A 115,343-nucleotide genomic window follows, 5' to 3' on the forward strand; every position below is an offset into this window, starting at 1 on the left:
TGGTTCGTTGAAGTCTGCTTCTTCGTAATCGTCTTCATCAAAATTAGCCATGGACACTTCAAGTCGAGAGCTTACTTTTACCAGATATATGGCATCCTCTGTTCTTACCTCAACCGCTTCAACTAATTCGTTTTTTGCGTTTTTAAAGGTAATAACATGGTCATCATCATACCCATCAGGGTATTTTTCAACTAATAAAGAAAGTATCTCGGGGGTCAACTTTCGGTAATCTACAATTATGCGCTTCATGTAATTTTTAATCTTTAAATTATGGGATAAAACTATTTAAAATATGATTACTTAAAAATGTTTTAAAGAATTTTTTTACAAATTTTTATAGTACTCGAAAGCTTTGTAAATCAATTCATTGTTAACAGTGCAATTGGTTTGATATGCACCAATGTCCTCTAAAAGTACAAAAAGAACCTTTCCGTTTCTGTTTTTCTTGTCAAACACCAGCAATTTAATGATGTTTTCAATGTCCATATTAGTGAATTCTACCTTTGAAAAATAATTTAAAATGCTTTTAGAAACTTCCTCTAAGGTGTTTTTTGAAAAATTATGTGTTTCCGATGAAATGTAAGTTGCTAAAATAATACCTATCGCAATAGCTTCCCCATGTAATAATGTTTTTTTCTCTGAACTTTCAAGAAAGTAGGATTCTATTGCGTGACCAAGTGTATGGCCGTAATTTAAAGTTTTTCTTAAATCCTTTTCAAAAGGATCTTTCGAGACAACTTCTTTTTTAATGTTTATAGAACCCCAAATTAATTTTTCAAACTCATCTTTATTGTACACATTTATAATCTTAACTTCATTCCAATATGCCTTACTGTGTATAACTCCGTGTTTCAACATTTCAGCAATCCCGGAAGTTAAGTGCTCTGAAGGTAGTGTTTTTAAGAACGCTGTATCAATAATCACCATTTCTGGAGAGTTGATAACTCCAATTTGATTTTTTAGATGTCCTAGGTCTATTCCGTTTTTTCCTCCTACTGAAGCATCAACTATAGCGAGTAGGGAAGTAGGTATATTAATAAAATTTACACCTCTATTATATGTAGATGCCACAAAACCACCTAAATCAGTTACCACACCACCTCCAAGGTTTATTATTAAGCTGTTTCTATCGGCTCCATTTTCTGAAAGTGTATTCCAAACATCCACACAGGTAGAAATGTTTTTATACTTTTCTCCGGCTGGTATCGTAATAATATAAGGAGTAAATTCAAAAATAGCCTTTTCTAAAAAGTAAGGAATGCAGTGTTTGCGCGTATTTTTGTCGGTTAGAATGAAGAGATTAGAAGGATTTGATTTCTTGATAAAATTATCCAAGGCTATCCAAGCTTCTTTGCTGTTGTAAATCAATTCTTTATCCTTTTTATTTGTAGACATTAATTTCTTGAATTTTATGGTGTAAACACAATTCAAATCTAAGTATATTTGTACACTTTATTTCCCCTTTTATGTCAACAAATTCTCTTTTCGATAATACGGAAACTGCATTTCAGTTAAAAAGCGATTCAGAACTAGAACGCGCTTATTTCCTGTTTAAAATGATTTCTAACGAACCTCTAGTAAAAATAGGTTCTGCGGTTACAAAGTTTGCATTAAATATAAACTTGCCTGTAGAAGGGTTAATACGTTCTACAGTATTCGACCATTTTTGTGGTGGTGTGAATGAATTAGACTGTATGCCTACGGTGGATAGACTGCAGGAGGTGGGTGTGTCTTCGGTACTTGATTACTCTGTAGAGGGTAAAGAGGAAGAGGAGCAATTTGAAGCAACTACTAAAAAAGTAATTGAACTAACAAAATTTGCCAAGAATAAGGAAGCAATGCCTTTTTCAGTATTTAAACCTACGGGTCTTGGAATGTTCAAAATTTGGCAAAAGCTTACAGAAAAAGAAGCTTTAACAAATGAAGAGAAAGATCTATGGAATAATATCGTGTCTAGATACGATAGAATTTCTAAGGTGGCTCACGAGTGTAATATTCGTATTTTAATTGATGCTGAGGAATCTTGGATGCAAGACGCAGCAGATGATCTTTGCGAAAAGATGATGGAGAAATACAATAAGGAGCGACCAATTATATTTAATACTTTACAATGCTATCGTTGGGATAGATTAGACTATCTAAAAGGATTGCATAAACGCGCTAAAGAAAAAGGATTTAAGCTAGGGTTTAAGGTTGTTCGTGGCGCATATATGGAAAAAGAAAATGATCGCGCCCTTGAAAAAGGTTATAAAACGCCTATTTGTGAAAGTAAAAAAGCAACCGATGATAACTTCAATAATGTTTTAAAATACATTTTTGATAATCTAGATGATATCGAGTTGTTCGCTGGAACTCATAATGAATCCAGTACTTATATTGCAATGGATATAATGAAACAAAAAAGCATTTCTAAAAGTGATGACAGGGTTTGGTTCGGTCAGTTATTTGGTATGAGTGATCATATTTCATTTAATCTTGGTGCTGAAGGATATAATGTAGGAAAATACATTCCATTCGGACCTGTAAAAGATGTTATGCCTTACTTGATTCGTCGTGCTGAAGAAAACACATCTGTGGCTGGGCAAACTAGTAGGGAGCTTACTTTACTTAAAAAAGAAAAAGAGCGTAGAAACCTCTAAGAAATTAAAAAGCCTCTTAATTAAGAGGCTTTTTTTATGTTTTTATTATTTCTGAATTACTTCCGCATTTGAAACAGTTGCCGTTTTATTGCAATTTTCAATTCTAATCTTTAGCGTTTTCTCTGAAAACTTCTTCTCAATTACATATTGATTACAGGAGTCTAAATTGGTGATACTTTGAGAGAATATTACATCTCCATCAACTAATAAATTAGATACAGCCGAAGTGTCCATTTTGTTTTCGCGAAGGACTCTCAAGCTTTCTTCGGTAAACGCTCGTTCTTTGTTGCGAATGTTTTTTAATGTCCGAGATTCTGGACCATAATCACAAGATGTCTTTTTTCCGCTTAAAATAAAAAACAATAAAAGTATTCCTAATAAGAACCCCCCTGAAAAATAGGCGAATCGGTGTGTTAATTTCATTTTATGGGATTAGAGTTTTGGTATGTGTATTTATTAAAGTAGAATTTTATATCTAAATTTAAAAAATCAATAAATTGATATCGCTATAAGACATATCAAACCAATCGGCAATTGCTTTGTTGGTTAAAATTCCGCGGTAAAAGTACAAACCATTTTTCAAACCGTTGTCAAAACGAACAGCATTTTCTAATCCACCACTTTCGGCAATTTCTAAAAGATAGGGGGTGAATATATTACTAATAGAAATTGAAGCGGTTTTCGGGTATCGTGCCGGAATATTAGGCACCCCGTAATGTATTACATTGTGCTTAATTATTGTTGGGTTATCGTGACTGGTAGTTTCTGTAGTTTCAAAACACCCTCCCATGTCTACGCACACATCTATCACTACAGCACCTTTCTTCATATTCTCCACCATATCTTCTGTTACAATAATAGGGGCGCGGTTGTGACCTCTAACGGCGCCTATCGCCACATCACAACGTCGTAAGGCTTTCATTAAATTCTTTGGTTGTATAGTAGAGGTGTATAATATACGACCAACATTGGTCTGAATTTTTCGAAGTTTGGTTATTGAGCTATCAAAAACTTTAACGTTGGCACCTAATCCAAGAGCAGATCGCACTGCAAACTCACCAACTGTGCCAGCACCGATAACTACAACTTCAATTGGGGGGACGCCGCTAATATTTCCGAAAAGTAAGCCGTTACCTTTTTTTGCGTTTACCATTAATTCTGCAGCTATAAGAACAGAAGCAGTTCCTGCAATTTCACTTAAAGCTTTAACTGCAGGGTAGGTGTGATCTTCGTCTTTTATAAATTCAAAGGCCAGAGCGGTAATTTTCTTTTTTGCAAGAGCGTCAAAATATGATTTTTGACGTGTTTTTAATTGTAGTGCAGATATTAAAACAGTTTTAGGTTTTATAAGCTCTAATTCGTCAAGAGTTGGTGGCTCGACTTTTAATACCATCGGGCATCCAAACACTTTTGTTTTATCTTCCGTAATCTGAGCTCCAGCTTCTGAGTAATCTTTATCTGTAAACCCTGCATCATCTCCAGCGCCTCGTTCAATCAAAACTTTATGCCCGTTGTTAACCATTGCATTCACGGCATCTGGTGTAAGACAAATTCTTTTTTCTTGAAAATAAGCTTCCTTAGGAATACCTATAAGGAGTTCACCCTTTTGTCTGGTTATTTCAAGGGTTTCCTCTTGAGGAATTAATTGAGCGTGTGTGAAAGGAGAAGTGGGATGAGACATAGTACTAGTTTAACCGTCTCAATTTACGAATAATTTTCATTTTTGATAAGGAAATTTCAATAGCAATTAGACTTCAGAAATTTATAAACTATAAGAAGTGAACTTAGTTATCAATCTTTAAAAATCTACTTCCGTCGTCATTTTTGGATAAGTAGACTTTTGTCGCATTTTCAGGTAGTAATGAAGAAATTTTTTCTGGCCATTCAATAAAAACGTAATCTCCAGTTTCAAAATATTCTTCAACTCCCATATCAAAAGCTTCTGATGGATTTTCTAATCTATAAAAGTCGAAATGATAAATTTGTATATCTTCAGATTGATACTCATTTACTATTGAAAATGTTGGGCTTCCAACTGTGTCTGTGCAACCGAGTTGTTTTATTAATTCTTTAATGAGTGTTGTTTTACCAACACCCATTTTCGCAAAGAATAAAAATATATTATGAGGTGCCTTCTTAAGTAGCTGTTTAGCGACTTCAGCAATGTTTTCTTCAGTATAAACAATCTCCATTATAAATGTCTATTTATCGAGTCAAAAATAAATTAAGGAAAGCAATTGAACACCTTAAATTCATTTTTTTATTTAGGTGTAAATACAGAAAATGGAATTATCATCTCTTCTAAAGAAACACCTCCGTGCTGGTATGTGTTTCGGTAATAACTAACGTAATGATTGTAATTGTTAGGATATGCAAAAAAGTAATCTCCTTTAGCAAAAATAAACGAACTACTCATGTTTATAGTTGGTAAGCACAGTTTCTTAGGGTCTTTAGCTGCTAGGACTTCCTTGTCTTCATAGGTTAAACTTCTACCTGTTTTATAACGTAAGTTCAAACTAGTGTTTTTATCACCGATAACTTTAGACGGGTTTTTTACATTAATTGTTCCGTGGTCGGTAGTGATAATAAGTTTAAAACCTAAACGTGCAGCTTGTTGAATAACTTCTAATAAAGGCGAATTTTTGAACCAACTTTGGGTTAACGAACGGTACGACTTATCCGTAGAAGCAAGTTCCTTAATTACTTCCATCTCGGTTTTGGAGTGTGAAAGCATATCAACGAAATTATAAACTACTACAGTTAGGTCTTCGTCTTTGTGGCTTTTAAAATTTTCAACAAGTTTTTTTCCTTGTTTTAAACTTGATATTTTGTGGTAACTCCAATTTATATTTATTCCCAATCTTTTTAATTGTGCAGTTAGGAACTCTTCTTCCTTCATGTTTTTTCCACCTTCATCTGTATCATTTAACCATAAGTCTGGGTGAAGTTTTTCCATTTCACTAGGCATTAAACCTGAGAAAATGGCATTTCTAGCATATTGCGTAGCCGTTGGAAGAATACTGCAAAACAGTTCCTCTGAAGTTTTTTTGTAAATGTTGGCTACAGTAGGCTCGAAGGCTTTCCATTGGTCAAACCTTAGGTTGTCCACAACAACTAAAAGGGTAGGAGTGCCTGTTTTTAGCTCTGGCTGTATTTTATCTCTAAAAAGTGTATGCGACATTACTGGCGCTTCACTTGTATCTTCAAACCAAGAAGGATAATTTTTATCTATAAACTTACAGAACTGATTATTGGCTTCAGTTTTTTGTGATTCTAAAATTTCAAACATCCCCGAATCTTCAATTCCTTCCAATTCTAATTCCCAGTAAACTAATTTTTGATAAAGATCTTTCCATTCATCAAAACTATTTACCATAGAAAGATCCATCGCAATTTTTCTAAATTCTTGCTGATAGTTTGAAGTTGTTTTTTCAGAAACTAACCTGCTGTGGTCTAAGTTTTTCTTAAGACTAAGAAGAATCTGATGTGGATTTACGGGTTTAATTAAGTAATCGGCTATTTTAGAACCAATTGCTTCTTCCATAATATACTCCTCTTCACTTTTTGTTATCATTACAATAGGAATCGAAGCTTGTTGTTCTTTAATTTCAGCTAAAGTTTCAAGTCCACTAAGGCCTGGCATATTTTCATCTAAAAAAACAATATCGAAAACTTGTTTTTTTATTTCTTCTAGGGCTTCCATACCGCTTTGTGCAGTAGTTACTTTATAGTTTTTATTTTCTAAGAAAAGAATATGTGGTTTAAGTAAATCTATTTCATCATCTACCCATAGTACTTTTATGTTGCTCATATATGTATATTTGTGTTGTTGCTCCTTTGCAATTAGCCTATATATTAATTATTATAAAAGATGCTAGCCTAGGAGTGTTGTTAAAATCAATTTGGTATAATTCTCACAAATTTGCGAAGAATCACTTCAAAAATAGCCCCGAATTGTGTCAAAAGAATATTGTAGCTATTAATTTAAAGTTAAAGTTTGAAAACCTTTCCCAAACTCAAGATTATAAACGATCCTATCTATGGTTTTATTACCATACCAAGTAAATTGGTTTTCGATTTGATAGAGCATAGATACTTTCAAAGATTGCGCAGAATTTCACAAATGGGTTTTTCGTATATTGTATATCCAGGAGCCCATCACACTAGATTTCATCATGCATTAGGTGCCATGTTCTTAATGCAGAAAGCTGTGCAAACCCTCAAGTCTAAAGGAGTTGATATTTCCACTAAGGAAGAAGAAGGTTTGTATATAGCTATACTTTTACACGATATCGGTCACGGTCCCTTTTCACATGCTATGGAAAACAGCATAGTAGAAAGTGTGAGTCACGAGCATATTTCACTACTGTTTATGGAAGCTTTAAACAGTGAGTTTAATAATCGTTTAGCTTTGGCTATTAAGATATTTAAAGATGAATACACTCGTAAATTTTTCCATCAATTGGTATCTGGCCAATTGGATATGGACCGATTGGATTATTTAAAACGCGATAGTTTCTTTACAGGAGTTCCAGAGGGAACTGTAAATGCTCAACGTTTAATTGCAATGTTGAATGTAAAAAACGATGCTTTAGTTGTAGATGAAAAAGGAATATATTCGGTAGAAAATTTTCTTGTAGCAAGGCGTTTGATGTATTGGCAGGTTTATCTTCATAAAACAGGGATAGTAGCAGAACAACTTTTAGTTAGAGTTTTAAAACGTGCAAAACAGCTTACTGCACAAGGAGTTGAGTTGCATGCTAGTAAAAACTTACAGTTTTTCTTAAAGAATAACATAACCTTAGATAGTTTTTCGGAGGAGGTGCTCGATACGTTTTCTAAGTTAGATGATTACGATATTGTATCAGCAATGAAGGTTTGGGTGGAAAGTGACGACTTTGTATTAAAGAATTTATCTGCAATGCTACTTAATCGCGACTTATTAAAAGTGAAAGTTAAGCCGAAACCTTATTTGGATAAAAAAGTAAAAAGTAAAAGAGAGAAGTTGATGGATAAATATCAGCTTTCAGAAGAAGAAGCTGCTTACTTTATTTTCAGCGGTACGCTACAGAATCAGGCTTATAGTATGGAAAAGGAAACCATTAATCTATTGTTGAAAAATGGAAAAATTATAGATGTTGCAAAGGCTAGTGATCAGCTAAACTTAGAGGCTTTATCTAAGTCTGTGGTTAAGTACTATATGTGTTATCCAAAAAACAATACTGATAGCTATAGAGACTAAGCCCTTTTTTTCTATTTTTGCAGGAATGAAAATTAACAACCAATATTTAAATCATTTTATTAATGCTAATTTGCGGTTGATTATTTTCCGAAATTCGGTTGAAGAAAATCCACTCGCATTATGAAATTTACAGCAGCCCAAATAGCAGGAATACTTGACGGAACCGTAGAGGGAAACGACAGTGTAGAAGTTTCTGAATTATCTAAGATTGAAGAAGGTAGTGAAGGAAGCTTAACCTTTTTGGCAAACCCTAAGTATACGCATTTTATATATTCAACAAAGGCTTCGGTAACTATTGTTAATAATGATTTTGTTGCCACCGATAAAATTTCAACTACGCTTATCCGTGTTGAAAATGCCTATAATGCATTTTCTAAACTACTAGAATATTATAATCAGGTAAAGATGAATAAAACGGGTATTGAAAATCCTGTTTTTATTTCAGAAAGTGCCAAATACGGAGAGAACTTGTATTTAGGCGCTTTTTCATATATAGGTGAAAATGTTAGGATTGGGAATAATGTAAAAATCTATCCAAATTCATATTTAGGAGACAATGTGTCTATTGGCGATAATACTGTGATTTTTACTGGTGCAAAACTGTATTCAGAAACTAAAGTAGGCGAGTCCTGCGTTATTAATAGTGGCGTTGTTATTGGTGCTGATGGTTTTGGCTTTACTCCAAATGAAAAAGGGGAATATAAAAAAGTTCCTCAAACTGGAAATGTAATTTTAGAGGACAACGTAGATGTAGGTCCAGGAACGACAATAGATCGCGCTACATTAGGTTCTACATTAATTAAGAAAGGGGTTAAGTTAGACAATCAAATTCAGATTGCTCATAATGTTACCATTGGAGAAAATACCGTTATAGCCGCTCAAACTGGAGTAGCAGGTTCTACCAAGATAGGAAAAAATTGTATTATTGGTGGCCAAGTAGGAATAGCTGGGCATATTGTAATTGGAGACAATGTAAAAATACAAGCTCAGAGTGGTATAGGAAGAAATGTAAAAGACAATGAAACCTTACAAGGCTCTCCAGCATTAAATTATGGCGATTTTAATAAAAGTTATGTATATTTTAAAAACCTTCCTAAAATAATGGAAAGGTTTAATATAGTGGAAAAAAAACTTGATAATGAATAAAAGTGTGGTAAAACAACGCACCATTGGTAAAGAGGTATCTCTTACTGGGGTAGGCCTACATACTGGCAAGGAAGTTACAATTACGTTTAAACCTGCACCTGAAAACCATGGCTATTCTTTTGTAAGAATAGATTTGGAAGGTCATCCTGAGATTGAAGCAGATGCCAATTTTGTAGTTAATACGCAACGCGGAACCAATTTGGAAAAGCGAGGTGTAAAAATCCAAACTTCAGAACACGTTCTTGCTGCATTAGTAGGACTTGAGGTTGATAACTGTATTATGGAGCTTAACGCTTCAGAACCGCCAATTATGGACGGGTCATCTAAGTATTTTGTTGAAGCTATTGAAAAAGCTGGAATTGTAGAACAAGAAGCTGAAAGAGATGAGTATGTCGTAACTGAAGTTATTTCGTATGTAGATGAAGAATCAGGCAGTGAAATTATAGTTATGCCATCGGATGAATACCAAGTAACTACAATGGTAGATTTTGGCACTATGGTTTTAGGTACTCAAAATGCTTCATTAAAAAAGATTTCAGACTTTAAGGACGAAATTGCAAATGCACGAACTTTTAGTTTCCTTCACGAAATTGAAATGTTGTTAGAACACGGCCTAATTAAAGGTGGTGATTTAAACAATGCTATTGTATATGTAGATAAAGAGCTTTCTCCAAATACTATGGAAAAGCTTCGCAAGGCTTTTGGGAAAGATAATATCTCGGTTAAGCCAAATGGAATTCTAGACAACCTTACGCTTCATTATCCAAACGAAGCAGCTAGACATAAGTTGTTAGATGTTATTGGTGATTTAGCGCTGATTGGTACTCGAATTCGCGGGAAGGTTATAGCTAATAAGCCAGGCCACCATGTAAATACACAATTTGCTAAAAAGCTTTCAAAGAGAATTAAAATTGAAAGACGAAATAAAGTTCCTAAATTTGATATCAACCAACCACCAGTAAAAGATGTAAATGAAATAATGGCTATGCTTCCACATAGACCACCATTTTTATTGGTTGACAAAATTATGGAAATGACCGAAACAGGGGTGGTAGGTCTTAAAAATGTGACTATGAACGAACCTTTCTTCGTTGGTCACTTCCCAGGAGCACCAGTTATGCCAGGAGTTTTAATTGTTGAAGCTATGGCACAAACAGGTGGTATTTTAGCATTAAGCACTGTACCAGACCCTGAAAACTACCTTACATTCTTTATGAAAATAAACAATGTAAAGTTTAAACAACAGGTTAATCCTGGAGATACACTTATATTTAAATTAGAACTAATTACCCCTATCCGCCGAGGAATTGTACATATGCAAGGAAACGCTTATGCGAATGGTAAATTAGTTACAGAAGCTGAGCTTATGGCTCAAATGGTTAAAACAAAAAATTTATAAATGAACCAACCACTTGCATACGTCCATCCGGGCGCAAAAATTGCCAAAAACGTTGTGATAGAACCTTTCACAACAATCCATAATAACGTCGTAATTGGCGAAGGAACTTGGATTGGAAGTAATGTAACTATTATGGAAGGTGCACGTATTGGTAAAAACTGTAATATTTTTCCAGGTGCTGTAATTTCTGCAGTTCCTCAAGATTTGAAATTTAAAGACGAAGAAACAACGGCCGAAATTGGTGACGGAACTACTATTAGAGAATACGTTACAATCAATAGAGGTACAGTAGATCGCGGAAAAACCGTAATCGGTAAAAACTGTTGGATCATGGCTTATTGCCACATTGCTCACGACTGCATCGTTGGAGATAACTGTATTTTTAGTAATAACAGTACCCTTGCAGGGCATATTACAGTAGGCGATCACGTAGTATTAGCAGGAATGACTGCTGTTCATCAGTTTTGTATGATTGGTAATCACGCATTTGTTACAGGTGGTTCCCTAGTACGAAAAGATGTACCACCATACGTTAAAGCTGCTCGAGAACCACTTAGTTATGTGGGTATAAACTCGATTGGGTTAAGAAGAAGAGGATTTACTTCAGAAAAAATTACCGAAATTCAGAATATTTATAGACTTCTATATCAGAAAAACTATAACACCTCCCAAGCTACAGAAATTATTGAAGCTGAAATGGAGGCAACTCCTGAACGAGATGAAATCCTTCAGTTTATTAAAAATTCCAAGCGTGGAATTATGAAGGGATATTTCAATTCAAATTAATTCAAACAAAATTACAATCAATTAACTATAAATATAAATAATGGCTACTTCATCAGATATAAGAAAAGGACTTTGCATTCGTTATAACAACGATATTTACAAGATTATAGAATTCCTTCACGTAAAACCAGGAAAAGGCCCTGCATTCGTAAGGACTAAATTAAAAAGTGTAACTACAGGTAAAACCATTGATAACACTTTTTCAGCTGGTCATAAAATTGATGATGTTCGTGTTGAAACTCATAAATTTCAATATTTATACAGTGAAGGTGAAATGTATCATTTTATGAATACAGAGGATTATTCTCAAATTCAATTAATGAAAGGCATACTTGATACTCCAGAATTAATGAAAGAAGGAGAAGTAGTATCTGTACTTATAAATGCAGAAGACGGTGCGCCACTTTCAGTTGAAATGCCTGCGCATGTTGTTTTAGAAGTAACATCAACAGAGCCAGGTGTAAAAGGAAATACAGCTACAAACGCTACTAAACCAGCAATTGTAGAAACTGGAGCTGAAATTAATGTTCCATTGTTTATCAACGAAGGAGATAAAATTAGAATCGATACCGAAAAAGGTCAGTATCAAGAAAGAATGAAAGAATAAATTTTATTCATCTATTAAACTTCAAAAACAGTATTCATTAATTCTATAGCTAACTAAAAGTGAAATTTCCAACTCCACAAACTCTTGAAAATATAGCCATTCTTATCGGCTCTGATTACGTAGGTAGTCCTGATTTTCCAGTTTTTGGAATGAACGAGATTCACGTAGTTCAGCCTGGAGATATTGTTTTTGTAGATCACCCAAAGTACTACGATAAAGCACTACAATCGCAGGCTACAGTTATACTTATTAATAAAAAGGTAGATTGTCCTGTAGGGAAAGCACTATTAATTTCTGACGATCCTTTTCGAGACTTTAACAAGCTTACTCGTTATTTTAAACCTTTTACTAGTTCTAACAGTTTAATTTCAGAATCTGCTGAAATAGGTGAGGGAACAGTGATTCAACCCAATGTATTTATTGGCAACAACGTAAAGATTGGGAAAAACTGTTTAATTCATCCTAATGTTAGTATTTATGATAATACTGTAATTGGAAATAATGTTACGATTCACGCGGGTACTGTTTTAGGTGCTGATGCTTTTTATTATAAAAACCGTCCAGAAAACTTTGATAAATTATTAAGTGGCGGAAATGTTGTAATAGAAGACAATGTAGATCTTGGCGCACTATGTACTATAGACAAAGGAGTGACAGCATCTACAACCATAGGGGAAGGCTCAAAGCTCGATAATCAAGTTCACGTAGGACACGATACTGTTATTGGTAAACGCTGTTTAATAGCTGCTCAAGTTTGTATAGCAGGCTGTGTTTTGGTAGAAGATTTTGTAACACTTTGGGGGCAAGCAGCTATTACTAGTGGGGTGACTGTAGGTGAAAAAGCAATAATATCTGCACAAAGTGGTGTTAGTAAATCACTTCCTGGACATAAATCATATTTCGGTTCACCTGCAGAAGAATTTAGAAAAAAATATAAGGAATTGGCCATGGTTAAGCTAATTCCAGACATAATTAAAAAACTGGATAAATTGCCATGAGTAATAAAGCAAAAGAAATAGTTAGGGATTTTTATAATTCCGATTTATTAAAAGACGAAACAATTTTAGAGCGCTTTTTCCATCCTGATTTACAGTTGATATGGAATAGTGCTGATGGTCTTAATATTTTAAGTTATAACGACTTAAAAAACTTCTTAGGTGAGGTTAAGCGTTCTTATAACGATTTAAGGATTGAAATTAGTCATCTCTTAGCAGACGGGCCACACGTAACAATACGTTACAAGTATTATATCCGTACTATGGAAAATCCAGATGAAGAGTTAGGAATTGCTCATTTCATTGGGATTTGGGAAGTTAAAGACGATAAAATTTACAAAGGATATCAAGTTAGTCAGCCTGTTACCGAAAATGACGACACTACCGAAAGTTATCAAAAAGTTAAGGTTTAATAATTTTTAAATCCGTTGTCAAAAACTGTATCTTTGCAGGAATTCTGAATAAAATTCGAAAGGTTTATTTGAATTTAAATTATATATAACAATTACAAAATAGTTAAAAATGAGCGTTTTAGTAAATAAAGATTCAAAAATAATAGTTCAAGGATTCACTGGGAGTGAAGGAACTTTCCACGCTGAACAAATGATTGAATACGGAACTAATGTTGTTGGAGGAGTAACTCCAGGAAAAGGTGGACAAAAACATCTTGATAAGCCGGTATTCAATACAGTTGAAGAAGCTGTAAAAGAAACTGGTGCCGACACCACTATTATTTTTGTGCCGCCTGCATTTGCTGCAGACGCTATTATGGAAGCTGCTGATGCAGGTATTAAAGTAATTATCACAATTACTGAAGGTATTCCAGTAAAAGATATGATAACTGCTTCAAACTATATTAAAGACAGAGATTGTCGTTTAATTGGTCCTAACTGTCCAGGAGTTATTACTCCCGGTGAGGCAAAAGTTGGTATTATGCCAGGTTTCGTTTTCAAAAAAGGTAGTGTAGGTATTGTTTCAAAATCAGGAACACTTACTTATGAAGCTGCAGATCAAGTTGTAAAACAAGGTTTAGGAATTACTACAGCAATCGGTATTGGTGGAGATCCAATTATTGGGACTACCACAAAAGAAGCTTTAGAATTGCTTATTAACGATCCAGAAAGTGAAGCAGTTGTAATGATAGGTGAAATTGGTGGTCAATTAGAAATTGATGCAGCAAAATGGTATAAAGAAAGCGGAAGCAAAAAACCAGTTATTGGTTTTATCGCTGGTGAAACAGCGCCTGCAGGACGTACAATGGGACACGCTGGTGCAATTGTTGGAGGTAGTGATGACACTGCTCAAGCAAAGAAAAAAGTAATGCGCGAATGTGGAATGCATGTTGTAGATTCTCCAGCAGAAATTGGAAAGAAAGTAAAAGAAGTTTTAGGCTAATCTTTTCAACATATATATTAAAAAGCTCTGTGAAATTCACAGGGCTTTTTTTATGGTGAAGCCACTAGCTTTTGTTATATTTGAAACCCGCCTCTCGCGGTTATCTTGCAAGGTTTAAATAATCTTGAAGGTATATTAGATTAAATAAAAACGGACCTTAATATGAAATTACTGGAAGGAAAAACAGCAATTATTACAGGCGGAAGCCGCGGAATTGGAAAAGGAATTGTAGAAGTATTTGCTAATCACGGCGCAAATGTGGCTTTCACTTATAGCTCCTCAGCCGAAGCTGCAAATAATTTAGCCAATGAAGTTACCAAGTTAGGTGTTAAAGCTAAAGCATATCAAAGTGATGCCGCTTCTTTTACTGAAGCTCAAGCCTTGGTAGATGAAGTTATAAAAGACTTTGGAAGTATTGATATTCTTATAAACAATGCTGGGATTACTAAAGACAATCTTTTAATGAGAATCTCTGAGGAAGATTTTGATAAAGTAATTGAAGTAAACCTAAAATCCGTTTTCAATATGACCAAGGCCGTACAACGTACAATGCTTAAACAACGCCATGGTTCTATTATCAATATGAGCTCGGTTGTAGGAGTGAAAGGGAATGCAGGTCAAACAAATTATGCAGCCTCAAAAGCAGGGGTAATAGGATTTACAAAATCTGTAGCTATCGAATTAGGATCACGTAACATTCGTTGTAACGCAATTGCGCCTGGTTTTATCGAAACTGAAATGACGCAAAACCTAAATGAGGATGCAATAAAGGGTTGGGCAGACATGATTCCACTTAAACGTGGTGGATCTCCACAGGATGTTGCCAATGCTTGTGTGTTTTTAGCAAGTGATTTATCAGCATACGTTACAGGGCAAGTTCTTAATGTAGATGGAGGAATGCTTACCTAAAATAATCCTTTTCGGTGGTAAAAATCAGTACCTTGAATTTATAAACTTGAAACTAATTTAGTGACCACAGAAACCATATTTTATATTTTAATCGCCGGAGTAATTTCTATTGCTTTGGCGGTTTTTATGTATGGCTATAAGTCTAAGCAAAAGGGATTATTGGCTTGGGTTTTTGGCGCACTTAGATTTATTTCAATATTTTCAATTTTACTTTTATTAATTAATCCTAAATTTAAGAGTGAAACATACACCATCGAAAAACCCAAACTTCCTGTATTAGTTGATAATTCGGAATCTATTTCTGAGTTAGACCAATCGCAAAACGTTTCTGAATTACTTGAAAAAATAAAAAACAACAAGGAGTTAAACAATAAATTTGATCTCTCTTATTTTTCTTTTGGAAGTGATTTTAGGAAAATCGAGTCCTTAACTTTTGATGATAAAAACACCAATATTTCAAAAGCACTCTCTTCAGCAAATGAAATTTTTAAAAATGAAGTTGCTCCAATAATTCTTATTTCTGATGGAAATCAAACACTTGGGAGTGATTACGAATTTTCTTCTGCAACAAGCAAAAACCCTATTTATCCTGTTATTCTTGGGGATTCTGTACAGCATATAGATTTGAAAATATCGCAATTAAATACCAATCGTTATGCTTTCTTAAAAAACCAATTTCCAGTTGAAGTTATTGTCAATTACACAGGTCCAACCCCTGTAAATACCGAATTTATCGTTAATCAAGGTGCTTCTTCTGTATATCGAACTAATGTTTCGTTTTCCAATAATGAAACTTCAAAAACAATAAACTTTACGCTTTCTGCAAATTCAGTAGGACTTCAAAAATATTCAGCACAAATTTTTCCGCTTTCAGATGAAAAAAATAAAACTAATAACAGTAAGTATTTTGCTGTAGAAGTAATCGACCAAGCAACAAATGTTTTGGTAGTTAGTAATATAACACATCCAGACTTGGGTGCGCTTAAAAAGGCAATTACTTCAAACGAGCGCCGAACCATTACATTTAAAAAGCCTTTTGAAGCTGTTACGGTTTTAAACGATTATCAATTGGTGATTCTCTATCAGCCAGATAGAAATTTTGCTACAGTATATTCTGAAATAGAAAAATTAAACAAAAACACTTGGGTATTTTCTGGATTGCAAACCGATTGGCATTTTTTAAATGTTGCTCAAAACAATTTTATTAAAGAAGCATCTACACAAACCGAAGATGTTCAAGCAAAAGTTAATAGCAATTACGGTACATTTGCGTTTGACGATATAGGGTTTTACGATTTTCCACCCTTGTATACTGAATTTGGAACTTTGTCTGTAACTGTTGCAAATGAGGAAATGTTAGGGCAAACCGTAAGTGGAATTTCTAATGGCAATCCACTGCTAGCTACCATGGAAGTAAATGGTAAACGCAATGCTATTTGGGATGGTGAAGGCTTTTGGCGTTGGAGAGCACGTAACTTTGTGAATACTAATAGCTTTAAAGAATTTGATGATTTTATCGGGAATATTGTTCAGTATTTAGCATCAAATAAACGGAGAACTAGGCTAGAAGTGTCTTCTGAAACTTTCTATTACAACAATAACCCTATTAAAATCTCAGCCCAATATTTTGATAAAAACTATGTATTCGACAATCGTGCTTCACTAAATATAAAGATAAGAAACACAGAAACTGACGAATTAACGATTTTCCCAATGTTGCTTCGTAATAATTATTTTGAAGTTGATTTAAACAGTCTTGCTGCTGGTGAGTATAAGTTTACAGTTTCAACTACAGACGAATCGATTAAAAGCAGTGGAGATTTTACTATTTTAGATTTTAATGTAGAACAACAATTTTTAAACGCAAATGTTTCAAAATTGAATAGGGTAGCCGTAAACACTAGTGGAAAAGCATACTTCGCATCACAGAGCGATGCATTGATAGATTTGTTGATAGCCGACACAAACTACCAAAACATTGAAAGAAGCGAACAAAAAGTAGTACCTTTGATAGATTGGAAATATCTTCTAGCACTTATCGTTCTAGCGCTCGTTTCAGAATGGTTTATCAGGAAATATAACGGACTTATATAAAAACCCTAACACTTTTAAAAATGGAAAAACTTCCCAAGTTAACAATACCTGTAATAGTAGGAATTGTATTGTTTATTATTTTAATTTCAAAATCATCTGTCACTATTAGCTCTGGTCATGCAGGAGTTTTATACCAAACATTTGGAAATGGTGTGGTAACCGACAAACCACCATTAGGTGAAGGTTTTCATATTATAGCACCTTGGAACAAGGTTTTTATATATGAAGTACGTCAACAAGAGTTAAGTGAAAAAATGCAAGTTCTTTCAAGTAACGGACTAGAAATAAAGCTAGATGCTTCTGCATGGTATCAACCAGAGAGCAACGACATAGCAAAATTGCACCAAGAGAAGGGAGAAAACTATTTACAACGTGTAATTCAGCCAGCAATAAGAAGTGCGGCAAGAAGTGTTGTAGGACGCTATACTCCTGAACAACTTTATTCTAGTAAAAGGGATGCAATTCAAGAGGAGATTTTTGAAGAAACTAAGAAAATTTTAGACAAACAATACATTCAATTAAATGAAGTATTGGTTCGTGATGTTACCCTTCCACCGGCAATTAAAGATGCTATTGAGCGTAAACTTCGTCAAGAACAAGAATCTTTAGAGTACGAATTCCGTTTGGAAAAAGCGACTAAAGAAGCTGAAAAAGTGAGAATTGAAGCACAAGGTAAAGCAGACGCAAATGCAATTTTAAGTGCTTCGTTAACAGACAAGGTACTTCAAGATAAAGGAATTGATGCAACTTTAAAACTCTCACAATCACCAAATGCTAAAGTTGTGATTGTTGGTTCTGGAGATAGTGGTTTACCTCTAATTTTAGGGAATAACTAAAACCAATTTCAGACCGATACATTCTACTTAGCTTGCAATGGATAAGGTATTAAAGCTCAGGTAGTAGCTAAATGGAAATCTATCGAATGTAATATTTAAAACCTTCCCATGTGGAAGGTTTTTTTATGGAACAATTTCAGAAAGGGTTATAAACATCGATATAACTAACATTGTTTTCCTAATTTTGAATTATGCTTACCAAGGTTATCCCTATAAATGTAAGAGAATATGAAAAACACGAAAATAACTTTCGGTATAATTAGCTTGATAATAGGAATCATCCTGTTTATCCTCTTGGTAGATTTATTTTCTAAGCCATCAAACCTTACAGTAGCTTTTGATCCTATCGGGAGTTTTCAAACATACTTTTTTAGCTTCGGCTTTACTTTAGGAGTAATTGGATGGATTATTGGAAGCGTATTACTTATAGGGTATTTATTTTTGTTTTACCTTATAGGGATTTGGATAAGTAAAAAGATAGCAAAACAGTAAACTATCAAAACGATATGAAAACCACCACAGAACATAACGAACGTATAGCCAAAATGACTTTCGCTTCGGTGTACCCACATTATATCACAAAAGTAGAAAAGAAAGAAAGAACAATAGAAGAATTACATCAAGTAATCGAGTGGCTTACAGGGTTCAATGAGAAGGATTTAAAGAAACTGATTGATGAAAAAGCAACTTTCGAAACCTTCTTTAATAAAGCTAATCTTAATCCTAATGCCACTCTCATCAAAGGAGTGATTTGTGGATATCGCATAGAAGAACTTGATAATCCATTAACAAGACAAGTGCGTTACCTAGATAAATTGGTAGACGAGTTGGCAAAAGGTCGTAAAATGGAAAAAATACTTAGAAGGTAATAAATTTCATTAACAGTTAATTAAACTCTTTCAAAACTCGCTTATGAAAAATAAAAAAATAGGTTTATCAATATTAACAGTTCTGTTAGCATTTGCGATTGGATTATATATCAATAATGTATTTGCAAATCTTCCAGAGGAGGAAAATTTCACGCTAACTAATATTAACAATATGAAAAATAACGATATGAAATTAGGCGCATTTTCAGTAAGTCTGAATGTAAAAGACTTAAAAGTGTCAAAACAATTTTACGAAAACTTAGGATTTAAAGTTTTTGGTGGAAGTATGGAACACAATTACCTCATAATGAAAAATGGAAATGCACTAATCGGCATTTTTCAAGGAATGTTTGAAGGCAATATTTTAACCTTTAACCCAGGTTGGGATGAAAATGCACAGAATTTGGAAAACTTTGATGATGTAAGGGAAATTCAAAAAAGCCTTAAACAGAGTGGGGTAGCACTCTCTACAGAAGCAGATGAGAATACGTCTGGCCCCGCAAGTATAACTCTTACAGATCCTGATGGAAATATTATTCTAATAGACCAACATCGATAGATTGACTAATTGGATAAAAAAGACCTTCTAATTTAGAAGGTCTTTATTATATAGTTTATTCCGTTTTCTGAAAAGATTTTACAACTACCAGTCCGCAAATTAGAGCTACAGTAGTAAGGCTAAAGGCTAAAATAGTTTTGCTATAAATAAAATTCCCGATGGCAAATAATGTACAGTAAACACCTACAACCCCTGCAAAAAAGCCTAAAATTTTCATTCCAAATCCTTTAAACTTGGATTCATTTCCAAAAATTAGACTATTAAAGCTATTTAGTGTTTCAGCATTTGACGGTTTTGTCAACAGCGTTACAAGTACCCATCCAATTGTAGTTATTACAACCCCAAGGACTAATTGCCAATGACCAGCCATTTCAATCAGTGGTGTGTCCATTTTTCCATTAACAAAGAAAAAAGCAGCGATTAAAAATGAAATTAGCATAGCGGCAATTTCACTATAAGGGTTTATTCTACTCCAAAACCATCTTAAAATAAATAACAATCCAGTACCTGCTCCAATTGAAAGTAATAAGTTGAAACCATCACGAGCTTCTTCTAATACTAGGGCTAATAAGCCGGCGAAAATCATCATAACTACAGTAGAAATTCTACCTGCAGCAACTTGTTCTTTATCAGTAGCTTTTTTTCGAAGAAAGCGTACATAAAAATCATTTACAACATAGGAGCTACCCCAGTTTAAATGTGTTGAAATGGTGCTCATAAAAGCTGCTATTATCGAAGTAACTACAATTCCTAATAAACCAGCTGGTAAGAAGGTGAGCATTGCGGGATAAGAAAGGTCATTTTTTACAAAATCAGGATCTAAATTTGGGAAGGCCGCTTGTAGGCTTTCTATATTTGGAAAAATAACGATGGATGCAAGACCTATGATAATCCACGGCCATGGTCTTAGCGCGTAATGTGCGATATTAAAAAATAGGGTAGCATAGGTTGCGTTTTTTTCATCTTTGGCGGCTAACATTCTTTGGGCAATATAACCACCACCACCAGGCTCCGCCCCGGGATACCATACGCTCCACCATTGCACGGCTAGCGGAATTATAAGTAAAGGAATAAACAACTCAGGTTTAGAAAAGTCTGGCAGCATTGCTGTTTTTGCTGCTACGGTTGGAGTAGCGAGTAATTTATCTATCCCACCAATTTCAGGCATGTTTACTATGTAAACGGTAGCCCAAATACTTCCAACCATCGCGACAATAAACTGTACAAAATCTGTAAGTAAAACTCCTTTTAAGCCCCCGAAGGCCGAGTATATAACTACTACCGGCGAAGCAATTAATAATACTTCATAGGAAGATAAACCGAACATAACGTGTCCAATTTTAATTGCTGCGAGACAAACGTTCGCCATAATTACAATATTGAAGAAAACTCCTAAATAGATGGCTCTAAAACCTCTTAAAAAGGCGGCGCTTTTTCCGCTATATCGCAATTCATAAAACTCTAAATCGGTTGTAATTCCACTTTTTCGCCATAATCTAGCATAGAAAAATACCGTTAGCATTCCGGTAAGTAAAAAACTCCACCAAATCCAGTTTCCAAATACGCCGTCTTCACGAATAACCCCTGCAACAAAATTAGGCGTATCTGCAGCAAACGTGGTTGCCACCATACTAACCCCTAGAAGCCACCAGGGCATATTTCTATCGGAAAGAAAAAATGATTTTGAATCTTTTCCAGCCTTTTTAGCTACAACTAGACCAATAGTAATAAAGATTATAAAAAATGTAATTATAACGATCCAATCGATGGTGGTAAGGTGCATAATTTTGGTGAAATTGGTTGTTTTTAAACTTCGGTTAAAGTACTTATTTTAAAAGGCTTTTTAAAAGTTCCGTAACTTAAATATTCACAAGTTTTTTAACAAAGTACAGCATACCAACTTGGAACATTTTTTTATTAAATAGCAGGGAAATTAAGTTTTACGGCTTGAAACCATTTTTGAACTATCCATGCCTTGCTAAAAATTGTAAATTCTATTTCCTACCTTTAAAAAAACAATTGATTTTTTATGACGGCAAAACGTAGAATTAAAGCGAAAGCTACTAAAATAAAGCCCAAAAGAGCTAAAAATCTATCGCCAGGCACTGTAGCCTACACAGGAAAAAAATCTACCACGGTTACAGAGCTTGATATTATAGATTATTCAAAAGAGCATTATCATCGTTATAGAACCAATAACATTGAAGAGGCTTTTAATTATGAGGATTCAACAAATATTACTTGGATAAATGTAAACGGACTTAGCAATGCTGATGATATTATTAAACTAGGTACCCATTTTGAACTGCATCCATTAATTCAAGAAGATATCGTTAGTACTTATCAACGACCAAAAATTGATGAATATGACGACTATCTCTTTATCGTTTTTAAAATGCTTCATTACGACAATGATAGATTGAATTATGAGCATATTAGTATGATTATGGGAAAAGATTATGTTTTGACGTTTCAAGAAGCCGAAGGAGATGTTTTTAGCGATTTGAGGGAGCGCTTAGAACACGACAAAGGTAGGATTCGTGGGGTAGGAGCAGATTACTTAATGTTTGCTATTCTAGATGCAGTTGTCGATAACTATTTTACAGTAATTGAATACTTAAGTAATAAAGTAGAGTTATTAGAGGATAAGCTCTTCGATAAAAAGGAGGATCCAGATATTGCAGAGGAGATTCAACAACTAAAAAAGGAAATATTAAAAATTAGAAAAGCAGTAGTTCCTTTGCGAGAAGTTGTAAATAGATTAGAAAAAATAGATTATACTATTATTGAAGAGCGTACCAATAAATATATTCGCGATCTATACGACCATATTATTCAAGTTAATGAAAGCGTGGAAATTTACCGTGAGATGATTTGGAGTTTGATGGATATGTATATGACTACTATCAGTAACAAGATGAATGAAGTTATGAAGGTCTTGACGATTATGGCTTCTATATTTATTCCACTTACCTTTTTGGCAGGTATCTACGGAATGAATTTTGATCATATGCCTGAACTTCATCTTAGATATGGGTATTATTACATTTGGGGGTTAATGATTCTTGTTTTTCTGGGTTTACTTTGGTATTTCAAAAGAAAAAAGTGGATATAATTGGCCAATCTAATTCGATGAAATTTTAAAAATATTTTTATAAAATTATAAGAACTATACAATGGAATTAATGACAGTTGGCGGTGGATGCTTTTGGTGTATTGAAGCCGTGTTTGATCAAGTGAAAGGAGTAGAAAAAGTTGTTTCGGGTTATACTGGAGGAACTGTTCCCGGCAGACCAACCTATCGTGAAGTGTGCTCAGGTTTAACAGGTCACGCTGAAGTTGTTCAAGTTCGTTTCGATCCTAAAGTAATTTCGTACCAAGATTTGATAGTAATTTTTATGACGAGTCACGATCCAACAACTCTAAATCGTCAGGGAGCAGATGTAGGGACCCAATATCGTTCGGTAATTTATTATCACAACGAAGCTCAAAAAGAAATTTCAGAAACTATAGTGAAGGAGATGTCGCCTTATTATACGAACCCCATTGTAACAGAAATAAGTCCGTTACAAACATTTTATGAAGCTGAAGAGGATCACCAAGATTATTATGCAGACAATCCAACTGCTGGATATTGTACAGCGGTAATTTCTCCAAAATTGGCAAGGTTACGTAAAATGCACAGTGATAAGCTCAAATAGAATTAAAAATCTAATTTTAAATTTGAATACTTAAAATTCTTTTAAACACTGAGGGTTAGAGTGTTTAGTTACTCTTTTTTTTGCTATTATTCGTTAAAAATTCAAGCGTCAGAATATATTATTTTGCATTGTGAAAAAAGGACGTAATTTTGCACCTTCTAAAAAAGGTAGAATTTATGATGGAGGTAACAGACGCATTAAAAGAAAAAAAGACTGATAAGGAGCTATATAGCTATCAAAAAGGGGCGATAGATCAAATTTTTGAAAAGTTTGAAACCGCTCCCGACGATTATCACTTGTTGTATCAATTGCCAACAGGTGGAGGTAAAACAGTTATCTTTTCTGAAATTGTCCGTCAATATCTTAAACTTCACAATAAAAAAGTTTTGGTGATGACTCACCGAGTGGAGCTTTGTAAGCAAACTTCTGAAATGCTTACAAGTTTTGGTGTTGTAAACAAAGTTGTTAATAGTACAGCTAATCTTTCCGATCAAGCAAAATACAGTTGCTTTGTGGCGATGGTTGAAACTCTAAATAACCGTTTGAATGATGACAAACTTGATATTTCCGATATTGGATTAGTTATTATTGATGAGGCTCACTATAACTCATTTACAAAACTTTTTAAATTCTTTGAAAAATCATTTATCCTTGGGGTTACAGCAACTCCATTAAGTTCTAATAGAAACCTTCCTATGAAGGATAACTATCAAGAACTAATTGTTGGAGAAAGTATTCAATCGTTAATTGATAATGAGTTTCTAGCTCAAATTGAAGTTTTTCAATACAATATGGGGCTAACGTCTTTGGAGATTGGTTCTAATGGTGATTATACTGTAAAATCATCAGACGATCTTTATTCTGGAGTGAATATGCTTGACCGTTTACTAGAGGCGTATAGAACGCATTCCAGCGGTAAGAAAACGTTAATTTTCAACAACGGTATTAACACATCTATCCAAGTGTATTATCATTTAAAAGCAGAAGGTTTGCCTGTAATGCACTTAGATAATACAGCTACAAAAAAACAGCGAAAACAGATTTTAAATTGGTTCCGTGAAACACCAGATGCTATCCTTACATCTGTAAGTATTTTAACTACAGGATTTGATGAACCATCGATAGATACAATTATTCTTAATAGAGCGACACGTTCTTTAACGCTTTACTTTCAGATGATTGGTCGTGGTTCGCGTATGTGGAATAATAAAACTAAGTTCTCGGTTATCGACCTTGGTAACAATTTTCAGCGATTTGGACCGTGGGAGGCACCTTTAGATTGGCAGGCTATATTCAATTCACCTGACTTCTTTATGGATCGCTTAGTAAGCGATGAGGAATTGGAAAGTAACTTCCGTTACGAAATGCCAGAAGAGGTACGCAATGAGTTTGCGAAGAGTGAGAATGTTTATTTCGATATCAAACAAACCTATCAAGACTCTGTAGCAAAAGGCGAGTCTAGTAAGGTAATTTTAGAAAGATCTATTGAACAACACGCGCGAATTTGTGTAGAAAATAGTGAAGATGTTTACGACGCACTGGCTTTAGCGAAAATGTTAGGAGATGATATCGATCATCGCATTGAAAAATATGCGCAGTGTATTAGTAAGAGTACAGGTAACTTCATTAGTTGGCTAAAAGAAGATTACCGATTAAAATTTAGAAATTATCTTCGAGAGAATTTTGATGAAATTTTTGAAGAAATTCACGGATACGCACCCGAAGAGTAAGAAGTAAATTAAAACTCTGAAGTCTAAAAATTATATTAGAATTCAGAGTTTTAATTTTTAGACTTAATATTGTTCACTTTCATTAGGGAAATCGCCGCTCTTTACGTCTCTGCTATACTGAGTAAATGCATTTTTCATATCAGTATACAAATCTAAATAACGTCTAAGGAAACGAGGATTAAATTCGTGAGTCATTCCAATCATATCGTGAAGCACTAGAACTTGTCCATCAACGCCGTTTCCGGCTCCAATTCCAATAACTGGAATACTAATTTTTTCGGCTACTTGCTGTGCTAGCTTAGCTGGAACTTTTTCTAAAACAATTGCAAAGCATCCAATTCTTTCCAATAAAAGAGCGTCTTCAATTAATTTATCGGCTTCTTCCTCTTCTTTAGCACGTACAGTGTACGTTCCAAATTTATAAATTGATTGTGGTGTTAACCCTAGGTGTCCCATAACAGGAATACCTGCGTTTAAGATTCGTTTTACCGATTCTTTTATTTCTTTTCCACCTTCAAGCTTAACGGCGTGTCCGCCACTTTCTTTCATGATTCTAATGGCAGAGCGAAGCGCTTCTTTTGGGTCGCTTTGATAGCTTCCAAATGGTAAATCTACAACTACTAAGCTGCGTTCGATAGCGCGAACTACTGAAGCTGCGTGATATATCATTTGATCTAAGGTGATTGGTAGGGTGGTTTCGTGGCCAGCCATCACATTACTAGCAGAATCACCAACTAAAATTACGTCTATTCCTGCACTATCTACAATTTTGGCCATGGTAAAATCGTATGCAGTTAGCATCGAAATCTTTTCACCTTTCTTTTTCATATCCACCAAAGTTTTGGTGGTAATGCGTTTGTATTCTTTTTTAGCTATACTCATAGTTATATTGAAATTGAATGGTAAAAGTAATAAATTACGACATTAGAAACTTGAATTTTGGATTTGATAATTCTATTGAGTTTTAATATCAATTATAAATATTGTGAATTAGCAATCGCTTACATTAACTTGTACTGCTAGTCCTCCTTCACTAGTTTCTTTATACTTCGATGTCATATCTTTTGCCGTTTCCCACATTGTTGCAATTACCTTATCTAAAGGTACTTTTGCCTTGGCAGGATCACTATTAAGTGCCATTTCACATGCATTTATAGCTTTAATAGCGCCCATTGCGTTACGCTCGATACAAGGAATTTGAACCAAACCAGCAATTGGGTCGCAAGTTAAACCTAGGTGATGTTCCATTGCAATTTCACTAGCCATTAAGCATTGGTCTGGCGTTCCGCCCATAAGTTCGCATAATGCACCTGCAGCCATCGATGACGATACACCAATTTCTGCTTGGCATCCACCTAGAGCCGCTGAGATGGTAGCTCCCTTTTTGAAAAGACTTCCAATTTCGCCAGCAGTTAATAAATACTTCTGAACATCTTCAAAATTTGCATCGTGGTTTTCAATTACCATGTAATACATCATTACGGCAGGAATTACACCAGCGCTTCCATTTGTTGGAGCGGTTACAACCCTACCTAAAGATGCATTTACTTCATTTACAGCTAAGGCGAAACAAGAAACCCATTTCAGAATTTGTCGAAATTTTACTTCGGTATTTCTAATGGCATCTATCCATTCTTCAGCATTAGTGTATGAAGTGTCCCCGATAAGATTTTTATTCATTTCGAATGCTCTTCGGGTAACATTTAGACCTCCGGGTAAAATTCCTTCAGTATGTGCACCCACATACATAGAGTCGAGCATTACATCCCAAATTTCTTTTAAACCATTTGTTATTTCTGTTTCCGACCGCAATGATTTTTCATTCTCGAGAACTATTTCTGAAATACTTTTATTTTCAGATTTGCAGTATGCGGCTAGCTCCGCTCCGTTTTGAATAGGGAAAGGGAACTGTGCAAATTTCTCCATCTTTGCTTTTTCCTGCTTGCGTTCTTCTTTAACAGTAAATCCTCCACCTATGGAATAAAAAGAGGTAGATTCTTTCGATCCGTCTTTAAAGTTGGCATTAAAAGTCATCCCGTTAGGATGAAATTCAAGAAACTTTCGATTAAAGATTATATTTTCATTAGGAATAAATGGTACCTCTAACTCGTTGTTGAGTTTGAGTTTATTTTCCGAAGTAATAAAATCTATCTCTTTATTTATATTTTCAATGGGAAATGTAACAGGGTCAAACCCCATTAAACCTAGCATTACAGCTATATCTGTAGCGTGACCTTTTCCCGTTAGTGAAAGCGAGCCATATAGATCTACGGTAAGCGACACTACCTCATCAAATTTATTATCATCTTTCAACTCCTCAACCCAACGCAATGCTGCGCGCCAAGGACCTAAAGTGTGGGAACTAGATGGCCCAACACCTATCGACAACATGTCAAAAACACTAATACTTTCCATAAATTTTATCTTGAGTCAAACCTAAGAAATTTTAAAACATTTAGCTAAACAGAACGCGTTAATTGTTAACAATTAATGCTTAAAATTGTTTTTTTAGGTAAACCTACAAAGATAAGGATTGGATATGAGATAAGTATATTTTTGTAACTCACTAAAATTTTTAATAGCGACTACCTACTCAGGATTAGTGGGGGATATTTTAATGAGTAGAAGTTCATTAAATAGACGGAGGCCAAAAAACTCTACAAAGAAAAGAAAGGAGGCTAATATTTTAGATTATAGATAAACTTTCTGTAAATGTATTGTATTTAGAAATCAAGGAGTTATAATCAATGGAAAACGATTTTATACCAATCTCAAATAAAAACGGAATCGTTATCGGCTAATTCTGGTAGATTTCAACTTTTACTTTTTGAATTTCGATAAAAAATGATTGACGCAAAAAGTCCTATAACCGAGAATATTGTCAACATCCAAAATACCTGCTGATGGCCTGCTTCACCAGGAGAGCCATCTAAAAAATACCCGATTGCGGGCCCTGCAAAAACCTCAGGAGTATAACCTATAAAGGAAATAATTCCCACTGCAGTTCCTGTAAGCGTTAAAGGTATATTGCCTTCTTTCATAACGGCGAAATAAAGTACACGAGCAGCGTAAACACCGACGGCCGTAACAATTATAGAAAGAAAGAATAAAATATCTGTTTCTTGGCCTAAAATACCGGAGGCAAAAAGTATCCCTCCAAAAAATGAAAGTACAAATCCGATACATAGGTAAATTGAAGGACGAGAACGATCTGCTAGAAATCCGATTACCACACCCACAATAGGGCGAATAAATAATAAGAACGTGCCTGTTTTGGCAGCATCAACTTCGCTATATAGCATTACGTCCTTGGCATAGAGTGAAAATATATCGGTTATTTTATACCCTACATAGGCACATATAATAATAACCATAAGGAGCCAAACAGATGGTAATTTTAGGACTGTTTTTATGTTTTTAAAAGTGATTTTCTCATGGCTTGTCGCTTCAGTTTCTTTATCAATTTTTAAGAAGAATAATACTATTACTCCAATTATAGCAACAAGAGCGGAGGAGGTATAAACTACATAGTGGAAGGCTTTTAATTGCACTTCAGACGATATTTCAGTTTCAGAAACAAATAGCGAAAACACAAATACACCAAGCAATCCAAAGAGTGCGCCTACTAATCCACGCCCTCCATCTAAAAAGCCAAATGCTTTTCCTTGATTGTCATTTCCACCCCAAACGCGGGTGGCTTTTATCATTGCCGACCAAAACAGAAAAATTGTTGTAAAACCCCAAAACCCATATAGAATTATTAAAATTTGAAAAGTAGGGGAGCTGGCATAAACAAGGCCGCCTAAGGCTGTAAGTATCAAAGCTGTTCCCATCAATTTTCGAGGAGGAAATCTATCTGCTAAAGGACCGCCAAATAAATAAGAGAAGACTGCCACTATTCCATATACCGAGAAGCAAAATCCCAATTCTGTGTTATTGATTTTAAAAACTTCAAGAACAGTAGCTCTAAAAACCCGGGCCAAAACAAATGGCAAGATAAAGACAGCTTCCCCTGCAAGAATTAATAGGATAATATAAGCTATATATCGTCTTGAAGGCTTTTTATTATTCAATTGTTTATTTTATAAATTTTGGTTCTTGTAAAAGTAGTGTATTTTAAAAAGATATTGTTTTTACTGTAATTAGAATAGAATTTTATCCTTCTGATACGCTCAGGAAAGTAATTAATTCATTATTAATGACGGATTTAAAAATATTTATGACATGATGGCAGTACAATTTGGTTGGCACAATCATTGACTTATAGAACTCGAAATTAAGAATACACAACATAAATAATAAACAACAAACAATACTATTATGAGTAAAATAATTGGAATCGACTTAGGAACAACAAACTCTTGCGTTGCCGTAATGGAAGGAAGCGAGCCAACAGTTATTCCTAATGCCGAAGGAAAAAGAACGACTCCTTCTGTAATCGCATTTGTAGAAGGTGGCGAAATTAAAGTAGGTGATCCTGCAAAACGTCAGGCTGTTACAAACCCAACAAAAACCATTAGCTCTATTAAGAGATTTATGGGGAATAAATATTCTGAGTCTTTAAAAGAAACAGAACATTCTGCATACAAGGTAGTAAAAGGCGATAACGATACAGCTCGTGTTGATATCGATGGCCGTTTATATACACCACAAGAATTAAGTGCAATGATTCTTCAAAAAATGAAGAAAACTGCAGAAGATTATTTAGGACAAGATGTTACTCGTGCGGTAATTACTGTTCCTGCATACTTTAATGACAGTCAGCGTCAAGCTACAAAAGAAGCTGGAGAAATTGCTGGTCTTAAAGTAGAAAGAATTATTAATGAGCCAACTGCTGCTGCACTTGCCTACGGTCTTGACAAAAAAGGAACAGACCAAAAAGTAGTTGTGTTTGACTTTGGTGGTGGTACACATGACGTTAGTATCCTTGAATTAGGAGACGGAGTTTTTGAAGTACTTGCTACTGATGGAGATACACACTTAGGTGGTGATGACGTTGACCAAAAAATAATCAATTGGTTAGCAGATGAGTTTAAGGCTGAAGAAGATTTCGATCTTCGTAAAGACCCTATGGCGTTACAACGTTTAAAGGAAGCCGCTGAAAAAGCAAAAATTGAACTTTCTTCTGCTGCACAAACAGAAATCAACTTACCTTATGTTACTGCTACTGCTAGCGGACCAAAACACTTGGTTAAAACATTGTCTCGTGCTAAGTTCGAGCAATTAATTGACGATTTAGTTAAGAGAACTATGGTTCCTTGTGAAACTGCAATGAAAGCTGCAGGTTTAAGCAAGAGCGATATTGATGAAGTAATTTTAGTTGGTGGTTCAACTCGTATTCCTGCAGTTCAGGAAGCTGTTGAAAAATTCTTCGGAAAAAAACCTCATAAAGGTGTAAACCCTGATGAAGTAGTAGCTGTTGGAGCTGCAATTCAAGGAGGTGTATTAACTGGAGATGTAAAAGATGTACTTCTTTTAGATGTAACTCCGCTTTCTCTTGGAATTGAAACTATGGGAGGTGTAATGACTAAATTGATTGAAGCTAACACTACAATTCCAACTAAGAAAAGTCAAGTGTTCTCTACAGCTGCGGACAATCAGCCAAGTGTTGAAATTCACGTATTGCAAGGAGAGCGTCCAATGGCAAACGATAACAAAACAATTGGTCGTTTCCACTTAGACGGAATTCCACCAGCTCAAAGAGGTGTGCCACAAATTGAAGTAACGTTTGATATTGATGCTAATGGTATCATTAAAGTAAGCGCTACCGATAAGGCTACTAATAAATCTCAAGACATCCGTATCGAAGCTTCTTCAGGATTAACAGAAGATGAAATCGCTAAGATGAAAGCTGATGCAGAAGCAAATGCTGAAAGCGATAAAGCTGCAAAAGAAAAAGTAGATAAATTGAATGAAGCAGATGCAATGATCTTCCAAACTGAAAAGCAACTGAATGAATTTGGTGATAAATTATCTGATGATAAAAAGAAACCAATTGAGGAAGCATTAGAAGAATTGAAGAAAGCACACGCATCACAAGATTTAGCTACAATTCAACCAGCTTTAGATAAGATAAATGAAGCTTGGAAAACTGCTTCTGAAGAAATGTATAAAGCGCAAGCAGATGCACAAGGTGCACCAACAGGTGATACTGAAGCAGGAGCTGAGCAGGGAAGCAACACTGAAAATAGTGATGTGGAAGATGTTGACTTCGAAGAAGTAAAGTAAGCTGAGATTAAGTTTTGCTCTATGCAAAAATATATTATTCGCTTATCCCAAGCATAGTCGAGGGGTTTTTACAAGCAAGATAATATAAGCTAAATACAAAACCGCAACCTGAAAAGGTTGCGGTTTTTTGTTTTAATTAATTAAGGTGTATTTTAGTTATTATGAGGAATTAAAAAATAGATAGTAGAATTATTGACCTTCTTAAAAGTTTAGATAAATGTAATTTGAATGTGGGAAGGTGCTATGTTTAGATTTGGAACTAACAGATATAAAAAGAACGGCCTGTAAGGGCCGTTCAATTTTAAAGCTTTTTATTTTAACCAATTATTAAGCTTTAAGGTCACATACTTGGAAAGTGGGGGTTTCCAATAGGTAACCGGGGGCCAAAATATAATTTATTAGACACTATCCCAAATCTATTCATGATAATTTTTGCAAATTTAACTTTTAAAGGATTTGTATGTTTATATAGCAATCTCATTTATAAATTTTCGATTAACTTCATGGATTCCATCGAAAACTTTAATTTCTAGCCTGTTATCAAATAACTCGCTTCCTTTTAATTGCTCTTCTGTTTTTCTCGCTTCTGTGATGTATTCATCCTTATCACCATATATGTAAATAACTCTAGTAGATGGCTTCAAAAATTCAAAATCAGAGGCTTTCAGTTCCTTTGGAATTCCTCCTGAGTGAAGGATTAGTTTGTCACAATTTATTTTTCTATTTGCAATCCAGCGTGATGCAATTGAAACTCCTTGAGAATATCCTAACACAATTAAATTAGGTATTTCTCTAGTTATTTCTTTTTCAAAAACAGCATCTATATAATTTAATATATTTTCAGTTTCTAGAACTGTATTTTCACGTGTAAGCCAAGAAGCGCCTACGTGTTTAAATTTTCTGTCTTGGTAGTATTTTGAAGGAGCTTGTGGCGCAATGATGTAATTTTCTTCAGAATTCAACTCAGAAAAATATCTAATAAAGTATTTACTTAAATACCCCATACCGTGAAAAACTATCCAAACATTTTTAGTGTTTTCGGTTAAAGTATTTAAGGTTGAATAAGTGTTGACCGATTTGTAAGAAGCTTCTTTTTCAGTGCTCATTTGTTGTATTCAATTTTGTATTTTTACAAATGTAATTTAATAAGATGAAGTACACTAAAGATCAAATTTTAGCTATGTCCAAAAAGATGTGTGAAAACACATTAATGGAAACCTTGAATATAGAATTTACGGAAGTCGGAGATGACTTTATAATTGCAAAAATGCCAGTAACTCCTAGAGTTCATCAACCTGACGGTGTTTTACACGGCGGTGCATCTGTCGCTTTAGCAGAGAGTGTTGGAAGTGCAGGAGCTTATTTCTTTTTAAACGCTGAAAACATTGTTGTTCGCGGAATTGAAATTGCAGCCAACCACGTAAAAAGTGTTCGTAAAGGTTTTGTGTATGCTCACGCAAGTATACTGCATAAAGGACGTACAACTCAGCTATGGCAGATAAAGATAACCAATGAAGAAGGCGATCTCGTTTCTCTTGTGAAACTCACAACTATAAGTTTACCAAAAACCCAATAATGGATTTTAATTTATTACTTGAGAAAATTTCAAATCATTATTTGAAAAAATTACCATTTGTAGTATACAGTAAACCAAATAGTAAAAATTTATCTGCTCTTCTGCAAAAGGATGATTTCTTACACGAAATTAAAGAATTAAATAAAGCTGGATTTGTACTTTCGCCATTCAACTATCACAATTCTTCTTTTTTTATACCTGAAATCGAGTCAGAGATTTATATTTCTGAATTTGTAAAAGAACCGTTTACAACAGAGGTTACTTCAGTTTTAAACGATGAAAATGAGGAAGATTATTACATTAAACTATTAGAAAATACAATAGAAGCAATTAAAAATAATACAGCAAGTAAAATTGTTATCTCACGTCCGAAAGACATACAGCTTCAAAATTTTTCTATTGATAAATTACTAAATCGTTTATTTTCAACCTATCCTACAGCCTTCCGATATATTTGGTTTCATCCTAGAACTGGTTTATGGTGTGGTGCAACGCCAGAAACACTTGTGAATTTAGATGATAATATGTTTTCAACTATGGCTTTGGCAGGAACCCAACCATATATCAATAACGAGCCTGCAACTTGGAGACCTAAAGAACAAGATGAACAACAGCAGGTGACTAATATGATTTTAGATAAATTAAAACCTGCGGCCTCTTCATTAGAGATTTCTAAAACATATACTCATCGTGCTGGTTCGTTATTACACCTTAGAACAGATATAAGGGGTAAACTAAATAACAATACAACGCTCACAGCTATAGCGTCTGCTTTACACCCAACACCGGCAGTAGGTGGCAATCCTAAAGAAATAGCACAAAAATTTATTTTAGAAAATGAAGGATACAATCGCGAATTTTACACAGGTTTTTTTGGTCCTATATTCAATAATGGGACTTCGGCCAACCTTATGGTAAACTTACGATGTATGAAAATAGAAGATGACGTTGCGCGTATATTTGTTGGTGGTGGAATAACTTTAGAGTCTAATCCAAAAGAGGAATGGCAGGAAACTCAAAATAAAATGCAAACAATGTTACAAGTATTGCAGCCAATGCTTTAAAATTTACAGTGTCTTTATACCTTTACACTCCATGAAATTTACAAATAAAATCCTCGCTCAAACCCTTATTCAATTATGTTTGGATAAAGGAATTAATCATATCGTAATTTCTCCAGGGTCGCGTAATGCACCATTAACCATAGGTTTTGGAGAACATCCGGAATTTAAGTGTTTTAGCATAGTTGATGAACGTGCTGCTGCATTTTTTGCAATGGGAATGGCGCAACAATTAAAAAAACCTGTAGCTGTTGTTTGCACCTCCGGCTCAGCATTAATAAACTATTACCCAGCAATTTCCGAAGCGTTTTATAGTGATATTCCGCTTGTAGCTATTTCAGCAGATAGGCCTGCAGACCGAATAGATATAGGCGATGGACAAACGATTCGTCAGGAAAATGTTTTTCATAATCATATTCTATACAGTGCTAACTGTATCGAGGGCGATGCATTTCAACAAAAAAATGAAACCGAAATAAACGTTGCCTTAAATACAGCAATTGAGTTATCGGGACCTGTTCATATTAATATTCCTTTTTCTGAACCATTATATCAAACCGTTGACAAGCCATTAGTTTCACCACAAAACGTTAAAGCTAGGTTGAATAGTTTCGACTTGTCAGAAGATTTAACACCTTTTCAAAGGAAGTGGAATAGTAGTAGTCGCAAAATGATTCTGGTTGGAGTTCTACCACCAAACAGTGTAGAGCAACGTTTTATCGAACATTTAGCAAAAGATAAAAGTGTTTTAGTTCTAACCGAAACAACTTCAAACCTTCATAATGAAAGATTTATTTCTGCTATAGATCAGCTTATAACACCGTTGACAGAAGAGGATTTTAAAAATCTGCAACCAGACATATTATTGAGTTTTGGAGGAATGGTGGTTTCTAAGAGAATAAAAGCTTTTTTGAGAAATTATGCTCCAAAAGAGCATTGGCACGTAGATTCAAATAAAGCCTACGATACTTTCTTTGCTTTAACGCATCATTTTAAAACGCCAATAAATAATTTTTTTACTGAATTTCTTCCTGATACAAATGCTGTAGGTAATGACTATCGGGAACATTGGTTATCATTAAAATCATATCGTTTAAAACGTCACCATATGTACGAAACTCAAATTCCGTATTCAGATTTTATGGTGTTTTCTGAAATATTTAAACAGCTTCCACAAAATATTCAACTTCAACTAAGTAATAGTGCTACAATTAGATATGCCCAATTATTTAATTTACCATCATCCTCAGAAGTTTTTTGTAATCGAGGAACTAGTGGAATTGATGGTAGTACAAGTACAGCAATAGGAGCAGCATACGCTTCAGAATTGCCTACGGTGTTTATTACTGGAGATCTGAGTTTTTTCTACGATAGCAATGCGTTGTGGAATAATTATGTACCAAAAAATTTTAAAATTATTGTAATAAATAATGGAGGTGGGGGTATTTTTAGAATTCTTCCTGGTGAAAAAGATACTAAAGTATTTGATACTTATTTTGAAACCAAACACAATCTAACAGCCAGATATCTATCAGAAATGTATGGTTTTAAGTATCAATCTCTAACTGAAGAAAAAGAATTAAGTAAAGGGATTGCCACATTCTTTCAATCAGATGAAGGGCCATCTTTGTTAGAGATATTTACGCCTTCGACTATCAACGATAAAGTGCTTTTGGATTATTTTGAATTCATTGCCTAAGGCCAATTTATTACATCAGAATTTGTTAAGTTTTCCATTGATTATTATATTTTTAATTTTCTTTAAAACACTACCTTTGCAGTTATGATAAAATTGGGTGAATACAATACATTAGAGATTCTAAGGGAAACCGAACCGGGTCTATATTTAGGTGATGAAGAAGAAAACGTGGTTCTCTTGCCTCACAAATACAAACCAGAAGAATATGAAATAGGAGATGAGATCACGGTTTTTATATACCTTGATAATGAGGAACGTCCTATAGCAACCACATTGGACCCTTTTTTACAATTAAATACCTTTGGATATTTACATTGTAGCGATGTTACCGAATATGGTGCCTTTATGGATTGGGGATTAGAAAAACAGTTGTTTGTGCCTTTTAAGGAACAAGCACGTCCAATGAAAAAAGGAAATTGGTATATCGTATATTTATATATAGACGAAAAAACCAACCGCTTAGTCGGTTCAAGTAAAACAAACCATTTTCTTCAAAATGAAAACTTAACGGTTGAAGCTTATCAAGAAGTTGATATTTTAATAACACATTTAACTGAAAAAGGAGCAAATGCTATTGTTAATGGTGTTCATAAAGGATTAATTTATATAGAAGATATTTTTGAAGATATCCGTACAGGCGATAAGTTAAAGGCGTTTGTAAAGAAAATTCGCCCTGACAATAAAATTGATTTGGTTCTTCAACAACCGGGTTATAAGAGCATAGAGCCTAACGCTAATTTTATAAGAGAAGAATTAGAGGCCGCGGGAGGATTTCTTCCACTTCACGACAAATCAGATCCAGACACTATTAAAAATATGTTGGGTATGAGTAAGAAAAGTTTCAAGAAAGCAATAGGAACGCTTTATAAAGACAAACAAATCATCATTAAAGATGATGGAATTGAGTTGAAGTAAATCCCCTATTAAATTCAAATATCTAGATGGGATTGTAGATTTTAGAAAATAACTTAGTAATATCTGCGCCCTAGTCTAAAAGGTGCGCAACGTGCGCATATTCCGTGTGGCGGGCAAGTGTTTGCATTTAAGAATCCACGGCTTGCTTCATTATATGCCTCGTTTTTTACTTTGGTAGATCCATCTGCACTATAACTGCTATTACCGCCGTAAACTCCATATTCTCTAGGGTCTAAAGATATTTTAAGATCCGATTCTACGTAACTTTGATTTGTAATCATCGCATCAATCATACTTACCGGTTGGCGATAATTTTGTTTGTTCAACTTAAAAGATGGGAGTCTTTTTAAGCCTTTAGATCGAAAATCTCCTTCAAATAACAAAGAAGTGGTAGTTAAACTTTCAATTTCTGGAAGCTTAACAAAATCTAACTTATATTTATTGGTCTCGTAATCCAATTGAGCCGAAGCCAATAATGGGAATAATAATATAAGAAACAATAGTTTTTTCATCGAAACAAAGATATCAAATTTTAAGCCAAGAATAAATAGAATTGAGATGTTAGACTTGGCATGTGAGAATGAGCGCTTACAACGATTCAAATGCAGAAAATTTATTCATTTTATAACCTATTTGTATCAGATCAAAATTTACCAAAATTTGGATGAGTAATTAATAAGGGGAGTACAATTTGTCATTTTTTGATTTTTAATAAATCTCAAACCAAGACTTCTGTATGTTGTATTTCAGTGCAGCGATATTGTATCTTAATCGAACATTACCAATTACAGACTTAATTTTTTAGCAATCTTATTTGGAACTGCGTCTTTATGAATAGTTATGCTAATAGCTTTTAGACGCATATACGCTTCACTAAAATACACATATCCTCCATTTGCAACTCGACTCTCGTCGTCTCCCCAACTGTTTTTAACTTTATAATATTTAGTGCCATTTTGATCGTTAAGGATTCCTGTGATATGCATTAAATGATCATCAGTAGTATTGTAGTTTTCAAACTCCTGCTGGCGGTACTCCTGCGTTATCGTTTTTTCAGGAAATATTGAGCTTCGTGCTTTTAGTTTATTTTCATCATTTTTAGGAACAACTGCAATTCCTTCTTTAGATGAAAAGCTACGTTCGCTTACATCACAATCTAATTCTACAGTATATCCATTTGCTAATGCATTGTCTATGGTTGCTATCATTTCATCTAATGGTAAATTATAAAAACTGCCATTACTCCAATTGTCGGGAACATTTAAAATAAAGTTTGAATAAAATGGAGCGTGAGTGAAACTAGTTAAACTTACATAATCTTTCGGCTGAATTTTAGTCATTTCTAGGAAAGATTGTGGTGTATATTGTTTCCCTTCGAAGATAAAACTGTTTACGTTTTTACCGATATATATATCTAAAACAGCATCGATAGCTGTCCGCCACTTACTACTCAATTCTCTTCCTGGGTTATCAACATAGGTTTTTAGCATGGCTTCCAATACAGCTGACATCTCGGCATGATTGTGTTTGCTTTCCCCGTTGGGCATTCCGTTAAAAGCTAATTGAGGTACTAATCCGTGTTTGTCCACAGCATTCATTACGTCGTGAGCAAGTCCGCCTTCCCCAAACTGTGCTTTTCCTTGTCGCATAATAAAATTTTCGGCCTTTAGCGGATAGGTATTACGTACTTGATACATTTCGCTTAAATCGATATGTTTTCCGGTTAGGCGAATTATTTCACTTTCTAAAAATGAAATACTGCTAAAACTCCAACACGTTCCCGTGATTCCTTGACTTAACACAGGTGTGGTTTCAAGGTCGGTTACAGTTGTAAATTTGTATTGTTCTTGGGCGGATAGATTTAATGTAAATAGAATTACCAAGAGAAGTAGAAGGCTGCGCATTGTTTATTTATATTAATGTTATTTATTTTGTGGGGTTTGAGGTATCTTTTCTTTGTGAACTCTATGTCTTTACGGTAAATTTGACACCGCAGAGACGTAGAGTGCGCAGAGATTTTATGTTTAATTTCAAAGAAGATAGAAAATGATACTAAACAATATCTGCTATCTTTGAAAACAAAAATAATAATTATGGATACTCCAAATTGGAAAACAGCAAAAGAATATACCGATATAACCTATAAAAAATCTAATGGTGTTGCGAGGATAGCTTTTAACAGACCAGATGTAAGGAATGCATTTCGTCCTAAAACTACCGCCGAACTACTTGACGCCTTTCACGATGCGCAGGAAGATACATCAATTGGGGTAGTATTACTTTCAGCTGAAGGTCCTTCATCTAAAGATGGAGTATATAGTTTTTGTAGTGGGGGCGATCAAAAAGCACGTGGCCATCAAGGTTATGTAGGTGAAGATGGATATCACCGATTAAATATTCTTGATGTACAGCGATTAATTCGTTTTATGCCAAAAGCTGTTATTTGCGTTGTACCAGGTTGGGCTGTTGGTGGCGGACATAGCCTACACGTGGTTTGCGATTTGACCTTAGCAAGTAAAGAACACGCTATTTTTAAACAAACCGATGCCGATGTAACAAGTTTTGACGGAGGTTACGGCAGTGCATATCTAGCTAAGATGGTGGGGCAGAAAAAAGCTCGTGAAATATTTTTCTTGGGAAGAAATTATAGCGCACAAGAAGCTTTTGAAATGGGAATGGTAAATGCCGTTATCCCTCATGCCGAACTGGAAGATACGGCTTACGAGTGGGCGCAAGAAATACTTGCAAAAAGCCCTACATCTATTAAAATGTTGAAGTTTGCCATGAACCTAACCGATGATGGGATGGTTGGGCAACAAGTATTTGCAGGTGAAGCTACCCGTCTTGCTTATATGACTGAAGAAGCAAAAGAAGGCCGTGATGCTTTCCTAGAAAAACGCAAGCCAAACTTTGATAAAAAGTGGTTGCCATAGTATAATGTTATTATAGCAGCCAGCATCTAATAGTAGAGTAAAGATATTTAAACGGATTTCAAAAGTATCGTATAAGAATTAATGGAATTTGTCCGAAATCATATAGAAGGTATATCAAAAATATCTGATGAGGATTGGGATTACTTTTCCTCTAGACTAATAGAGCGAAATTTCAGAAAGAAATCCGTTTTTTTACAACTAGGAGAGATAGAAAACTACATTTCTTTTATTAAATCTGGCGTTGTCCGATTTTACATGCCCAAGGAATTTGAAGAAAAGGAGGTGACCTTTAGTTTTAGTTTTAAAAACCAATTTGTAAGCGCCTACGATTCATTTTTAACTAGAAAACCTTCACTTTATGAGCTAGAAGCTTTATCGGATACACATATGTATAGTATTTCCTACGCCGATTTACAGGATGTCTATGCCAACACCCAATTCGGAAACCTTATTGGCAGACTAACTGCTGAACGTCTATTTCTGTTAAAATCGAAACGTGAGCAATCTCTCTTAAATGAAACTGCTGAGGAGCGGTATTTAAAGCTATTTAAAAACCGTCAAGATTTTATCAAGGATATTCCACTAAAATACATCAGTTCCTATATTGGGGTTACCCCACAAGCCTTAAGCCGTATTCGGAAGCGTATTAATTGATTTAGGTTCATTGTTTGGCTTGGCTATTGCAAGTATGTTTGTAAAAAAAATAGCTAATGACAATATTGATATTTATAGTGGTGCTTTGGTATGGAGGTTTGTTTTTTCAAACATTCTTTTTGCACCGTTATGCCGCTCACCAATCCTTTACCATGTCTAAACTAAACGAGAGAATTACGTTTGTGTTAACTTGGTTTTTTCAGGGTTCAAATTACCTAAGTGCTTATGGTTATGGCGTTATGCACAGAATGCACCACGCCTATGCCGATACTGAGGAAGATCCGCATTCCCCAAAATACGACGCCAGTGTTTTTTCTATGATGTGGCGCACTAAGAACATATACGCCGATATAAATGAGAAACGCATTGAGGTGGACGAAAAATTTACCAAGAATGTTCCACAATGGGAAGGCTTTGACAGTTTTGCCAGTTCTTACTTTTCAAGAATTCTATGGAGTATCTTGTATTTCACGTTTTTCTTTTTCTGTGCAACAGCTTGGTGGCAATGGTTGTTTTTTCCAGTAGCGCTATTTATGGCACCTATTCACGGAGTAATTATTAATTGGTACGCACATATCTACGGTTATGTAAACTTTAAAACAAAGGACACTTCAAAAAATCTTTTGCCTTTTGATTTTTTAATGATGGGCGAGGGGTATCACAATAATCACCACAAACACGCCAGTCGCGCCAATTTTGGCGGTGTACGTTGGCACGAGGTAGATGTTACGTATAAAATAATGCAAGGCTTAGATGCCTTAGGATTTATAAAAATTAAACCGATCACTCAAACGGTGCGTAGGGAGGTTTAATAAATTTAAGCGTTATATAAAATCCGCTTTTCTATTTTAGGAGAGCGGATTTTTTTATTTACTGTTAATATTGTTAGGGTATTTGATTTTAAGAAGTAGGTTTTACAAAACCTATATGTTATAATATTTGTTAAGAGTTTATTTTACTGAAACAATTGTTGTAATATATCCGGTATAATAATGCTAATACAAGAATTTATTTAATTTGGATTCTTAACCAAATTAATCTGTCCATTAAGCATAATCCAAACCGCAACATTTGGGTTTTTAATATGAGCTAAATCATTAGCTCCGTATAAAGCTACATTCATATATTATATCCCAAGTATTCATTTATATTGTGTACTCAAATATAGCTCATATATTAATATTTTTACATAAAATATTAAGGGGTTGTCAAGTATTTATTTAAATTAAAAAAAGCACCCAAGAAGACTCCTAGATGCTTTTTGTTTCAATAACAAGTATATCCTAATACGCATCGTCATGAACGTTTGCAACGGCCCGACCGCTAGGGTCGTTCATGTTTTTAAAACTTTCGTCCCAATCCAGGGCTACTTGACTGCTACAAGCTACACTAGGCACGCTAGGCACCGTTAAAGCTGCGGCATCACTTGGATAATGACTTTCAAAAATGGTGCGATAGTAAAACTCTTCTTTGCTAGTAGGCGTTTGTATCGGGAAACGATAATGCGCATTTGCCATTTGCTCGTCTGTTACTTTATTATTTACCATTTCCTTTAAAGAGTCAATCCAACTATAACCTACACCGTCGCTAAATTGTTCTTTTTGTCGCCAAGCAACAGCTTCGGGTAACATATCGCCAAAAGCTTCGCGTAACACCCATTTTTCCATGGCTTGTTTATCATGAGACCCTTTTTTACCAGCGATGATCATTTTGTCTTTAGGGTTTAGTCGCATAGCCACATCCATAAATTCTTTGTCTAAGAATGGCACTCGACCTTCGATTCCCCATGAAGCTAAAGATTTATTTGCACGTAAGCAGTCGTACATATGTAGTTTATCTAATTTACGCACGTTCTCCTCGTGAAAATCTTTGGCGGAAGGGGCTTTGTGAAAGTAGAGATATCCACCAAAAATCTCATCGGCTCCTTCGCCAGAAAGCACCATTTTTATTCCCATAGCCTTGATAGCACGCGCCAATAAAAACATAGGGGTAGAGGCACGGATGGTAGTTATATCGTAGGTTTCTACGTGATAAATTACATCGCTGATGGCATCAAGCCCTTCTTGAATTGTAAAATTAATTTCGTGATGTACAGTTCCTAGATGATCGGCAACCAATTTTGCAGCAGCCAAGTCTGGGGAGCCTACTAGACCAACTGCAAATGAATGTAACCTTGGGTACCAAGCTCCTTCGGTATCGCCAGATTCTATACGTTTATCTGCATATTTTTTAGCTAGGGCAGAGGTGATGGAAGAGTCTAAGCCTCCAGAAAGTAATACGCCGTAAGGCACATCACTCATTAGCTGTCTTTTTACAGCAGCATCTAAGGCGTCGCGTAAATCGGCAATACTAGTTTCATTTTCTTGCACTGTATCAAACTCCATCCAGTCTCTTTTGTACCAACGCTTAATTTCACCCTCACGGCTATCTAAATAATGACCAGGAGGGAAGAGTTCAATTTTGGTACACGTACCTTCTAGGGCTTTTAATTCTGAAGCCACATAAAAGGTTCCGTTTTTATCCCATCCCATATACAGGGGAATGACGCCCATGTGATCGCGAGCAATAAAATAATTGTCATTTTCAATATCATATAGTGCAAAACCGAAAATGCCGTTCATATCATCAAGAAACGCTGCGCCTTTTTCTTTGTATAAAGGCAATATAACTTCACAATCACTTTTAGTTTGAAAGTCATAACCATTTAATTGCTTTCTCAATTCGGTATGATTATAGATTTCGCCATTTGCTGCCAAAACAAGGTTGCCATCACTGCTATAAAGCGGTTGTTTCCCTGATATAGGGTCTACAATAGCTAGACGTTCGTGAGCCATAATTGCTTTATCATTGGTAAATACGCCGCTCCAATCTGGTCCGCGATGACGAATAGTTTTTGCCATTGATAATATTTGAGGTCTAAGTGCCTCAGAGGGCTCTTTTAATTTGAATGCACATACAATTCCACACATAATTTAAATATTTGGTTAATAGTTGAGTTTCGTGATAAATAGTTTCGCTTTAATTTTTTTGCTTCCCGAGGAGTGGGGTGGGGTGGAGTCAAAAAAAAAGCCCGTCAGGTAAAAAACCTGACGGGCCATATATCGCGACAAGTTTTTGTTACGGCAGCTCGTTATTATTATTGTTATTATTTAAGCTAACTAGTGACATAAACTTGTTTATTTAATAATTATAATGCTAATGTATGATATTTTCTTTAAAAAACAATATATCAATTGAATTAAATTAAAATTTAGGGGGATTTCCCTTTAATCTTAAATTATCTCAATTTTGGAAATTCGGTTGGATTTGCTTCATGCATAATGCTATACACTTTTTCATAAACATCTTCTACTGAAGGTTTAGAGAAGTAATCCCCATCGGTTCCATAAGGAGGACGGTGGTCTTTCGCTGAAAGCGTTTGTGGCTTGCTATCCATATATCTATAACCTCCTTGTTCTTCAATAACTTGATTTAAGATGTATGCTGAAGCACCTCCTGGAACGTCTTCATCGATAACTAAGAGTCTGTTTGTTTTTGCAACACTCTTAACAATGTCGTGATTTATATCTAGCGGAAGTAATGACTGAACATCGATGATTTCAGCATTAATTCCTGCTTGAAGCAATTCTTTAGCTGCTTCTTCAACGATGCGTAGTGTACTTCCATAAGACACTAAGGTTATATCTGTACCTTCCTTAATGGTTTCTACAACTCCAATTGGTGTTTTAAGTTCACCAAGGTTGTTAGGCATTTTTTCCTTTAAACGATATCCATTTAAACACTCTATTACCAATGCTGGTTCGTCTGTTTCTAGAAGGGTGTTGTAGAATCCTGCAGCCTTAGTCATATCTCTTGGTACTAAGATATACATTCCGCGTAATAAGTGAATTAAACCTGCCATTTGAGAGCCACTGTGCCAGATACCTTCTAATCTATGCCCTCGAGTTCTAACAATAAGTGGTGATTTTTGTTTACCATTTGTTCTGTAACGGGTGGTAACTAGATCGTCACTCATAATTTGCAGACAGTATAAAATGTAATCTAAATACTGAATTTCAGCAATAGGACGTAGGCCACGGAGTGACATTCCGATACCTTGACCTAAAATTGTAGCTTCGCGAATTCCTGCATCAGCAACCCTAAGTTTGCCGTACTTTTCTTGCATTCCTTCTAAACCTTGGTTTACGTCTCCAATTTCCCCAGCATCTTCACCGAAAATTAGAACTTCTGGGTGTTTACTAAAAATAGCATCAAAGTTGTCACGTAAAATTACACGACCGTCAACTTCTTCTGCATCTTCAGAATATGTAGCAGGCACTTCTTTTACTGTTTTAGCATTTTCCTCAGCTTCAGAGTAAAGGTGTGCACTGTATTTTGGTTGGATTATTTCGAAGTAATTCGCAATCCAATCTTGTAATTGTTTCTTTTCAGGAGAATCTTCTTTTACAACATAACGCAATGCTTTACGAGCAGCGCCTAGTATGTCTTTACGCAATGGACTTTTATCAGCCTCTAATTCGTTTTTAATCTTCTCGATGAAGTTTTTATTTGCACTGTTTTCCGCTAGGTTTCCTAATAATAAAACAGCTTCTTCTTGTTCTCTTTTTTGTGGATTTATAAAAGCATCCCAAGCCGCTTTCTTTCCATCGCGTACTTGTTTTTTAATATCTTTTTCAATCGCAGAAAGTTCATCGTCAGTGGCAATATCATTGGCGATCATCCATTCGCGCATTTTTAAATTACAATCATTTTTCGCTTCCCACTCTAGGCGTTCTTTACTTTTATAACGCTCATGCGAGCCACTAGTACTGTGACCTTGAGGTTGTGTTAATTCTTGTACATGAATTAATACAGGTACGTGTTCTTCACGAGCTATTTTAGACGCACGGTTGTAAACCTCTATAAGCTCTGGATAGTCCCAACCATTTACACGAATAATTTCATAACCCTTTTCAGTATCGGTACGCTGAAAACCTTTTAGTATTTCGGATATATTTTCTTTTGTAGTTTGATATTTTGCGTGAACGGAAATTCCGTATTCATCATCCCAAACACTCATTACCATTGGTACTTGTAAAACACCAGCAGCATTTATGGTTTCCCAAAAAAGACCTTCACTAGTACTTGCATTTCCAATAGTTCCCCAAGCTACTTCATTTCCATTTATAGAAAAGTTTGTTTTGTCTTCCAAACCTTCAACATTTCTGAAAATCTTTGAAGCTTGTGCTAAACCTAATAGGCGAGGCATTTGCCCAGCGGTAGGTGAAATATCTGCGCTACTATTCTTTTGTTCTGTTAGATTTTTCCAACTTCCATCTTCATTTAAACTATGCGTTGCAAAGTGTCCACCCATTTGTCTTCCACCACTCATTGGGTCTACAGTGATATCGGTATGTGCGTAAAGCCCAGCAAAAAATTGCTGAATAGTTAATTCGCCAATAGCCATCATAAAGGTTTGATCGCGATAGTATCCACTGCGCCAATCTCCTTTTTGAAATGCTTTTGCCCAAGCAAGTTGAGGGACCTCTTTACCATCTCCAAAGATTCCGAATTTAGCTTTACCAGTAAGCACTTCTCGTCGGCCAAGTAAACTACATTCACGGCTAGTTACAGCAATTTTATAATCGTTTATAACTGTTTCTTTAAAATCTTCAAAAGAAATCTCTGTATTTGTCTTAGGATCTGTCTGCATTTCAATAAATTTTAGGAATTGCAAAAGTAGCAAATTTAGGGTGGTTTTACAACGCCAATTTGCTTAGTAGAAGTTAATTAAAATAGCGGGTAACTGGTTTATCCCTTTTTGGTCTTGAACCCCTTAACAATCAATAATCTAAAGAGTAGTACGAATGGAAAACCGTGAAACAATACATCAAACCAATCTGCAGCTTGCATCGCATTAGCTCCTCCTGCAATCCATTTTAATTTTCCCCAAAGATGTGGTTCGGGCATAAAAGGAGCTAAACCTAAAGTTAGACAAAGTAGAATAATTATACGCCAGTTGTTTAGGAAATCCATAGTATGAGGTTGTAATTTGTTAGTTCTTGATTGAAGAAATCTTATAGAATTTGTACTTATAAATATAAACTTACTCTAATACCATTTTCTAGTAAACAGACCAAGTAGCGTTTGAGGGCTTAGGGTTACTATAAAACGAACCTTTTCGTCATAATGAGGGAGGTTGGGTTCAAATCCTAAACTTGAATAAAGCGGGAAGTAAAGTTCGAAATAATCTGCTACCAAACTCAATCTAATTCCACTATCAAAAACTGCAGTAGTACCGCTATGTGTATTGTGGACTAACCCCACATCGCCATAGGCATATATCCACTTCCAAATATTAGTACTTGCATTGGCTGTTACCATCCAACTATTTGCAAAAGCAGGTTCTAATTGTGATTTAAATCCCCCTTCTGCAATAACTAATTGTTGACTGAAAAGACCAGAATCTTCACTTCTTCCATAGTAATTATAATCAAATAAATAATCACTAGGACGATCTAAGGCGAAACTGAAAAAATCTTCATTTTCACGCGTATCGTTGAAAAGAAATACTCCTGCAAAAAAGCGTAAATTTAATTGTCGGTTGCTTAGAAATAACTTTCTATACTCTAAGTTTGCTGATAGCTTACTAAATTTAGACGAAATTTCATAGTCCACTACAGACCTGAAATAATTAATTAGGTTTGGATTTGAATATACGTACTGAATATTATAAACACTGTAATTTGGCTCTTGATCGGGATCATTAGGGTCTTTGTCCTTATAAACGTTTATGTTTCTAAGATTGATAAATTGCTTTTCATTATCTCTTAAATCATCATTTCTGAATGAGAAAGTGATATAGGGTGTAAATTTTTTATAGAATAAACCACGATTGTAGGAGTAATAATTTCCTGAAAAACCATATCGCATTTTGTAAAGCTTGTCTTCATCTAAATATTGAATATAACTAACAGATGCACCTCCTACTAATTTCTTAGAGCGAAAACCATATTGGGGTTCAAAACTAAAGTGAACTGGCTTAGGAAGCACGGTTTTGTTATACAGTCGGATACCTGCAGATACCCCGTCGTACAAATTATACTCGAATATTGGCATAAAGAAAAACTGGGTGAAGCTAGGATCTTCTACATCCTGAAAAAGCCTAAATTGAATAGGCTTATTTAATAACCCATCTACCGTTTTATAATTGTTTCGACGATTATACTCAGGAATTTCACCTTTGTGATTAAGAACTAACTTTTTAATATTTTTAGATGGAATCGTAATTATGCCTATGCTGTCAATTGGTTTGGTCCAAGTTTTATAAACAACATCGTCATCATTTAAGCCGTATAAACTAACGGGGAGTTTAGATTTTCTATTGTTTTTTATGGAAACTATAAGAGAATCGCCTTGTTTTTGAACTTTCTTAATTTTGAAATCTATAGTTTTTCGAGTGTTTGCAAAATCCTCAAAAAACCAATTAATAGGTAGGTCAGTTTTTTCAGATAGAAAAGTTTCAAAATCTGAAGTTTTTACCGGTTTTAATCTATTTTGAGTGTAGAATTCCTTGAAGCTTTCACTAAGTACAATATCTCCTAAATAATCATTTAAATATTTCAAACCACTACCACCGTAATAGCCATTGGCAATATTCATATTAAATTTCAACAACGAATCTTTTGAAATTGTTAATGGTTGTTGAATATTATTACGAGCCATATTCAGATAGAGTAGTGGGTACTGATCATTAAACTCAAGGTTTGCTGCATGTGCCCAACGTATTACCCACCAATTACTTAAACTTCCAATTATTTTCATATTAGGGTAGTAAGTGTCTACATACTCCATCATTAGATAAATCTGCAAGGCATCCTGCAGCCAATAATCTTCTCTAGGATTGAAAATTAAAGTGTTGTCTATATAGTGACGGGTAATAGTTTTAAGATGTTCCATATCGTATTCAAAACCATCGGGGAACGGGCTGATAAAACTTGGAAGTTGGTTTAAACCGTAAACGGGATTTGTTTTGTAATCTGTCTCACTAACTACTATTTTTTTAAAAGGATAAGGCCCAAGTTTATTATGTAAAAATTGAGCGACTCTATCGATTACTAAGGCTTGAACAGGAGGGTTTACACGGCTGTTTTTAATATTTGTAACAATGCTAACTTTATCGGTTTCAATTGTTGTAAAACTTGGGTTTTTTTCAATGTATAAAACAGCGCTGTTGCGATCTACCCCTTCTAAATGAATAGTTTTTTCTTTAGTGGATAGGGTTTTAATTTCGACGTTTAAATCTGAAGTTACATTATATATCCTTGGAATGTTTAAGTTTATAGATATATGAGATGGAGTTAAGTATAAATCATCTGTGTTTTTATTGCTATAAACTTGCCATTCTCCATCGTAAACAGCAGGGGAAATGTACCAGTACCGCAGTTTGAAATTATTGTTTTTGTCTACTCCATATCGCGTAAACTTATCGTCTGGCACTTTTACAGTATACGCTATATTGAAAGTATAATTATCACCTGGATCAAGAGGTTTGTCAGGAATAATTCTTAATATATCTACTGCTTTATCACGTTGCCATTGTAGCGGAACAACCGAGTTGTTGTAGATTTTGTGAATATCTGTTTTTCCTCGATTTTCTTTTTTCTCGAAGTGAAAGGCACTCTCATAATTGTCGGCAAAACGTTTACCTAGCGGTGTTGTTTTTGCAGAAAAACTATTCGCCCAATCGAAAAAGTAAATTTCATTTAATGTATCCTTAGAAGTATTATGATACGTTATCTTCTGTTCAATCGAAATCGTTTTGTTAGAAGGGTTTAGCGTGGCATTAATGTTAATAGTATGCTGTGCCATTGCTTGAATAGTCAAGCAAAAGAAAATACAGTATAAAATACTTCTTGCTATCAAGATATTTTAATGAATTTAAATTCATAACTGCTAGAAGCATCTCTCAAACTATCAATACCTCCAGAGTTTTAATGGAAAATTAAAAGTTCGGACTTAAATTATATTCGTTGTAGAATTCGTTTAAGATAACTAGTACTTCATCTTCAGTATCAACTAAATGAACTAAATCTAAATCTTCAACATTAATGTTTTTAGCGTCAACCAATGTTGTTTTAATCCATTCAAACAGTCCACCCCAGAATTCAGTGCCAACCAATATAATTGGGAATTTATCTATTTTGTGAGTTTGAATAAGCGTTAATGCTTCAAAAAATTCATCTAAAGTGCCAAAACCACCAGGCATTACAACAAATCCCTGTGAATATTTCACAAACATAACTTTTCTCACAAAGAAATAATCAAAGTCTATGCTCTTATCGCTGTCAATATATGGATTGTCGTGTTGTTCAAATGGAAGTGTAATATTAAGTCCTACAGAAGTTCCACCTGCTAAATGAGCACCTTTGTTTCCTGCTTCCATAATACCAGGGCCACCGCCAGTGATAACACCATAACCGTTTTCTGTAATTTTTTTGGCGATATTTTCTGCTAGTTTATAATATTTGTGATCTGGTTTAGTACGAGCTGAACCAAAAATAGATACACAAGGTCCAATACGACTCATTTTCTCGTATCCATTAACAAACTCTCCCATTATTTTAAAAATAGCCCAAGAGTCGTTTGTTTTTACTTGGTTCCAGTTTTTAGGTGTTAATTCGTTTCTCATTTATTGAATAGTATTTTAATGTTGTTAATAATATTTACTTAAAGCAATCAGGAATAATCCTCTAAAGTAACTCTTTTTTAAGGAATCGCGCAGTATAACTTTTTTTGTGTGCTGCAATTTCTTCAGGAGTTCCCAAAGCCATTACTTTCCCACCTTTTTTTCCACCTTCAGGACCTATGTCTATAATATAATCTACGGTTTTAATAACATCGAGATTGTGTTCAATAATTAAAACCGTGTTACCCTTGTCAACTAATTTATTCAGTACTATCATCAATACGCGAATATCTTCGAAATGCAATCCTGTAGTAGGTTCATCTAAAATATAAAAAGTATTTCCAGTATCTCTTTTTGAAAGTTCTGTTGCCAATTTAATTCGTTGTGCCTCTCCACCAGAAAGGGTTGTAGATTGTTGTCCAAGCGTTATATACCCAAGTCCAACATCTTTTATGGTTTTTATTTTTCGGTGTATTTTAGGAATGTTTTCAAAGAAACCATCTGCTTCATTGATTGTCATCGCCAATACGTCATAAATAGATTTTCCTTTATATCGAATTTCTAAAGTTTCACGGTTAAATCGTTTTCCTTGACAGGTTTCACATTCTACATAAACATCTGGAAGGAAATTCATCTCTATCACTCTTAGTCCAGCACCTTTACAAGTTTCACATCTACCGCCAGAGACGTTAAAACTAAAGCGTCCAGGCTTATATCCGCGAATCATTGCTTCTGGAGTTTTAGCAAAAAGATTTCTTATTTCGGAGAAAACTCCTGTGTAAGTTGCAGGATTACTACGGGGTGTACGCCCAATTGGGGACTGATTAATATCTATAACCTTATCGAGATTTTCAAGTCCTTCAATCTTTTTGTAAGGCATAGGTTTTTTTACACCATTAAAAAAATGAGCATTAAGAATAGGGTAAAGTGTTTCGTTGATTAGCGTTGATTTCCCACTACCAGAAACGCCTGTTACGCCAATCATCTTTCCTAAAGGAAACTCAACTGAAACATTATTTAAGTTATTACCTGTAGCGCCCTTTAGCTTTAAAGTTTTTCCGTTTCCTTCTCTGCGCTTTTCTGGAATTTCTATCTTTCTTCTACCGTTTAGGTAATCTGCAGTAAGAGTATGGTGTTTTTCAATTTCTTTAGGAGTACCTTCTGAAACTATTTCACCTCCGTATTTCCCAGCGGCAGGACCAATATCGATTACATAATCTGCGCTCTCAATCATGTCCTTATCGTGTTCCACAACTATTACGGAGTTTCCAATTTCTCTTAACTGTTTTAAAGAATTAATTAATCGCTCGTTATCACGTTGATGTAGACCAATACTAGGCTCATCTAAAATATAGAGTACACCTACCAGTTGTGAGCCAATTTGAGTTGCAAGTCGAATACGCTGTGCTTCTCCACCAGAAAGCGATTTTGAACTTCTGTCTAATGCCAGATAAGTTAGTCCCACATCAATTAAAAATTGAAGTCTAGAACTTACTTCCTTTATGATTTCAGAAGCAATTTTTAGCTGCGTTTCTGAAAGGTTTTTTTCTAAATTATTAAACCAGTCTGCCAACTCTACGATATCCATATTGGCGAGTTCGGCAATATTTTTTTGATTTACTTTGAAATAAAGTGATTCTTTGCGAAGTCGAGTTCCGCCGCATTCTGGACAAGGAATTTTATCCATATATTCCTTAGCCCATCTTTTAAGCGAAGTAGATTCGTTGGCATCAAATGTATTTTGAATAAAGGTTGCTACTCCTTCAAAATCTATTTTATAACTTCTTGTAATTCCAAGTTCCTTTGATTCTACGTCGAACTTTTCATTTCCACCAAAAAATATTATATCCTTAGCTTTCTGAGGAATACTCTCAAATGAATCGCTTAATTTGAATTTATATCGTTCGGCAATTAATTCTAATTGTTTAAAAATCCAATTGCTTTTTTGTGGTCCGTGCGGAGCCAAAGCACCCTGTTTTATCGATTGTTTTGGATTTGGAACAAGCTTATTTAGGTTTACTTCATAAAGCTTCCCTAGCCCTTTACAATTAGGACACATACCTTTTGGAGAGTTGAAAGAGAAATTATTCGGCTCGGGATTAGGATATGAAATCCCAGAAGTTGGACACATTAATGAACGACTAAAGTATCGCGCTTCATTGGTATCGTTATCTAAAATAATCAAAACATCATCACCGTGATACATTGCTGTATTTATGGATTCTGAAATTCGTTTGTCATTATCTGTTTCGTTAGTAGCTGCCTGCTTGGTAAAAGGTGGAACTTTTAGCCTGTCTATTACAATCTCAATATCGTGAGTTTTGTAGCGATCTAGTTTCATTCCTTTTACAATATCTCGCACCTCCCCATCAACGCGTACCTTTAAAAATCCTTGTTTAGCTATTTGTTCAAATAGTTCACGGTAGTGTCCTTTACGGGAACGGATAACAGGGGCTAGGATGCTAACTTTTTTATTAGCAAAGTCCTCAAGTATAAGGCGTTTAATTTGTTCGTCGCTATAACTAACCATTTTTTGGCCGGTATTGTAGCTATATGCATCACTTGCACGGGCATAAAATAAACGAAGGAAGTCGTAAATTTCAGTAATTGTACCCACAGTAGAGCGCGGGCTTTTGCTTGTAGTTTTTTGTTCAATTGCAATTACGGGTGAAAGACCTTCGATTTTATCGACATCTGGACGTTCTAAACTCCCTAGAAACTGTCGTGCATAAGCTGAAAAAGTTTCAATATAGCGGCGTTGCCCTTCAGCGTAGATTGTATCAAAAGCTAAAGAAGATTTTCCACTTCCCGAAAGTCCTGTAATAACAACTAATTTTTCCCTTGGAATACGAACATCAATATTCTTTAAATTATGGACGCGTGCGCCCAAAACTTCTATAAAATCCTCATTTTTCGACATAGTTTGCAAAGGTACTATTTCACCGCAAATTAAAGACTTGTGATGCTTGAAATTTTTATTCTGAAGTACTTAGAAATCAAGTAATCAAAGACGATTGATATCCTTGCCTGTAGGTAATTCAAATATCTCGAGATCGAAGTAGGGGATAGCTGCCAAAAGGTGATCAAAAATATCAGCTTGAACATTTTCGTAAGTTACCCAACGCTTATCCTTACTGAAGCAAAATATCTCAATAGGGATCCCTTTGTCCGTTGGTGCCAAATGACGAACCATCAAAAATAAATCTTTGTTTATAATTGGATTTTCGTTTAAATAAGCATCGGCATAATGACGAAAAACTCCTAAGTTCGTTTGATTACGGCCATTGATAAGCAATTCTTTATCAGCTTCATTTTGTGAGTTAAACTTAGAAACCTCCTTCTCACGGTGTTCTAAATATGGCTTAATTAGCTGAATCTTTTTGAATCTTTCAATATCTTCTGAAGACAAAAACTTTATGGAAGATTGCTTTATATAAATGGATCGTTTTATTCTTCTACCGTCACTTTCTTGCATTCCCCGCCAGTTTTGGAAAGAATCTGAAATTAAGCTATAGGTAGGAATTGTAGTATAAGTATTATCCCAGTTCTGAACGCGTACAGTTGCTAGGTTAATTTCGGTAACATGTCCATCAGCGCCAAACTTGCTAAATGTTATCCAATCTCCAATTCGAACAATATCATTTACTGCAATCTGAATACTAGCTACAAACCCGAGTATGGTGTCCTTAAAAATAAGTAAAATTACTGCAGACGCAGCTCCTAACGTTGTTAAGCTAATTAATGAAAAACCAGTTAACATATGGATGATATAAAATATACCAAATCCCCAAGCAAATATCATCATTACCTGAACGTAACTCTCCATGGGTTTGTCCCTAAATCGTTCAGTTCCTTGAAGATAGTTTCGAGTGGTTCGAAGAATACTTCTAAAAATATAAATTAAAAGAATGACAGTAAGAACCTTAGTAATAACCAATAGAAGATTGGTAATTAGAGGAGATTCTATAAAAATTATTGGAATTAAATTGTGTACAATTCCCAACGGCAGTACATGCGCAATATACCTTGGGAAATTACTTTTAACTAAATAATCATCAAAAGTGGAAACAGTTTTATTGCTTAATGCTTTAAAGGTTTCTATAATTAATTTTCTAAAGATAATGTCAAGGAAATAGACTACTATCCAAACAATGATACAATTTACAACAACGTTTAAGAAGATTGCCCATTGGGGATACATTCCTTCGTTTATAAGGAAGTTTTGTAATAAGCAACTATATTCTTGAAGTGTGTCTTGATTCATTATAAATATTTACGTTCAACATAAAAAGGTCCGAACGGAAGTACTGAACACATTACCACGATAAACAAATCGGCAATAGACCAATTAAGTTTTTTGTACATATATATGGCACCACCAACATAAAGCACGAATAAAATTCCGTGCGCCATACCAACAATTTGAACCATTTCTGGCATATCCCAGATATACTTTAAAGGCATAGCAATACCTAATAATACTAAAAATGAAATAGCCTCCAAAGTGCTAATGAGCTTGAATGTTTTTACTGAAAGTTCCACTATACTGATTTTTTCGCAAAGATACATCTTGAAAACTGCTTTGCTAAACTTTAAGACTAATTTAAGTGAGGAATTGTTTATTCATTATTAGTATCTTTAAAAGAAAAAAATAAATGGCCTTACTACTACAATCACCTACTGAAACAATAAAGCTTTCACTTCAACAATATTACGAGGAATTTCTAAGAATTTTACCTCGCATTGCACTGGCCATTTTAGTTATAATCCTTGGTGTTTTACTTTCTCAAATGTTAACCAGTTTCTATAAAAGACGTTTTCAGCAAAAATCTGAAGATCCTTTAATGTCGAAATTTTTGGCACAAGCGGTGAAAGTAATTTTAATTATTATAACTATAATGCTTGCTCTTCGAGTGGCTGGATTAGATGACATCGCCACGGGTTTATTAACTGCTGTAGGTGGAGGAGCAATTATTTTAGGCTTTGCATTTCAAGACATTGGTAAAAATTTTTTAGCCGGAATTATTCTAGCTTTTAACAGGCCGTTTAATATTAATGACACCATAAAGGTTGATGATATTTTCGGAAAAGTAAAGGAGTTGAGTTTTAGATATTCACATATAAAAACTTTTGATGGACGTGATATTTATATCCCCAATAGTGACGTGTTAACCAAACCAGTTGAAAATTATACAGCAGATGGTTTCTATAGAGTCGATTTTACAGTAGGTTTGGGGTATGAAGATGATATTGATGCTGCCAAAAAAGTAATCCAAGATGTTTTAGACAACAACGAAGAAATTGTCCGCGATGGTGAGCACGAAAATTTTGTTATCGAAGATGAGTTGGCCGCAAGCACTGTAAACTTGAAAGTATTCTTTTGGGTAGATACTGTTGATTATAGAAGGGCCTCAAGAATATTACGTGGGATGATAATTAAAGAAGTAAAAGTTGCCCTTGCCGATAGGGACTTCAATTTACCTTCAGATGTTGTTGAACTAAAACTATATAAAAACAGTCCGGAAATTCCTTTTAAATTGAATAGAGGGGAGGAGGGTAAAACAGCTAATTAAACAACATTTCTTATTCACAAGGCAAGGGGACATTCATTGCTTTATATTTTCTCGTACTTCCAAAATTAAAATGCCACCATTCTGTACGAATATTTTTAAAGCCAAATTTGCGCATTCCTTCAAAAAGAAGCTTTCGATTTGCAAGCACTTCTTTGGGTAAGTTATAATTGTCTATATGTGCTTCTTTTCCGAAGTAATCATAATCGCTTCCCATTTCAACATAACACCCGTCTAAGGTTTCTATAGTGATATCTACGGCAGCAGCTTTATTATGGATAGAGCCGTTTCCATAAGGGTTGCCAACATAACCAGGGCGTGGGTATTTAGACCACATAAATTTTTGAACATCTAGTGGGCGATAGCAATCGTAAATTTTAATCCGGTATCCTTTTTCACAAAAATATTGATTTGCTAATAGAAGGGCTTCAGCGACTTCTGGTTGTAAAAGGCATTCTGCACAATCGTAAAGTGTTTCGCCAATAAAATTATTTGGAGTGGCGTAACGGATTTCATAGTTGAATTCTGTGGAAAGATCTTTTAGATTAACTAACTTCTCTTGTGAATTCAATTTCACTGAAAAAAAGAAGAATAAAAGTAAAATTTCTGGAAGTTTCATTTTTCAAATTTAAGTAGAAATTAATAACAATAGAAATTGCATTTGGTAACTTTGAAAAAAAACAATAGACATGAATGATTTAGGAAAAAAATCCGCTCTAATTACTGGCGGTACAAAAGGAATTGGTTACGGAATTGCCGAAGCTTTACTCAAAGAAGGCGTTAATGTAGCAATTACAGGAAGAAATTTAGAAACAGCTGAAGAGGCTGCTAAAATGCTGAATGCACATGGAAACGACAGCGCTCAAGCCATTGGGCTACAAGCAGACGTAAGGAATTTTGAAAGTCAAAAAAAGGCAGTGGAGGCTGCAATTAAACAATTTGGAGGGTTAGATGTTGTTATTGCCAATGCTGGTTTAGGTCATTTTGGTTCTGTTGAAGATTTATCTATAGAACAATGGCAAGAAACTATTGATACTAATCTTACCGGCCCATTTTTCACTTTAAAAGCAGGGTTAGAACAATTGAAGAAAAACAAAGGTTATTATATAAGTATTTCAAGTTTGGCTGGAACTAACTTCTTTAAAGGAGGAAGTGCTTATAATGCAAGTAAATTTGGTTTAACTGGTTTTTCACAAGCAGCTATGCTTGATCTTCGCGACTATGGTATAAAAATAAGTACCATAATGCCTGGTTCTGTGTCCACGCATTTTAATGGGAATGAGCCTGATGAAAAGGATGCTTGGAAGATTCAGAAGGAAGATATTGGGAAGTTGGTAGTAGATTTATTAAAAATGAATCCGCGAACCTTACCAAGTAAAATTGAAGTGAGACCAACGACGCCTCCTAGCAAGTAAAAGTTATTTCAACTATTCAAATTAAAAAAGGCTGTTCAAAATGAACAGCCTTTTTTTTGTATAATCTTTATATTCTAAAATTAATTATTAGAAAGTAGTGCTAAGAATTTATCAAGGTTTGGTAAGATTACAATTCTGGTTCTTCTATTTTTTGCGCGACCTTCTTTAGTATCGTTTTCGGTTAAAGGATGAAAACTACTACGACCAGCAGCAATTAGTTTGGCAGGATCTACACCGTACTTATCTTGTAAAATTCGAATTACAGCAGTAGAACGATCTACACTCAATTCCCAGTTGTCCTTAATATAAGCACCAGGTTTTACAGTTTGGCTATCAGTATGACCTTCAACCATAACTTCTAACGCTGGTTCGCTATTAATAACATTAGCCAAACGCTCTAATAGGGGGTTAGCTTTTCTATTAACACGTGCACTACCAGAACTGAATAATAGCTTATCAGAAATAGTAATCATTACTACTGTTTCATCAATATCAATTGTGATATCATCTTCTTCACCTTCACCAACTAATGAGTTGTCGAGGTTTTTCTTAAGATTGTGAGAAACAATAAGATTCATAGAATCTTTAAGTGTCTTAGCTTCGGCCAATTCTTGGGGATCTACATTGGCAAGCGCTTTTTTCATTTTTTCCTTGTCATTTTCTGAAATCACAACACCTTCAAACTGCTGTAGGCGGTTATTGTTACTGTCAGTTAATGATTGGATTTTAGAATTGTAACTAGCAACACGCTCTTCGATTTTAGCGTATTTTGCTTCAATCTCTTCTTTTTCAAGTTGAGTTTTTGCTAATGTAGAACGCGTATCATTGTACTGATTCTCAAGTTCTACATACTTTTTTTTCGACACGCAAGAGGTAGCAAATAATGCTCCCGCAAGCATGGTTAGTGCAATAGATTTTTTCATTTTACTAATTTTTAATAGGTTTGTATGGGACAAATATATGTGCCAACACTACAAATAATTAGTTAATAAGTGCTATTGTTTTGTTAAAGAGGTATTAAAGGATTTATAGTACGAATCCTATAAGCCAGTAAAGTATAATAAATACTATAATCGTACCAATACAACCGCACTTACCTCCACCTATTTTTTTAGCTCCCCAACCGGCAGCTAATATTCTAAGTAATTTTTTCATAACGTTTTATTTGTGTTTGGTTAATTTTTATTCTTCTTTTTTAGTTGTCATTTGTAATTTATTCTTTCCAAAATCCAATGTTCGAATAGGGAAAGGGATGTTTATTCCAGCCTCATCAAAGTTTTTCTTGATTAGCTTAATGGCTTTGTGTTTAGCAGCTAAAACTGGTTTTGGGCTTTGACTGTTAATCCAAAATCGTGTGATAAAATTAATTGAACTATCCCCAAATTCACTAAAGAAGAATTCCACTTCTTCATTGTTATTTTGTTTAAAATTATCTGAAATAATTTTGATAACCAATTCTTCTACTTTTTCTAAATCGTCTTCATAACCCACCCCACATCCAACAGTAATTCGTGTTCTTTTAGTCCATGAGTGATTTATAAATATATGTTCGATAAATATTTTATTTGGAACAATAAGGTAATCGTTATCCGTTTGTCTAAGTGTTACGTTTCTCAAATCTATTTCTTCTACAAAACCACTGTGATCCTGAGTTTCCACAAAATCGCCTATCCTTACTTTGGGTTGAAAAGACAGCATAAATCCTGATACAGTATTGCTTAAGGTGCCTTGTAATGCAAAACCTATAGCCAATCCCATTACACCGGCACCAGCTAGTATTGAGGTGAGCATTTTGTCGAGTTGCAGAACGCTAAGCGCTATAAAAAAACCAATTATTAATACTATGGCATAAATTGATTTTGATAAAACTTGTTTAATTGATTCATCACTCATTTTCTTAAAAAGAACATTGTGTGCAAATTTCTTAACCCCTTTGGCAATAAAATAAAATACTACCATTACCAATATAGCTATCGCCATATTGGGCAGTTTTAAAATAATCGCATCCAACCAACCATCGAGTTTATCCCATAAGTTTGAAATTGAATCAGTAATTGAAAAGTTTTGAAGTGCCATATATTTTGTTTTATAACAATGATGAAAGCATAAATGTACCAAATATCCATAAAATGATAGACAAAATACCCCCAATTATAATGAAATGCTTGAATTTATAAATGCCCATACCGTATATTAAAGTATTTGTTTGGTAGCCCATTGGAGTAAAAAAACTGAAGTTAGCTCCAAATAAAACCGATAGTATGAAGGGCTTTAAAGACAAATCTAATCCAACTCCTACCGCTATGGCTATAGGTGTCATAATTATTGCCGTAGCATTGTTGCTAATGGCACTACTCATCAACATTGTGATTAAGAAAATGAGGCCTATAACTATTAAGTTGGACTGTCCACTTAAAACTGTAAGCAATTGATCGGAAAGCCACTTGTCTGCACCTGTATTATTCATTGCGATACCGAGGGGAATCATTCCTGCAAGTAAAAAGATTACCTGCCAATTTATTCGATGATAAACATCGTTTAAATTCAGACAACGGGTTAAAAGCATTAAACAAACACCGGTGATGGCACTAATTAAAATTGGTAAAACTCCACTAGCTGCTAAACCAATTACTAGTAGTAAGATAAGAAATGAAATGTTTCTCTTTCGAATATCTACTGTTGGTTTGGTTTTATGTTCTTTTAAAACTGCAACATTCTCCAAATCGTAAAGTATGCTCATTTCATTTTTTGGAATTTCAACCAAAAGTCTGTCACCAGGTTTTAAAGTAATTTGCTCGATATTCTTACGGATTAATCTTTCCTTGGTATTTCTAATATTTCTTCGCTTTTTTATAGCAATAGGGAGTGCACTATTAAAGGTTTGTTTTCTTAACTGTTTTAATGTTTTACCTATTAGAACAGAACCAGGCAGAATTAAAAGTTCTACAAAAGTCCATTCCTTCGAAATTTTACTTGTTTCTTTATCTTTTTCTCTGTCGGTATGTTCGTTATCTCCTTTATCCTCTTCATCTTTATGAATACTTAAACCTTCAGCATTTTTAAGTTCAGTAAGATTTTTTAAATCACACATTAAAACTAATCTATCACCTTCCTTTAAGGATATATATCTGCCAGGTGCATTAATGGTTTGTTTTCCTCTTCTTAATTTTAATATTGAAATTTCTGGATTTGAATATAAAAAAGTGTCTTCTATATTCTTGTCTAATAATTTAGATTCTTCAGTTATAGTTACAGTTGTTACATAATCGTCCAATTCATATGCTTCTTGCAAACTTTCTTTAGAGTCGGAGGGAAGCCAGCGTGAACCTATAGTTATTACGATAATTCCTAAAATTAAAAAAATAAATCCGAAAAATGAGAATTCAAAAAAGCTAAAGCGCTCGGCTCCTAAATCCTTTGCAATAGCGTTTACTATAAGGTTTGTTGAAGTCCCCATAAGTGTACAGCTACCACCTAAAATACCTGCAAATGATATAGGTAAAAGTAACTTGGCCTTTGGAAGGTTAAAGCGCTTAGCTAATTCTGAAATAATTTTAATAAATACAATTACTACTGCGGTTGTATTTATAAATGCAGATATCCCACCAGTAATAAGCATAAATACGGGGAGTAATAGAAAGAGTGGGAGTATGTGTAAATTTTTAAGAAAACGCGCTAGAGTTGCAATTACGCCGTTGTCTTCAAGGGCTAAAGCGATAATCATTAAGGAGAGCACTGTAATAGTTGCGGGGTTAGAAAAGCCCGAAATTGCCTCTTCTGGTTGTACTAATCCGGTAAGTGCTAATGTGGCTATTACCAACATCGCAATTTTATCTACTGAAAAAACTTCAAAGGCAAAAAGGATAATGGTAATTAACAGAATAGAAAAAACGAGTATTATTTCTGTTGTCATAAGACTTTTGTTATCGTTATAAAGATAACCTCAGAAACAATACTCGTTCTTTAGAAAATGTTAAAAATATTAGAGAACCAATATTTTTAAAGATTTTTTAGCCTAAATACTTTTTCAAGATGTGGCTTTTAGAAGTCTGACGCAAACGACGAATCGCTTTTTCACGAATTTGACGTACACGCTCACGACTTAAATCGAAAGTATCACCAATTTCTTGAAGTGTCATAGGTGGTTGCCCACAAAGACCAAAATTTAATTTAACAACATCCGCTTCACGTGGAGCTAAAGTGTCTAATGCGCGATTAATTTCAATACGAAGTGATTCGTGCATTAAATCTTTATCAGGATTAGGACTTTCTCCAGAACTCAATACATCATAAAGGTTGTTGTCATTCTCTCCTTCCTGAAATGGTGCATCCATCGATAAGCTTCGCGTTGAGTTTTTCAAAGAACTCTTTACTTTACTTTCACTAAAGTCTAATTCTTTTGCAATTTCAGCCGCAGTAGGTACTCTTTCAAACTTTTGCTCTAGGTGAATAGAGGCTTTTTTAATTTTATTGATATCACCAATCTTGTTAAGTGGAAGTCTTACAACTCGCGACTGCTCCGCAATTGCTTGTAGAATTGCTTGTCTAATCCACCAAACGGCATACGAGATAAATTTGAAACCTCTCGTTTCATCAAATCTTTTAGCAGCTTTCACCAAACCAACGTTTCCTTCGTTAATAAGATCTGGAAGACTTAAACCTTGGTTTTGATACTGTTTTGCCACAGAAATAACAAATCGTAAATTCGCACGACTCAATTTATTAAGTGCGGCTTGATCACCTTCACGAATTCGTTGTGCCAACTCAACCTCCTCTTCGGCGGTTATTAAATCTATCTTACTAACATCCTGTAAATAACTGTTTAAAGATTTGGTTTCTCTGTTGGTAACCTGCTTCGTGATCTTAAGTTGTCTCATATATTCTCCTGTTTTTAATAATAACACGGCATAGTAAGACATTTTTGGGGATTTTCCAAATAGTTAACATAAGTTGTTAAAATTTGATGGTGTGATTTTTAATGTTTATCTTAATAAAAATTATGAATATGAAAGATATCTTAATCCCTATAACTGCCTTGTTGTTTACCTCAATTGCTTGGGCACAAAAGCCCACAGAGGTCCCAAAACCAAGTGATTACCCAATAGACTTATCTAATACAGCCGACTTGATAATATATATAATTATTCCAATCGTGTTTGTGGTATTAATTCTTTGGTGGAGAAAAAGGCAAAAACATAATAAATAAAATTTTACAATTTATTTCTTGTTTATCAAATAGCACACTAAATTTGGTGTAGTTGTTGTTATAGGATAAGAAATTTTATATGCTATGTTAAAGAAATTTTTATTCATCGGTTTAATTCTGTTTCACGGGGTTTTGTTTGCACAAATTGAATTCCCGAATAACAATAATGTTCGTTTTGAATCGTCGCAATCAACAATAGATAATCCAACAGGATTTGAAATACCAGCTGTAAAAACACCATCCCTTACTAAGAAGAATAAGGCTAATACTTTTAGCAATTCTGATTTAGGTAAAGAAAAAGAAAAGCAAATCGATATGCAAAATGGGGATGGGCTAATAGACTACACTGGTACAAACAAAGCACCGAAGTATTTTACTAAAGACAAAGAAGCTAAACCAGAATACGGAAAGGATCAGTATTTAGGTGATTTTAAAACAACAGCAAAAAAGGCTACTATTATGTATCGCGATCACGAGTTTGTGGACGGAGATATGATTAGAGTATGGGTTAACGGACAAATTGAAATTGCTCACGTAAGATTGGAAGGAAGCTTTAAGGGCTTTGATCTTCCGCTTGAGGATGGTTTTAATAAAATTGATTTTGAAGCTTTAAACCAGGGTTCTTCAGGTCCGAATACGGCACAAGTTAATGTTTACGATGAAATTGGAAACCTATTAGCTTCTTACGAATGGAATTTGCTAACAGGAAATAAAGCCACTACAATTATTGTGAAGCAATAATTTATATCGAATAGTCTTAAAACATCCATATTTAAAAGAATTATTGTCGATTAATGCGAGTTTATTCAGCATTGTATTTTAACTTTACAAGAAATACTATCCGCTATGAAAAAAGTAATAATTACAGTTGATTATAACCCTAATTCTGAAAAAGTTGTAAATAAGGGATACGAGCTAGCAAAAATGATGAATGCTGAAGTTTGTTTGCTTCATGTACTTTCGGAAATGCGTTATTATGGAATAGAATATCAACCATTTATGGGATATGAAGGATATGCTTTTCCTGTAGATTACAACATACAAGAAGAATTTGTAAAGGTTGCTGAAGATTATCTTCAACAAGCAAAGAGGCATATAGGAGGCGAAAATATTTCAACAAAACTAGTAGAAGGAGATACCGCAAATGAGATTTTAAAATATTCGAACGAATGGGGTGCAGACTTAATTGTTATGGGAACGCATAGCCACGGTACATTAGAAAGAATTTTCCTCGGGACAGTGGCATCCAGTGTACTTGAAAAAACTAAAGTTCCAGTATACCTTGTTCCTACCGGAGAAAAGTAGGAGGAAAGTAGATGTATATATAAGAAATGGTTTTTTATTAAAACAAATTGGATTTCTTATTATTTATACAATCTAGTTTTGAAGCGTTTAAATAAAGTTATCTTTGAAAAAATTCAATCTTGATTTATGGCATTAACAAATAACGATATAATGAAAAAATTGCGCGTAGCGCATAAACTAAGAGATGAAGATATCGTAAAAATCTGTGCATTAGTAGACTTCAAAGTAAGTAAAAGCGAACTTGGTGCAATATTTAGAAATGAAAACCACGAAAAGTATATGGAATGTGGTGATCAGTTTCTTCGTAATTTTTTAAATGGTTTGGTAATTCATTTACGTGGACCAATGCCTGAAAAGAAAAGACCACTAGCAAAACCTAGCGCTCAATCTAAGCCAAACCGTTAGAAAATATTTTTTAAAATCTTTTCTTTTGTTGAAGATTTCATAGTTAAAACACTGAAATTCTTTAACATAGAATTAACCGTGAAGGATTTCATAAATCATTGTGTCTGAGTATTAATAAAATTATATTTGCAATGTCTTATACCGGTATCGGTTGTTGACTATTCTAAAGATAAAAACATTGAATTTTCACTACACATAATGAATACAGTAAAAAAATCTGAAACTAATAAACTAAAGAGAGTACACCTGTATTATAAATACACAGGTTTCTATTCCTTTGTAGGGCAAAGTCTTAAAAAAGCTTTTATTCCGATAGTTTTAATTATTGCTGCATTATTTGCCGTAGATAGATATTTAGTAGATTTCAGTGACCTTTTTACTTACGTTACTGAAACTTATGCGCCAATAAATATTTTGTTGGTCTTCTTGGCTTCAGAATCTTTACTTGGACTTGTGCCACCAGAAATTTTTATCGCTTGGAGTGATAAAATGCCCCAGCCAATACTTTACCTAACCTTGTTGGCTGCATTATCGTACATAGGAGGTATTATTTCATATTTTATTGGCAGATGGATTTTCACGCTTCCTAGAGTTTATGAATATATGGAAGGAAAAATGAAGAAGCATTTAAAGCAGATCCGTACATGGGGAGGCTTCCTTATAGTTGTTGGTGCTTTGTTGCCTATTCCGTATTCTATGACTAGTATGGCTGCAGGAATGATTCATTATAGCTTTAGGAACTATCTTCTTTTTGGCTTACTTCGTTTTGTAAGATTTTATCTTTATGCTTTAGCTATTTTCAATTTGCTTTAGTAAAAATCGCGCTTTTAGTATTTCTACAATTTCTGAGGTTTAGAGTTAATTCTGATCTTTATCCATATAAGTTGTAGTATTAATTATTCCGAATCTTTTTCTGATTAAACTTCCTTTTGGTTTTAATTAAGCTAAATCTTAAGTCGTCATAAAACAAACTCACTATTAGGATAACAGCTCCAATTATTAAATTGTTAGTCTTAAACCCTAAAGTTGAATAACAAAAACCACCAAGTAAACCTCCCATAAAGAAAAATGAGATTATTACCATTCTAAGCTTTATATTCGATTTTACTTTTTGAATGTCGGGGTGCATTTTTGGAAAAAATAGATGAGCCAATTCAATTCCCAAATCAGTAAAAAGCCCTGTAAGGTGCGTAGTACGCACAATTTCGTTTGAAATTTTAGTCACAAAAGCATTTTGCATACCCATTGCAAACAGTAATAAGCAAGCTATAGTATTTGGATGTTGTATTTCGGTAGAATGAGCCAAGATGGCTGCTGTAATAAGAATTATGGCCTCTGATAGCGTAGGTAACACAAAAACATTTATTCTTTTGGTTTCTCTAAATTTTAAAATAAGAATACTAGAACAAAAAGATCCTAGAAGAAACGAAAGGATAAACAGCAAATAGATAGTTCCCTTCCAAAATTTTAAATTTTCTAATTCATATATAAATTGGGCGAAATGACCGGTTACGTTAGTTGTAAGCTCTTGAATGGCAAGAAAACCAGTAACGTTAACAATACCAGCAACAAATGATAAAACAGTTGCAATTTGTAGATTGTGTTTTAAAGTTCTGCTTTTGCCTTGATGCCTAAACATTATATTTTATTTTAAACTTTAAAGTAAGCATTAGAGGAATTAAGTGAACAACTGTGAATAAAACAAATTTAACGTTTTTGTTAACATGGAAACTTCGAAATGATACTCAATTTATGACCATTCCATTTTTTGTAGTCGTATCGCATTTAAAATGGCTAGAAAAGCTACACCCACATCAGCAAATACGGCTTCCCACATTGTAGCTATTCCTCCTGCACCCAGAATTAAAACAATTAATTTTACGCCAAAAGCCAAAGCTATATTCTGCCAAACAATATGTCGGGTTGAACGCCCTATTTTAATCGCTTGGGCAATTTTAGAAGGTTGGTCTGTTTGAATAATTACATCTGCAGTTTCTATAGCAACATCACTTCCTAAGCCCCCCATGGCAATTCCAACATCACTTGTTGCGATAACAGGTGCGTCATTTATGCCATCACCAACAAAGGCAACTTTAGTGCCTGGGATTCTTTTTAACCTTTCAACCTCATCCAATTTATCTTCTGGCAACAATCCACCTTTAGCTTGATTTAATTTTAACTCTAGACCAACTCGTTCAGTAATTGAAGCTTTATCACCCGAAAGCATAATAATATTCTTAATTCCAACTTTTCTCAAATTTGTAATGGCTTCTCGAGCGTCAACTTTTAATTGGTCTGAAACTATTACATATCCCGCAAACACTTTATCTATAGCAATCATAACAATAGATTCTACAATGGGTTCAGTTTCTTGAGGAACTTCAATATTATTCGAAATCATCAAAGATTTATTTCCAACGAGTATAGTTTTACCATTAACATTTCCCTTTAACCCCATACCTGCTATTTCAGAAACATTATGTGCTTGATAAACATTTTTTTTATGCTCGTACTCCATAATAGCTCTTGCTATGGGATGCGTAGACTGTGCTTCAATTGCAAGGAGATACTGCATCAATTCTTCTTCAGAAAACGCTATAGCCTTAATTGCACTAACTTTAAAAACTCCTTTAGTCAGGGTACCGGTCTTATCCATAGCTACAGTGTTTATCTTGGTAATCGCATCAAGAAATGAAGCTCCTTTAAATAGTATCCCATTTCGTGAAGCCGCTCCTAGGCCTCCAAAATACCCTAGAGGAATAGAAATCACTAAAGCACATGGGCATGAAATTACTAGAAATATTAAAGCTCTATATAACCAATTTTCAAACACATAATTGTCCACAAAAAAGTAGGGTAAAAGCGTAACGCCTATAGCTAAAAAAACAACGATAGGAGTATAGATTCTAGCGAATTTTCTAATGAAAAGTTCAGTTTTAGATTTACGAGAAGTGGCATTTTGAACTAAATCTAAAATTCTAGATATTGAACTGTCAGTAAATAATTTTGTGGATTCAATTTCGATAACGCCCTCAAGGTTAATACTTCCTGCATAAACTTTATCTCCTTCTCTGATTGTATCAGGTTTGCTTTCACCGGTAAGTGCTGCCGTATTTATTGAAGCCTTTTGAGAAACTAATTTACCATCTACGGGAATTTTTTCTCCCACGCGTATTTGAACTTTCTCACCGATTTCAACTTCTTCGGGGTCTATTGAGACAAATTTTCCATTTCGATTTACTAAAGCTTCATTAGGACGTACGTCCAAAAGAGCTTTTATATTGCCTCTTGCTTTTTCAACAGCCGAATGTTGGAATAACTCTCCAACTGTATAAAAAAGCATTACAGCAACACCTTCTTCATAATGGCCAATGGCAAAAGCTCCGATGGTAGCAATTGTCATTAAAAAGAATTCTGTAAAAAAATCTCCTTTAATAATGTTGTCCCAACCTTGTTTCATTACTGGGAATCCCACTGGGATATAAGCTATTCCATACCATACTAACCGAATCCAATTTTTAAAGAAAGCGGTATCATAATAATCCATTACAATCCCCGAAATAAGCATAATAAAACTTATTGTGGCAGGTAAAAAAGTTTTAAAATTACTTTGGTGATTCTCAGTATTTGCATTATGATTGTCACTGCAGCATCCTTCTTCACTTTCTAGTTTATTATGAGTTAATTCCTTTTTCTTCATTGCATATATTTATTTCCGATTTTGAAATACAAATTCATTTCGGCTATTATTAAAACCTAACAAATTCTATTACAAATAATCTGTTGTCTAAAGTGGCAATTTAGGAATATAAATCGTGCAACAGAAGTGCATTATTCAGGACACTTTTCGCACCTACCTTTTATCACGAGGTTGGCATCTTCAGCAGTGTAACCATCAGGAAGATTGATATTTGGGATTTTTCTATCGGTTAAGCAAACGGTTTCATCGCAAATATTGCAATAAAAGTGGAGGTGAAGATCAGTTTCTATTTGGCAATTACAACCTTGTTCGCATAAGGCATACTTTGTTGTGCCAGTGCCATCATCTATTTGATGAACAACCCCTTTGTCTTCAAAAGTTTTAATTGTTCGGTATAGCGTTGTTCTATCAGACTTATCAAAATAATTTTCTAAATCGGTTAAGCTTTTAGCAGCTTCATTTTCTAAAAGAAAATTATAAACCAAAATACGCATAGCTGTTGGTCTAACGTTACTTTTTTGAAGTAATGATTCAATTTTTGCCGTTTTCATTTTAAAAAAATCTTATAGTTTCTTGGCTGCTAAAAACTTATAAAAATAAGGAATTTGTTTGGTCTTTTAAGTTAAGCTGATCTAAAAGTTATAACTTATAAATTGGTATTTTTGAAGTAAGTGAAATTACTATTCACATAAAATAAACTTTCGGATGAACGAATTTAATTTTAAATCTTATTTGATAAACGCTGCAGCCATTTCTGAAGAACAAGCTACAGAATTATATGATAAACTTCAAAAGAAAAAGTATGAAAAAGGCTCCATTCTTTTAAATAAAGGTGCCATTTGCAGTAACTCGTTTTTTGTGGAGAAAGGTTTACTACGCTCATATAGATTAGGAGACGACGGGAAGGAACATATTATACAATTTGCACCAGAGAATTGGTTTATTGTTGATAGAAGTAGTGTTTATTTCAATGATCCTTCCGATAGTATTATTGAAGCTGTTGAAGACACGGAAGTTGTACTATTAGAAGAAAACTTTTTTGCTAACGCTAATAAAATTAGTCCAGTGTTCGGACAGTTTAATGATAAGTTGTTGCACAATCATATCCGAAAAATGCAGAAACGGATTAATCTTTTATTAGGAGCGACTGCCGAAAGAAGATATCTGAGTTTTATTGAAATGTATCCAGATTTATTACTTCGTGTTCCACAATGGATGATTGCTTCGTATTTGGGTATTACCCCAGAAAGTTTGAGTAGAGTTCGTAAAGATTTGGCAAAAAGAAATTTTAAACCTAGTACATAGCGGCAGTCAAGATTTTCGTACACAATATTCCATTTACTTCAAAAGTTTTTACAATTTCGAATTGATAAAAATTGTTTCATTTCACTATGCTAGATGTAATTTAAACTTATTGTTACTTACGTAAAATACTATGATTGATTTTTAATTTTCCTATTTTTGATACCAACCATATACAGCATTGAAAAAGAAAAAAGAAAAGAATAAAAAAAATAGGAAATACAGGGTTTTAAGAATTATAGGGAGAGTTTTCTTAGTTCTAATTCTACTGTTAATTCTTCTATTATTATTTATCAGAAGTCCTTGGGGGCAAGATATTATAGTACAGCGTGCTGTTAAATATGTATCCAATAAAACCCATACCAAAGTTGATATTGAAAAGCTTTTTATAACTTTCGATGGCAATATTATGCTTCAAGGCGTTTATCTAGAGGATAAAAAAGGAGATACATTAATCTATTCAAAATCTTTAGAAGCAGATGTACCGTTTCTTCCTATTATTCGCGGTAATGGTATAGGGGTTGAATATCTTAAATGGGAAGGGCTTCGCGCAAATGTTATCCGTAAAGATTCAATTGCAGGCTATAATTTTCAGTTCCTCATAGATGCCTTTGCCTCGTCTGATACTACAGTGGCTAAAAACGATACTGCGTCAGAACCTTTAAATTTAATTTTAGGGAATATCAGTATTAAAGATTTTAATGTAGTGTTTAATGATAGTGTATCAGGTATAAATAGCCAATTCAAGTTAGGAGCCTTAAGCCTACAAATGAAAAAAACCGATTTAGAAAACATGGATTTTCGAGCTTCGGAAGCCTCAATTTCTAATACTCATATTAAATACATCCAATCACCTGTTCCGCCAACACCACCATCAGATTCTCCTTTACCATACATAGCCTTAGAGGAGCTTTCTCTGAAAAATGTTTTTGTAGATTATCAATCCTATGCCGATAGGATTGCTGCTAACCTTGAGTTATCTGATCTGTATTTAGAATTAGAAAAAGCAGATTTAAGTAATAATGAGATTGCTATTGGAGAATTCAGTTTGAATAATTCAATTATTGCTATTAACACCGAAACAGAAGTTAACGATATTACTCAAAAGACTGAGGAAATAAAGGAAGAAGTAAAATCTGATATTCAAAAATCTGAGTGGCCCGAATTTAAATTTGCGGTAAATAATTTTGATTTGAAAGGGAATAACATCAGTTATTTTGTTGGTAAGCAAAAGGTGAAGAAGGGTCTTTTTAATTCCAATGCTATTGCGTTACAAGACCTTAATTTAAAAGCAAATGATGTATTTTTAAAGAATAAAAAGGCAGGCTTACAACTCAAATCTTTAACCTTTCAGGAAGGTTCAGGTCTTAATCTAATTGAATTAGCCTTAGATTTAAATATTACTGATACTAAATTAAACCTTGATAATTTAGGATTAGTGCTAAACAACAATAGGCTAAAAGGAAATGTACATCTAGACTATGTTTCTTTAGCAGATTTAATTGAAGTTCCAAACAAAACTAAAGTAGCCTTAAACTTCCCTACATTTCAAGTAGATTTAAGAGAAGTATTTAAATTTCAACCAGAACTTCGGAAAAATCAGTATTTACAGACAGTGAGTAAAAAGTATATTTCAGGCAATGTACAAGCTTCAGGCTATTTGTCTGCAATAAACATCCCAGATATGACTGTAAATTGGGGAAATTCTACTCGAATATCTGCTACTGGATTAATTGAGAATGTTTTAGAACCAGATAATTTGGAATTTGATATTCCTCATTTTGCATCAAATACTGAGCGCACCGATTTAATTCAATTTGTAAGTGAAAAAGAATTGGGAGTAAGTCTACCAGAAAACATTTCACTTAATGGTAGTGCTAAGGGAAATTTAAAAGATGTTGAAGCTAAAGCTAATCTAACTACCACACAGGGAGTTGCAACTGTAGATGGCCATTTTACAAACGATTCGAAAATTTCTTTTGATGCCGATGTTGATATAAAAGAGTATAAACTAAACGAGCTTTTGCAAAATGATCAATTAGGAACCCTTAATTTAAACATAAAAACTAGTGGTTCGGGCACAGATTTAAACTCTCTTGACGCAAAATTGGAAGCTGTAATATCTAGTTTTCAGTTTAATAATTATGCGATAAAAGATTTAGCTATAAATGGTGATATTAAAGACGGAAAAGGGAATTTGGTGTCTGCTTATAAAGATGAAAATATCAACTTAGATTTTAATACTAAGGTAATTTTAGATTCTATAGCAACAAGTGCTAATGCACATCTCAAAATTATTGGTGCAAACTTGAAGTCGCTTGGGTTAATGGATCGAGATGTTAGGACAGCTTTTACCTTAGATGCCGATTTTGATATTACCAAAGATGGTCTCGATGTTATTTCAACCATTGGAGATGGAGTAGTGGTATATGATAATAAAACGTACATACTAGGCGATGTATTGGCAACTGCTCACACTAGAAGCGATACCACTTCTGTGTGGGTTAATAATAAAATTGTTCAACTTAGTTTAGAGAGTAATACTAATCCAGAGTTATTTAGCAAGGCTATTCAGCGACATGTTTCCAGTTATTTTTCTAGAGACATTATTATGGCTGATACCATAAGCAACCCTATAAAGCTTAATGTGAAAGGGAGAATAGCTGAAGCCCCTGTATTAAATGAAGTGTTTTTAGTGAATGTTAAAAAATTAGATACAATTAAACTGTCGGTTGATTTTGACGAAGCAGCACGAAAATTAAAAGCAAATATTCAAGCACCAAACATTGTTTATGGAAGTAACCAGTTAGATAGTCTTTCACTCACAATGGATACAGATAAAGATAAATTTGTTTTTGATCTGGGCTTTAAAAATATAAAGGGTGGACCTTTAGATATTCCAAAGACAAATATTACAGGAAACCAGCAAGATAATAAGATGAATCTAAGCTTCAAGTCGGTATATAAAGACAGTACGCTTATTAATATTCAATCTCAAATTACAGGTACTTCAGAGCAGCTTAGATTTCATGTAATTCCTGAACATTTAATACTCGATAGAAGTAAGTGGCTTACTCCTAAAGACAATGAGGTTCTTATTAGAAAAGATAATTTAGAATTCAACAATTTTAAATTTTCTAAGGGTGATGAGATGGTCGAACTATCAGATAAATTGCCAAATGTGCCTGAAAATCACGCTGCAATTACATTTAATAACTTCAAATTAAGTGAGATTCTAAATTATTTAAACCCATCAGATGAAATTGCTAAAGGGAACTTAAACGGCAACTTGGTAACTATTAATCCTTTTGGGGACATGGGGCTTCTGGCAGACCTTGCAGTGGATAATTTAAATTTTTTAAATGTTGATTTAGGAACGATGACTGTTGATGCCAAGTCGAAAGGTGAAAATAGTTACGATTTTAATCTAGCTTTAGAAGAAGGTGAAGTCGATTTAGATTTAACGGGAGATTATATAGCAAATCAAAAAGATGCACAGATAGATTTAGATTTAGTTATAAATGAGTTTAAAATGAAAGCGCTCGAAGGGTTCTCCTTAGGTGAAATTAAAAATGGTAAAGGAGCGTTTTCAGGAAGGTTCAATGTAACCGGGAGTATAGCGGAGCCCAATTACGAAGGGAAGTTAATTTTTAATAATGCAGATTTCACTATTGCAAAGTTAAATGCACCGTTTACACTTAAAAACGAAACTTTATCTGTTAATAACGATGGGTTCTTTATGAACGGTTTTACTGTGCGTGATGAAAATCAGAATCAATTAGTTTTATCTGGGGAAGTTGGTACGAAAAACTTTATTAATCCAACGTTTAATTTGAAGATTAACGCAAAAGATTTTCAAGTGTTAAACGCAACAAAGGATGATAATGACTTTTTATATGGAAAAGCATCATTTAACGCCGATGCAACCCTAACTGGAGATATGCTAGTCCCAAATTTAGACGCTAATATAACTGTAAACGATGCAACTGATATTACCTATGTATTGCCTTCCTCATCAGTGTCTATTGAAGAACGAGATGGAGTTGTAGTATTTGTAAATCGCGAAAATAGAGATGCTATATTAACACAAACTGCAGAAAAAACAGCAACTTTAACAGGACTTGATGTTAGGGCGTTTTTAACAATTGGGAATGAAGCTAAAGTCAAAATTATAATAGATCAGGAAACAGGGGATAACTTTGAAGTTTACGGTGCTGGGGAATTCGATTTTACAATGAATCCTACAGGTAGAATGAATTTAAGTGGCGTTTATAATGTGGCAGGTGGTCATTATGAGATGAACTTATACAATTTAGTAAACAGAAGATTTGAACTCGCACCTGAAAGTAGAGTAAGTTGGTCTGGAGATCCTTTCGATGCCAAATTAGACATCAAGGCTGTATACAATTTGAAAGCCTCTGCGTCGGCGTTAATGGCGCCTATAAGTTCTGGAGCTGATCCTTCGGTGAAAAATAAGTATAAACAAGTTTTGCCATTTAGCGTATATTTAAATATCGATGGAGAATTAACCAAACCAATAATTGCATTCGACCTTGATATGCCAGAGGATGAGCAGGGTGCAATAGGAGGACAAGTTTATGGCAGAATACAACAAGTAAATAATCAAGAAGACGAATTAAATCGACAAGTTTTTTCATTGCTAGTTCTCAATAGATTTTATCCAGAGCCAGGAAGTGATGGTAGTGCAGGAGGTTTTGCAACTGTGGCAAGAGATAATCTAAACGATGCTATTTCAGATCAATTAAACAATTTTTCAAACAATCTATTAGGTAGTTCTGGAATTCAATTAGATTTTGGATTAAACAGCTATACCGATTACCAAGGTGAAACCGCACAGGAGCGTACTCAACTCGATATTGCTGCACAGAAGAAACTCTTCAACGATAGATTAATAGTACGTGTAGGTAGTGAAGTTGATATACAAGGTAGCGGTTCAAATGAAGAAGAGGCCCCAATTATTGGCGATGTAAGTTTGGAGTATTTAATCACCGAAAATGGCAGATATAGATTAAAAGGATTTAGAAAAAATCAATTTGAAAATGTAGTTGACGGACAAACTATAGTAAGTGGAATTGCTTTAATTTTCACACAAGAGTTTAACAAATTTGATGAATTGTGGCAAGCTATTTTAAATGGTGAAACCAAACAGGAAAAAGCTGAAAAAGAAGCATTGGAAAAAGAAAAGGAAAGAATAGAAAAAGAAGAGAAAGAGATCAAAAAGAATATGGAAAATGAAGAGGAAGATGATGAACAGACTAATGATTCAAAATCTGAGAAATAATTAAAACTGTAATCTTTAAACTTAAGCCTCCTAATAGGTTGCTATTGAAAGTTGGACTATGTATATCAAAATTAAAATAGTATTCATTATAACATCGGTATTGCTCGGGCTTCAATCGTGTGGAGTAAAAAAGTACATACCTGAAGATGAAATGCTTTATACCGGTGCAACAGTGGAGATTAAATCTGATTCTATAATAAAAAATGAATCTCAACTAAAATCTGTGTTAGAAGAAGCTTTATTGCCTAAGCCTAATAAAAAGTTTTTGGGTATGCGTGTTGGACTATATTATTATTACAAAATGCAGAAAGAGAATCCAGGATTTATAAACCGATTTTTTTACAAGCGATTTGGCGAACAGAAACCTGTTTATAAAAGTGATGTAAAACCTTATGAAGTTGAAGAAATTCTACTAAATCGAATGGAGAATAGAGGTTTTTTCTATAGCGTGATCTCATCAGAGTTTGAAGAAAATAAAGATGAAAAAGAAGCTTCAGTAAAATATACAGTTAAAGCACCTAAGCCATACACCATTGCGAGTTACCAATTAGATAGTATGCCGCCCCCTATTCATTCTGAGGTTAAAAAAAGCGTAGCCAAAACTAAGCTATCTAAAGGAATGCGTTTCGACTTAGCGAATATGAAGATGGAACGTGAACGTATAGATAGAGACCTAAAACAGAATGGATATTATAATTTCAATTCAAGTTTTTTAATTTTTGAAGCTGATACTAATCAGTATGATAAAAAACGTTTTGATTTATTTCTAGGATTAAAAAAGGATGTTCCAAAAAAGTCTATTATTCCCTATAAGATTTCTAAAATTAATATTTACGCCAACTATCACGTAGAAGATTCTATCGCTAATGAGGTGGAGCGTTTCAATGAAAAAAACTATATAAACAGTTCAGGTTTTTTTAAACCAAAATATCTCGATCCTTATGTTACTTTGGAAGAAGGGCAATATTACAGTCCAGAAAACTCAAGAAATTCAGCAAGAAGACTTTCAACCATAGGGGCTTACAAATTTGTAAATATTCAGTATAAAGAACAAGATACTGTATATAATGACAGCTTGGGAATTTTGGAAGCCAATATATTTCTATCACCTTTAAACAAAAGAGCGCTACGCGTTGAATTGCAAGCAGTATCAAAATCCAATAATTTTTCTGGACCTGGTATAGCATTAACTTACAGTAACAGAAACCTTTTTAGTGGTGGGGAGACATTTAATACTACTGCTAGTTTTGGTTATGAAATGCAAGTTGGAGGTGGGAGCAGTAGCGGTAAAACAAGTGTAGATTTAGGTTTAAAAACTGAATTGATTTTCCCAAGAGTAATTTTTCCAATTAAAATTGATAGCGACTTTTTTAAATATGATATACCTAAAACAAAGACAAGCGTTAGTCTAGATTACTTAAGAAGAACCCAACTTTATACTTTATTATCGGGTAGCGCGCAATTTGGATACCTTTGGCAAGCAAATAGGTATGTAACTCACGAAATAATACCTATTTCATTAAACTACACAAAACCTTCAAATACTACAGAGGAGTTTCAGAACATTTTAGACGCTAACCCTTATCTAAAACGAAGTTTTGAAAAGCAATTTATTGCAGGATTGAATTATTCATTTACCTATAACGGAATGGTAGATGCAACTAAAAAACATCAATTTTTTATTAATTCAACCTTAGATGTTGCTGGTAACACTATGAGTTTATTTGCTAAAGAAATGGATAATGGTAAAAAAGGTATTTTGAATTTAGAATATGCTCAATATGCAAAAGTTGATGCAGATTTTAGATATCATTTAAACTTCGGAAAAGAACAACTTATAGCTACTAGATTATTCGGAGGATACGGATATGCGTATGGAAATTCCGATATAATGCCTTATGTAAAGCAATACTATTCTGGTGGTCCTTATAGTGTTCGAGCGTTTAGAATTAGATCTTTAGGTCCAGGAACTTATTCTGATGACGGTAATTCTCAAACTAATTATTTCGATCAAACAGGAAATATTCGCATTGAAGCAAATATTGAGTATCGTTTTCCGATTATATCTTTCCTAAAAGGTGCTGTATTTGCAGATGCAGGAAATATATGGAACTCAGATCCTAATCCAGTTTACGAAGGAAAAGATAAATTTACCTCAAGTTTTATTAAAGAGTTTGGAATGGGAGCAGGAGTAGGGCTTAGAGTTGATGTGCAAGGTTTTGTACTACGCTTTGATTTTGCCGCTCCATTTCATGATCCTTCAAAGAATAATGGATTCGATTTTAACGTAAAGGAAACTGTATTTAATTTCGGAATAGGATATCCTTTCTAGATTAGAGTTTTTTTAAGTGAAAACAACATCGTTTAACATAAACAATCAGGACTATTAATTAAATAGTCAGTCATATATTATTTTAACACATTAATTATCCGTACCTTTGAAGCATTAGGGGGGCAACTATAATTTAAAACCCCAGTAGGTATACCAATAACAATAATTTTTAATATATAATTCATTAAAAAGTCATCTGCCTACAGCGGATGGCTTTTTTTATTCTAAAAACACAAATGGCAAAATCGCAACAGACGTACAGTAAAAAAGAGAAAGAAAAAGCAAAACAGAAAAAGAAAGAGGAGAAACAAAAGAAAAAATTAGCTCGTAAAGCTGAAAAAACTCCAGGAATAGACTTTGTTTATGTAGACCATAATGGTAACTTAACTGATACGCCACCAGATCCTAGTATGAAGCCAGAAATTGAAGCAGAAGATATAGTCCTTGGAATTCCACCTAAAGAGGAAGGGGATAGAGAAGCTTTTGACCCTGTAAGAAAGGGAAAGGTATCTTTCTATGACTCATCGAAAGGATTCGGATTTATTATTGATAATGAAAACAACGAAAAGTACTTTACTCACGTAAGTGGAATTATTGACGAAATAACCGAAAATGATAACGTATCATTCGAGCTTGAAAAAGGTCAAAGAGGAATGAATGCTGTAAAGGTTACTAAAATCTAACTAAGGTATAATACTCTTTCAAACAAAAAATCCCGCCAACAGCGGGATTTTTCAATTATATTCTAGTTAATTATTAACTAGCTATGTCTTCAGCTTTATTTTTTAGCTGGTTGGTTTCACGTTGTGCAGTGTTTTTAAGTTGATTGTACTTTTCAGAAATTGTATTTTCAACTTCACCAGCTTTTTCCCGAATTCTTCTACCTGTATCAGTAGCTTTGTTCTTAAGTCTTTGCTTTTCTTCTGGAGTCATTTTTTTATACTTCCATAATGCAAATGCACCGGCAGCTGCACCTAAAACTGCTAATAATCCTTTTCCTTTATTGTTCATATCTTTTTATTTTTTTGTTTATGTGAAGATACGAGATTAGCGCACCATAACAATGTGATATTGTTGACTTTAATATAAATTTAATACTTAGATAAAAATACTTTTAAAGTATTCCTAAATTTTTAAATTAAAAAGGTTTTTGAAATTTTACGCTATGGTTCTGTATGTTAATACAGATTAATTCTCTAGAAGTAAAACGTAAAAATTTAAGATAAGCATATTTATATTTTACGCTGAATCTCTAGCTATATTTGTTAAAGATTAAAAGTATGACTCGAAAGGAGTCTAAGATTAATATCTCAGTTGAAGAACAATATTTTTCTAGTGAATTTTCTGAGAAAGAAAATAAAGAAATTAAACCCGATGAAATTGGCAAGAATATTCCTATACTCGAATATTTGAATAATAATATCTATGAAATTTTTGAATTTTCAAAGGAACAGCGAACTGCTTTAATAAAGGCTTCAGGTCAATTATCAAGACCTAATCGGGATGAATTCTCACGTAGAAAGAAAGATTTCAAAAAAGCTCAGAAACGTAAACCGGCAGAGCGAAAAATTGAACTACAGGACTTTCAGCTTCCATTGGATATTCTAGATGCTGTAGCAAGAGTTATGGATTCTTTATTCGATGAGGTTAATACTAGAAATCTTTGGAGTGGAAAGTTTTTAAAGAATTATTGACTAATAGACTGGTAGATGATTAGCTCTATTTAAAAACGGCATGTCCCGATAGTTTTTCGAGAACCTATTTAAATCTAGAGGTTTTCAGTATAATTAAATTTTAAAGTTTTAAAACTATGAGTAACGAACAACCAAATAATCCTTTACACGGTGTGAAACTAGCCGATATTTTAGAATATCTAGTGGAATACTACGGTTGGGAAACCCTAGGTGAAAAAATTAAAATCAATTCCTTTAATAGTAACCCTTCAATTAAATCTAGCTTAAAATTTCTACGGAAAACTCCGTGGGCTAGAGAAAAAGTGGAGAAACTCTACTTAAAGACCAAGAAAATCTCTTAAAATTTTATTCGCTAATTTAAAACTTTCTAAATGTTGGATGAGGGGGGGCTCTAAAATAGAACTTTTATTGCGAAAAGGTTTAATGTTAATTTAGAAGAATAATAAAGCAATTTAATAATTTCAGGATAATATTATTCTTCGGTTTCTGAAGCTTCTTTAAGTAGAAGTGGTAGTATATCCTCTTGAAACTCCTTAAACTTAAACCACTCATCTCCAATAAAAAAATATAAAGCTCCATTATCTTTTCGATTGATTAGATCTTGTAGAGTATCATTTTCAATTAGATAATTTAAAAATCGCCCTAATAACTCCTTAGGAATATTCAAATTATTCAGCATAAATTCTTGGTAATGATTTTCTAGAAATAGAATATTGTTTTCTTTCTTTTCAACTTTAATATACTTTTTTAACCGTTTTGTTCTACCACTAATCGCATTTATTATAGGATCTACTTGTAGCGATCCGCCTAAAAGGGATAATAAGTGAATAGGTTTAAAGTCGCCAGCAGTATATAATTGTCTTTCATATTGAGTGAGGGGTTTGACTTCTTTTTCAATTATTCCCAAAGACACAGCATCATATTTAGATTTTGACATTATGAAAACGTCTTCCAATTTATTTACCTGCTCGAATATGGAATTCTTTAAGGTGTCTGATTGTGAAGTTTTAATAGAATCTTTTAAAATTTCCTTCAGCTTAATAATTCCAGAGGTTTGTTCTTTTAAAACAGAATCTGCAGTTGAAGGCTTAAACTCCTTGATTTGTGCAAATGAATGAATTGAGTAAAAAACTAATAAAATAGTTAGGGGTAACTTCATTCAAATTATTAATTGAAATAGTATTCCAAAAATAAGAATGTTCCAAGATTTTGATGTTAAATATAACCCAAAACCTTCTATAAGGAATTTATTGAAGAGAAAGTAATTTTGATATCTTAGTAAAATGAAAAAATTATTTTTTAGTATTTGCATAATCTTTTCCGCCGCGCTATCTGGACAAAATATTTCTAATGATGATGTGGTAGGAGTATACAAGGAAGAGAGTAATGACCCTGTTGGTGGGGCAACGTTTATTTTTCTTCTAGATTACACATATGTTATTGCATATTTCGGTGGCTTTCAAAAGGGGGTTTGGGAATTAAATAAAGATAAGGTTACGCTTATTAAAAGCACGGAACCGCAATTTGTTCTTTATGGCAGAAGTTTAAAAAGTTTAAAAAATCGGACTCAAATAAATTTTTCAGTTGAAGCAAATAATGCTGTGGCAGTAGGATTAGATTCAAATGAACAAATTAAACTTAAACCCGTATTTAACAATGCAGCTAATTGTTTTAATTATCCTTATATCTTTAAACAAGAAAAGAAATTACACCAACTTCGTGCTGCTCAAGTTTTAATAAAAAACACTAGTTCTTTTTCTAAAAATCATCCTTCTGCACACGTTTTTCACTTTACAATCCCTACTGATTACAACGACCTTATTTTAATAAACCTACAATCAGATTATACACAGGAAGTTACTTCTCACGCTATATTTAATAATGGAAAGTTATTTATAGGTTCTGATTCCAAAGGAATGGAAAAAAGACCTTTGCAAACTTTAAACGAAGAGGATTTAGTGATGTCAAACTATTTTGCCAAAAAAAGTTTGTTTCCAGATGAACTGACATCGGATAATGAATTTTTTCCATATTTTGAAAATCCTAGCTCAGAATTACTAGCACCTTTTTATAAAATTGAAGATTTCGACATTTCGAAGGAAGCGTTCACCCTAGAAAGCGAACCATATTTTCAAGCAAGCTGTGATGATGATTGAAAACTACGTTTTTAGTTTTATTAATTGGTTAAAAGACAGGATTTAAATTAGTTTGTTAGTATGCATTTCTGACAATTAACTTTGCATTAATAAAATTTAAAAATGACATTCTTTATCTTTATAAAAAATGCAAAATTATGGCCAAAAAAATAGCAGATTTATTAGTAGAGAATTTAGTTAATGCAGGTGTTAAACGGTTATACGCCGTTACTGGAGATAGTTTAAATCCCATTAATGATGCAATAAGAAGAGATGGAAGAATAGAATGGATACATGTTCGTCATGAGGAAGCAGGTGCTTACGCAGCCTCAATGGATGCTGAGCTTGACGGTATTGGGTGTTGTATGGGAAGTAGCGGACCAGGACATGTGCATTTGGTAAATGGATTATACGATGCCAATCGCTCAGGAAATCCGGTTATTGCCATTGCCACAACAATTAATACCGACAGAACAGGTTTGGAAAATTTTCAAGAAACCAATGTTGTCAAGCTTTTTGACGACTGTAGTAAATATTGTGTAATGGCTAATACTCCACAACAAGCTGCCAATGCCTTTCAAGCTGCAATTCAACATGCGGTACAACATAGGGGAGTGGCTGTAGTTGGTTTACCTGGAGATGTTTCTGAGGCAGAGGTAGATCATATAACTGTTGCTAAAAAGAATTTTTATACCAATCCTATTGTCATTCCAGGAATTGAAGAGATGGAGAAATTAGCGGAAGTTATTAATTCACATAAAAATGTAATGCTGTTTTGTGGATATGGTTGTAAAGATGCTCAAGAAGAAGCTATGCTGTTAGCAGAAAAACTTAAAGCACCAATGGGATATAGCTTTAGAGGAAAAATATTTTTTGATAAAGTTTCAAATCCGTTCGCTGTCGGTTTAAATGGTCTCTTAGGAAGCAAATCTGGATTTAAAGCAATGCATGAAGCCGATTTGTTAATCTTATTAGGTACAGATTTTCCATATACCGACTTTTTACCTGAAGAAAATGTAATTATTCAAATAGACGATAAACCTGAACGAATTGGAAGACGTGCTAAAGTTGATTATGGATTTGCTGGTAAAATAAAGGATACATTGGAGGTTTTGCTTCCTATGCTAGATGAAAATACCGACGATCAGTTTTTAAAAGAAATGCAAAAATTACATGATGAGCAGGAAGATAAATATGCTTCGTATGTAGAGGCGAAGTCCAAAGAGAAGAATATTCATCCAGAATTTGTTGCAGCCGTGATTGATGAACTAGCAGCAGATGATGCAATTTTTACGGTAGATACGGGTATGTCTGCGGTTTGGGCTGCTAGATATATTAAAGGACAGCGCAATAGATATCTCACAGGTTCATTTAATCATGGTTCAATGGCCAATGCAATGCCCATGGCTATTGGTGCGGGCCTATCTAGACCTGAGCGCCAAATTATCGCATTATGTGGAGACGGAGGTATAAGCATGCTGTTGGGAGACCTGATGACAATTAGTCAATATGAGATTCCTGTTAAAATTATAATTTTTAACAATCGCACTCTAGGAATGGTAAAATTAGAAATGCAAGTAGCTGGATATCCACAATGGCAAACAGATATGAAAAACCCAGACTTTGCTAAAGTTGCCGAAGCAATGGATATAAAAGCATGGAATGTTGAAGAATGTGAAAATGTTAAGGGAGCACTATTAGAAGCATTCGCACACAATGGTCCAGCTCTCGTTAATATATTTACAGATCCAGATGCATTGGCCATGCCTCCAAAAGTGGAATTCAACCAGATGAAAGGTTTTGCCACAACCATGGGGAAATTGATGCTAAACGGACAAGCCGCTGATGCTATTGATTCGGCAAAATCGAATATTAAATATTTAAGAGAATTATTTTAAATATTTAAATCTAAATACCTCAAATTAAAGGGTGTTGTGTGTTCTTAATTTAACCGTGCTATAAATTTTATAGGGATTATATTAAGAACACATTTTTTAAGGACAAGTTCATACCCTTGTTTGGGTTGCTACAAATGACTTTTCACGCTTTTGAAGTTTCAGTTTTTAATTAAGGTATATGCATTTAAGGAGGTGGCAATCAATAACCAAATAAAATAAGGGGCTAATAGCAGCGACTTATATCCTGTTTCTGGCCAGTAATAATACATAAAGAATCCTATAAGTATGGTAAGTGATATAATAACAAGTAAAGCTGCTAAAATTTGATGGTAGTAAAAAAAGTTGGGTTCCAAGCAATGTTTAAAGCGTAGTGTACAATTAAGGCTCCAATCAATAAATTTTTATTTTCTACTGAAGGCCATAAATACGCTAAATAGATGCTAAAACAAATCATTATTACAGTCCAAGAAACTCCAAATACCCACCCTGGAGGCGTCCACGGTGCTTTATTAATTCCTTCATACCATTCAGATCGTGGGCCTTTACCCGCTAAAAAGCTCCCAAGGCCGAGAGCTGCAAAATTTAGAATATTATAACTCTATAAATCATTGTTGACCATTTTAATGTTAAGTTCTTAGCGGTTAAGATAATAGTTTAGTTACTATTTTTTTTTATTTCGATAAATTTCTTTCTAATGAGAATTTGATGAAAATAGCGTTTAAATGCGTTACAAGTTTCAGTATTCTAGAAATAAAGTTTTAGTAGTTAAATTTTAATTTAATTTATTTCCATAGTGTGGTTAAAATTTTGCGCATAAGATAATAATAGTCTAGTATTTGTATCGAGATAATTCCAGAGGATAATGCCATTTACAAACTCGGTACAACTATACTTATTGTTAAAAAATTAATCCTTCAAACTATATTTAAACTGAATAAATTAATAGTGCTTTAAAGCATATTTTTTACCTCAATGGAACAGTAGAATTCATTTGATATTATTAATTTTAAACTTTTAAATCCATTACAAAATAATTTTTTCAATTACTTCTTATGATTAATAAAAGGCTAGAGAGTCTGCGTCAACAAATGACTAATTATCAATTGGATGCGGTTATTATTCCATCATCAGATCCTCATCAATCAGAATATGTTGCTAAACATTGGAAAGTAAGAGAATATTTTACGGGATTTACGGGTTCAGCCGGTGTTTTAGTTTTAAATCAAAATGAAGCTGCACTTTGGACAGACTCACGTTATTTCCTTCAGTTTGAAGATGAATGTAAGGACTATGATTTAAACTTACATAAACAAACCATACCTCATGCTCCAGAACACGTACAATGGTTGTGTGATAGTCTAGAAGAAGAAGCTGTTATTGGCGTTGATTTTTTTCAATTTTCAAAAGCACAAATTGATTATATAAAAGAAGTATCGCATTCTAAAAAAATTAAACTTAAAAACATTCCAAATTTAGTAGATGAGATATGGAAGGATAGACCTACATTGCCGAGTTTTCCAGTTGACATTCACCCATTAGAATACAGCGGAGAAACAACGGCTTCAAAAATTGAAAAAGTTCAAAATAAAATTGAAACAGCCAAAGCCGATTATTATTTATTTTCAAGTTTAGATGAAATTGCTTGGTTATTTAATATTCGTTCTAAAGATGTAGATTTTACGCCTTTAGTGACCTCTTATGCATTAGTGGGGCTAGAAAAAACAATTATTTTTTGTGATAGAAATAGGTTTTCTCCTTCAGCTATTAAAGCATTTTCAAAATTAGCTATTGAAGTATTAAATTATGATCTAGCTATTTCTGAACTTCAGAAATTAGATGTAAATAAGAAAATCATTACGGATCTATCGTCTCTTAATTATGCAGTTTTTAATGCTATACAGAGTAAGTTTTTATTTCAAAACTCAATAGCCAGAGAATTGAAAGCTATTAAAAACGAAATAGAGATAAACGGTTCCAAAAACTGTATGGTAAAGGATGGTGTTGCACTTACCAAGTTTTTCATTTGGTTGGAAAATGAACTTGCATCACGAGAGATTTCTGAATATGAAATTGGAAAAAAACTAGAAAGTTTCAGGCAACAACAAGACTTATATACAGGCGAATCTTTTGCTGCAATTGTAGGGTATAAAGGAAATGGCGCAATTATACACTATACAGCACCAAAAGAAGGTTCTGCCATGGTGAAAAACGAAAATATTCTATTGGTAGATAGTGGCGCTCAATACAAAGATGGAACCACTGATATTACCAGAACTGTTTGGTTAGGAGGGACGCCAACTGAAGAATTAAAAACGGCCTACACATCAGTTTTAAAAGGATATATTGCACTTGAGCAGTTACAATTTCCTAAAGGAACCGTTGGAATGCAGATAGATGCCTTTGCAAGATTTCACTTATGGCAACAAGGCTTGGACTATCCACATGGCACAGGGCATGGTATTGGTAGCTATGGAATGGTACACGAACCACCACAAGGTTTTACAACAAATCCTGCCACCAGTAGTGGGCGAACAGCACATTCAATAAATCAACTAACAACTATTGAACCTGGGTGTTATAAAAAAGGTGTGTTTGGAATTCGAATTGAAAATATAGTGCTGTCTATAGCTAAACAAGAAACAGAATACGGAGAATTTATAGGATTTACGCCAATTACATTATGCCCGATAGACAGAAAACTAATTGATAAGACTTTACTAACCACTACAGAAATTGAATGGTATAACTCTTATCATAAAATGGTGTTTGATCAACTATCTCCTATGCTGAAAACTAATGAAAAAGAGTGGTTAAAACGTATGTGTGAAGCATTATAACCCATCTAAATTTAATCAAAAAAAAATAAAGGCCCTTTCGATTTTGATTTCGAGCAACTGCGCTTAATGTCTATTCCTTAAGCCAACTATCTATAATTTTATAAATCTGTTGTTGTTCTGAAACATCAAAACTCTTAATACGAGTTCTATGATCGCCTTGAGGGTTTACAAACTTAAATAATTCTCGTTTCTCAGCACTCTCTGATAACTCTACCGCCGTAGCACTCCAGGCGTCGTATTCGCCGTAAATGAATAGCATCTTTTCGGCCTTCGTGTCTAAGAAAGCTTTTATGTTTTGCATTGGCTTAGGATCGAAAGGTTTTGAGATGTTTTCAGGGAAAGCCCAATCAAAAGTGTAAATTTCATCGGTATTCAAGTGTTTTTCAAACGGCATTGTTTCATACCCATAAATTCCTTGTTGTGTTAATGCCGCCCAAAAATAGGGTTGTAGATCTTCAACAGAACTTTCCTCAAAAAAGCCATAGCCAACAACATCAAACAAATGATCGTAAATAGCTTCAACTGTTGCTGATTCTGTTGGAATATCTTCAGCTTTCGTTCCCCACTGCCAATGTGCAAAAGGGTATTCTAAAATTGAATATTCAAGAGCTTTCTCAGCCCCAAACTCCCATGACATTTCTTTTTCAGCTGCTTTAGCCTTTAATATTTCTAATAGAGCTTCTCTATTTTTGAAGCTTAATTCTTGAAAGTTTTTGATTTTAGTCCTGTCTTCTTCTGTTCCTACATTCCTTAAGAATTTAAATATCCTTTCGTCTTCTCTATCAAAATTTAAAGGACCAACGTAACAAACACAACCGTCAACATTTTTTGGAAAATAATATCTATGTGCCATTACAGTTTGACAACCTTTTGAAATTCCTGTGGAAATAAATTTTGCATTTGGATATAAGGCATTTCTAATTGCATTGATGATAGCAGCTTGATCTTTAGCGGCATTTTCAATTGTAAGCGTATTCCAATCTATGTCTTCAGGTCGTGAATTATTGAAATAACGATGTTCTATTGATATTTGGTTTGCATTGTAATGAGTTGCTAATTCCCCTGCCTTTTCTGAACCAATTCCGTAGCCATTAAGCTCGACAATTACAGGTTGTTGAGGGTTTTCAAAACCTAAAAATACACGCTGTTTAAAAGTTCCTTTTGTTAAGTCGTTATGGTCTATTGGTTGTTCAAACCAAAGCTCATAATTTTCGTCAAAATGACTTACCACAGCTCTTTTTTCAATACTTACAACATTTTCTATAGAAGCTAATTTCTCAAAGTTTGATACCTCTTTTAAAGTAGGTTCAACGTTTGTCGAGGTTTTACAACCTACAAATAGAAGAACAAAAATCAAAAAATAATGATAGCGAATTGATTTCATAATAAATTCAATTTTAAAGTTTTAATATCGTCAAGTTAGTGTTATTCAATAATTTCGTAATTAACACTTAGTTTTCGTAAGGCACGTAATGCAGAACCCGAGTTTTTATCGTCAACATCAATTTCTACTGCGTCACCTTCTAATAATATATCTGTAAGTTCCTTAGCCAAGGACTCATTGTGCTTTGATATTTCTGTAATACATTGAGCTATCGCTCTTCTATCGGGGCGCTGAGCATCGCAAGATATTAAGTTTAATTTCATGAGTTTTCAAAGCATTAAATGTCAATAAAATATTTTTCAGCTTTACCTTTATTCAAAAGTATATCGTTGTTCTGCCGCTGAAGAAGCATTGAGCATTTCGTTAAATATTCTAATTGTATTAAAATTACGAGTAATTTCCCCAGATACTGCTAGTCCTGAAATTCCAGTTTCTAGGATTGCGGTTACATCTTCTAAGGTAATTCCTCCCACACCAATTATAGGCGTTTCTGTATTTAAAACATCAATAATTGCTGTATATCCATCTAATCCTAAAACTAGGGGTAAATTTTCCTTTGTTTCTGTAAATTTAAAAGGGCCTAGACTAATATAATCTGCTTCTTTTTCAATTAAGGCTTCGCAATCTTGTAAAGTGTTTGCAGTACCACCAATAAACTGCCAAGTATATAAATGTTTTCTAGCAATAGTAGGGCAGGTGTCAGATTTTCCTAGATGTACTCCGTCTGCTTTAATTTCTCTAGCGATTTTATAATTGTCGTTTATTATTAATCTGGTCTGAAAGTGAGCCGTAATATCTCTTGCCTCTTGGGCTAGTTTTAATAACTTTTTATCAGAAACATTCTTTAAACGCAACTGTACCAATTCTGCCCCAGAAGTACACGCCTTCTGTATATTTTCTAAATGCTCTTTAGGAGAATTCCCTTGAGATATATAATGTAATTTAGGTATCATAGCGTATTGTCGATGTTTTGATAAATAAGATTGCCTTGCCTTTTTTTGAAAATCTCTTTTCTATGTTCTCTATTCTTTATTCCCTTAGCGCAACTATTTATTTTTAAGAGACCTCAACCTTTTTAGCAAACTCCATAAAGTGTGCTTCAAAGCGTTTTAACATTGGGTGTATTTTCTCTGTATACAATACATATTGACACCTTTTGATAGTTTGAGTAACGGCCATGATTGCTGTATAATTAGATTTTTGTGCAAGAAATTCAGCATCGTCAACACTTAATATTTTTAACTGAGAAGAACTCACTCCATTGGTTAAAAACAATTTATTTAAAGTTTTAGGCGTGGAAATTAAAATATCTACACCCATAAATATTTCAGATTTTTGAATGTCTATATGAAGCTCTTCGTATCCAACGTATACCCTTATTTCTTTGTGTTGTGTATATTTTTCAAAAGCTTCAAACATTTCTAATGCTTTTTCCTTGTTTTCTACCAAAACCACTGCCCTAGGGGCATCTCCAAGGGGTTCAAACTTTAATTTCTGTAAAGTTGTTAGAATAAGTGTTGTTGTTTTTCCACTTCCCTTAGGAGCCGAACAATAAACATTAGCACCACTTTTAATAACAGGAATGCTTTTAGTCTGAAACGGAGTAGGAGTAATTATTTCAAACTTTTCTAACTTCTCTTTTATTTCAGGGTTTAGTTTTTTAAAAGGCATAGGAAATAAAGACATGATAAATAGTTGAGATTTTACAATGCAACAAATATACTACCTAATGCCGAGTTATAAGGAATTACGGAGTGAACTTACTTTTTTTAATTTTGATACTTAAATACTACAGTATTTCGCCTTGTCATTTCCTTAAAAATTAAGATATAAGGCTATTAAATAATTATAGCTATTTTTGTCGAAAATTATATTTATATGAGATTAATATTACCGTGTATAGCCATTTTAATTTTTTCAGTTAACTCTTTTAGTCAAGTAGGAATTGGTACTACTACACCTAAAAGTGATTTACATATTTCGAAATCTTCTGTAGATGGAGGAAGTGTACAAATAGACGGTGGAATTAGACTAGGAGGAAGAAACACGACATTGGGAAGTAAAGGGGAAATTGGACAGGTATTAATGAGTGGTGGTCCAACGGGGAGTGCTAAATGGGTTACCTTGGGAAAAACGGAAGGATACTCTACCAATTGTGATGTTCCTAATAATATTGCAACGATAAATATAACTTTACCGGATGGAAGTAATGGAAATGAGGTAAATGTTACTAGTTTTCAAATGGCAACAGCCTTAAGTTCTTTACCTCAGGGTGGTATAGTTTTGATAAGAACTAATGCAATAACTATTTACAACAACGTTAATACACGATTAACAGTTCAACTTCCAACAGCGACCTCTGTTATAAACAAACCCTTTGTAATTGCCTTCGATGGTCCAATTAATTCTAATAATTTAATAAACCATAATAAAACAATTGAAATACTTGTAAAGGCCACTGAAGACAATTCAATTGTTTATGAATTAGGTACAGTTTCAACAAATAGAAAATTTTTTATAAATGAGTTTCCTGACAATAACAATTTAGATTACAAAATTTCTGAACTTGAAAATAATTCTAGTGATACTCAACCTATATTATTAATGAATTCCTATACAATAACTGCGATTGACAATAAGACATGGACCTTTACCAACAGAGATTGTTATATTCAGAATCCTAAATCTTAATTATTGGTAATAATACGTCCCAAACATTTTCAGCCAAAATCTTATGTCCTTCTGCAATTGGATGGATTCCGTCGGCTTGATTTAATTCTTTCACTCCACCAACATTTTCTAAAATAAATGGAATGAAAGCAATATTGTTTTCTTCCGCTAAATCTGAAAAAATTGCTTTGAACTCTGATGTGTATTCTGCACCCATATTTGGTGGCATTTGCATTCCCGCCAAAACAATTTTTATGTCAGAATTCTTTGCTCTTACTGCATCTATAATTGCTTGTAAATTAGCTTTAGTCTCAGTTATAGGAAGACCACGCAAACCATCGTTGGCGCCAAGCTCTAAAACAAAAACATCAATATCTCGATTTAAAATCCAATCGATTCTACTTTTACCTCCAGCCGAAGTTTCTCCGCTTACACCGGAGTTCACAACTTGATAATTTAGCCCTAATGAATCTATTTTATCTTGTATAACTCCTGGAAAGGCATCATTAGTGTCCTCCAACCCATACCCTGCAGTAATACTATCGCCAAAAAACAAAATAGTTTTACTAGATGTTTTTTCTGAAGTTTCAGTTTCAGTAGTATGGTTTTCGGTTGAATCTGTTGTGGCCTCAGTTTTTTTATCATTCCCACAGGAAATCACTACACATGCCAGAAGGATATAACAAAACTTTAAGAGGTTTCGAGACTTGTAAAGGCTTGTATTTAAAAGGCTTTGTGTAATTTTGGACTTCGGCATATTGTCGGAGATTTTTAAAAAATTTAAATGACAAAGATATTAAAGATTAACGGGCTAGAAAAGACTTATACAAGTGGCTCAAAACAATTAACTGTACTTCAAAAAGTTTCCTTTGAAGTTGAAAAAGGGCAAACATTTTCAATTGTTGGGCCTTCTGGAAGTGGAAAAACTACCTTACTGGGATTAGCAGCCGGTTTGGACACACCTAACTCAGGAACAGTGGAATTATGTGGTTACGATTTAAGTAAGCTGAATGAAGATGAACGAGCACGATTGCGAAACAAACAAGTAGGCTTTATTTTCCAAGATTTTCAATTATTGCCAACCTTAACTGCGCTTGAAAACGTAAGTGTACCATTAGAGTTACAAGGTGCCAAAAATGCCGCAAGTAAAGCGAAAGAATTATTAGAAAAAGTAGGTTTGGGAAAACGTGTCAATCATTATCCCTCACAACTATCTGGTGGGGAGCAGCAACGAGTAGCAGTAGCAAGAGCATTCTCCAACAATCCTTCTATTTTATTTGCCGATGAACCTACTGGAAATTTAGATGAAGAAACTGGTGAAAAAGTAATTCAGTTACTTCTTAACCTCAATGAAGAAGCAGGGACTACACTTGTTATAATTACGCACGATTTAGACTTAGCCGCAAGAACGCAACAAATTTTAAAGTTGAAAGGGGGACAAATTTTAACCAATGAAAAAACAGCGGTAATTTGAAAAAGTCAACTTTAAAATCAAATAATATTCCTGCTTGGCTATTTAAAATGGCTTGGCGTGATGCTAAAGCAAGTAGGGCGCGGTTACTACTATTTATGGCTTCCATTGTTTTAGGAATTGCCGCAGTGGTTTCAATACAGTTATTTAGTCACACCCTTACCGATAATATTCAAAGACAATCGAAGTCCTTGATGGGAGCCGATTTTCGTATCGATATAAATGAAGCTCCATCTGAGCGGGCACAGGAAATTATAGATTCCCTTCAACCAGACGCTTCGGAAGTAAGTTTTGTATCCATGGTCGCATTCCCTAAGAACGATGGTACTAAATTAGTTCGTGTGCGTGGCTTGCAGGGTGATTTTCCTTTTTATGGAAAACTTGAAACAGAGCCAGTTACAGCCTCCTCTTCATATAAAACTTCAGGTGGTGCACTAGTAGATGCTACCTTAATGTTGCAGTACAACCTTCAAGTTGGCGACTCTATTAAAATAGGAGAAATAACCTTACCTATAGCTGGTGCTTTAAATGCAATTCCGGGTAATACAGCAGTCTCAAGTTCTGTTGCCCCATTGGTAATTATTCCGTATCGATTTATAGAAGCAACGAAATTGTTGCAATTTGGAAGTCGTAAACGTTATGAATTCTTCTATAATCAACCCGACACCGATTTAGTTTTATTGGAAGAGCAATTGCAACCAATACTAGAAGAAGAAAATGCCGACTTAGACACTCATATTAGTACTAGCAGTAGATTAGGGAGGCGTTATGATAATGTAGGTTCGTTTTTAAACCTTACTGCATTTATTGCACTCTTGTTAGGTTGTGTAGGGATTGCTAGTTCAGTTAACATCTACATTAAAGAAAAAATAAAAGCAATTGCCGTTTTAAAATGTTTGGGAGCCTCTAGAAAACAGAGCTTTTTAATTTTCTTGATTCAGATTGCAGGAATAGGATTATTAGGAGGAATTATTGGTACAGCAATAGGAGTAGGGCTTCAAGAGTTTTTCCCTATTCTTTTAAAAGAGTTTTTACCTTTCGAATTAACTATAAGTATTAGTCTACAACCGCTCATTATAGGTGTTCTTTTAGGGGTTATAATGTCAGTTTTATTCGCTTTACTACCGTTATTGCGTACATGGTATGTTTCACCATTAGAAGTATTACGAGTTAATGGTGATAATTTAAAACAATCCAGAAAAGCAAGTATTGTAGCCATTACTGTGATTGTTTTATTTTTATATGCTTTTTCTTATTGGTTGCTTAGTGATTGGATGTTTGCATTAGCCTTTATTGTCGGAGTTATGGTAAGTTTTGGAATCCTTTCAGGGATAGCATTAGGAGCAATGAAATTGGTAAGAACCTTTTTCCCTAAAAGCGCAGGCTTTACTACTAGACAAAGCTTACTGAATTTATTCCGTCCCAATAATCAAACTGTAGTGCTGTTAGTGGCTATTGGCTTAGGAACTTTTTTAATTAGTACATTATATTTTACAAAGGATATTCTATTAGATAAGGCTGAAATTGGTCAAACATCAGAAAGTGCAAACTTAATAACCCTAGATGTGCAACCAGACCAAGTAGGCGACGTAGTGAATACTTTTAAAGCAAATGGTTTGCAAGTATTCAATAATATTCCGCTAGTTACTATGCGAATGCACAGTATAAAAAATGAACTGGTAAACGACCTTCGCACCGATAGTACAGCCCAAATAAGAGGTTGGGTTTTAAATCACGAATTTAGAACCACCTACCGAAATCATTTAATTGATTCTGAAGAAATTGTAAAAGGGGAGTGGGTGCCTTTACAAAAGCCAGGCGAGATTGTTAAAATTTCCATTTCCGAAAATCTTGCTGAGGATGCAAATGTGACTATTGGTGATACAATTGTTTTTAATGTACAAGGTGTTTTGATGGAAACCGTCGTAAAAAGCATCCGCAAGGTGGATTGGGCAAATCTGCAACCTAATTTCACTATCCTTTTTCCGAGTGGTGTACTAGAAGACGCCCCCCAGTTTTATGTATTATCTACCAACGCACCAACTGAAGCCAGTTCTGCTAAATTGCAACGAAACTTAGTAAGCAAGTTTCCAAATATATCCGTAATAGATTTACGGCAGATGTTTACTGTAGTAGAAGATATTCTTAACAAGGTGTCTTGGATAATAAATTTCATGGCATTTTTTAGTATTCTTACGGGGGTTATTGTTTTAATAGGTTCCGTACGTACTAGTAAATATCAACGAATAAAAGAAAGTGTTTTATTGAGAACCTTAGGAGCAAAAAGCAGACAGATTTTAACCATTACCGCTTTAGAATATTTATTTCTAGGTATTTTAGGTAGCCTTTTAGGAATACTTTTGGCATTGATAGGTAGTTTGTTATTAGCAGTGTTTGTATTTCAAGAACCATTCACTTCATCGCTAATCCCCTTTTTGATTTTCTTACCTGGAATCTCTCTTTTAGTCTTAGGAATTGGCGTAAGCAACATTCGAGAGGTGTTAAGAAGTTCGCCATTGGAGGTTTTGAGGAAGAGTGGATAAATAGTTGTTAGTTTTTAGTGGGTAGAGAGAAGGTTGCGGCTGGATAATCGAAGCAGGATTATAGAACTAATAGGTTTTTTAAACTTGTCAGCTCTGATGTACTTCTTTTGGTCGTATGAATTGGTCTTACCAATTTTTCGAGCGTTTTTTATACTCTGCGTCCTATGCAACTTTGCGGTTAAATATCACAGCTGAGACGAAAAGGGTAAATAAAATATCTAATTAACTAACTTTAATAAAGTGTGTAAGCCTAAATTTTTTAAGAGCCTTATTTGTTTTCTTACAACAATAAACGACGATTCAGATTTGATAAGTAAACCTTAGCAACCGCTTGTTGTTTATCTCTATGGTTTGCAATATTTTTAAATCATTCGATTGAAACTTTTTTAAGTGAGGTATTCGCATTGAACGTAGGAAAATACATTAGTTCAACCTTTGCAGGATTCAGAGTGTAATTTCCTGAATATCTCGGTACCAACTTTACTTCAAATTGATGTTCGCCAACAGGCAAATTATCGCAAAAAAATGTAGCTTCGTTTTTAAAGTTTTCTCTGTGGCTTTCAAACTTATTTTTGCTTTGTGTACTGGCGTAGGAGCATCCCCCTGGAATTGGAACGTTGATTAATACATATTTGGCATCTTTTTTAATATTCACATTCACTAACAGAGTAACTTCTTCTCCTCCTTTCAATATGTTACTAGTTGTGTCTTTAAATTGGGTGCTTATTTCGAAATCTCCTGTTCTTTTATCGGGATTGCCTTCCCAATAGGATTGATGACTTGTAAAGTAAATTGGAAAATCCCCGGTTTTTTTAATCGAAATGTTTTGATTAGGTGCCAAGGTGAAATCGAAAGGAAAAGTTTCAATGACTTTAGAGATATCACCTTTAATGATGAGTTTTGGAGAAGTGGGTTTCCTACCGTCTTGAATGAAATCGTCGAGAATCGTTTCTATGATTTGAGCCGACTCAAAGGTATTTCGCCAATATCCGGGCTGGCGTCTTTCAAAAAAGTAGTTTCTCATTTTCGAAAGGTCAGCAGTATGATCTAATGTATCGGCTTTCAGTATTTTATACGTTAATAAAGTATTTTGGATATTGTTGTTCAATATGTTCGAAATGTTTTTGGCATCTGAAAAATATACATTTCCGAAAAGTGTTGTCCTCCTGTTTTGAATGATCGAATCTAGTTGATATTCCATCCCATGCATTTGTTGAAGATCAGTGAGCATGAGTCGTTCATTAAATTGGATTTGATTCCTTTGTTCTAATTTTTCGATGTACTTGAGATAATCTACTGGGACATCAAACAAATTTAACGCTCTTAAAATTCGGTACGTCTCATCGAAGTTTGATGTGGTCTCCAGTCTCCAGATCATTTCTTGGACGGTTTTGGTTGGGTTTAGTTTTACTGTGTAACCATTATCTTTTGCCAATGCTAAAGCTTCGAGCACTTGCAGACTAATCCAATAACTGTCTTTGGAATTTTTCCACCATCCCCATAAACCTGAATCTTTTTGATTTTTTAGTAATCGGGAAATGTGCTTTTCGATACGTCTTTCATTTTTAAAAGGTACTTCTTTATAAGTAGCTAATCTTTTCTGCATCAACAGCATTTTGAGCTTGGAGGCTACTTGCTCGTTGCAGAGGTATTTATAATGAATAACGTAATCCATTTCCTCATCAAGTATTTCTAAGATATCGGCTCGCGCATAAAGTCTAACCGTGCCATAATCGGGATGGAAGGATAAATCGATTTTTTTGTTATCTTCCAATACGTAAAACTGACCTTTTGTTTGATGTAGGCCTTGAGGATATACCGGAATCTCCCTTAATTCTCCATCATAATATCCATCGGGTTTTTCTAATGTGTATTTCACCGAAATAGAATCTTTTGGAGCAATCATCAAGGTGTCGATAACAGCATTTTTAAAACGTTCTATTTTTGAAAATTGAACGATATCGTTTACCGAATAAGTAATAGTTGCTTCTTGCTCAGATTCTGTGTAATTGAGTGACTTCCCTATAGCATAGGTGGTGTCTTGCGCTACTAAAAATCTTGGAATAGCAATTTGTGCCATTAAAGGCTTATAGGATTTAATCGAATTTTTTATCTGACCTGATTGTTTATTTCCGTTCATGGCTAGATAAAAGGTTTCCCAATTTGTAATATCGTCTGGAAAAGTTACATTAAAACTAACTTTTCCGTTTATGTCGGTCTTAAGCTTTGGTTGCCAAAAAGCGTCATCCAAAAAATTTTGTCTCAACGAACTTCCGTCGAGTGTAGTTTCATAAAATGTGCTATCAAAATCTGCTCCTTTGTCTTGCAACTTCAGCGTTGAAAGCAAAGCCTCATCACTTAGCTCAATAATAACTACCCCATTGGCACCTCTTGCACCATACAAATTTGTAGCTTCCAATCCTTTTAAAACGTTTATAGATATAATTTGTTCGCTATTTATTTTAGCGACATCTCCAGAATATATCATTCCGTTGATAATATATAATGGCTCGGAATCGTCTGATAAACTACCCACACCTCTGATTGTCATATCCGGTGCAGCCCCATGTGTAATTTCTACCCCACTCGCTTTTCCGGCCAATGTTTGTTCGATGGCTAGGCTAGAAAGAGAACCTACAGAGCTTCTTGAATTAGAATATCCAGTTACAACAACTTCCTCTAGACTAGCTCCCGCTTCTAGCTGAATATCCATTCTATTTCCTTCGGGAATCATTTCTTGAGAATCGAAACCTACATAAGAAAACATCAACACTTCTCCTTCATTAATGAAGATGGTATAATTACCATCGAAGTCGGATTGAACACCTCGGGAAGTCCCTTTTACAATAATATTCGCTCCAGGCAATGGAATACCAGTATCATCCATTACAGTTCCGTCTACTCTTATGCTGCCTTCAATACTAAAATAATTTTGAAGCGTAGAATTAATTTGATCTAAGCCAGTGGTTCTGGATTTTTCATCCGATTTTTCTGAGGAAATAATATTTTGAATAATTTCGTCAAGAGTTTCACTAAAAGAATCTTGAATTAAGACCTTAGGTCTATGGATTCTGATGAAATTTAGGCCATTGATATCCACTGGTATATCATCCACTACGTGATATTTTTTATCGGAATAAAAGAAAATAAGTTTGTATTTTCCTTTGCTGAGTTGATGGATTAAACGGGATTTACCTGGATAGACTCTGACGAAATTTGGGTTATCTTGGCTGAAAATAAATATGTTTAAAAGGACTTCTTCTAAGTTCTCTTCATTTTCTATTGCTAAGGACAATTTTCCAAAGCCCGGAGTGGTATTTTTTGAATTTTGAAAATAGTCCCATGTTCTACGGGTTGTTGTAATAGAGTTTTGATACAGATCATTAATTTTTTCTGGAGTCAATACCAAGTCGTGAAGACCTTGAAGATTATTATAGCCAAACCTATTATACAAACGTGTTGGAAATCGGGAATTATTGTATGACCTCATTTTTATCATACCATCTTGAAAATCATATTCAAAATATGGTTTATGAACAAACACATTTGTGATACTATCACGCATTCTGAATGTTACACTTCCAGAAACAGGTCCCGCCAAACTGTTGTAACTATAGCCTGCATTGTGTGACAAGAGTTGAGTGTTTTCCCCATATTGGATGAATGCAATTTTTTTGCGAAATGTATTTCGATAAGGAAAAATATATCGATAAAGCAATCTTTGCTCTTGATTGCTCAATTTGTTTTTATTTTTTTTCTGTTCAATATCTTCTATAGAAATGGTTTCATCTAGGCTGAATATCACTTTTTGATTTTCAGGAAAATGCACATTGTTCACGGTATATGTGTTCTTGCTTGTTCGTAGTTTAACCTGATGATATCCCGGTCTAACATTAAAGGAATAAGGTCGTTGATTGGTGGACCAATTAAAATAAACAGGCGAATTGTCTACGTAAATAACGTGAATAGGAACTGATTTTCCATCTGAAAATACAAAAGGCGCAAACTGTGTTATGGAATCTTTAGGATAAAATGAAGTTCGGTATATGTCATTTCCTGGATAAAGAAATTTGTAGTATTCAATGGTATCCAAACCTGCTCTTTTTTTCCAATATTTGAAATCCAGTTGGCGATCCTTGGTCTCATTTAACTTATTATCGTTTAAACTGAAGGTATTAATGATATTTCTGCTCTTTCTTTTTTTGCCTAAATAGGGTAGGTGGGGAGGGTAATGTCCAAACTTTTTGGTCAGGGAATAAGCTGTGATATCAACGCCTTCTACAGGATTCCCCCTGTAATCGGTAACAGACAATTCGATTGTGGAATTTTGGCCAGGATAGACCAAATTGGGTTGTTCGACTTCAATAGTTAATGCCTTGTCTTTGATGGGAACTGATATGTTCTCAGTTTTTACTTCTCCACCCCAAATATATTGTATTGCTATTTGATAATCTTCGAGAGAGTTCAGAGGTTCAGATACTTGAAGCTTGTCGCCATATCCAGATGAAAGTCTTTGGTTCTTTAAATACGTATTATAGTTGAAAAATAGGTTTCTCGGATTGATAACTTCTAGTTTGATTGAATCTGCCGTCCGATTTCCGGAGATTTGAAGAAGCGAGGACTTATCCGAAATATTGTATTGCAGCACCTTATCATTAGATTTTGAAATGTAAGTTGAATAAAATGGGTTCAGTTTTAGACTTATGGGCGTTTCTCCTTCAAACACTAAAGTTTCATTACCAAAATTATCTTGTCCGAATACCTGTGTTTTCCTATTTGTGGACAAACCGTTATTCTTAAAAGTAATATTAATGGAATCACTTTTTAATTCAGCTTCTAAACGTTCATCTAAATGGTAGTAAGTCACACTTTCACTATTTAATAATAGCTCGTTGTCTGATGTTAAAAGTTTTACGTCTAGTACATATTCGAAATTGGCAGAAGGGAACAGCGAATCTGAGATTTGTACTTTAGTTTCTGAAGATGGTAGTAACCTTTTTTCAAAATAATCGAGGGTGTCTGGTATAAAAAGATTATCCTTAAAATAAGATGTCGGTCTTTTTGGTCGTATTAATATCTGAACTCGCGCATCTTGAAGTACCAATTCATTTTCATCGGTTGCTTTGATGTAAACGTCTAAAGGTTTGTTTCTGTATTGATTTTTTGTGGGCAATCGAAGGTGGAGTTGGTTTTTTGTCAACTCGTAATCTTCATAACTAAATGAATTTGAAATCAAAGTTTGTTCCTTCCTATTCTTGAGTTCAATAGCATAATGGGTGTCAAGTTTGAGTTTGAGGGAATCGTGTAGAAAGAATTGAAATTCATATCCCCCTTTATCATAGGGAGCTAGTTCTGTTAAAGTTATATTTTGCCTATTTCCATATAAGGAAACCGATACAGGTTTATCGTGTGGTTTTCCTCTTTTATTAACCAAAAAACTTTTAAACTTAACGGTGTCTCCGGGTTGGTATTTAGGTTTGTTGAAAACCAAGTAGCCTTTATAGTTTTTTCTTTTAGTTCCATAACAATGATAGTCGTCAAAAAGGCACATTACTTTGTGATAGATTCGAACAAAAAAGTTTTCAGTTCTTCTAATTGTTCCTTGTGACCAACCATCAGTAATAGACTTTACGGCATCTACGGGTAAATTGACAACAAATTCTACAGGAGTCCAAACATATTTCAATGGAGTCCCGTACAAAACCTTTCTAGAATTTCTTCGGAAAGCAGAATTGTTGTAATTTCTATCTAAGTAGTAGTAAGAGGTTTTACCTAAATACGTAATTTGAATAAGCCCTCTTTTATTCGTCTTTTTTAATGAAAAAGACTGGATGTGATCGTTGAATTTTATCGACTTGTTTTTAATTTTCACATCTGCATCACGAATTAAATTTCCCTCCAAGTCATAAAGCTGAATAACTAAATCTTGATAATTATTTAATAAAAAAACTTCGAGATTCTGAACGGTAGCAATTTCAGTTTTTTCAATATTCTTGTCTAAATATGTTTTTAAATAATGTCCAGGCCTTAAATTTTTATCGTAGCTGTCTCCGGTTGGGAAAGAATCGATTAATGTATGGAAATATTCAGTTTCAATGTTGACGTTGCTTTTTGAATATATCTTTTTAGCTTCGTCATCAGAAATCTTGAAAATATATGTAAAAGCGCTATATTGCTTACTTTCCAATAGCTTTTGTGCCGAGGTAGAAGTGTAATAACAACCAATGATGACAATAAGGATATACTTCAGAATGACTTTGATGGTAAGACGGGGACTATCGTTATAATGCATTAAATAAGTTGAGTTTCAATCTTTATGTTAAGAAAATATATTCGATAGTTACTGACAACAAAGAGTTTAGTATATATTGAAAACAAATATCGTTGAAATCAAATATACCAAAAAATATTCGGAGCTTTGGTAGAATTATTCCTACTCCATATCAGGTTACAGCCACGATTATAGTTGTAACAAAAAACTCAAAGAAATGAAAAAGTATTTATTAAGTAAACCTTACTATTAATCTCGAAATAAATCGATAGGAGCATTTAAGGTGGTGAATATGTACTTTAGGCATAATAAAATTTAAAATGCTTTGAATTGACAGTTACTACTAGCAGTTCTCAATGAAAGTGAAAGCATTAAATTGGATACGGATATCATAATAGCAGTGTAGTTAAAAAAAAATATGACAGCTAATACAGAAAACTTATACAATCACGTAGCTTTTTTAACTTCTATATTCCCATATAGAAACTACAAAAACATTGATAGCCTTCAAAAAACAGCCACCTATATAGAGAAGCGGCTTAAGGACGTTGGCTTACCTACAGCTAGACAAAAATGGGAAGCTAAGGGAAATATATATGAAAACGTTATCGCAACTTACCAACCACAAAAAACAAAAAGATTTATAATTGGCGCACATTATGACGTTTACAAAGATATTGCTGGGGCAGACGACAATGCAAGTAGCGTAGCTGGTTTGTTAGAAATATCACGTATGTTAGCTGAAAGTAGTTTAAACTTAGATTATGGAATTGATATTGTATTTTTCTGCTTGGAGGAACCTCCTTTTTTTAAAACAGATAAAATGGGAAGCCATATTCATGCCAAGTCAATAGCAAAAACAAACAAGGATTATATCGGTATGATAGCGCTTGAGATGATTGGATATTATCGTGAAGTTAAAATTAAAGATGAAGACAGCACATTCAATAAAAACCAATTGATAGTATCTGGAATTAAAAAATTTGATGAGTTCAACAGAAAAGTGTCTTACCTATTAAAAGCCAATGGCACAATGGGATCTCGAAGGGTATCTTTTGCTGAACACTATCCAAATAACGGCCCTTCCGATCATCGCAATTATTGGGAGTTCGATATTCCTGCGGTTATGATTATAGGCACAGGAGGGGAAGGTAATCCAAATTATCACACCCCCACAGATACTATTGAAACTTTAGATTTTGAAATTATGACAAATGCAGTGAATTGTATTGCACATGCCTTGTTTAATTTTTTTGAATGAAGTTAGAGGTAAAAGGATTGAGTTTTAGTTCCAAAAATATATGATCTAAACAAATTTGGTTGTATAGCTCAGATTGAGTGCTTTTCATCAAATTTACCTTTCAAACTTAGCATCGCTATTTTGATTTTCTAGATTTGCTTAGTAATATTCGCTCAAAAATATCAGATAAATCTTGATAGTAATAATTTTCTATCTATTCCTCTTCTTTCGCACCTCTATTAGGTGATTTAGGCAAATCTTTAATATCTTTTTTATTTCGATCTTTTTCTACTTCGCCGTATTGATTGTGGTCGCGTTTTTTGCCAAAACCGTTTGTTGTATCACCCATAACTATTTATTTTAAATTAGGAATTGATTCTTAAGTTTTAAAACTAAAAAATTGCCCGCTAAAAGAGAGGTTATTTGTAAAAGATTATAACACAATTATGTATATTTTAACAGTAGTATTGTGTTTTTAACGAGTGAGGATAGCAGCTATTTAACAGGTCAATTTATTCACCAATTATCGGTGAAATAATGGGAGGGGAGCGTTATTAGTTATGCCGAAACCTCTTCAACAATAAAGAAACCATCGTTTCCTTGTTTTTGATAAAGTGGCATAAAAATATAAGCATCCCATTTGCTATATACGGGATTACCATTTTGATGCGCCAAAAGTTCTCCTTCTTTAATAGGTTGAAAATTGCTATATCCGGGTTCCATTTTAAATTCGTCGTCGGGTTGTAAGCCGTGTCTATATGAAATTTTAAAAGTTTTTTGATCTTTCTTTTTTTCTAAAAGCATTTGCGCAGCTTCAGGAAATGTATTTAACGAATTTAAATTTAAGTTACAAGCATTTTGAAGTGCTAGCCAAATTATACCTTCGTGATTCATTTTAGCGATTTTACTTTCGTGTTGGCCGCCTTCAAATACAAACCCAGTCATACCAATTCTACTTTCGTAATGGTCTATACAACCCAAAACAATATCTGAAAACCCACGAATAATATAAGTTGGAAATTTATGCGCCCAACTATCGTTATCGTTTACTTCTTGCACCGAAATATAAGGTGCACTCGCAGCCGAAGTAGTATGACAATCTAAAAAATATCTTTTGGTGAAATCGTGTTTAGGAAATTGATTAAGCACCTCAATAATTTCAAACATTTCTTGCTTTTCGTGGCTATCTTTTATCTGCTGCTCAATATTTGCAACAGTCCAAGTTCTGTTTAAATCTTCATCTATATACCGCACACTTTTTTGCAATGCGGCTCTATTTCCAGATACACCCACAACTTTTCCTACAATTTTGGGTTTTTCTTTCTGAAGAATTTTAAACACTTGTTTTAAAGCATATACACCACTAGGCTCATTACCATGAACTCCTGCTGTAATAAATAATAGCGGTCCTGCCTTATTGGAAGTATAAGTGCCAATTATCCTTGGTATTTTATCCGTTTCATTCATAATTTTAGTCAAATTTATTCTGAAATATTAATATTAATCCATAGTAGCCAAAGCTCTGTTTGACAGACTATCTTTATAATATTTTTTGTATTCAATTTTTCTTTCAATAGCTGCAACCACAGTATCGGTGAAGCCTGGAAGATTAATGTCTTCGCAATAATCCAATCCGCCGGGGCTAAGCACATTAATTTCAATAAGCTTATCTTTTACAATATCTAAGCCTACGAAAAACAGTCCGTCCCTAATTAATTTTGGGGCGGTTAGGGAGACTATTCGTTCAATTTCAGGGGTAAGTTTTGCTTTTTTAGCCTTTGCGCCCAAGGCCAGGTTACTTCTAAATTCGGACGAATCGCTATTTACTCGTCTAATAATTGCTTTTTCACCGTTTTCCTCTAAAATTTTACCGTTTAGTAAAATTACGCGTACGTCACCTTTACTCACTTCTGGCAGAAATTCTTGAGCAATGATATATCCTTTGGTACTGAGAGATTCAACTATTTGATTTAGGTTTTTTTTGTCTTCATCAATTAAATAGACATCTTGTCCGCCAGAGCCTTCCAATGGTTTTAAAACCATTTTTTTATCCATCTTTTTCCAAAATGCCAATAAATCTTCTTTGTTTCGGGTTATTAGGCTGTTAGGTTTAATTTCGGAAGGCAATTCTTCAAAATATAATTTATCGATAAAGGCGTGGCTCATAGCAAATGCGTCGTTTAAAACCAATACACCATTCTGTTGAATCATTCGTGCGAAAGCAATGCCGCTGTGTTCTGCCCAATGCCTATCTGAGGATTCTTCGGTGGGATTATTTCTTAAAAATAATACATCCATAGCTGTGCTGGGCACCGATTTGCTTTTTACGCTATCATCTTGAACTTGTTCCCAAAAAACTTCAACAGCATCTTCTTTTATAGACGGCGGTAATTTTTTGCATCGAAGGCTAATATCTTTATCGCGATGGAATATAAAATCGCCCACGCTCATTACAAAAACCTCGTGCCCACGCTCGTGTGCTTTTTTTAATATATGAACGGTAGTACCGCAGGTTTCAGTTTTAATGTCGCTTATTACAAAACATATTTTCATAATTAAATTAGTTTAAAGAGAGAAATCCCTTGTTTAATATTATTAATTCGTTGGTTGAAATGGTTACTTTTAAGATATCGAGGTTTTAATCGAGGGGGCTGTAAAAGGTTACGAGCAGTTAGATCGGTTATCATTGGAACGTGTTTAAGTGCAAATTTTCCGGCTAATAAAAATTCCAAATCACCTCCATCATTTAAATAATCGCGCAGCTGCATCAATCCTTTTAAATAGATAATATCTTTTAAAAATCCGCCGCCTTGAAACATTCGCGAGGTAATATTAAAAGCTCTTTCCTTTGAAAAATTATACGTTTTGTGCAGCAGGTTAAAAACTTCTTTAAAATCGGCGTTGTCCATCAAGGCAGCCCCGGCAACTACGCGTCCCGCCAACAGTCGTAAGCGGTTTGCAGATAATCCACCCGATAAATATTCAGAAAGTACAGCAATTCCTTCTTGCAATGGGTCGTAATCTGCGAATCCCACACTCAACTGACTTAAAGGTTGTTGTTTCCCATTGTAGTGGGTTAGGGCATGAGTGCCAATTTCGTGCTGTATTAACGCTTCTGCTTCTTTGTGCGATAAAGTGTAATCTGAAGGTAAGTACAATTCGCCATTACTTACCATCATTACATTTACATCATTTCGAATGTGAACTTTACATTTATAATTTGGATCCTGTTCTCTAAAATAATCAAACTCTGCTTGTGCCATTTTAGCAAAATCGGTTGCCGAAAGTTCGTTGTTTTTGGCATTTTCTTCTTCTTCTGAAATATGCTGTAAGATTAATTCGGCTTCGGTTAAAACATCGGTATCCAATCCTTTGTAAAGCCGCACACTACTGTAGAAGAAATTTTTAGAGCCTCGCTCCTTTAACATGGTAAGTTGTTGATCTAACTCTTCACGTTTTTCGTGAAACAAATAGGAGAGGGCAGGGTCGTCTATTTGGTCAATTTCCAAATTGTATAATTTTCTCTTTAAAATGTCTGGGTCAATAGGGAGGAGCCGATAGTGATACGGTTCTACCTTTTTAAAATTGCTTTCAAAAAAGACTTCTCGAATATTTTGAATATTTACGGGGGCCACCAAAAGCAGAAATTGGTAGCTGTTTTCAATTTGGGTAAGAACTCGATCCATTTTAAAAACTTCTTCGTGAATTTGACGTTTTCCCAAAGCGTAATAATTGGCCAAATTACTTGAAGTTTGTACCCTTATAAATTCAAAAACCGACTTTTGAATAGCAACTGCAAGACTTTCTTGAAATTGTCTAAAATAAATAGGGAAGACTTCACCTTCAGTATCGCGGTAAACAGGCGGTATTTCTAAACCAATAAGCGTTCCACCGCAATCTTTAATGGTTTCAATATCCAGCAAGGCTTTTTCTGAATCTTGTTGTCTTTGTTTGGTCTGTTCAATTTTGGCACCTAGTTTTACGCCATAAGTAGTACTTTCAATATTTGTAAGTGCCTCGCGCAATACTTCGAGGGAGACAGGTAATTTATGAGCAGGACCGCGAATTATAAATTCGGTACTTTTAGATGACCCGCTGTAAATTTCCATTAAAAAAAAGCTTCCAAAACGGGCACTCATTTTTTGGGTAAGCTGTTTTATAACTACGGAGAAATATTCTGCATTATTTTCACCAATAATCAAATAACTTGCAGCCGTTTTTGCTAACCTAAGCGTCGCTTTGTCATTCGGTTTTTTTCTATAAATTAATAGGAAGGGCACATCGTGTTCTAAAAATAAAAAACCATCATGAGCCAAACTTTTAACAGTGCGTTCGCCGTTTTTAAGTTCACCTATAAAGTTTTCTATTTCAATCTGTGGGTTAATCTTCATTGCTATTTTAAAATGGAATTTCAGTTTAATTAATATGAATATATAAAATATGCCATGAGCAGAAGATTGGTTTAATCATTATTTAACAAGGCATTAGGAAGGATTTATGATGAATATACTGGTTTGATATGTGTTGGATACAACCTCGAAAAATAGCTTGAGAATAGAAGGTTTTTTCAACGTTTCTCATTTAATGTTGTAGAAAAATAAATTTGACACAGGTGTAGCGGTTAATAAGTATCTGTCCTATTTTTTAATTAGTAATTTAAAAATTTAAAGAGATGTATCGTAGGGAGGAAGTTTTAGTTGAAAATTTTAAGAAATTGTTTCCGAAATTTGGTTGGAGTATTTTTAAAAACAATTTGCAAGTTAATTATGGCTACCATGAAAAAGGCCGAAATCCTATTCCATATTCAATATAATCGGCAGCTCCACCATTTAAGGTTTTTAATCCTATTTGAGCAAAAATTCTTTTTGAAAAGTTGTATCGTAACGCTGGACGCATAAAAAACTCACCTTTATCATTATTATCACCGAGATAGGTACCAAACTGCATTTTAACAGCAAACTTGTAAAACCTAAAATCATAACCTCCATGAACCCCTACAGACCATCGGTCGGAAGCCGTTTGGTTTTGTAATCGATTGTCATAAAAAATATCAAATCCACCAGTTACAGCGTGCATTTCGTTGATTTGATATTCATAATCAATAATTCCGCTAAATACTCCCATTAGGGTTTCGGTACCTTTTAAAGCTTCACTTTGGGCTGTACCTCCAGCAATTAAAATGGAAATAGCACTGCCACGTATTTTCTTTAAAGCCGAACTATTGGGTCTTCTAAATCTGGCAGGCAAAACATTATTGGAATAAAGATTTTCCTCATTTGTGGATTGCGCCGCATTGTAGTTATAACGCAATCCAAAATTTATTCCGTATAAATTTAAACCAGCATTAGGCTTATAAGTCGATCCATTACTAAAATGGGTGAAATCTATACCATATAGTAGATCCAGTTCGCGAGTCCATTTATAAGTAAATCCAAAATCTATATTAAAATAAACTGCAGCTCTAGCTCCAATGGCTTCATTAACCGGATTTGTTTCGGAATCGTAAGGTTTTAATTTGTAAGTAAGTCCAAAAGAAGTTTCAAGAGCAAAAATATTTCTTCTGGAAGGATCAGAAAATGGAAACTTTATAAAACCATAAATCGCATTGGGGTTTCCAAAAACTTCAGCATCACTTAAAAATCCTGAGTAAATACCTATTCCATACGACGGATACCCATATCTACTTACCCAACTTTCATTATTTGATGACTGCCACCCATATTTTATGGTAACACCACCATAACCATTGTCCAGTAAACCACTTTCATTAAGAACATCTGTAGATTTTAAAAAAGAACCAAAATGCGGTTTTATCTGGATATATCTAAATTTATCTCCTTTCGATTCTTTTGATGAAATAATACCTTGACCGTATGAATGCAGGCAGAATAAAAGGAATAGGGTTGTAAAAACTGATGTAATAGGGTTTAGGTTTATATGTCTATTCATCAGTTAGCGGACTTAGTGAATGCAATTTCACGGTTAATTCGTGAGATAAATTTACAAAAAAAATTTAGGCTTACGATTTAAACAATAGATGTAATATAAACGACTCCTTAGAATTTAATACTGTTTTTAAAAAGAGCCTGTTGAAATTTGGGGATTATTCTATTTTTTAAAACTCACATTAAATACAATTTAAATTTGTAGTTTTAAGACTTTATTAACAATTATGTTTTAAATAACTCAGTTTATGAGAGGGATTTTACGTCAATCATCAAAATACTCTTATCGAAAGACATTCGTAATTATGTATTTTGTAGTTGGATTTTTTTCCTTTCATGGTCTTTTGGCTCAAGGCATCGGAAATACAGACCCTTATGAAGATAAACGAATTGAAAAGGTAACTATTGAAATAACAAATCCTTCTCAAGACATTGCTCTCAACGAACGCCTAATTGACAAAGTCCGTCAGAATTTAAAAATATTTCCCGACAAACGGTTTTTGAACACACAAGTAGATTTTGCTTTATCACAATCTCGTCAGGATTCTAGAATTTCTGAAACTAAACTTGATCTAGCATTTGGACCCACGGGAGGCGTTCTAGTAACAATTTATCTCACGCTGGGTGACGGCATTGGTAAATCCGTTGTAAATGGTTTTTTTAAGTCTGGAAAAATTAGTGAGCTTCCAAAACTTTACAATAAAGGAAATACTTTTATTCGTTTAAAACTTGAAGCACTCGCCATTCATTACAGTAATACTAATGCTTGGTACGCACAGCCAGATGCACTGCTCAACGGCAATCCCTTAGTAGAAGGTACGCCAGCGGGCAACGGATATGACGATTGGGTAGAAGGTTTTGCACATTTAGGTATTTATGGAATTACACCCATTACAGACAATTTTCTTATCTATGGAGGTGTAAGCGCAATAGTTAGCGGTTCCAAAGGCGAAGAATTATTCACAAACAAAACCCGTGGCTATTTAGGTATTGAAGATGCTTATATTGGTTTTGTTACTGGAAAAACTTGGGAAAACGGACATCGGTTGGCAGCAAATATTTCAGTGGGCAGACAACGTTATACTATCGGTAATGGTTTTTTAATTGCAAACACATCTTCAAACGGTGGTAGCAAAGCAGCCTTACAATCCAACCCTCGATGGTCTGCAGATTTACTTGCACGTGCTAGTATAAAATATGATAATACTTCGTTGGAATTTTTCTATCTGGATCCAGACGAACTTCCCATTGTAGATTCCAAAACAAAAATATTAGGCCTTAATGTTGAAGCGTTACCAACTGCAAGTATTTCAGTAGGAGGGAGCGTATTGGCTGTTCAAAAATCCGAATATGGTTATTTTACTACTAAGAAAACTTATAGTAGAGAAGGACTTCGGGTTTTTGATGCACGCTTTAGATGGCAACCTAAACTAAAAGGGCAATCTGGAATTTTTATTGCTGGTGAAGCAGGATTACAAACCAATGTTAATTTCCCAATGCGCGCGCATGGATATTTTGGAGAGGTGGGCTATAATTTTTCAAAATTTCCTTGGAAACCAACCATTAGTTATCGCTACGCTAGTTTTACCGGAGATGATGGAAACACCGATAGATTTGAACGCTGGGATCCATTATATTCTGGTGGAAATGGAGAACAGTGGGTGCAAGGTATAAATCATTTTAAAGTAGTCCAAAACTCAAATGCAATTATGCATCGATTACAAATAAGGTTAAGACCGAGATCCAAACTCGAACTGGTGCCACAAATTTGGTTTTTTAAGGCAGACAGTAAAACCAATTTAGGAGGAAATCCAGCTTTATCTTTTATAGAATCAAAAGATTATGGCTTTGAAACCAATCTTACTTTTAAGGTTTTTCTGTCACGTAAAATATTTATCCAAGGCCACGTTGCAGCAACGTTTCCTGGCGACGCTGTAGCTACAGCCTTATCGCCTGAAATCCCAAAAAACTGGTGGAGTACAATGTTGTTTATGCGTTATGCATTATAAATTTAATAATTACTAACTTTTAAAACTAAGATCATGAACAGAAGAAAAATGTTGAAAAATACAATGCTTGGCGCGGTTGCTGCCAGCACAGGTCTGGCGTATGCTAATTTGGAAAGCGGACTAATAGCTCCAAAAAGTTTATCGGGTGAAATAGATGTTGACCCAGTTGACCCAAACTATTTTATCCCGAATCGTTTTAAAGGTAAAACTATGATAGTTACAGGATGTGCTCGCGGAATGGGAATGACTGCAGTACGGAGGGCCGCAAAAGAAGGAGCAAACATTGTGGGAGTAGATTGGCTAGAGAAAGAAGGTAAAGCCGTAATAGATGGAATAGTGAATGATGGAGGTTCGGCTAAATTTGTACACGGCGATATCTCCACCAATGAAACCTGTAGGGAAATGGTTCAAAAAGCGGTAGAATCATATGGAAAATTGGATTTCGCCATCAATAATGCGGGAGTTATGGATGCCATACATCCAAGTGAACCCATTAACTATGAAAAACAGAAGCATCTTACATTCAGCAGATGTCACGAAGCGACTGATGAATATTGGGATGTGGTGATGCGTGTTAATGCAACTGGAATGTTCAAATGTTTACGCGAGGAATTGAAACAATTGGTTGCTCAAAAACAAGGTGGTGCTATAGTAAACGTTGGCTCTGTAGCAGGTTTACGGGGTTTTTCGGGAACTCCATCCTATGTTGCCAGTAAACACGCTGTTAATGGTCTTACAAAAAATGCTGCAATCGACTATGCTGAATATGGAATACGGGTAAACTCTGTAAATATGGCCAATACGTCTACCTCAATGGTTGAAAGAGCTTATAAATTAATGATGGCAAAAAGTAAAGCAAATAAAGACAATCCAGGCTCTGGTATAAGCTCCATTAAAACTCAAAGTTTATTGCAATTCACAGATTCTGAGCATAGAGATTCAACCCCAGAGGAGCAAGTGGCAATTATGCTGTTCTTATTATCAAAAGAAGCCTCATATATTACAGGAGCCAATTGGGCTACAGACGGAGGATTTACTACTTTTTAATAATTGTATGAATATTAACTAGAAATTGACATTTTAAACTTCCAAATCAAAACCTTTATTTTAGGTTCTATTTTGGAAGTTTATTTGATAAACGTCTAATTATAGCCATTACTAAATAATCGTCTGGTCGTGAAATAATTTTTGCATAAATACTTATTTAATTGTCTAAGCCTCACTACCTATTTCTGTTTTTATATGAAACAACGAAATATATAGCGCTTATTACATTTAGGGCTTTGCGGTTACAAGCTTAAATTTAACCAGGGGAGTGAAGGAAGGAAGTAATTTTTTTTGTAATTGCATCAATAAAAGTCGAGTGAGCGTAGGAGGGAAGTGAAATGGATGTGAAATAATTCATAAAGGGAAAACTCGTTTTCAGTATTCATCCCATTAAATTCTGTTTTGTTATATAAACCTAATATATTTATTACAAAATAATCCAAATGCCAATAGAAAACATTCCTGAAATCTATATTAAAAACAAAAGCGAAAGCCCTGATTTATTTGTCTACGATTTTAAAATGAACAATAATGTGGTGAAAAGCAAAGTCAATTTAAGTATGCACATGTTTAGCTTTTTACAAGTAGGAAAAAAACAGGTGCATTTTGCAAATACCGCAGTGGCCGTAAACAAAAATCAGTCTTTACTTCTTAATAAAGGAAATTGGTTATGGACAGAACTATTGGATACCGATGCCACCTATTATTGCAAATTATTGTTTTTTTCTGAAAATAAACTCTCAGAGTTTTATAATAAGCATGTAAATAATGTAAATACAAGTAAAAATGAGGTTGGTTATTTTGTGATTGAAAATGATAGTTATATCATGTCCTATCTAAATTCATTAGACACTATAAATGAGGCACCAGCTATCTTCAAGAACAATTTACTCTCAGTAAAATTTGAAGAACTAATGCTGTATCTTATTAATAAATACGGTTCTAAATTTGAATTATTTCTACACTCTTTAATTTCACAACAAATATCTCCTTTTAAAAAGGTTATTGAAAACAATGTGTATTCCAATTTAAAGTTAGAGGAAATTGCCTTTTTATGTCATATGAGTTTATCCACTTTTAAACGGCGTTTTGCTAACGAGTATAATACGTCCCCCGGAAAATGGTTGCAGGATAAACGGCTTTTAAAAGCAAAAGAAATTTTGAAGGAAGGCCAATTAAAAGCTTCGGATATTTATTTAGACTTTGGCTATAACAACCTTTCTAATTTTAGTATTGCCTTTAAAAACAAATTCGGATTCAATCCGAGTGAAATACCGACGTAATTTTTTAATAATGCTACATCTTGACCTTTTTTCATAAGTTGTTGGGCTTATTTGGTAACTCAATACCGAAATTATCAACTTATATTTGTTTCATAATCAAAAAGATACTAAAACAATACATTATGAACATTACTTTAGAACAAGCAGAAAAAGCGATAGTAGCCGCAAAACAAAAAGCGACAGAAATTGATACTAAAATGAATATTGCCGTTGTGGATGCGGGTGCAAATTTAGTAGCATTCGGAAGAATGGATGGAGCATGGCTAGGCTCATTAGATATTTCAATTAAAAAAGCCAAAACAGCACGTTATTTTGATATGAATACTGGATTAGTAGGTGAATTATCTCAACCAGGTGGTTCTTTATATAACATAGAACATTCCAATAACGGATTAATAACTTTCCCAGGAGGTATACCAATTAAAAATGCTTCGGGCGACATTATTGGCGCCATTGGAGTAAGCGGAAGTTCAGTTGAAAATGATCATACCGTTGCAGAAGCTGGCGCAACAGCCATCTAAACCATTCCAATTAGTATAGAAGAGGCGGTCTAAAAAGTCAGTGTTTATTCCAAATGTTATATTGAGCGCAGTCGAAATGTTTTAGTTTTTAAAACATTAAAGCTTGTATTGAACTCAGTTTGAAACTGGACTATCACTTTTTAGACAGCCTCTTTTTTTAATAATAGGTTGAAAGACAATTTATTGAAACAAGCCATTAACAAGTTTAAATTATGAAAGCAGTACAACATATAGCCTATAATAAAATTTCGGAAAGCATAAAGATTTCTAATATTGAAAAGCCATCCATCAACAAAAATGAAGTGTTAATTGAAGCTTATGCAGCTAGTGTAAATCCACTAGATATAAAGGTGCTTACGGGGAAATTAAAAATGCGTAAAAATTATACTTTACCGGCTACCATGGGGTATGATGTAAGTGGTAAAATTATTGAAATAGGCGAAAATGTTACTAATTTCACTATCGGAGACGAAGTTTATGCCTATGTTGATAAGCAAGGCACTTTTGCGGAGTATGTTTCTGTAAACCAAAATATTGTTAGTTTAAAACCAAAAAACAAAACCTTTGAAGAGGCGGCAAGTTTACCATTGGTTAGTTTAACTGCAACCCAGGCCTTGCGTAGGGGCAAATTAAAAGGTGGTGATAAAATATTAATCCATGCTGGCTCTGGTGGAGTGGGGTCGGTGGCAATTCAAATGGCTAAAAACATGGGGGCTTATGTGTACACAACTACGAGCACCAATAACGTTCAATGGGTTAAGGCATTAGGGGCAGATCGTGTAATCGATTATAAAAACGAAGATTATAAAGCCATTGTAAAAGATGCCGATATGGTTTTAGACACACTGGGGAACGAGTATACCGAAGATGCCTTTAAAGTAATAAAAAAAGGTGGAAAAGTAATAACTCTTGTGGGACCGGTTGACAAGGAAACGGCAAAGAGAATGAAATTGAACTTTTTTGCTAAAACTTATTTAGCATGGAAAAGAAGGAAAATAACAAAGCGTATTTCTGAAAAATCGGCATACTACAGCCTTGTACTTTTACGTCCTAATGCGAGACAACTCAATGAAATAACCAAACTGGTAGAATCTGAAAAAATTAAAACTAATATCGAGAAAGAATATCCCTTAAACGATGCAGTAAACGCTGTGCTTCACGTAGCAAACGGGCGTACCAAAGGAAAAGTTGTTATAAATATAAAATAAATTAAGAAGTCCTCTGGCTTTAAAGAAAAGCTCATTTATCCTAGTTATTAATAAACTGCCTGCCCTAGCACTTTTTGGCGTAGGCATGGTTACGACACTCTGCTTTGGTAAAGAGCGAAATTTCTACCTCAAATTTTCTTTAACTTTTTTCTTTCTAAAGTTTCTTTTAGGATTTAATGAAACACTCTATGCACGAAACGACGATATGAAAGTAGTGTAAATTGTATGAAATGATTAGTTTGTTGTAATATCTTAAGTAGTTTATTATTTGTTAAAATAAGTATATTTACATATTAATAATATTGATATTTAAGGTTTAAAATATAAGTATAAATTGAAAAGAATATTTGTGTTTTTCGAAAGTATTATTCCAAGTAAAAAAAAATGGAATAGTTGGAAAATGCCAACTAGGGTGAGCTATATTGCTTCCTTAGTAGTAATAATAACCTTTATGATGGGCCTATTTAACTTTAAAAGTAAAGCTGAACTAATACAAAACATTACCAATGATTCAGGAGACATCATTTATTTAGAAGAAAGCAAAGAAGTTTCTGAAGGTTTTAATTATGAGTTTAAGGGAAGATTGGGAAATTTAGGAAAAAGGATATTTGAGTTTGACACTGATAAATTTGATAGAAATTTAATTATTAAAATTGATTACACTGGTAGTTATATAGCACTGATTAAAAACTCTGATGTGGCAAACTATACTGGAGGTAAATTGTTTATTGAAATTGAAAATTGCAATCTTGAGTTTTTAGAATTTTCTATTCCTAACATAGGCCCAGCGCCCAAAAATATTTTAAAACAACAAATTGAAGAACAATTTGAAACGCTTATTTTTAAAAATAAAGACCTTATTTTAAAAAGAACTAAATTATGCTTAAAAGACTATCTATAATCATCTTAGTTTTTTGTCAAGGATTATTGTTTTCTCAAAATAATAAGGTTTCTGATATTAATGAAAAAAAATTACTCTATTATTTTCAAGAACCAGGATTTTTAGTTCCATATATCGAGTCAGAGCTAAAACTAATGACAACTTCAAGTATAATTAAGAGAAATGAAATTGAGACTTATTTTAAAGAAGTTGAGAGCTTTAACAGATTAAAAGAAGATAGTAAATTACAATCCGAAATGGCCAATATCGTTTGGAATAAGTACAATGCTAAATCATTAATAAATTTAGAATTAATTGATAACAAAGTAAATAGTGAAATAATTAGTACTATACTTAACTATAATTATTTCTTAACAATTAAAACAAATACATTAGGAGAGTTAATTGAATTTCAATTTGAATTATTTGAAACAATGCCCTTAATCGACAATGATGGTAAAGGGAATATTAGAAGTGGTACATTAAAAAAAGTTAAAAAAATTGAAAATTTTTTTATAAACCCAAAAAACAAAGATTACTTGAAGAAAGTAAAAAATGCCTTATATCGGTTATTTGATGAAAATAATAACCCTCCAATTGCTATAATTGAAATGTATAATAAATCATATTCTAAAAGTTTTGAATCCTTTGTATCTAAAGGAGATACAATTGAGTTTTCTGGATCAAGGTCATATGATATTGATACAGAAGAAATAAGTTATAATTGGAAAAATATACCTGTTGAAAATCAATATTATCAACATATAAATAAAGTTAATTTGACACCAAATAGTCCTAATCAGAAAATTGTTATTTCGAATGATTCCATTTATTACTTAAATTTTAATGTATCCGATGGAATTAATGATTCTAATCCAATTAATATTAAATTAATACCAATTGATAAACCCAAGTCAATAATTCCATTATATCGGGATTATAAAAGCATTGACTATCTCACTGGGAAATCTATTCCTAAAAATGAGAATAATGAAGGCCAAATTTATTTTGATAATGAAGAAGTTGTTTTAAGTAATAAAATTATAATTTCAAAAGAGAAGATTGGTCAAAAATTTATTAGAAATTTACATCTAAATGATACTATAGGCTACTCATATATCGACTCAGTTGGTGTACGTAGTATAAAATTTAAAAGTAATTTTACTGCAACCAATGAAGAAGGGTTCTTAAAAAAGAGACAATGTAAAAGCTATTATTTATATCAAATCAATGATAAAGATTTGTTAAGTAATCCAGTAAAATTTAATCATAAATATGTGAAAAGAGGAGCCTTCTCTTTTAGAACAGGTTTTTCTTCAACATTTTTTGGAGATAGTAATGATTTCCAATTATCATCAAATGATTCTTTATCTTTAGGTACAGTTTCAATATTGTTAGAAATAGCAGTAGATATATCTCGTAAAACTAGGCTGTCTGGATTTTTAGATTTGGGCAAAAATATCGATTATAAGGGATATAATTTTTCTCCTCAACCAGAAATAGGTGGCGCATTTGAATATTTTTTATTTAAAAGATATTCAAAAAATTATCGAATCTATCCTTTTATAGGGTTAGAGTTCGGAGCAACAACTTTCTATACAAATGAAGAATTGTCAAATCCAAATAATAATTCTGAAGAAGGGTCAACAAATTGGATATATACATACGGCCTTAGGACAGGTTTTGAATTTGAATTTGAAACTAAATGGTTTTTATTTAGTCCAGGGCTTTTATTTAAATATGGACTATACAACAAAGAATTTCTGAAAGACAACCATTTTAGTAATATGAGCTTTATTTTTAATTTTAAGTTTTAGTATGGGGCCTCAGAAAACTTAGGCTAAAACTATCTTGCATCCGACGAGTCGACATAGGAGGCGAGAGGAATGCACTGAGTAGTAACTATGTTTCAATGAAACGAACAGTCTAAAATACACGCTATACGATAGCCATCGGGATATACAGCCTTGATACTTCGACAAGCTCAGTACAGGTTTTTTTTTTAGTTCACACCATTGTTATTGTTGAAGTGTGCGTGAATCTTGTTAAAACACGAATTCTTAAATTTTATACTTTTGTGGCAGGTTTACAAGAATCGCGTAGAAAAAAATATTAAGCACAAATACCCAA

The 115,343-nt window shown here is 34.1% G+C and carries 96 protein-coding genes and 1 pseudogene (1 of these 97 cut by a window edge); 53 read left to right on the forward strand and 44 right to left on the reverse strand.

Translation table 11 applies throughout. The features are described 5' to 3' along the window. A protein-coding gene (locus K8344_RS03800) for a hypothetical protein (protein WP_139854524.1) crosses the window boundary here: on the reverse strand, positions 1–249 show its 5' portion. 45 nt of this gene lie to the left of the window's left edge; 249 of the gene's 294 nt are visible here — the first part of the coding sequence; it begins with the start codon at positions 247–249; its stop codon lies beyond the left edge, outside the window. Positions 250–324: 75 nt separating this feature from the next. Continuing rightward, a complete protein-coding gene (gene aroB / locus K8344_RS03805) occupies positions 325–1,395 on the reverse strand; it encodes a 3-dehydroquinate synthase (protein WP_237606951.1) in 1,071 nt (356 codons plus the stop codon). A gap of 71 nt (positions 1,396–1,466) precedes the next feature. On the opposite strand from aroB, the gene K8344_RS03810 reads away from it, so the two are divergent. Further along, a complete protein-coding gene (locus K8344_RS03810; protein ID WP_185098105.1) occupies positions 1,467–2,639 on the forward strand; it encodes a proline dehydrogenase family protein in 1,173 nt (390 codons plus the stop codon). Between the two features lie 45 nt (positions 2,640–2,684). On the opposite strand, the gene K8344_RS03815 is transcribed toward K8344_RS03810, so the two are convergent. The 4 genes from K8344_RS03815 to porX all read right to left on the reverse strand — a co-directional run bounded on the left by K8344_RS03815 (position 2,685) and on the right by porX (position 6,450). Next, positions 2,685–3,062: a hypothetical protein gene (locus K8344_RS03815; RefSeq protein WP_237606952.1), complete on the reverse strand. Its 378-nt coding sequence runs from the start codon at positions 3,060–3,062 to the stop codon at positions 2,685–2,687. 58 nt (positions 3,063–3,120) lie between these two features. Next, positions 3,121–4,320 carry an alanine dehydrogenase gene (locus K8344_RS03820; RefSeq protein ID WP_139854528.1) on the reverse strand — a complete coding sequence of 400 codons (1,200 nt, stop codon included), beginning with the start codon at positions 4,318–4,320 and terminating at the stop codon, positions 3,121–3,123. Between the two features lie 103 nt (positions 4,321–4,423). Continuing rightward, entirely contained in the window at positions 4,424–4,831 is a 408-nt protein-coding gene (gene tsaE / locus K8344_RS03825; protein ID WP_237606953.1) for a tRNA (adenosine(37)-N6)-threonylcarbamoyltransferase complex ATPase subunit type 1 TsaE, read from the reverse strand. 68 nt (positions 4,832–4,899) lie between these two features. After that, positions 4,900–6,450: a T9SS response regulator signal transducer PorX gene (porX, locus tag K8344_RS03830; protein WP_237606954.1), complete on the reverse strand. Its 1,551-nt coding sequence runs from the start codon at positions 6,448–6,450 to the stop codon at positions 4,900–4,902. A gap of 186 nt (positions 6,451–6,636) precedes the next feature. Between porX and K8344_RS03835 the strand changes: the two genes are divergently transcribed. From K8344_RS03835 to K8344_RS03900, 14 genes are all read left to right on the forward strand, one after another. Continuing rightward, positions 6,637–7,881, forward strand: a complete 1,245-nt coding sequence (locus K8344_RS03835) for an HD domain-containing protein (RefSeq protein WP_237606955.1) — start codon at positions 6,637–6,639, stop codon at positions 7,879–7,881. Positions 7,882–8,001: 120 nt separating this feature from the next. Beyond that, positions 8,002–9,027: a UDP-3-O-(3-hydroxymyristoyl)glucosamine N-acyltransferase gene (gene lpxD, locus K8344_RS03840; RefSeq protein ID WP_237606956.1), complete on the forward strand. Its 1,026-nt coding sequence runs from the start codon at positions 8,002–8,004 to the stop codon at positions 9,025–9,027. Beyond that, a complete protein-coding gene (locus tag K8344_RS03845; RefSeq protein ID WP_179951768.1) occupies positions 9,020–10,426 on the forward strand; it encodes a bifunctional UDP-3-O-[3-hydroxymyristoyl] N-acetylglucosamine deacetylase/3-hydroxyacyl-ACP dehydratase in 1,407 nt (468 codons plus the stop codon). Before lpxD ends, K8344_RS03845 begins: the two co-directional genes overlap by 8 nt. Then, the gene (lpxA, locus tag K8344_RS03850; protein WP_139854537.1) at positions 10,427–11,212 is read left to right on the forward strand and encodes an acyl-ACP--UDP-N-acetylglucosamine O-acyltransferase; all 786 of its coding nucleotides are present in this window, start codon (positions 10,427–10,429) and stop codon (positions 11,210–11,212) included. A gap of 40 nt (positions 11,213–11,252) precedes the next feature. Next, positions 11,253–11,819 (forward strand): elongation factor P, encoded by a 567-nt coding sequence (gene efp, locus K8344_RS03855; protein WP_139854538.1) that lies wholly within the window; start codon positions 11,253–11,255, stop codon positions 11,817–11,819. 59 nt (positions 11,820–11,878) lie between these two features. Beyond that, entirely contained in the window at positions 11,879–12,817 is a 939-nt protein-coding gene (locus K8344_RS03860) for a UDP-3-O-(3-hydroxymyristoyl)glucosamine N-acyltransferase (RefSeq protein WP_237606957.1), read from the forward strand. Next, positions 12,814–13,227, forward strand: a complete 414-nt coding sequence (locus K8344_RS03865; protein WP_139854541.1) for a nuclear transport factor 2 family protein — start codon at positions 12,814–12,816, stop codon at positions 13,225–13,227. The genes K8344_RS03860 and K8344_RS03865 overlap by 4 nt, the downstream gene beginning before the upstream one ends. A gap of 109 nt (positions 13,228–13,336) precedes the next feature. Then, on the forward strand, positions 13,337–14,209 hold the full coding sequence (gene sucD, locus K8344_RS03870; protein ID WP_139854542.1) for a succinate--CoA ligase subunit alpha: 873 nt from the start codon (positions 13,337–13,339) through the stop codon (positions 14,207–14,209). Positions 14,210–14,371: 162 nt separating this feature from the next. Continuing rightward, entirely contained in the window at positions 14,372–15,118 is a 747-nt protein-coding gene (gene fabG / locus K8344_RS03875) for a 3-oxoacyl-[acyl-carrier-protein] reductase (RefSeq protein WP_237606958.1), read from the forward strand. A 60-nt stretch (positions 15,119–15,178) separates the two neighbouring features. Continuing rightward, complete coding sequence (locus K8344_RS03880; RefSeq protein ID WP_237606959.1) at positions 15,179–17,212, forward strand: vWA domain-containing protein; 2,034 nt, start codon at positions 15,179–15,181, stop codon at positions 17,210–17,212. Between the two features lie 20 nt (positions 17,213–17,232). Beyond that, positions 17,233–18,048: a prohibitin family protein gene (locus tag K8344_RS03885; RefSeq protein WP_237606960.1), complete on the forward strand. Its 816-nt coding sequence runs from the start codon at positions 17,233–17,235 to the stop codon at positions 18,046–18,048. Positions 18,049–18,276: 228 nt separating this feature from the next. Beyond that, entirely contained in the window at positions 18,277–18,540 is a 264-nt protein-coding gene (locus K8344_RS03890) for a hypothetical protein (RefSeq protein ID WP_237606961.1), read from the forward strand. A gap of 14 nt (positions 18,541–18,554) precedes the next feature. Then, positions 18,555–18,917 (forward strand): DUF2200 domain-containing protein, encoded by a 363-nt coding sequence (locus K8344_RS03895; RefSeq protein ID WP_237606962.1) that lies wholly within the window; start codon positions 18,555–18,557, stop codon positions 18,915–18,917. Between the two features lie 187 nt (positions 18,918–19,104). Further along, positions 19,105–19,476 carry a VOC family protein gene (locus K8344_RS03900; RefSeq protein WP_237607536.1) on the forward strand — a complete coding sequence of 124 codons (372 nt, stop codon included), beginning with the start codon at positions 19,105–19,107 and terminating at the stop codon, positions 19,474–19,476. A 55-nt stretch (positions 19,477–19,531) separates the two neighbouring features. Here K8344_RS03900 and K8344_RS03905 read toward each other — a convergent pair whose 3' ends face one another. After that, a complete protein-coding gene (locus K8344_RS03905) occupies positions 19,532–21,259 on the reverse strand; it encodes a sodium:solute symporter family protein (protein ID WP_237606963.1) in 1,728 nt (575 codons plus the stop codon). A 246-nt stretch (positions 21,260–21,505) separates the two neighbouring features. On the opposite strand from K8344_RS03905, the gene corA reads away from it, so the two are divergent. The 3 genes from corA to K8344_RS03920 all read left to right on the forward strand — a co-directional run bounded on the left by corA (position 21,506) and on the right by K8344_RS03920 (position 24,907). Continuing rightward, a complete protein-coding gene (gene corA / locus K8344_RS03910; protein WP_237606964.1) occupies positions 21,506–22,591 on the forward strand; it encodes a magnesium/cobalt transporter CorA in 1,086 nt (361 codons plus the stop codon). A 61-nt stretch (positions 22,592–22,652) separates the two neighbouring features. After that, positions 22,653–23,177, forward strand: a complete 525-nt coding sequence (gene msrA, locus K8344_RS03915) for a peptide-methionine (S)-S-oxide reductase MsrA (protein ID WP_237606965.1) — start codon at positions 22,653–22,655, stop codon at positions 23,175–23,177. A gap of 176 nt (positions 23,178–23,353) precedes the next feature. Next, entirely contained in the window at positions 23,354–24,907 is a 1,554-nt protein-coding gene (locus K8344_RS03920) for a DEAD/DEAH box helicase (protein ID WP_237606966.1), read from the forward strand. A 63-nt stretch (positions 24,908–24,970) separates the two neighbouring features. Here the strand turns inward: K8344_RS03920 and panB are convergent, their stop codons facing one another. From panB to K8344_RS03935, 3 genes are all read right to left on the reverse strand, one after another. After that, positions 24,971–25,789, reverse strand: a complete 819-nt coding sequence (gene panB / locus K8344_RS03925) for a 3-methyl-2-oxobutanoate hydroxymethyltransferase (protein ID WP_237606967.1) — start codon at positions 25,787–25,789, stop codon at positions 24,971–24,973. A gap of 108 nt (positions 25,790–25,897) precedes the next feature. Beyond that, on the reverse strand, positions 25,898–27,322 hold the full coding sequence (locus tag K8344_RS03930; protein WP_262913383.1) for an L-serine ammonia-lyase: 1,425 nt from the start codon (positions 27,320–27,322) through the stop codon (positions 25,898–25,900). Between the two features lie 398 nt (positions 27,323–27,720). Further along, the gene (locus tag K8344_RS03935; protein ID WP_237606968.1) at positions 27,721–28,980 is read right to left on the reverse strand and encodes an MFS transporter; all 1,260 of its coding nucleotides are present in this window, start codon (positions 28,978–28,980) and stop codon (positions 27,721–27,723) included. 247 nt (positions 28,981–29,227) lie between these two features. Here K8344_RS03935 and dnaK point away from each other — a divergent pair, with 247 nt between their 5' ends. Next, positions 29,228–31,135 carry a molecular chaperone DnaK gene (dnaK, locus tag K8344_RS03940; RefSeq protein ID WP_237606969.1) on the forward strand — a complete coding sequence of 636 codons (1,908 nt, stop codon included), beginning with the start codon at positions 29,228–29,230 and terminating at the stop codon, positions 31,133–31,135. 464 nt (positions 31,136–31,599) lie between these two features. Here dnaK and K8344_RS03945 read toward each other — a convergent pair whose 3' ends face one another. After that, positions 31,600–32,241, reverse strand: a complete 642-nt coding sequence (locus K8344_RS03945; protein ID WP_237606970.1) for an alpha/beta hydrolase — start codon at positions 32,239–32,241, stop codon at positions 31,600–31,602. Between the two features lie 44 nt (positions 32,242–32,285). Between K8344_RS03945 and K8344_RS03950 the strand changes: the two genes are divergently transcribed. The 4 genes from K8344_RS03950 to K8344_RS03965 all read left to right on the forward strand — a co-directional run bounded on the left by K8344_RS03950 (position 32,286) and on the right by K8344_RS03965 (position 36,386). After that, positions 32,286–32,711, forward strand: a complete 426-nt coding sequence (locus K8344_RS03950) for a PaaI family thioesterase (protein WP_237606971.1) — start codon at positions 32,286–32,288, stop codon at positions 32,709–32,711. Then, a complete protein-coding gene (locus K8344_RS03955; RefSeq protein ID WP_237606972.1) occupies positions 32,711–33,775 on the forward strand; it encodes an isochorismate synthase in 1,065 nt (354 codons plus the stop codon). Before K8344_RS03950 ends, K8344_RS03955 begins: the two co-directional genes overlap by 1 nt. A 31-nt stretch (positions 33,776–33,806) precedes the next feature. Then, on the forward strand, positions 33,807–35,471 hold the full coding sequence (gene menD, locus K8344_RS03960; RefSeq protein WP_237606973.1) for a 2-succinyl-5-enolpyruvyl-6-hydroxy-3-cyclohexene-1-carboxylic-acid synthase: 1,665 nt from the start codon (positions 33,807–33,809) through the stop codon (positions 35,469–35,471). A gap of 84 nt (positions 35,472–35,555) precedes the next feature. Further along, positions 35,556–36,386, forward strand: a complete 831-nt coding sequence (locus K8344_RS03965; RefSeq protein WP_237606974.1) for a CvfB family protein — start codon at positions 35,556–35,558, stop codon at positions 36,384–36,386. Positions 36,387–36,439: 53 nt separating this feature from the next. Here the strand turns inward: K8344_RS03965 and K8344_RS03970 are convergent, their stop codons facing one another. Next, positions 36,440–36,898 carry a hypothetical protein gene (locus K8344_RS03970; protein WP_237606975.1) on the reverse strand — a complete coding sequence of 153 codons (459 nt, stop codon included), beginning with the start codon at positions 36,896–36,898 and terminating at the stop codon, positions 36,440–36,442. Positions 36,899–37,171: 273 nt separating this feature from the next. Beyond that, complete coding sequence (locus K8344_RS03975; protein ID WP_237606976.1) at positions 37,172–38,290, reverse strand: C1 family peptidase; 1,119 nt, start codon at positions 38,288–38,290, stop codon at positions 37,172–37,174. A 189-nt stretch (positions 38,291–38,479) separates the two neighbouring features. Here K8344_RS03975 and K8344_RS03980 point away from each other — a divergent pair, with 189 nt between their 5' ends. From K8344_RS03980 to K8344_RS03990, 3 genes are all read left to right on the forward strand, one after another. Continuing rightward, the gene (locus K8344_RS03980) at positions 38,480–39,319 is read left to right on the forward strand and encodes a 1,4-dihydroxy-2-naphthoyl-CoA synthase (RefSeq protein ID WP_237606977.1); all 840 of its coding nucleotides are present in this window, start codon (positions 38,480–38,482) and stop codon (positions 39,317–39,319) included. Positions 39,320–39,400: 81 nt separating this feature from the next. Next, positions 39,401–39,973, forward strand: a complete 573-nt coding sequence (locus tag K8344_RS03985) for a Crp/Fnr family transcriptional regulator (RefSeq protein ID WP_237606978.1) — start codon at positions 39,401–39,403, stop codon at positions 39,971–39,973. 56 nt (positions 39,974–40,029) lie between these two features. Continuing rightward, entirely contained in the window at positions 40,030–40,785 is a 756-nt protein-coding gene (locus K8344_RS03990) for an acyl-CoA desaturase (RefSeq protein ID WP_237606979.1), read from the forward strand. A gap of 471 nt (positions 40,786–41,256) precedes the next feature. On the opposite strand, the gene asnB is transcribed toward K8344_RS03990, so the two are convergent. The 8 genes from asnB to K8344_RS04030 form a co-directional block, all read right to left on the reverse strand. After that, positions 41,257–42,942, reverse strand: coding sequence for an asparagine synthase B (gene asnB, locus K8344_RS03995; RefSeq protein WP_237606980.1), 1,686 nt, complete (start codon positions 42,940–42,942; stop codon positions 41,257–41,259). Positions 42,943–43,250: 308 nt separating this feature from the next. Then, positions 43,251–45,665: an alpha-ketoacid dehydrogenase subunit alpha/beta gene (locus K8344_RS04000; protein WP_237606981.1), complete on the reverse strand. Its 2,415-nt coding sequence runs from the start codon at positions 45,663–45,665 to the stop codon at positions 43,251–43,253. Between the two features lie 98 nt (positions 45,666–45,763). Continuing rightward, on the reverse strand, positions 45,764–45,988 hold the full coding sequence (locus tag K8344_RS04005; RefSeq protein ID WP_237606982.1) for a hypothetical protein: 225 nt from the start codon (positions 45,986–45,988) through the stop codon (positions 45,764–45,766). 75 nt (positions 45,989–46,063) lie between these two features. Further along, positions 46,064–48,823 (reverse strand): gluzincin family metallopeptidase, encoded by a 2,760-nt coding sequence (locus K8344_RS04010; protein WP_237606983.1) that lies wholly within the window; start codon positions 48,821–48,823, stop codon positions 46,064–46,066. A 133-nt stretch (positions 48,824–48,956) separates the two neighbouring features. After that, positions 48,957–49,643 (reverse strand): LOG family protein, encoded by a 687-nt coding sequence (locus K8344_RS04015; protein ID WP_139854591.1) that lies wholly within the window; start codon positions 49,641–49,643, stop codon positions 48,957–48,959. A gap of 61 nt (positions 49,644–49,704) precedes the next feature. Then, positions 49,705–52,560, reverse strand: coding sequence for an excinuclease ABC subunit UvrA (gene uvrA, locus K8344_RS04020; protein WP_237606984.1), 2,856 nt, complete (start codon positions 52,558–52,560; stop codon positions 49,705–49,707). A gap of 84 nt (positions 52,561–52,644) precedes the next feature. Further along, on the reverse strand, positions 52,645–53,904 hold the full coding sequence (locus K8344_RS04025; RefSeq protein ID WP_237606985.1) for a mechanosensitive ion channel family protein: 1,260 nt from the start codon (positions 53,902–53,904) through the stop codon (positions 52,645–52,647). Next, positions 53,904–54,209 (reverse strand): DUF3817 domain-containing protein, encoded by a 306-nt coding sequence (locus tag K8344_RS04030; protein WP_179951769.1) that lies wholly within the window; start codon positions 54,207–54,209, stop codon positions 53,904–53,906. The genes K8344_RS04025 and K8344_RS04030 overlap by 1 nt, the downstream gene beginning before the upstream one ends. Positions 54,210–54,295: 86 nt before the next feature. On the opposite strand from K8344_RS04030, the gene K8344_RS04035 reads away from it, so the two are divergent. Further along, positions 54,296–55,213: a mechanosensitive ion channel family protein gene (locus K8344_RS04035; protein WP_237606986.1), complete on the forward strand. Its 918-nt coding sequence runs from the start codon at positions 54,296–54,298 to the stop codon at positions 55,211–55,213. Between the two features lie 10 nt (positions 55,214–55,223). Here the strand turns inward: K8344_RS04035 and K8344_RS04040 are convergent, their stop codons facing one another. After that, positions 55,224–55,829, reverse strand: a complete 606-nt coding sequence (locus K8344_RS04040) for a M15 family metallopeptidase (RefSeq protein WP_237606987.1) — start codon at positions 55,827–55,829, stop codon at positions 55,224–55,226. Between the two features lie 70 nt (positions 55,830–55,899). Between K8344_RS04040 and K8344_RS04045 the strand changes: the two genes are divergently transcribed. Further along, entirely contained in the window at positions 55,900–56,625 is a 726-nt protein-coding gene (locus K8344_RS04045) for an SDR family oxidoreductase (protein WP_237606988.1), read from the forward strand. 80 nt (positions 56,626–56,705) lie between these two features. Here the strand turns inward: K8344_RS04045 and K8344_RS04050 are convergent, their stop codons facing one another. The 5 genes from K8344_RS04050 to K8344_RS04065 all read right to left on the reverse strand — a co-directional run bounded on the left by K8344_RS04050 (position 56,706) and on the right by K8344_RS04065 (position 61,502). Continuing rightward, complete coding sequence (locus K8344_RS04050; RefSeq protein ID WP_237606989.1) at positions 56,706–57,548, reverse strand: OmpA/MotB family protein; 843 nt, start codon at positions 57,546–57,548, stop codon at positions 56,706–56,708. Between the two features lie 103 nt (positions 57,549–57,651). Beyond that, entirely contained in the window at positions 57,652–57,780 is a 129-nt protein-coding gene (locus K8344_RS14120) for a hypothetical protein (protein WP_262913385.1), read from the reverse strand. A gap of 27 nt (positions 57,781–57,807) precedes the next feature. Then, the gene (locus K8344_RS04055; protein WP_237606990.1) at positions 57,808–58,701 is read right to left on the reverse strand and encodes a mechanosensitive ion channel family protein; all 894 of its coding nucleotides are present in this window, start codon (positions 58,699–58,701) and stop codon (positions 57,808–57,810) included. Positions 58,702–58,711: 10 nt separating this feature from the next. Continuing rightward, on the reverse strand, positions 58,712–60,538 hold the full coding sequence (locus K8344_RS04060; protein WP_237606991.1) for an SLC13 family permease: 1,827 nt from the start codon (positions 60,536–60,538) through the stop codon (positions 58,712–58,714). Positions 60,539–60,635: 97 nt separating this feature from the next. Next, positions 60,636–61,502 (reverse strand): sigma-70 family RNA polymerase sigma factor, encoded by an 867-nt coding sequence (locus K8344_RS04065; RefSeq protein ID WP_139854606.1) that lies wholly within the window; start codon positions 61,500–61,502, stop codon positions 60,636–60,638. A 128-nt stretch (positions 61,503–61,630) separates the two neighbouring features. Between K8344_RS04065 and K8344_RS04070 the strand changes: the two genes are divergently transcribed. The 5 genes from K8344_RS04070 to K8344_RS04090 all read left to right on the forward strand — a co-directional run bounded on the left by K8344_RS04070 (position 61,631) and on the right by K8344_RS04090 (position 64,354). Continuing rightward, positions 61,631–61,831, forward strand: a complete 201-nt coding sequence (locus K8344_RS04070) for an adenylosuccinate synthetase (protein ID WP_139854608.1) — start codon at positions 61,631–61,633, stop codon at positions 61,829–61,831. 84 nt (positions 61,832–61,915) lie between these two features. After that, entirely contained in the window at positions 61,916–62,572 is a 657-nt protein-coding gene (locus tag K8344_RS04075) for a hypothetical protein (protein WP_237606992.1), read from the forward strand. Between the two features lie 105 nt (positions 62,573–62,677). Beyond that, positions 62,678–63,136, forward strand: coding sequence for a universal stress protein (locus K8344_RS04080; RefSeq protein WP_237606993.1), 459 nt, complete (start codon positions 62,678–62,680; stop codon positions 63,134–63,136). 126 nt (positions 63,137–63,262) lie between these two features. Then, positions 63,263–63,541, forward strand: a complete 279-nt coding sequence (locus tag K8344_RS04085) for a DUF1456 family protein (protein ID WP_237606994.1) — start codon at positions 63,263–63,265, stop codon at positions 63,539–63,541. A gap of 198 nt (positions 63,542–63,739) precedes the next feature. Beyond that, positions 63,740–64,354: a YqaA family protein gene (locus K8344_RS04090; protein ID WP_139854616.1), complete on the forward strand. Its 615-nt coding sequence runs from the start codon at positions 63,740–63,742 to the stop codon at positions 64,352–64,354. A 79-nt stretch (positions 64,355–64,433) separates the two neighbouring features. On the opposite strand, the gene K8344_RS04095 is transcribed toward K8344_RS04090, so the two are convergent. From K8344_RS04095 to K8344_RS04105, 3 genes are all read right to left on the reverse strand, one after another. Then, positions 64,434–65,180, reverse strand: a complete 747-nt coding sequence (locus tag K8344_RS04095; protein WP_237606995.1) for a YoaK family protein — start codon at positions 65,178–65,180, stop codon at positions 64,434–64,436. A gap of 111 nt (positions 65,181–65,291) precedes the next feature. Beyond that, entirely contained in the window at positions 65,292–67,241 is a 1,950-nt protein-coding gene (locus K8344_RS04100) for a heavy metal translocating P-type ATPase (protein ID WP_237606996.1), read from the reverse strand. A 131-nt stretch (positions 67,242–67,372) separates the two neighbouring features. Continuing rightward, positions 67,373–67,792 (reverse strand): Fur family transcriptional regulator, encoded by a 420-nt coding sequence (locus K8344_RS04105; protein WP_237606997.1) that lies wholly within the window; start codon positions 67,790–67,792, stop codon positions 67,373–67,375. A 154-nt stretch (positions 67,793–67,946) separates the two neighbouring features. Here K8344_RS04105 and K8344_RS04110 point away from each other — a divergent pair, with 154 nt between their 5' ends. The 4 genes from K8344_RS04110 (at position 67,947) to K8344_RS04125 (ending at position 76,860) form a co-directional block, all read left to right on the forward strand. Then, positions 67,947–68,546 (forward strand): Crp/Fnr family transcriptional regulator, encoded by a 600-nt coding sequence (locus K8344_RS04110; protein WP_237606998.1) that lies wholly within the window; start codon positions 67,947–67,949, stop codon positions 68,544–68,546. Positions 68,547–68,724: 178 nt separating this feature from the next. Next, positions 68,725–73,845, forward strand: coding sequence for a translocation/assembly module TamB domain-containing protein (locus tag K8344_RS04115; protein WP_237606999.1), 5,121 nt, complete (start codon positions 68,725–68,727; stop codon positions 73,843–73,845). Positions 73,846–73,903: 58 nt separating this feature from the next. Then, complete coding sequence (tamL, locus tag K8344_RS04120; RefSeq protein ID WP_237607000.1) at positions 73,904–76,177, forward strand: translocation and assembly module lipoprotein TamL; 2,274 nt, start codon at positions 73,904–73,906, stop codon at positions 76,175–76,177. A gap of 236 nt (positions 76,178–76,413) precedes the next feature. Continuing rightward, the gene (locus K8344_RS04125; RefSeq protein WP_237607001.1) at positions 76,414–76,860 is read left to right on the forward strand and encodes a cold-shock protein; all 447 of its coding nucleotides are present in this window, start codon (positions 76,414–76,416) and stop codon (positions 76,858–76,860) included. Between the two features lie 73 nt (positions 76,861–76,933). Here K8344_RS04125 and K8344_RS04130 read toward each other — a convergent pair whose 3' ends face one another. Further along, on the reverse strand, positions 76,934–77,188 hold the full coding sequence (locus tag K8344_RS04130) for a YtxH domain-containing protein (RefSeq protein ID WP_237607002.1): 255 nt from the start codon (positions 77,186–77,188) through the stop codon (positions 76,934–76,936). A gap of 269 nt (positions 77,189–77,457) precedes the next feature. Between K8344_RS04130 and K8344_RS04135 the strand changes: the two genes are divergently transcribed. Beyond that, positions 77,458–77,871, forward strand: a complete 414-nt coding sequence (locus K8344_RS04135) for a hypothetical protein (RefSeq protein WP_237607003.1) — start codon at positions 77,458–77,460, stop codon at positions 77,869–77,871. 116 nt (positions 77,872–77,987) lie between these two features. Further along, complete coding sequence (locus K8344_RS04140; protein ID WP_237607004.1) at positions 77,988–78,212, forward strand: VF530 family protein; 225 nt, start codon at positions 77,988–77,990, stop codon at positions 78,210–78,212. A 131-nt stretch (positions 78,213–78,343) separates the two neighbouring features. Here the strand turns inward: K8344_RS04140 and K8344_RS04145 are convergent, their stop codons facing one another. Next, positions 78,344–79,030, reverse strand: coding sequence for a hypothetical protein (locus K8344_RS04145; protein ID WP_237607005.1), 687 nt, complete (start codon positions 79,028–79,030; stop codon positions 78,344–78,346). A gap of 124 nt (positions 79,031–79,154) precedes the next feature. Here K8344_RS04145 and K8344_RS04150 point away from each other — a divergent pair, with 124 nt between their 5' ends. Then, positions 79,155–80,027, forward strand: coding sequence for a hypothetical protein (locus K8344_RS04150; RefSeq protein ID WP_237607006.1), 873 nt, complete (start codon positions 79,155–79,157; stop codon positions 80,025–80,027). Between the two features lie 137 nt (positions 80,028–80,164). Beyond that, positions 80,165–81,904 (forward strand): thiamine pyrophosphate-dependent enzyme, encoded by a 1,740-nt coding sequence (locus K8344_RS04155; RefSeq protein ID WP_237607007.1) that lies wholly within the window; start codon positions 80,165–80,167, stop codon positions 81,902–81,904. Between the two features lie 158 nt (positions 81,905–82,062). Here K8344_RS04155 and K8344_RS14285 read toward each other — a convergent pair. Continuing rightward, positions 82,063–82,493, reverse strand: a pseudogene (locus tag K8344_RS14285) (TspO/MBR family protein). Positions 82,494–82,956: 463 nt separating this feature from the next. On the opposite strand from K8344_RS14285, the gene K8344_RS04170 reads away from it, so the two are divergent. Next, the gene (locus K8344_RS04170) at positions 82,957–84,741 is read left to right on the forward strand and encodes an aminopeptidase P family protein (RefSeq protein ID WP_237607009.1); all 1,785 of its coding nucleotides are present in this window, start codon (positions 82,957–82,959) and stop codon (positions 84,739–84,741) included. Between the two features lie 70 nt (positions 84,742–84,811). Here K8344_RS04170 and K8344_RS04175 read toward each other — a convergent pair whose 3' ends face one another. The 4 genes from K8344_RS04175 to K8344_RS04190 all read right to left on the reverse strand — a co-directional run bounded on the left by K8344_RS04175 (position 84,812) and on the right by K8344_RS04190 (position 87,811). Next, a complete protein-coding gene (locus K8344_RS04175) occupies positions 84,812–86,125 on the reverse strand; it encodes a S28 family serine protease (RefSeq protein ID WP_237607010.1) in 1,314 nt (437 codons plus the stop codon). A gap of 41 nt (positions 86,126–86,166) precedes the next feature. Next, a complete protein-coding gene (locus K8344_RS04180; protein WP_165147697.1) occupies positions 86,167–86,388 on the reverse strand; it encodes a hypothetical protein in 222 nt (73 codons plus the stop codon). A gap of 48 nt (positions 86,389–86,436) precedes the next feature. Beyond that, positions 86,437–87,078 (reverse strand): thiamine phosphate synthase, encoded by a 642-nt coding sequence (gene thiE / locus K8344_RS04185; protein WP_237607011.1) that lies wholly within the window; start codon positions 87,076–87,078, stop codon positions 86,437–86,439. 103 nt (positions 87,079–87,181) lie between these two features. Further along, positions 87,182–87,811 (reverse strand): DEAD/DEAH box helicase, encoded by a 630-nt coding sequence (locus K8344_RS04190; RefSeq protein ID WP_338144586.1) that lies wholly within the window; start codon positions 87,809–87,811, stop codon positions 87,182–87,184. 192 nt (positions 87,812–88,003) lie between these two features. On the opposite strand from K8344_RS04190, the gene K8344_RS04195 reads away from it, so the two are divergent. After that, positions 88,004–88,816 (forward strand): hypothetical protein, encoded by an 813-nt coding sequence (locus K8344_RS04195; protein WP_237607012.1) that lies wholly within the window; start codon positions 88,004–88,006, stop codon positions 88,814–88,816. Here the strand turns inward: K8344_RS04195 and K8344_RS04200 are convergent. Continuing rightward, complete coding sequence (locus K8344_RS04200; RefSeq protein ID WP_237607013.1) at positions 88,806–89,552, reverse strand: arylesterase; 747 nt, start codon at positions 89,550–89,552, stop codon at positions 88,806–88,808. The genes K8344_RS04195 and K8344_RS04200 overlap by 11 nt on opposite strands. A gap of 27 nt (positions 89,553–89,579) precedes the next feature. Between K8344_RS04200 and K8344_RS04205 the strand changes: the two genes are divergently transcribed. Both K8344_RS04205 and K8344_RS04210 read left to right on the forward strand, forming a co-directional pair. Further along, a complete protein-coding gene (locus tag K8344_RS04205) occupies positions 89,580–90,269 on the forward strand; it encodes an ABC transporter ATP-binding protein (RefSeq protein WP_237607014.1) in 690 nt (229 codons plus the stop codon). Between the two features lie 47 nt (positions 90,270–90,316). Continuing rightward, a complete protein-coding gene (locus K8344_RS04210; RefSeq protein ID WP_237607578.1) occupies positions 90,317–92,809 on the forward strand; it encodes an ABC transporter permease in 2,493 nt (830 codons plus the stop codon). Between the two features lie 367 nt (positions 92,810–93,176). On the opposite strand, the gene K8344_RS04215 is transcribed toward K8344_RS04210, so the two are convergent. Then, positions 93,177–99,101, reverse strand: a complete 5,925-nt coding sequence (locus K8344_RS04215) for a carboxypeptidase-like regulatory domain-containing protein (RefSeq protein WP_237607015.1) — start codon at positions 99,099–99,101, stop codon at positions 93,177–93,179. A 397-nt stretch (positions 99,102–99,498) separates the two neighbouring features. Here K8344_RS04215 and K8344_RS04220 point away from each other — a divergent pair, with 397 nt between their 5' ends. Further along, entirely contained in the window at positions 99,499–100,341 is an 843-nt protein-coding gene (locus K8344_RS04220) for a M28 family peptidase (protein ID WP_237607016.1), read from the forward strand. 193 nt (positions 100,342–100,534) lie between these two features. On the opposite strand, the gene K8344_RS14125 is transcribed toward K8344_RS04220, so the two are convergent. From K8344_RS14125 to K8344_RS04240, 5 genes are all read right to left on the reverse strand, one after another. Beyond that, complete coding sequence (locus K8344_RS14125) at positions 100,535–100,669, reverse strand: hypothetical protein (RefSeq protein ID WP_262913386.1); 135 nt, start codon at positions 100,667–100,669, stop codon at positions 100,535–100,537. A 209-nt stretch (positions 100,670–100,878) separates the two neighbouring features. Further along, entirely contained in the window at positions 100,879–101,787 is a 909-nt protein-coding gene (locus K8344_RS04225; protein ID WP_237607017.1) for a succinylglutamate desuccinylase/aspartoacylase domain-containing protein, read from the reverse strand. A 33-nt stretch (positions 101,788–101,820) separates the two neighbouring features. Further along, positions 101,821–102,873 carry an ATP-grasp domain-containing protein gene (locus tag K8344_RS04230; RefSeq protein WP_237607018.1) on the reverse strand — a complete coding sequence of 351 codons (1,053 nt, stop codon included), beginning with the start codon at positions 102,871–102,873 and terminating at the stop codon, positions 101,821–101,823. A 2-nt stretch (positions 102,874–102,875) separates the two neighbouring features. After that, positions 102,876–104,711: a peptidase MATCAP family protein gene (locus K8344_RS04235; RefSeq protein WP_237607019.1), complete on the reverse strand. Its 1,836-nt coding sequence runs from the start codon at positions 104,709–104,711 to the stop codon at positions 102,876–102,878. Between the two features lie 379 nt (positions 104,712–105,090). Beyond that, positions 105,091–106,269, reverse strand: a complete 1,179-nt coding sequence (locus K8344_RS04240) for an acyloxyacyl hydrolase (protein ID WP_237607020.1) — start codon at positions 106,267–106,269, stop codon at positions 105,091–105,093. A gap of 244 nt (positions 106,270–106,513) precedes the next feature. Here K8344_RS04240 and K8344_RS04245 point away from each other — a divergent pair, with 244 nt between their 5' ends. The 7 genes from K8344_RS04245 to K8344_RS04275 all read left to right on the forward strand — a co-directional run bounded on the left by K8344_RS04245 (position 106,514) and on the right by K8344_RS04275 (position 115,030). Continuing rightward, positions 106,514–108,274 carry an alginate export family protein gene (locus tag K8344_RS04245; RefSeq protein ID WP_237607021.1) on the forward strand — a complete coding sequence of 587 codons (1,761 nt, stop codon included), beginning with the start codon at positions 106,514–106,516 and terminating at the stop codon, positions 108,272–108,274. 33 nt (positions 108,275–108,307) lie between these two features. Then, positions 108,308–109,321, forward strand: coding sequence for an SDR family NAD(P)-dependent oxidoreductase (locus K8344_RS04250; RefSeq protein ID WP_237607022.1), 1,014 nt, complete (start codon positions 108,308–108,310; stop codon positions 109,319–109,321). Between the two features lie 443 nt (positions 109,322–109,764). After that, on the forward strand, positions 109,765–110,604 hold the full coding sequence (locus K8344_RS04255; protein ID WP_237607023.1) for a helix-turn-helix domain-containing protein: 840 nt from the start codon (positions 109,765–109,767) through the stop codon (positions 110,602–110,604). Between the two features lie 122 nt (positions 110,605–110,726). After that, entirely contained in the window at positions 110,727–111,125 is a 399-nt protein-coding gene (locus K8344_RS04260) for a GlcG/HbpS family heme-binding protein (RefSeq protein ID WP_237607024.1), read from the forward strand. Between the two features lie 212 nt (positions 111,126–111,337). Beyond that, positions 111,338–112,333, forward strand: a complete 996-nt coding sequence (locus K8344_RS04265) for an NADP-dependent oxidoreductase (RefSeq protein ID WP_237607025.1) — start codon at positions 111,338–111,340, stop codon at positions 112,331–112,333. A 334-nt stretch (positions 112,334–112,667) separates the two neighbouring features. After that, entirely contained in the window at positions 112,668–113,234 is a 567-nt protein-coding gene (locus K8344_RS04270; RefSeq protein ID WP_237607026.1) for a hypothetical protein, read from the forward strand. Beyond that, positions 113,213–115,030 carry a hypothetical protein gene (locus K8344_RS04275; protein WP_237607027.1) on the forward strand — a complete coding sequence of 606 codons (1,818 nt, stop codon included), beginning with the start codon at positions 113,213–113,215 and terminating at the stop codon, positions 115,028–115,030. Before K8344_RS04270 ends, K8344_RS04275 begins: the two co-directional genes overlap by 22 nt. Positions 115,031–115,343: the final 313 nt, after the last annotated feature.

The organism is Aequorivita xiaoshiensis, from assembly GCF_022008395.1.
GTDB lineage: Bacteria > Bacteroidota > Bacteroidia > Flavobacteriales > Flavobacteriaceae > Aequorivita > Aequorivita xiaoshiensis.

Bases quoted from the DNA above. Each gene is read 5' to 3' on its own strand.
- K8344_RS03905 (WP_237606963.1), bottom strand. From the start codon at position 21,259: ATGCACCTTACCACCATCGATTGGATCGTTATAATTACATTTTTTATA.
- porX (WP_237606954.1), bottom strand. From the start codon at position 6,450: ATGAGCAACATAAAAGTACTATGGGTAGATGATGAAATAGATTTACTT.
- K8344_RS03815 (WP_237606952.1), bottom strand. From the start codon at position 3,062: ATGAAATTAACACACCGATTCGCCTATTTTTCAGGGGGGTTCTTATTA.
- K8344_RS04150 (WP_237607006.1), top strand. From the start codon at position 79,155: ATGAAAAAATTATTTTTTAGTATTTGCATAATCTTTTCCGCCGCGCTA.
- panB (WP_237606967.1), bottom strand. From the start codon at position 25,789: ATGAGTATAGCTAAAAAAGAATACAAACGCATTACCACCAAAACTTTG.
- K8344_RS03810 (WP_185098105.1), top strand. From the start codon at position 1,467: ATGTCAACAAATTCTCTTTTCGATAATACGGAAACTGCATTTCAGTTA.
- K8344_RS03985 (WP_237606978.1), top strand. From the start codon at position 39,401: ATGGAATTTGTCCGAAATCATATAGAAGGTATATCAAAAATATCTGAT.
- K8344_RS03930 (WP_262913383.1), bottom strand. From the start codon at position 27,322: ATGGAAAGTATTAGTGTTTTTGACATGTTGTCGATAGGTGTTGGGCCA.
- K8344_RS04215 (WP_237607015.1), bottom strand. From the start codon at position 99,101: ATGCATTATAACGATAGTCCCCGTCTTACCATCAAAGTCATTCTGAAG.
- uvrA (WP_237606984.1), bottom strand. From the start codon at position 52,560: ATGTCGAAAAATGAGGATTTTATAGAAGTTTTGGGCGCACGCGTCCAT.
- K8344_RS14125 (WP_262913386.1), bottom strand. From the start codon at position 100,669: ATGGGTGATACAACAAACGGTTTTGGCAAAAAACGCGACCACAATCAA.
- K8344_RS04065 (WP_139854606.1), bottom strand. From the start codon at position 61,502: ATGAGACAACTTAAGATCACGAAGCAGGTTACCAACAGAGAAACCAAA.
- K8344_RS14120 (WP_262913385.1), bottom strand. From the start codon at position 57,780: ATGAAAAAATTACTTAGAATATTAGCTGCCGGTTGGGGAGCTAAAAAA.
- K8344_RS04055 (WP_237606990.1), bottom strand. From the start codon at position 58,701: ATGGCACTTCAAAACTTTTCAATTACTGATTCAATTTCAAACTTATGG.
- K8344_RS04050 (WP_237606989.1), bottom strand. From the start codon at position 57,548: ATGAAAAAATCTATTGCACTAACCATGCTTGCGGGAGCATTATTTGCT.
- K8344_RS04035 (WP_237606986.1), top strand. From the start codon at position 54,296: ATGGCCTTACTACTACAATCACCTACTGAAACAATAAAGCTTTCACTT.
- K8344_RS03965 (WP_237606974.1), top strand. From the start codon at position 35,556: ATGATAAAATTGGGTGAATACAATACATTAGAGATTCTAAGGGAAACC.
- K8344_RS04245 (WP_237607021.1), top strand. From the start codon at position 106,514: ATGAGAGGGATTTTACGTCAATCATCAAAATACTCTTATCGAAAGACA.
- K8344_RS04090 (WP_139854616.1), top strand. From the start codon at position 63,740: ATGAATACAGTAAAAAAATCTGAAACTAATAAACTAAAGAGAGTACAC.
- K8344_RS03950 (WP_237606971.1), top strand. From the start codon at position 32,286: ATGAAGTACACTAAAGATCAAATTTTAGCTATGTCCAAAAAGATGTGT.
- K8344_RS03955 (WP_237606972.1), top strand. From the start codon at position 32,711: ATGGATTTTAATTTATTACTTGAGAAAATTTCAAATCATTATTTGAAA.
- K8344_RS04025 (WP_237606985.1), bottom strand. From the start codon at position 53,904: ATGAATCAAGACACACTTCAAGAATATAGTTGCTTATTACAAAACTTC.
- tamL (WP_237607000.1), top strand. From the start codon at position 73,904: ATGTATATCAAAATTAAAATAGTATTCATTATAACATCGGTATTGCTC.
- K8344_RS04045 (WP_237606988.1), top strand. From the start codon at position 55,900: ATGAATGATTTAGGAAAAAAATCCGCTCTAATTACTGGCGGTACAAAA.
- K8344_RS04000 (WP_237606981.1), bottom strand. From the start codon at position 45,665: ATGCAGACAGATCCTAAGACAAATACAGAGATTTCTTTTGAAGATTTT.
- K8344_RS04235 (WP_237607019.1), bottom strand. From the start codon at position 104,711: ATGAAGATTAACCCACAGATTGAAATAGAAAACTTTATAGGTGAACTT.
- K8344_RS04220 (WP_237607016.1), top strand. From the start codon at position 99,499: ATGACAGCTAATACAGAAAACTTATACAATCACGTAGCTTTTTTAACT.
- aroB (WP_237606951.1), bottom strand. From the start codon at position 1,395: ATGTCTACAAATAAAAAGGATAAAGAATTGATTTACAACAGCAAAGAA.
- K8344_RS04070 (WP_139854608.1), top strand. From the start codon at position 61,631: ATGAAAGATATCTTAATCCCTATAACTGCCTTGTTGTTTACCTCAATT.
- K8344_RS04250 (WP_237607022.1), top strand. From the start codon at position 108,308: ATGAACAGAAGAAAAATGTTGAAAAATACAATGCTTGGCGCGGTTGCT.
- K8344_RS03890 (WP_237606961.1), top strand. From the start codon at position 18,277: ATGAAAAACACGAAAATAACTTTCGGTATAATTAGCTTGATAATAGGA.
- tsaE (WP_237606953.1), bottom strand. From the start codon at position 4,831: ATGGAGATTGTTTATACTGAAGAAAACATTGCTGAAGTCGCTAAACAG.
- K8344_RS03990 (WP_237606979.1), top strand. From the start codon at position 40,030: ATGACAATATTGATATTTATAGTGGTGCTTTGGTATGGAGGTTTGTTT.
- K8344_RS04100 (WP_237606996.1), bottom strand. From the start codon at position 67,241: ATGAAGAAAAAGGAATTAACTCATAATAAACTAGAAAGTGAAGAAGGA.
- K8344_RS04230 (WP_237607018.1), bottom strand. From the start codon at position 102,873: ATGAAAATATGTTTTGTAATAAGCGACATTAAAACTGAAACCTGCGGT.
- K8344_RS04195 (WP_237607012.1), top strand. From the start codon at position 88,004: ATGAGATTAATATTACCGTGTATAGCCATTTTAATTTTTTCAGTTAAC.
- K8344_RS03895 (WP_237606962.1), top strand. From the start codon at position 18,555: ATGAAAACCACCACAGAACATAACGAACGTATAGCCAAAATGACTTTC.
- K8344_RS04240 (WP_237607020.1), bottom strand. From the start codon at position 106,269: ATGAATAGACATATAAACCTAAACCCTATTACATCAGTTTTTACAACC.
- K8344_RS04105 (WP_237606997.1), bottom strand. From the start codon at position 67,792: ATGAAAACGGCAAAAATTGAATCATTACTTCAAAAAAGTAACGTTAGA.
- lpxA (WP_139854537.1), top strand. From the start codon at position 10,427: ATGAACCAACCACTTGCATACGTCCATCCGGGCGCAAAAATTGCCAAA.
- K8344_RS04255 (WP_237607023.1), top strand. From the start codon at position 109,765: ATGCCAATAGAAAACATTCCTGAAATCTATATTAAAAACAAAAGCGAA.
- K8344_RS04095 (WP_237606995.1), bottom strand. From the start codon at position 65,180: ATGTTTAGGCATCAAGGCAAAAGCAGAACTTTAAAACACAATCTACAA.
- efp (WP_139854538.1), top strand. From the start codon at position 11,253: ATGGCTACTTCATCAGATATAAGAAAAGGACTTTGCATTCGTTATAAC.
- sucD (WP_139854542.1), top strand. From the start codon at position 13,337: ATGAGCGTTTTAGTAAATAAAGATTCAAAAATAATAGTTCAAGGATTC.
- K8344_RS03975 (WP_237606976.1), bottom strand. From the start codon at position 38,290: ATGCGCAGCCTTCTACTTCTCTTGGTAATTCTATTTACATTAAATCTA.
- K8344_RS04085 (WP_237606994.1), top strand. From the start codon at position 63,263: ATGGCATTAACAAATAACGATATAATGAAAAAATTGCGCGTAGCGCAT.
- K8344_RS04180 (WP_165147697.1), bottom strand. From the start codon at position 86,388: ATGAAATTAAACTTAATATCTTGCGATGCTCAGCGCCCCGATAGAAGA.
- K8344_RS04135 (WP_237607003.1), top strand. From the start codon at position 77,458: ATGACTCGAAAGGAGTCTAAGATTAATATCTCAGTTGAAGAACAATAT.
- K8344_RS04030 (WP_179951769.1), bottom strand. From the start codon at position 54,209: ATGTATCTTTGCGAAAAAATCAGTATAGTGGAACTTTCAGTAAAAACA.
- K8344_RS04260 (WP_237607024.1), top strand. From the start codon at position 110,727: ATGAACATTACTTTAGAACAAGCAGAAAAAGCGATAGTAGCCGCAAAA.
- msrA (WP_237606965.1), top strand. From the start codon at position 22,653: ATGGAATTAATGACAGTTGGCGGTGGATGCTTTTGGTGTATTGAAGCC.
- K8344_RS04205 (WP_237607014.1), top strand. From the start codon at position 89,580: ATGACAAAGATATTAAAGATTAACGGGCTAGAAAAGACTTATACAAGT.
- K8344_RS04275 (WP_237607027.1), top strand. From the start codon at position 113,213: ATGCTTAAAAGACTATCTATAATCATCTTAGTTTTTTGTCAAGGATTA.
- K8344_RS04075 (WP_237606992.1), top strand. From the start codon at position 61,916: ATGTTAAAGAAATTTTTATTCATCGGTTTAATTCTGTTTCACGGGGTT.
- dnaK (WP_237606969.1), top strand. From the start codon at position 29,228: ATGAGTAAAATAATTGGAATCGACTTAGGAACAACAAACTCTTGCGTT.
- K8344_RS03820 (WP_139854528.1), bottom strand. From the start codon at position 4,320: ATGTCTCATCCCACTTCTCCTTTCACACACGCTCAATTAATTCCTCAA.
- K8344_RS03945 (WP_237606970.1), bottom strand. From the start codon at position 32,241: ATGAGCACTGAAAAAGAAGCTTCTTACAAATCGGTCAACACTTATTCA.
- corA (WP_237606964.1), top strand. From the start codon at position 21,506: ATGACGGCAAAACGTAGAATTAAAGCGAAAGCTACTAAAATAAAGCCC.
- K8344_RS03865 (WP_139854541.1), top strand. From the start codon at position 12,814: ATGAGTAATAAAGCAAAAGAAATAGTTAGGGATTTTTATAATTCCGAT.
- K8344_RS04080 (WP_237606993.1), top strand. From the start codon at position 62,678: ATGAAAAAAGTAATAATTACAGTTGATTATAACCCTAATTCTGAAAAA.
- fabG (WP_237606958.1), top strand. From the start codon at position 14,372: ATGAAATTACTGGAAGGAAAAACAGCAATTATTACAGGCGGAAGCCGC.
- K8344_RS04125 (WP_237607001.1), top strand. From the start codon at position 76,414: ATGGCAAAATCGCAACAGACGTACAGTAAAAAAGAGAAAGAAAAAGCA.
- K8344_RS03920 (WP_237606966.1), top strand. From the start codon at position 23,354: ATGATGGAGGTAACAGACGCATTAAAAGAAAAAAAGACTGATAAGGAG.
- lpxD (WP_237606956.1), top strand. From the start codon at position 8,002: ATGAAATTTACAGCAGCCCAAATAGCAGGAATACTTGACGGAACCGTA.
- K8344_RS04005 (WP_237606982.1), bottom strand. From the start codon at position 45,988: ATGGATTTCCTAAACAACTGGCGTATAATTATTCTACTTTGTCTAACT.
- K8344_RS03885 (WP_237606960.1), top strand. From the start codon at position 17,233: ATGGAAAAACTTCCCAAGTTAACAATACCTGTAATAGTAGGAATTGTA.
- K8344_RS03900 (WP_237607536.1), top strand. From the start codon at position 19,105: ATGAAATTAGGCGCATTTTCAGTAAGTCTGAATGTAAAAGACTTAAAA.
- thiE (WP_237607011.1), bottom strand. From the start codon at position 87,078: ATGATACCTAAATTACATTATATATCTCAAGGGAATTCTCCTAAAGAG.
- K8344_RS03980 (WP_237606977.1), top strand. From the start codon at position 38,480: ATGGATACTCCAAATTGGAAAACAGCAAAAGAATATACCGATATAACC.
- K8344_RS04015 (WP_139854591.1), bottom strand. From the start codon at position 49,643: ATGAGAAACGAATTAACACCTAAAAACTGGAACCAAGTAAAAACAAAC.
- K8344_RS04110 (WP_237606998.1), top strand. From the start codon at position 67,947: ATGAACGAATTTAATTTTAAATCTTATTTGATAAACGCTGCAGCCATT.
- K8344_RS04210 (WP_237607578.1), top strand. From the start codon at position 90,317: ATGGCTTGGCGTGATGCTAAAGCAAGTAGGGCGCGGTTACTACTATTT.
- K8344_RS04170 (WP_237607009.1), top strand. From the start codon at position 82,957: ATGATTAATAAAAGGCTAGAGAGTCTGCGTCAACAAATGACTAATTAT.
- menD (WP_237606973.1), top strand. From the start codon at position 33,807: ATGAAATTTACAAATAAAATCCTCGCTCAAACCCTTATTCAATTATGT.
- K8344_RS04265 (WP_237607025.1), top strand. From the start codon at position 111,338: ATGAAAGCAGTACAACATATAGCCTATAATAAAATTTCGGAAAGCATA.
- K8344_RS04040 (WP_237606987.1), bottom strand. From the start codon at position 55,829: ATGAAACTTCCAGAAATTTTACTTTTATTCTTCTTTTTTTCAGTGAAA.
- K8344_RS04200 (WP_237607013.1), bottom strand. From the start codon at position 89,552: ATGCCGAAGTCCAAAATTACACAAAGCCTTTTAAATACAAGCCTTTAC.
- K8344_RS04140 (WP_237607004.1), top strand. From the start codon at position 77,988: ATGAGTAACGAACAACCAAATAATCCTTTACACGGTGTGAAACTAGCC.
- K8344_RS04155 (WP_237607007.1), top strand. From the start codon at position 80,165: ATGGCCAAAAAAATAGCAGATTTATTAGTAGAGAATTTAGTTAATGCA.
- K8344_RS03970 (WP_237606975.1), bottom strand. From the start codon at position 36,898: ATGAAAAAACTATTGTTTCTTATATTATTATTCCCATTATTGGCTTCG.
- K8344_RS04225 (WP_237607017.1), bottom strand. From the start codon at position 101,787: ATGAATGAAACGGATAAAATACCAAGGATAATTGGCACTTATACTTCC.
- asnB (WP_237606980.1), bottom strand. From the start codon at position 42,942: ATGTGTGGAATTGTATGTGCATTCAAATTAAAAGAGCCCTCTGAGGCA.
- K8344_RS04190 (WP_338144586.1), bottom strand. From the start codon at position 87,811: ATGTCTTTATTTCCTATGCCTTTTAAAAAACTAAACCCTGAAATAAAA.
- K8344_RS04010 (WP_237606983.1), bottom strand. From the start codon at position 48,823: ATGGCACAGCATACTATTAACATTAATGCCACGCTAAACCCTTCTAAC.
- K8344_RS04175 (WP_237607010.1), bottom strand. From the start codon at position 86,125: ATGAAATCAATTCGCTATCATTATTTTTTGATTTTTGTTCTTCTATTT.
- K8344_RS04060 (WP_237606991.1), bottom strand. From the start codon at position 60,538: ATGACAACAGAAATAATACTCGTTTTTTCTATTCTGTTAATTACCATT.
- K8344_RS04130 (WP_237607002.1), bottom strand. From the start codon at position 77,188: ATGAACAATAAAGGAAAAGGATTATTAGCAGTTTTAGGTGCAGCTGCC.
- K8344_RS03845 (WP_179951768.1), top strand. From the start codon at position 9,020: ATGAATAAAAGTGTGGTAAAACAACGCACCATTGGTAAAGAGGTATCT.
- K8344_RS04145 (WP_237607005.1), bottom strand. From the start codon at position 79,030: ATGAAGTTACCCCTAACTATTTTATTAGTTTTTTACTCAATTCATTCA.